The organism is Blastocatellia bacterium (assembly GCA_016713405.1).
Lineage (GTDB): Bacteria > Acidobacteriota > Blastocatellia > Chloracidobacteriales > JADJPF01 > JADJPF01.
In genome coordinates, this window is sequence record JADJPF010000020.1 from 173014 (window position 1) to 288356 (window position 115343).

At 34.7% G+C, this 115343-nt stretch carries 101 protein-coding genes, 5 tRNA genes and 9 pseudogenes (1 of these 115 running past the window's edge); 75 read left to right on the forward strand and 40 right to left on the reverse strand.

Translation table 11 applies throughout. The annotated features are described in order from the left end of the window. Positions 1-723, forward strand: the 3' portion of a protein-coding gene (locus IPK14_19070) for an NAD-dependent deacetylase (protein ID MBK7995399.1). 39 nt of this gene lie to the left of the window's left edge; 723 of the gene's 762 nt are visible here — the last part of the coding sequence; its start codon lies off the left edge, out of view; the stop codon is at positions 721-723. 6 nt (positions 724-729) lie between these two features. On the opposite strand, the gene IPK14_19075 is transcribed toward IPK14_19070, so the two are convergent. After that, the gene (locus IPK14_19075) at positions 730-1485 is read right to left on the reverse strand and encodes a class I SAM-dependent methyltransferase (GenBank protein MBK7995400.1); all 756 of its coding nucleotides are present in this window, start codon (positions 1483-1485) and stop codon (positions 730-732) included. A gap of 35 nt (positions 1486-1520) precedes the next feature. Between IPK14_19075 and dut the strand changes: the two genes are divergently transcribed. After that, entirely contained in the window at positions 1521-1979 is a 459-nt protein-coding gene (dut, locus tag IPK14_19080) for a dUTP diphosphatase (protein ID MBK7995401.1), read from the forward strand. Here dut and IPK14_19085 read toward each other — a convergent pair. Continuing rightward, positions 1936-2178: a PilZ domain-containing protein gene (locus IPK14_19085; GenBank protein ID MBK7995402.1), complete on the reverse strand. Its 243-nt coding sequence runs from the start codon at positions 2176-2178 to the stop codon at positions 1936-1938. The two genes, dut and IPK14_19085, sit on opposite strands and share 44 nt — an antisense overlap. A 533-nt stretch (positions 2179-2711) precedes the next feature. Here IPK14_19085 and IPK14_19090 point away from each other — a divergent pair. The 19 genes and pseudogenes from IPK14_19090 to IPK14_19180 all read left to right on the forward strand — a co-directional run bounded on the left by IPK14_19090 (position 2712) and on the right by IPK14_19180 (position 20496). Further along, positions 2712-2855 (forward strand): hypothetical protein, encoded by a 144-nt coding sequence (locus IPK14_19090; protein ID MBK7995403.1) that lies wholly within the window; start codon positions 2712-2714, stop codon positions 2853-2855. 50 nt (positions 2856-2905) lie between these two features. After that, entirely contained in the window at positions 2906-3403 is a 498-nt protein-coding gene (locus tag IPK14_19095) for a sensor histidine kinase (GenBank protein MBK7995404.1), read from the forward strand. Between the two features lie 37 nt (positions 3404-3440). Then, positions 3441-4145: a response regulator transcription factor gene (locus IPK14_19100; GenBank protein ID MBK7995405.1), complete on the forward strand. Its 705-nt coding sequence runs from the start codon at positions 3441-3443 to the stop codon at positions 4143-4145. 194 nt (positions 4146-4339) lie between these two features. Further along, positions 4340-4588 carry a helix-turn-helix transcriptional regulator gene (locus IPK14_19105; GenBank protein ID MBK7995406.1) on the forward strand — a complete coding sequence of 83 codons (249 nt, stop codon included), beginning with the start codon at positions 4340-4342 and terminating at the stop codon, positions 4586-4588. Between the two features lie 211 nt (positions 4589-4799). Then, positions 4800-5087 (forward strand): ribosome assembly RNA-binding protein YhbY, encoded by a 288-nt coding sequence (yhbY, locus tag IPK14_19110; GenBank protein ID MBK7995407.1) that lies wholly within the window; start codon positions 4800-4802, stop codon positions 5085-5087. A 148-nt stretch (positions 5088-5235) separates the two neighbouring features. Then, entirely contained in the window at positions 5236-8595 is a 3360-nt protein-coding gene (locus IPK14_19115) for a protein kinase (protein ID MBK7995408.1), read from the forward strand. After that, positions 8580-8885: pseudogene (locus IPK14_19120) on the forward strand (tetratricopeptide repeat protein). Before IPK14_19115 ends, IPK14_19120 begins: the two are co-directional and overlap by 16 nt. A gap of 74 nt (positions 8886-8959) precedes the next feature. Next, positions 8960-9940 carry a hypothetical protein gene (locus IPK14_19125; protein ID MBK7995409.1) on the forward strand — a complete coding sequence of 327 codons (981 nt, stop codon included), beginning with the start codon at positions 8960-8962 and terminating at the stop codon, positions 9938-9940. Positions 9941-10061: 121 nt separating this feature from the next. Next, the gene (locus IPK14_19130; GenBank protein ID MBK7995410.1) at positions 10062-10703 is read left to right on the forward strand and encodes a sulfite exporter TauE/SafE family protein; all 642 of its coding nucleotides are present in this window, start codon (positions 10062-10064) and stop codon (positions 10701-10703) included. A 75-nt stretch (positions 10704-10778) separates the two neighbouring features. Next, positions 10779-11312, forward strand: a complete 534-nt coding sequence (locus IPK14_19135) for a DinB family protein (protein MBK7995411.1) — start codon at positions 10779-10781, stop codon at positions 11310-11312. Positions 11313-11343: 31 nt separating this feature from the next. Then, complete coding sequence (locus IPK14_19140; GenBank protein MBK7995412.1) at positions 11344-12156, forward strand: DUF4384 domain-containing protein; 813 nt, start codon at positions 11344-11346, stop codon at positions 12154-12156. 23 nt (positions 12157-12179) lie between these two features. Beyond that, positions 12180-13115, forward strand: a complete 936-nt coding sequence (locus tag IPK14_19145; GenBank protein MBK7995413.1) for a Uma2 family endonuclease — start codon at positions 12180-12182, stop codon at positions 13113-13115. 118 nt (positions 13116-13233) lie between these two features. Then, complete coding sequence (locus IPK14_19150) at positions 13234-14145, forward strand: diacylglycerol kinase family lipid kinase (GenBank protein MBK7995414.1); 912 nt, start codon at positions 13234-13236, stop codon at positions 14143-14145. Between the two features lie 45 nt (positions 14146-14190). After that, positions 14191-15411 carry a hypothetical protein gene (locus IPK14_19155; GenBank protein MBK7995415.1) on the forward strand — a complete coding sequence of 407 codons (1221 nt, stop codon included), beginning with the start codon at positions 14191-14193 and terminating at the stop codon, positions 15409-15411. A 20-nt stretch (positions 15412-15431) separates the two neighbouring features. Further along, positions 15432-16424 (forward strand): hypothetical protein, encoded by a 993-nt coding sequence (locus IPK14_19160; GenBank protein ID MBK7995416.1) that lies wholly within the window; start codon positions 15432-15434, stop codon positions 16422-16424. A 41-nt stretch (positions 16425-16465) separates the two neighbouring features. After that, complete coding sequence (locus IPK14_19165; protein MBK7995417.1) at positions 16466-18562, forward strand: amidohydrolase family protein; 2097 nt, start codon at positions 16466-16468, stop codon at positions 18560-18562. Between the two features lie 20 nt (positions 18563-18582). Continuing rightward, positions 18583-19416 carry a hypothetical protein gene (locus tag IPK14_19170; GenBank protein ID MBK7995418.1) on the forward strand — a complete coding sequence of 278 codons (834 nt, stop codon included), beginning with the start codon at positions 18583-18585 and terminating at the stop codon, positions 19414-19416. Positions 19417-19423: 7 nt separating this feature from the next. Next, positions 19424-19867 carry an NADAR family protein gene (locus IPK14_19175; GenBank protein ID MBK7995419.1) on the forward strand — a complete coding sequence of 148 codons (444 nt, stop codon included), beginning with the start codon at positions 19424-19426 and terminating at the stop codon, positions 19865-19867. A gap of 137 nt (positions 19868-20004) precedes the next feature. Continuing rightward, positions 20005-20496, forward strand: a complete 492-nt coding sequence (locus IPK14_19180) for a hypothetical protein (protein MBK7995420.1) — start codon at positions 20005-20007, stop codon at positions 20494-20496. 61 nt (positions 20497-20557) lie between these two features. Here IPK14_19180 and IPK14_19185 read toward each other — a convergent pair whose 3' ends face one another. Next, entirely contained in the window at positions 20558-21322 is a 765-nt protein-coding gene (locus tag IPK14_19185; protein ID MBK7995421.1) for an alpha/beta fold hydrolase, read from the reverse strand. Between the two features lie 160 nt (positions 21323-21482). Here IPK14_19185 and IPK14_19190 point away from each other — a divergent pair, with 160 nt between their 5' ends. Together IPK14_19190 and IPK14_19195 are read left to right on the forward strand one after the other, a co-directional pair. Then, positions 21483-22238: an AMP-binding protein gene (locus IPK14_19190; protein ID MBK7995422.1), complete on the forward strand. Its 756-nt coding sequence runs from the start codon at positions 21483-21485 to the stop codon at positions 22236-22238. Continuing rightward, entirely contained in the window at positions 22201-23007 is an 807-nt protein-coding gene (locus IPK14_19195) for an AMP-binding protein (GenBank protein MBK7995423.1), read from the forward strand. The genes IPK14_19190 and IPK14_19195 overlap by 38 nt, the downstream gene beginning before the upstream one ends. Before the next feature lie 148 nt (positions 23008-23155). Here IPK14_19195 and IPK14_19200 read toward each other — a convergent pair. Continuing rightward, a pseudogene (locus IPK14_19200) lies at positions 23156-24753 on the reverse strand (site-specific DNA-methyltransferase). 240 nt (positions 24754-24993) lie between these two features. Here IPK14_19200 and IPK14_19205 point away from each other — a divergent pair. Further along, the gene (locus IPK14_19205; GenBank protein ID MBK7995424.1) at positions 24994-25821 is read left to right on the forward strand and encodes a sulfurtransferase; all 828 of its coding nucleotides are present in this window, start codon (positions 24994-24996) and stop codon (positions 25819-25821) included. Between the two features lie 16 nt (positions 25822-25837). Beyond that, positions 25838-26701 carry a methyltransferase gene (locus tag IPK14_19210; GenBank protein ID MBK7995425.1) on the forward strand — a complete coding sequence of 288 codons (864 nt, stop codon included), beginning with the start codon at positions 25838-25840 and terminating at the stop codon, positions 26699-26701. Here IPK14_19210 and IPK14_19215 read toward each other — a convergent pair. The 9 genes from IPK14_19215 to IPK14_19255 form a co-directional block, all read right to left on the reverse strand. Next, complete coding sequence (locus tag IPK14_19215; GenBank protein ID MBK7995426.1) at positions 26698-27420, reverse strand: SagB/ThcOx family dehydrogenase; 723 nt, start codon at positions 27418-27420, stop codon at positions 26698-26700. The two genes, IPK14_19210 and IPK14_19215, sit on opposite strands and share 4 nt — an antisense overlap. A 21-nt stretch (positions 27421-27441) precedes the next feature. Beyond that, entirely contained in the window at positions 27442-28698 is a 1257-nt protein-coding gene (locus IPK14_19220) for a YcaO-like family protein (GenBank protein ID MBK7995427.1), read from the reverse strand. A gap of 2 nt (positions 28699-28700) precedes the next feature. After that, positions 28701-29525 carry a hypothetical protein gene (locus IPK14_19225; GenBank protein ID MBK7995428.1) on the reverse strand — a complete coding sequence of 275 codons (825 nt, stop codon included), beginning with the start codon at positions 29523-29525 and terminating at the stop codon, positions 28701-28703. Positions 29526-29528: 3 nt separating this feature from the next. Beyond that, positions 29529-30179 carry an SRPBCC family protein gene (locus IPK14_19230; GenBank protein MBK7995429.1) on the reverse strand — a complete coding sequence of 217 codons (651 nt, stop codon included), beginning with the start codon at positions 30177-30179 and terminating at the stop codon, positions 29529-29531. A gap of 13 nt (positions 30180-30192) precedes the next feature. Next, positions 30193-30795 carry a hypothetical protein gene (locus IPK14_19235; protein ID MBK7995430.1) on the reverse strand — a complete coding sequence of 201 codons (603 nt, stop codon included), beginning with the start codon at positions 30793-30795 and terminating at the stop codon, positions 30193-30195. 253 nt (positions 30796-31048) lie between these two features. Next, positions 31049-32203: a PepSY domain-containing protein gene (locus IPK14_19240; GenBank protein MBK7995431.1), complete on the reverse strand. Its 1155-nt coding sequence runs from the start codon at positions 32201-32203 to the stop codon at positions 31049-31051. A 53-nt stretch (positions 32204-32256) separates the two neighbouring features. Next, positions 32257-32937, reverse strand: coding sequence for a Fe2+-dependent dioxygenase (locus tag IPK14_19245; GenBank protein MBK7995432.1), 681 nt, complete (start codon positions 32935-32937; stop codon positions 32257-32259). A gap of 15 nt (positions 32938-32952) precedes the next feature. After that, entirely contained in the window at positions 32953-34005 is a 1053-nt protein-coding gene (locus IPK14_19250) for a TonB-dependent receptor (protein ID MBK7995433.1), read from the reverse strand. Positions 34006-34028: 23 nt separating this feature from the next. After that, positions 34029-35384 (reverse strand): TonB-dependent receptor plug domain-containing protein, encoded by a 1356-nt coding sequence (locus IPK14_19255; protein ID MBK7995434.1) that lies wholly within the window; start codon positions 35382-35384, stop codon positions 34029-34031. Positions 35385-36029: 645 nt separating this feature from the next. On the opposite strand from IPK14_19255, the gene IPK14_19260 reads away from it, so the two are divergent. The 8 genes from IPK14_19260 (at position 36030) to IPK14_19295 (ending at position 42554) form a co-directional block, all read left to right on the forward strand. Next, entirely contained in the window at positions 36030-37550 is a 1521-nt protein-coding gene (locus IPK14_19260) for a peptidoglycan-binding protein (protein MBK7995435.1), read from the forward strand. 184 nt (positions 37551-37734) lie between these two features. After that, positions 37735-38322, forward strand: coding sequence for an OmpH family outer membrane protein (locus tag IPK14_19265; GenBank protein ID MBK7995436.1), 588 nt, complete (start codon positions 37735-37737; stop codon positions 38320-38322). A 100-nt stretch (positions 38323-38422) separates the two neighbouring features. After that, positions 38423-39049: an OmpH family outer membrane protein gene (locus IPK14_19270; protein ID MBK7995437.1), complete on the forward strand. Its 627-nt coding sequence runs from the start codon at positions 38423-38425 to the stop codon at positions 39047-39049. 67 nt (positions 39050-39116) lie between these two features. After that, the gene (gene fabZ / locus IPK14_19275; protein MBK7995438.1) at positions 39117-39596 is read left to right on the forward strand and encodes a 3-hydroxyacyl-ACP dehydratase FabZ; all 480 of its coding nucleotides are present in this window, start codon (positions 39117-39119) and stop codon (positions 39594-39596) included. Positions 39597-39631: 35 nt separating this feature from the next. Further along, positions 39632-40405 carry an acyl-ACP--UDP-N-acetylglucosamine O-acyltransferase gene (gene lpxA, locus IPK14_19280; GenBank protein MBK7995439.1) on the forward strand — a complete coding sequence of 258 codons (774 nt, stop codon included), beginning with the start codon at positions 39632-39634 and terminating at the stop codon, positions 40403-40405. 72 nt (positions 40406-40477) lie between these two features. Next, positions 40478-40705: an exodeoxyribonuclease VII small subunit gene (xseB, locus tag IPK14_19285; GenBank protein MBK7995440.1), complete on the forward strand. Its 228-nt coding sequence runs from the start codon at positions 40478-40480 to the stop codon at positions 40703-40705. Positions 40706-40727: 22 nt separating this feature from the next. Beyond that, positions 40728-41639: an FHA domain-containing protein gene (locus IPK14_19290; protein ID MBK7995441.1), complete on the forward strand. Its 912-nt coding sequence runs from the start codon at positions 40728-40730 to the stop codon at positions 41637-41639. Between the two features lie 24 nt (positions 41640-41663). Next, on the forward strand, positions 41664-42554 hold the full coding sequence (locus IPK14_19295) for a polyprenyl synthetase family protein (protein ID MBK7995442.1): 891 nt from the start codon (positions 41664-41666) through the stop codon (positions 42552-42554). A 44-nt stretch (positions 42555-42598) separates the two neighbouring features. Here IPK14_19295 and IPK14_19300 read toward each other — a convergent pair whose 3' ends face one another. Together IPK14_19300 and IPK14_19305 are read right to left on the reverse strand one after the other, a co-directional pair. After that, positions 42599-42901, reverse strand: a complete 303-nt coding sequence (locus IPK14_19300; GenBank protein ID MBK7995443.1) for a hypothetical protein — start codon at positions 42899-42901, stop codon at positions 42599-42601. Positions 42902-43020: 119 nt separating this feature from the next. Continuing rightward, a complete protein-coding gene (locus tag IPK14_19305) occupies positions 43021-44022 on the reverse strand; it encodes a cupin-like domain-containing protein (protein ID MBK7995444.1) in 1002 nt (333 codons plus the stop codon). 506 nt (positions 44023-44528) lie between these two features. Here IPK14_19305 and IPK14_19310 point away from each other — a divergent pair. The 5 genes from IPK14_19310 to IPK14_19330 all read left to right on the forward strand — a co-directional run bounded on the left by IPK14_19310 (position 44529) and on the right by IPK14_19330 (position 54623). After that, positions 44529-46052, forward strand: a complete 1524-nt coding sequence (locus tag IPK14_19310; protein ID MBK7995445.1) for a phosphoesterase — start codon at positions 44529-44531, stop codon at positions 46050-46052. Between the two features lie 271 nt (positions 46053-46323). Beyond that, positions 46324-48738 (forward strand): ABC transporter permease, encoded by a 2415-nt coding sequence (locus IPK14_19315; protein MBK7995446.1) that lies wholly within the window; start codon positions 46324-46326, stop codon positions 48736-48738. 449 nt (positions 48739-49187) lie between these two features. After that, positions 49188-51308 (forward strand): peptidase M4 family protein, encoded by a 2121-nt coding sequence (locus IPK14_19320; GenBank protein ID MBK7995447.1) that lies wholly within the window; start codon positions 49188-49190, stop codon positions 51306-51308. A 628-nt stretch (positions 51309-51936) separates the two neighbouring features. Beyond that, positions 51937-54057: a peptidase M4 family protein gene (locus IPK14_19325; protein ID MBK7995448.1), complete on the forward strand. Its 2121-nt coding sequence runs from the start codon at positions 51937-51939 to the stop codon at positions 54055-54057. 122 nt (positions 54058-54179) lie between these two features. Next, on the forward strand, positions 54180-54623 hold the full coding sequence (locus IPK14_19330) for a hypothetical protein (protein MBK7995449.1): 444 nt from the start codon (positions 54180-54182) through the stop codon (positions 54621-54623). 9 nt (positions 54624-54632) lie between these two features. Here the strand turns inward: IPK14_19330 and IPK14_19335 are convergent, their stop codons facing one another. The 3 genes from IPK14_19335 to IPK14_19345 all read right to left on the reverse strand — a co-directional run bounded on the left by IPK14_19335 (position 54633) and on the right by IPK14_19345 (position 58559). Continuing rightward, a complete protein-coding gene (locus IPK14_19335) occupies positions 54633-57236 on the reverse strand; it encodes an SMP-30/gluconolactonase/LRE family protein (GenBank protein ID MBK7995450.1) in 2604 nt (867 codons plus the stop codon). Beyond that, on the reverse strand, positions 57214-57438 hold the full coding sequence (locus IPK14_19340) for a hypothetical protein (GenBank protein ID MBK7995451.1): 225 nt from the start codon (positions 57436-57438) through the stop codon (positions 57214-57216). Before IPK14_19340 ends, IPK14_19335 begins: the two co-directional genes overlap by 23 nt. A gap of 122 nt (positions 57439-57560) precedes the next feature. Next, positions 57561-58559 (reverse strand): Ig-like domain-containing protein, encoded by a 999-nt coding sequence (locus IPK14_19345; GenBank protein ID MBK7995452.1) that lies wholly within the window; start codon positions 58557-58559, stop codon positions 57561-57563. Positions 58560-58906: 347 nt separating this feature from the next. Here IPK14_19345 and IPK14_19350 point away from each other — a divergent pair, with 347 nt between their 5' ends. From IPK14_19350 to IPK14_19370, 5 genes are all read left to right on the forward strand, one after another. Beyond that, positions 58907-59077 (forward strand): hypothetical protein, encoded by a 171-nt coding sequence (locus IPK14_19350; GenBank protein MBK7995453.1) that lies wholly within the window; start codon positions 58907-58909, stop codon positions 59075-59077. Positions 59078-59345: 268 nt separating this feature from the next. Beyond that, on the forward strand, positions 59346-59876 hold the full coding sequence (locus IPK14_19355) for a trypsin-like peptidase domain-containing protein (protein MBK7995454.1): 531 nt from the start codon (positions 59346-59348) through the stop codon (positions 59874-59876). A gap of 1 nt (position 59877) precedes the next feature. Further along, complete coding sequence (locus IPK14_19360; GenBank protein MBK7995455.1) at positions 59878-61347, forward strand: hypothetical protein; 1470 nt, start codon at positions 59878-59880, stop codon at positions 61345-61347. Between the two features lie 110 nt (positions 61348-61457). Further along, on the forward strand, positions 61458-62291 hold the full coding sequence (locus IPK14_19365; GenBank protein MBK7995456.1) for a tetratricopeptide repeat protein: 834 nt from the start codon (positions 61458-61460) through the stop codon (positions 62289-62291). Then, on the forward strand, positions 62282-62749 hold the full coding sequence (locus IPK14_19370) for an SUMF1/EgtB/PvdO family nonheme iron enzyme (protein ID MBK7995457.1): 468 nt from the start codon (positions 62282-62284) through the stop codon (positions 62747-62749). The genes IPK14_19365 and IPK14_19370 overlap by 10 nt, the downstream gene beginning before the upstream one ends. A 115-nt stretch (positions 62750-62864) precedes the next feature. Here the strand turns inward: IPK14_19370 and IPK14_19375 are convergent, their stop codons facing one another. Together IPK14_19375 and IPK14_19380 are read right to left on the reverse strand one after the other, a co-directional pair. After that, positions 62865-62972, reverse strand: a complete 108-nt coding sequence (locus IPK14_19375; GenBank protein MBK7995458.1) for a universal stress protein — start codon at positions 62970-62972, stop codon at positions 62865-62867. A 35-nt stretch (positions 62973-63007) separates the two neighbouring features. Then, a complete protein-coding gene (locus IPK14_19380; protein MBK7995459.1) occupies positions 63008-63763 on the reverse strand; it encodes a universal stress protein in 756 nt (251 codons plus the stop codon). A gap of 343 nt (positions 63764-64106) precedes the next feature. Here IPK14_19380 and IPK14_19385 point away from each other — a divergent pair, with 343 nt between their 5' ends. Beyond that, positions 64107-64463: a hypothetical protein gene (locus IPK14_19385; protein ID MBK7995460.1), complete on the forward strand. Its 357-nt coding sequence runs from the start codon at positions 64107-64109 to the stop codon at positions 64461-64463. Between the two features lie 94 nt (positions 64464-64557). Further along, positions 64558-65064 carry a hypothetical protein gene (locus IPK14_19390; GenBank protein ID MBK7995461.1) on the forward strand — a complete coding sequence of 169 codons (507 nt, stop codon included), beginning with the start codon at positions 64558-64560 and terminating at the stop codon, positions 65062-65064. 835 nt (positions 65065-65899) lie between these two features. On the opposite strand, the gene IPK14_19395 is transcribed toward IPK14_19390, so the two are convergent. From IPK14_19395 to IPK14_19405, 3 genes are read right to left on the reverse strand one after another with little or no spacing between them, the layout of a single operon-like run. Continuing rightward, the gene (locus IPK14_19395) at positions 65900-66217 is read right to left on the reverse strand and encodes a hypothetical protein (protein ID MBK7995462.1); all 318 of its coding nucleotides are present in this window, start codon (positions 66215-66217) and stop codon (positions 65900-65902) included. Positions 66218-66248: 31 nt separating this feature from the next. After that, positions 66249-66719, reverse strand: a complete 471-nt coding sequence (locus IPK14_19400; GenBank protein MBK7995463.1) for a hypothetical protein — start codon at positions 66717-66719, stop codon at positions 66249-66251. Further along, on the reverse strand, positions 66712-67260 hold the full coding sequence (locus IPK14_19405; protein ID MBK7995464.1) for a hypothetical protein: 549 nt from the start codon (positions 67258-67260) through the stop codon (positions 66712-66714). The genes IPK14_19400 and IPK14_19405 overlap by 8 nt, the downstream gene beginning before the upstream one ends. Positions 67261-67995: 735 nt before the next feature. On the opposite strand from IPK14_19405, the gene IPK14_19410 reads away from it, so the two are divergent. Further along, positions 67996-68631 carry a cation diffusion facilitator family transporter gene (locus IPK14_19410; protein ID MBK7995465.1) on the forward strand — a complete coding sequence of 212 codons (636 nt, stop codon included), beginning with the start codon at positions 67996-67998 and terminating at the stop codon, positions 68629-68631. 171 nt (positions 68632-68802) lie between these two features. Then, the gene (locus IPK14_19415; GenBank protein ID MBK7995466.1) at positions 68803-68871 is read left to right on the forward strand and encodes a hypothetical protein; all 69 of its coding nucleotides are present in this window, start codon (positions 68803-68805) and stop codon (positions 68869-68871) included. Between the two features lie 107 nt (positions 68872-68978). On the opposite strand, the pseudogene IPK14_19420 reads toward IPK14_19415, so the two are convergent. Beyond that, positions 68979-69194: pseudogene (locus IPK14_19420) on the reverse strand (transcriptional repressor). A gap of 283 nt (positions 69195-69477) precedes the next feature. Then, the gene (locus tag IPK14_19425; GenBank protein ID MBK7995467.1) at positions 69478-69723 is read right to left on the reverse strand and encodes a hypothetical protein; all 246 of its coding nucleotides are present in this window, start codon (positions 69721-69723) and stop codon (positions 69478-69480) included. A 718-nt stretch (positions 69724-70441) separates the two neighbouring features. Between IPK14_19425 and IPK14_19430 the strand changes: the two are divergent. The 6 genes and pseudogenes from IPK14_19430 (at position 70442) to IPK14_19455 (ending at position 73901) form a co-directional block, all read left to right on the forward strand. Further along, positions 70442-70596 (forward strand): annotated as a pseudogene (locus IPK14_19430) (hypothetical protein). 231 nt (positions 70597-70827) lie between these two features. Then, the gene (locus IPK14_19435) at positions 70828-71022 is read left to right on the forward strand and encodes a hypothetical protein (protein ID MBK7995468.1); all 195 of its coding nucleotides are present in this window, start codon (positions 70828-70830) and stop codon (positions 71020-71022) included. Positions 71023-71220: 198 nt separating this feature from the next. After that, positions 71221-71370, forward strand: coding sequence for a twin-arginine translocation signal domain-containing protein (locus tag IPK14_19440; protein ID MBK7995469.1), 150 nt, complete (start codon positions 71221-71223; stop codon positions 71368-71370). A gap of 30 nt (positions 71371-71400) precedes the next feature. Next, positions 71401-72403 (forward strand): annotated as a pseudogene (locus IPK14_19445) (epimerase). Between the two features lie 494 nt (positions 72404-72897). Next, entirely contained in the window at positions 72898-73431 is a 534-nt protein-coding gene (locus IPK14_19450; protein MBK7995470.1) for an MFS transporter, read from the forward strand. An 11-nt stretch (positions 73432-73442) separates the two neighbouring features. Continuing rightward, complete coding sequence (locus tag IPK14_19455; protein ID MBK7995471.1) at positions 73443-73901, forward strand: hypothetical protein; 459 nt, start codon at positions 73443-73445, stop codon at positions 73899-73901. Positions 73902-74008: 107 nt separating this feature from the next. Here the strand turns inward: IPK14_19455 and IPK14_19460 are convergent, their stop codons facing one another. From IPK14_19460 to IPK14_19485, 6 genes and pseudogenes are all read right to left on the reverse strand, one after another. Continuing rightward, positions 74009-74875, reverse strand: a complete 867-nt coding sequence (locus IPK14_19460) for a hypothetical protein (protein ID MBK7995472.1) — start codon at positions 74873-74875, stop codon at positions 74009-74011. A 5-nt stretch (positions 74876-74880) separates the two neighbouring features. Continuing rightward, positions 74881-75807 carry an ABC transporter ATP-binding protein gene (locus IPK14_19465; GenBank protein ID MBK7995473.1) on the reverse strand — a complete coding sequence of 309 codons (927 nt, stop codon included), beginning with the start codon at positions 75805-75807 and terminating at the stop codon, positions 74881-74883. A 13-nt stretch (positions 75808-75820) separates the two neighbouring features. Next, a complete protein-coding gene (locus IPK14_19470) occupies positions 75821-76681 on the reverse strand; it encodes a hypothetical protein (GenBank protein MBK7995474.1) in 861 nt (286 codons plus the stop codon). Next, positions 76681-77596 (reverse strand): annotated as a pseudogene (locus IPK14_19475) (ABC transporter ATP-binding protein). Before IPK14_19475 ends, IPK14_19470 begins: the two are co-directional and overlap by 1 nt. A gap of 395 nt (positions 77597-77991) precedes the next feature. Continuing rightward, entirely contained in the window at positions 77992-78849 is an 858-nt protein-coding gene (locus tag IPK14_19480; GenBank protein MBK7995475.1) for a zinc metalloprotease, read from the reverse strand. 610 nt (positions 78850-79459) lie between these two features. Further along, positions 79460-80440, reverse strand: coding sequence for an NAD(P)H-quinone oxidoreductase (locus tag IPK14_19485; protein MBK7995476.1), 981 nt, complete (start codon positions 80438-80440; stop codon positions 79460-79462). A gap of 126 nt (positions 80441-80566) precedes the next feature. Between IPK14_19485 and IPK14_19490 the strand changes: the two genes are divergently transcribed. Beyond that, entirely contained in the window at positions 80567-81157 is a 591-nt protein-coding gene (locus IPK14_19490) for a sigma-70 family RNA polymerase sigma factor (GenBank protein ID MBK7995477.1), read from the forward strand. Further along, positions 81135-83273 (forward strand): serine/threonine protein kinase, encoded by a 2139-nt coding sequence (locus tag IPK14_19495; protein ID MBK7995478.1) that lies wholly within the window; start codon positions 81135-81137, stop codon positions 83271-83273. Before IPK14_19490 ends, IPK14_19495 begins: the two co-directional genes overlap by 23 nt. 7 nt (positions 83274-83280) lie before the next feature. Here IPK14_19495 and IPK14_19500 read toward each other — a convergent pair whose 3' ends face one another. Beyond that, a complete protein-coding gene (locus tag IPK14_19500) occupies positions 83281-84987 on the reverse strand; it encodes a hypothetical protein (protein ID MBK7995479.1) in 1707 nt (568 codons plus the stop codon). Positions 84988-85072: 85 nt separating this feature from the next. Between IPK14_19500 and IPK14_19505 the strand changes: the two genes are divergently transcribed. The 3 genes from IPK14_19505 (at position 85073) to IPK14_19515 (ending at position 88743) form a co-directional block, all read left to right on the forward strand. Then, positions 85073-85648, forward strand: coding sequence for a DUF1990 domain-containing protein (locus IPK14_19505; GenBank protein MBK7995480.1), 576 nt, complete (start codon positions 85073-85075; stop codon positions 85646-85648). 45 nt (positions 85649-85693) lie between these two features. Continuing rightward, the gene (locus IPK14_19510) at positions 85694-86080 is read left to right on the forward strand and encodes a DoxX family protein (protein MBK7995481.1); all 387 of its coding nucleotides are present in this window, start codon (positions 85694-85696) and stop codon (positions 86078-86080) included. Positions 86081-86223: 143 nt separating this feature from the next. Then, positions 86224-88743, forward strand: coding sequence for a U32 family peptidase (locus IPK14_19515; protein MBK7995482.1), 2520 nt, complete (start codon positions 86224-86226; stop codon positions 88741-88743). A gap of 80 nt (positions 88744-88823) precedes the next feature. Here IPK14_19515 and IPK14_19520 read toward each other — a convergent pair whose 3' ends face one another. The 7 genes and pseudogenes from IPK14_19520 to IPK14_19550 all read right to left on the reverse strand — a co-directional run bounded on the left by IPK14_19520 (position 88824) and on the right by IPK14_19550 (position 96009). Beyond that, positions 88824-90188, reverse strand: coding sequence for a cytochrome P450 (locus tag IPK14_19520; GenBank protein MBK7995483.1), 1365 nt, complete (start codon positions 90186-90188; stop codon positions 88824-88826). A gap of 92 nt (positions 90189-90280) precedes the next feature. Further along, positions 90281-91276: a hypothetical protein gene (locus IPK14_19525; GenBank protein ID MBK7995484.1), complete on the reverse strand. Its 996-nt coding sequence runs from the start codon at positions 91274-91276 to the stop codon at positions 90281-90283. Positions 91277-91414: 138 nt separating this feature from the next. Then, positions 91415-92446 (reverse strand): annotated as a pseudogene (locus tag IPK14_19530) (low specificity L-threonine aldolase). Between the two features lie 29 nt (positions 92447-92475). Next, positions 92476-93630 (reverse strand): radical SAM family heme chaperone HemW, encoded by a 1155-nt coding sequence (gene hemW / locus IPK14_19535; GenBank protein MBK7995485.1) that lies wholly within the window; start codon positions 93628-93630, stop codon positions 92476-92478. 3 nt (positions 93631-93633) lie between these two features. Further along, positions 93634-93930: an Asp-tRNA(Asn)/Glu-tRNA(Gln) amidotransferase subunit GatC gene (gatC, locus tag IPK14_19540; GenBank protein MBK7995486.1), complete on the reverse strand. Its 297-nt coding sequence runs from the start codon at positions 93928-93930 to the stop codon at positions 93634-93636. A 29-nt stretch (positions 93931-93959) separates the two neighbouring features. Then, positions 93960-94331, reverse strand: a complete 372-nt coding sequence (tsaE, locus tag IPK14_19545) for a tRNA (adenosine(37)-N6)-threonylcarbamoyltransferase complex ATPase subunit type 1 TsaE (protein ID MBK7995487.1) — start codon at positions 94329-94331, stop codon at positions 93960-93962. A 25-nt stretch (positions 94332-94356) separates the two neighbouring features. Continuing rightward, positions 94357-96009 carry an NAD(P)H-hydrate dehydratase gene (locus IPK14_19550; protein ID MBK7995488.1) on the reverse strand — a complete coding sequence of 551 codons (1653 nt, stop codon included), beginning with the start codon at positions 96007-96009 and terminating at the stop codon, positions 94357-94359. A 366-nt stretch (positions 96010-96375) separates the two neighbouring features. On the opposite strand from IPK14_19550, the gene IPK14_19555 reads away from it, so the two are divergent. The 17 genes and pseudogenes from IPK14_19555 (at position 96376) to IPK14_19635 (ending at position 114978) form a co-directional block, all read left to right on the forward strand. After that, a tRNA-Thr gene (locus tag IPK14_19555) sits at positions 96376-96448 on the forward strand. 19 nt (positions 96449-96467) lie between these two features. After that, positions 96468-96551, forward strand: a tRNA-Tyr gene (locus tag IPK14_19560). Between the two features lie 32 nt (positions 96552-96583). Then, a tRNA-Gly gene (locus IPK14_19565) sits at positions 96584-96656 on the forward strand. A gap of 72 nt (positions 96657-96728) precedes the next feature. After that, positions 96729-96801 (forward strand) — tRNA-Thr (locus tag IPK14_19570). Between the two features lie 61 nt (positions 96802-96862). Beyond that, positions 96863-98048: pseudogene (gene tuf / locus IPK14_19575) on the forward strand (elongation factor Tu). Between the two features lie 46 nt (positions 98049-98094). Further along, on the forward strand, positions 98095-98247 hold the full coding sequence (gene rpmG / locus IPK14_19580; protein ID MBK7995489.1) for a 50S ribosomal protein L33: 153 nt from the start codon (positions 98095-98097) through the stop codon (positions 98245-98247). Between the two features lie 22 nt (positions 98248-98269). Continuing rightward, positions 98270-98342: transfer RNA gene (locus IPK14_19585), tRNA-Trp, on the forward strand. A 53-nt stretch (positions 98343-98395) separates the two neighbouring features. After that, a complete protein-coding gene (secE, locus tag IPK14_19590; protein ID MBK7995490.1) occupies positions 98396-98638 on the forward strand; it encodes a preprotein translocase subunit SecE in 243 nt (80 codons plus the stop codon). Positions 98639-98710: 72 nt separating this feature from the next. Continuing rightward, positions 98711-99271, forward strand: a complete 561-nt coding sequence (gene nusG / locus IPK14_19595; GenBank protein ID MBK7995491.1) for a transcription termination/antitermination protein NusG — start codon at positions 98711-98713, stop codon at positions 99269-99271. Between the two features lie 73 nt (positions 99272-99344). Further along, entirely contained in the window at positions 99345-99767 is a 423-nt protein-coding gene (gene rplK / locus IPK14_19600; GenBank protein MBK7995492.1) for a 50S ribosomal protein L11, read from the forward strand. Between the two features lie 81 nt (positions 99768-99848). After that, positions 99849-100538 carry a 50S ribosomal protein L1 gene (locus tag IPK14_19605; protein ID MBK7995493.1) on the forward strand — a complete coding sequence of 230 codons (690 nt, stop codon included), beginning with the start codon at positions 99849-99851 and terminating at the stop codon, positions 100536-100538. A 21-nt stretch (positions 100539-100559) separates the two neighbouring features. After that, the gene (locus IPK14_19610) at positions 100560-101078 is read left to right on the forward strand and encodes a 50S ribosomal protein L10 (protein ID MBK7995494.1); all 519 of its coding nucleotides are present in this window, start codon (positions 100560-100562) and stop codon (positions 101076-101078) included. A 77-nt stretch (positions 101079-101155) separates the two neighbouring features. Beyond that, positions 101156-101539 (forward strand): 50S ribosomal protein L7/L12, encoded by a 384-nt coding sequence (gene rplL, locus IPK14_19615; protein MBK7995495.1) that lies wholly within the window; start codon positions 101156-101158, stop codon positions 101537-101539. Positions 101540-101999: 460 nt separating this feature from the next. Continuing rightward, entirely contained in the window at positions 102000-106352 is a 4353-nt protein-coding gene (gene rpoB / locus IPK14_19620; GenBank protein ID MBK7995496.1) for a DNA-directed RNA polymerase subunit beta, read from the forward strand. 37 nt (positions 106353-106389) lie between these two features. Next, complete coding sequence (gene rpoC, locus IPK14_19625; GenBank protein MBK7995497.1) at positions 106390-110571, forward strand: DNA-directed RNA polymerase subunit beta'; 4182 nt, start codon at positions 106390-106392, stop codon at positions 110569-110571. Positions 110572-110711: 140 nt separating this feature from the next. Continuing rightward, positions 110712-114119, forward strand: coding sequence for a CHAT domain-containing protein (locus IPK14_19630; protein ID MBK7995498.1), 3408 nt, complete (start codon positions 110712-110714; stop codon positions 114117-114119). 105 nt (positions 114120-114224) lie between these two features. Beyond that, positions 114225-114978: pseudogene (locus tag IPK14_19635) on the forward strand (IS1 family transposase). On the opposite strand, the gene IPK14_19640 reads toward IPK14_19635, so the two are convergent. Further along, positions 114946-115221 (reverse strand): hypothetical protein, encoded by a 276-nt coding sequence (locus IPK14_19640; GenBank protein ID MBK7995499.1) that lies wholly within the window; start codon positions 115219-115221, stop codon positions 114946-114948. The pseudogene IPK14_19635 and the gene IPK14_19640 overlap by 33 nt on opposite strands. Positions 115222-115343: the final 122 nt, after the last annotated feature.

Consider the following 115343-nt stretch of genomic DNA (forward strand, 5'->3'; position numbering starts at 1 on the left):
ATAAACAAGCTTGAACAAGCTCAAAAAATAGTGGTTTTTACTGGTGCTGGAATTTCAGCATCGGCTAAACTGCCGACTTTAAGCGGGCCAAATAGCACACCTGTCTGGGAATTTAATTTTATTGCTGACCTGCTTTCAGCAGAAAAAATTACTGGAAAATCTGTTTTACACCTTCGGTTACTAGACGATTTACTAGCAAAAACTCGTGCTGCTAAACCTACACCAGCACATTTAGCTTTAGCTAAACTTGCAACAAAATTTCCTAGTCTCCACATCATTACACAAAATTTTGATGATTTACATCAACGCTCTAATAACACTAACCTCAATAATTGCTTAATGTTACATGGAGAAATTACAAAATCTCATTGCTTAAAATGTAGCTCTAAACAAATTATAGAGACTAGCTATAAGGAACATTGGAAAAGTAAATGCTTATGCGGAGGTGATTGGCGGACAGATATTTTGCTTTTTGATGAAGCAATGTCAGAAAGTCTTTGGCAAAAGGCAGAAAACTTAGCTGAAAACACGGATGTATTTATTTCTATTGGTAGTTCTGGGGAAATTATGCCAGGTGGCTTATTACCAGCAATTGCACGACGTAGAGGAGCATTTTTAATAGAGTCTAATTTAATTACTACTGAAATAACTCCACATTTTTATTTTACAATTTTAGGCACTAGTGATAATACGGTTACACAACTTGTAAGCTATTTTAATTAGCTATAATTAGCTATTTGCACACCAAAGTTTTACTTGATAAGGTAGTTCTACTATTCCACTAACACTATTTTTTATTAATAAATCTTGTAATTCACTGGTAAATAAAGACATGTCTTCATCACTCAGCGCATTACGAACATAAGAAAACGAACGAGTTAACCCTATAAAATCATCTATGCTTAAGCTTTCACTATGAGAAAACCTATAAAACTCAATATCAGTAAATAGTTGAGAGTCTTCTATTATTTTTCCCCAATCCTGAGACTGATAACCGCCTTTATATTTGGGGTTGTATTTGGTGATTAATTCTTCGACTTCAGCCAAGTAGGGCGCAGTCAATTGATCCCGATTATTCCAATAAATAGCAAATCCTCCGTTTGGTTTAAGGATTCTCTTAAATTCATTAAAGGCTTTTTTAGGGTTAAACCAATGAAAGGCTTGAGCGCAGTTGATAAAATCTATAGTTTTGTCAGATAATGCTATTTCTTCAGCACTGGATTGTATAAAAAAAGTGGGCAAACCCAAGGACTGACAAGACTTTTGGCCTAGTTGCAACATTTCTAAACTAGGATCAAGCCCTATAACTTTAATATTTTGCTGAGCAAAAGGAATGCTTGCGCGTGCTGTACCACAACCAACATCTGCAATAAGACTATTGCTAGATAGCTTAAAACGCTCTATTAATAGCTCAAAAAGAGCCATTGGATAATCTGGGCGAAACTTATGATATTCTGTTGCACAGGTGTTAAATTGTGAGTTCATAAGAGAAATACTAACATTAGTGAGAAAAAAAAGTCATGCAAGAGTTAAAAATAAAACGCTTAGTTAATACAGCACAACTTCCAACACAAATGACAGTTGGAAGTGCTGGACTAGATCTTTATGCTGCAAAAGAAACAATTATTCCTGCTGCAAAAGTAAATAAAGAAGGTTTTGTAGATATTGGGCGAGCAACGGTTTCTACAGGAATTGCTGTAGAAATTCCGCTTGGGCTGGTAGGTCGTGTGGGAAGTCGCTCAGGGCTATCGGTAAAACATAATTTAGAAGTTGGAGCAGGCTGGATTGATAGTGATTATCGAGGAGAAATTTTAGTAGAGCTAAAAAATTTTAGCGCACACCCGTTTTTAGTAAATCCGGGTGAGCGCGTTGCTCAATTAGTCTTATTAAAGTTAGGAGAATATATTCTGACAGAAGTAGAAGAACTTAATCCAACTAAGCGTGGAGCAGGAGGTTTTGGTTCAACAGGAGTTGGTTAAAAAATTTTCCAGCATTTTTCCAAAATTTGTTAGCTCGTTCAAAATGTAACCCTATTAGCCAGGTATCATTTTGGTGTTGTACCCAACAGGCTTTTGCTGAAGTTTGATTGGGAAGAGAATTATCACAGGTAAAAACTTGTAGTTCTTGACCAACTTCTACAGGTCTATTTAAGGAAACACAAGCACCAGAAAGACTCACATTGTGAGTTAAAGCTATTGCAACAAAAAACTTTCCATTGCTATCATGCTCCTTGAATTTTCAAAGGTATTTCTTCTGAATGGCGAGGCTCTTTGCGTCGGTTTTTTGATTCAGACATTAAATCCCATCCTATAAGTTTTAGAATTAAGGATTTGGCAATAAGCATTTAGCGTTATCAATTTGCTTGTTATTTTAGTGTCAGCCTATACGAGCAATTTTGCCAAATCGTTCTTAATAATTTGTTTTATTAACTTTGGCGATTGTAGCAAAGAAAAATTTTTTATTGGCAAACTTTAATGGAATTTTTATGTAGTATTAAGCTCTTATTAATTTAAGGGCTTTTAGCTTTATTAAAATATATGTCTATCAAAATGCAATAAATTGTTGCTTGACCTAGGAAAACTTAGTATTCTTATTAAAATTGCCTACTAAGTTATTCTTTGGCAAAAGATAAGTTTGCAAAAGGATTTGCTACTCTTAAAATCAATTTAACATTGCCAGACTTTTTCTTATAAAGTAAGGAGAGATAGATTTTGTCCAATGCTCAACTGGATTTTGAACAAATGATGGATAGATTTTCTCATTGTTTACGCTCTCCTCTTACTTCAATCAGAGGTGCAGCTAGTGTATTAAACCAAACAGATTTGGATTTAGATGAGGATTCAAAAAAGAACTAACCTCTATTATAAATGATGAAGCAGAACGACTTAGCAAAACTATTGATAAGTTGCTTTGGCTAGTTCGTATCCAAACAAATAAAGTTTCAATATATTGTGAAAAAACAAATTTGCTAAAGTTAATTACTGAAACAATAGAAAAACTTAATCAATTACTAAAAGAAGATTTATCAAATAGGATAAATTTAAGTGTAGAATCAACAATTTGGGCAACAATAGATAAAGAATTAATTAAACTTGTGCTATTTTATCTAATAGAAAACGCAGTGGTGTATTCACCAGGTAATAGTAAAGTATCAATTGTTGTTAGAGAAGAGATAAACAAAATTCAAATCTCCATTATAGATCAAGGTTGTGGTATTGCTTTAGATAAACAAGAAGAGATTTTTAGCCCACTATATCGCCCTACACAACAACTTGACCGATTACCTAAAGTTGGAATGAGTCTAGCTATTTGTCGTGGCTTAATGGCAGCACATAAAGGAGCTATTTCCTTAAAAAGTCAACTTAATGAAGGAACAACTGTTAATATTGAATTACCAAATTAATGTAGCTAAAACTAATATTGTTACTTAGGTAAAATATATGAATATTCTAGTTATAGATGATGAAATCCAGATTTTGCGCACTCTGCGAAGTTCTTTAAGTGCTTATGGACATAAAGTTAATATTGCTTTAGGTGGACAAGCAGGTCTAGATACATTAAATGAAGAAGTGCCAGATTTAGTAATTTTAGATTTGTCTATGCCAGGTATGGATGGATTTGAAGTTTGCCGCCGCATTCGTAGTTTTTCTAAAGTACCAGTAATTGTGCTTTCTGCTAGAGAGACAGAAAGAGACAAGGTTTTAGCCTTAGATAGTGGTGCAGATGATTTTGTTAATAAACCATTTGGTATTAATGAGCTTCTAGCACGTATTCGAGCCATTATGAGACGAATCAATGATTCTGCTTCTGAAGTAGGGCATGTTGTAGTAGGAAAATTAGATTTAGATTTTGATCGTCATATAGTTACTTTGGATGGAAAAAGACTTAAGCTTTCGCCTACAGAATATAATTTACTAAAAACTTTAGCTGCTAACATTGGTCAAGTTGTTCGCCATGAAACTTTGCTTGCCCGTGTTTGGGGAGCAGATTATAAGGCAGATAATGAAAATTTACGTGTAGCAGTTAATCATTTACGCCGTAAAATTGAAGTTGACCCTTCACAACCTCGCTATATCATTACTGAACCCTGGGTTGGATATCGTCTTTGTGACCCAAATGAAGAAAATGATCAAAATAATGTGTAAGGAGTTTTCTTTAGTTAAATGAAGAAAACAATAGACCTATCCTAATTATCTAGTAATAAACCCCTAGTCTACATCTGAAAAAACATTTATAAAACTTTAATGTCTTGTTTATTGGTTATTAACGCCTACGGTGTTATTCTAGTCAAGACATAAACAAGATTATTTTGGTTCTTAAAAGGAGATTATCAAAACATATGATGCCACAAATGAGTTCAGTAAAATATGATAGCAACTTACTTACCTCTCGTGAGAGTGAAGTATTACGATTAATTGCTGAAGGTGCTACTAGTAAGGAAATAGGGCAAAAATTAGGAATTAGTTATAAAACAGCCGATGCACACCGAGAAAATATTAAAAAGAAATTGCATGTTAGCTCTATTGCACATCTAGTGCGCTATGCCATTATGATAGGTTTAGTCAAACCAGAGTATACATTGCAATAAGTTAGAAGTAGTAAAAGTTTCCTTAAGTTTATCCCTAGTTTACAATTCTGCCATTGTTATTAAGTTAACAATGGCAGTTTTTATCTTTGGCTAGAAAAATATTTTCTAACTTGTTAATATCGCTAAAACATTTTTAAGCATTAGTAGTTAATACAAATTAATACTTAATATAAGTATAATAAGTAAAATCTTAATTTAGAGGAAAGAATTAATGTTGACAGGAAAGCAGAAAAAGTTCTTACGCGCTCAAGCTCACCACTTAAAAGCAATTTTTCAAATAGGAAAATCAGGTGTAAGTGAAAATTTAGCTACACAAATAAGTTTAGCTTTAACAGCAAATGAGCTTGTAAAAATATCTATTTTGCAAAATTGTGAAACAGATCGTTATGAAGTTGCAGAAAATTTAGTACAAGCTACAGGAGCAGAATTAGTACAAGTTTTAGGAAAAACTTTGGTTCTTTATCGTGCTACTGATAATCGACAATATACATTACCATAAAAATTAGTAATTTTAGGAAGCTCTTTTGGGATTTCTTTTAGTTTGATTCCCTAACAGGGTTTTAGTAAAATGCCCAAACAAAGTTTCTTTTCTTCGCTTTAGTTTTAGCTTTAACATTTCTAGTATTTTTTCTAAGAAATAGGTAACTATGTATTGTCAATGTGGAACAGAGCTTGATTCTACAGCTAGTAGCTGTTCAAATTGTGGAACAGAAGTTAATGCTAAAGACTCAAGTGGCGAACTAAAAGTTGGCACAGTAATTTCTGATAAGTATGAAGTATTGAATCTACTTGGACGTGGTGGAATGGGTGAGGTTTATTTAGCAAAAGACCTTCAACTAGAGCGAATGATTGCTATTAAAACCTTATCAAAAGAATTAGCTGGAGAAGGAGAACATAAAGCCCGCTTTATTCGTGAAGCTCGCATGGCTTCTGCACTAAATCATCCAAATATTCTTACAGTTTATGAAGTAGGAACTTTTGGAAGTATTCTCTTTATGGCATCAGAATATGTTGAAGGGCAAACACTACGTCAAGTAATACGTGTTGGGCCAATTAGTCTAAAGGATTTTTTAGATATTGCTATTCAAGCTGCCCAGGGCTTAGCCGCAGCACACGAAGCGGGAATTATTCATCGGGACTTAAAACTAGAAAATTTTATCTTACGCCAAGATGGTTACTTAAAAGTATTAGATTTTGGTCTAGCAAAAACGGCTACTTCTAGTAATACTACATCTGATCCTGATGATGGGTTTAAGACAAAAGCAGGGTTAATTCTAGGCACCCCTCATTATATGTCCCCAGAACAAGCTAAGGGTAAAGCATTAGATGCTCGTTCTGATATTTTTTCCTTTGGAACAGTGCTTTATGAGCTTTTAACTAGGCAAATTGCTTTTGAAGCAGACAGTGATGTACAGGTTTTATTTAATGTAGTTTTTAGAGAAGCAGAACCCTTGCCCAATGAAATACCTTTTAGATTAAGAGAAATTATTCGACGAGCAATGCAGAAAAATCCTGATATTCGCTATCAATCTATGCAAACTATGCTAGAGGATTTAATAGCTTGTCGTGCAGAATTACAAGGAGCCTTACAATATAATACTAAAGCTCTTACTGCTTCATCCATCAAAGGAGCTACAGGTAAATTGTTGATGACAGGAATCAACAGTCGCTTTACTTCCTTTAATATTATTATGGATTCTAGCGAAATTACTGTATCTGCAACACCAAATTATGACCAATTTGTTGGACGTGATGCGGAAATAGGAATACTAAAAACAGAACTGCAACGTGCTTATGATGGAAAAGGTAGACCTATTTTAATTTTAGGTGATTCTGGTAGTGGTAAAACTCAATTACTTCTGCGCTTTCAACAATGGGCGCAAAGCCAAAATGCTGTTGTTGGATTAAGTAGTTTTTTTGATCAAAGTGGTAATCTTGGACATCCTTATCAAGCTGTTCTAGGCTTAATTGCTAGTGTCTTAAACTTTAAGGATACAGAAACTAGTGGCGGGAAAAAAGAACAAGAACAAGGTAAAAAAATAGCTAATCATATTAAAACCCAATTTAATATTGACCTACCCACAATATTACTAGAAAGCAGCTTACATAAAATTACAGAAATAGACCAATGGCAAGTTTTTGATGCTCTACGCCAAATCTTTGCACGTCTTACACAAGAACAACCCTTAGTTCTGCTTTTTGATAACCTACATTGGTCAAGCAATATAATTTTAGAATTAATAGGTTATGCTTTACGTAATTTGATAGGAGTAAAAATTCTTGTAGTAGCAACTGCTAGTGATGAAGAAGCTACTAGACCAGGATCTGCCCTTCGAGACTGGATATTAGCTCAAAGCCGCTATTTAACCTTTGAACAAATTAAATTAAAACCCTTTGACCCTTCTGCAATTAGAGCAATGCTAGAGGCTATTTTCCAACGAATAGAAATAGCTTCTGCCGAAATAGACCGACTTTATGAAATAACTAGCGGTAATCCATATTACTTAGTCGAGTTAATTAGATTATTAGTAAATAACAATAAAATTTCATTAGGTGAGGGTTGGTGGCTGTGTGAATCATTACAAGAAATAGAACTCCCAACTACAATTGGAATTGCTGTACAGTACAAATTAGAACAATGTTCTGATGAGATGAAAAATCTTTTAACACAAGCAGCCGTAATAGGAGAAACCTTTAATTTTGAAGTTTTAGCAGAACTAAGTGAAATGGATGAAGATGAGTTGGAGAAACTTATCTCTGAAGCAGTAAAAACTTTTTTAATTAAAGAGGAAAAAGGCTCTCGTGGAGATGATTACCGCTTTTACAACGCAACTATTAGACAAGTCCTTTATGAAGCTTTAAGTAAGCCACACAAACGCCGGCTGCATTCTCAAACTGCTGAAGCAATAAAAACTGTTTATCGTAGTAAATTAGCCCGTGTTGCCGGACGTTTAGCCTATCATTATAACGCTGCAAGTGAATGGCAAGAAGCTTTTGAGTTTGCTCGTAAAGCAATGGAACAAGCAATGGAGCAAGAAGCCTGGCGTAGTGTTGCTAGATATAGTCAATGGATAGAAGAAGCTGCACTAGCAATAGAAGAAAATCCAGAAGACTATAAACCTATTGATAAAGTGGTTCTAGCAGATCTAAAGCTAAAATGTTCTTTAGCTATGTTGAGGTTAGGCAATGTTGGACAAGCAGTTGCTCAAGCGCAACAGGGGTTAAAAATAGGTTTAGAACTAAATAACAACCATTTAATTGCTCGTGGTAAGGCCCGACTTTGTGAATTTGGTTGGTTTCAAGGTAAATTTGCTGATGCAATTAAATTAGGTGATGAAGGTCTTGTGGCTGCTGAACTTGCTCAAGATAGAGTTTCTGAAAGATATCTACATTTTCATTCTGGTATTGCTAATTGGAGATCTATGCCTTTTGAAATTGCCTTAAAACATTTAGGCAAAGCTTGTGAACTAGCAGAAGAAGATAAGGACAATCGGTTACTTGCTCAAGCAAGAACTTTCAATGCAGTAGTTTTACATTGTCGTGGTAATTGGCAAGAAGCCAATGGAATGATTAGAAAAGCTAGGGAACTAGCACAAAACAATAATGATTTTTTTGCAGAAAGTCGCCTTTATTCTGTTGGATCAGTCATTCAATACTATGAACGCCGCCATACAGAATTGCAAGAAGCCCATATAGACGCTATTGAGCTTATGCGTACTATTGGCTGGCGAATTGGCGAAGCCTACATGCACACTATGAAAGGCTTTGATTATCTTTCCCCTACAAATTTAGATATAAATCAAGCACGAGATTATTTGCAAAGAGCTATGGCTGTTTGTCAAGAAACAGGAGAAAAAGGTTTCCAACTCGTGATTGGAAGAGGAATGGCTAAAGTAGCAACGATTTTAGGTGATTATGATAGCGCAATTACAAAGCTAAAAGAATTACTTAATATTTTACGAATGATTGGAGATCTTTTGAACAAACTGCCACTTTATGCTGGCTAGCAGAAGCTTATGAGACTGCTGACAATTTAACAGAAGCTTTAAGTTTGTATCAAGAATGTCAATCTATTGCAGAAAAACTAGAATTTCCTTTTTGGCAATGGCAAGCTCTCTTTGGACAAGGTCGCTGTTTACAACAATTAGGAAAAAATAAAGAAGCTATTTCTAAACTTAGTGGCTCTTGTGCCATTATTGTTAAGTTACGTAAGCAATTTGCTAGTGAGCAAGAAGGAGCAAATTTTGTAGCTGAAACACAAGTAGTTTATGATTTACTAACTAATTTGACTGTTTAGGAAAAATATTAAATTGCTTCTAGTCAAATATTAGCCTAATATTCAAAAAGAATGTCAAAGCTGGGGGAACGAATATGCAGCGTTACAGGCCGCCGCAAAACAATATACAACCACCAAAAAAGAAATTAGACACTAAAAAAGAGATTAAAATTAAAGCTCAAGTCTTAGCTCATGAGTTTGCTAGCCAACTACCACCGGCTGAAGCACCAGATCCAGAGCTAGATGAGCGAATGATGTTACAATTTACACGCTCTCGTTTTAGTGTAGGTAGTACACACCTTCAAGGTAGTCTTGCCGATAGGTTAAAACAGGCCCTTAGCCCGTTTAAGTCACAAAATCAACCTACCCAAGCACAAGACTTTCAATCCGGCCCAGCACCAGAAGGGCTTGAAGCCGAACGTAGTTTTCGTTTACTTGCTCCTGCTCTTCAAGAGCATATAATGTCTATTGTTAATGCTAACCCTGATGACCAAATGTTAGTAGAACAAATACGCACTTTAATTAATGATGAGCTATTCCGATCCTTAAGTTTAGGTCTTCAAAGTGCTTTTGTTGATACATTAATTTGGAATGCAGAAGCTAACCTAAACTTTATGCTAGATTTTATGAGGGGTAAATGTTTCCAAACCTTCCTCTCAGATCCTAATTATACGGAAGAACAAAAAAGCTTTGAGCTTTCCTTTGTCGCAGACCTTTCCGTTTTAGCTAATAACAATCCTGATAGCATCTTAAATGATCAAAAATTTAAGGATCTAAATGGTGGTACACTAAACGCTATCATTGAAGAATTAAATTCCCACGAAGGCGATAGATTTTTAGATGCTAAATATCGCCAACTCTTAAGCAGCGTTGATTTTGTTGATATGCGTACTGAATACCAACAAGGCTTGGTAAGCGCGCTATCTCAATATCCAAAGGCAAAAGTAAGCGATATACTTCAATTCTTACGTAGTTCTGACTTTATTAAAATCTACTCTGAACCAGATATGGTTGTAGACGCATTTTTAGACACAGTTGCTAGATCTGAAAGTGCTGTGATCAATAGTTATGGTTAAAAAGCTAATTTATTGTGATTACAGATAGTTACTGGTCTTATGCACTGCTTTCTATCGCAGGTCTAATGGCTGGAGCAATAAATGCTGTTGCGGGGGAGGATCCTTAATTTCTTTCCCTAGTATGCTTTTCTTAGGCATCCCATCTATTGCAGCTAATGCTACCAATGCTGTAGCACTTTGGCCCGGTTCTTTAGCAAGTGTTTGGAGTTATAGACAAGATGCAAAGGGGCTTTGGCGTTTAATTGGTTTTTTAGTTGTCCCTTCAATTCTAGGCGCACTTTTTGGAGCATGGCTACTACTAAATACTCCTCAAAAGCTTTTTGATGCAGCAATCCCTTTATTAATTCTATTTGCTACTTTACTACTTTGTTTTCAAACTAAACTAAAAAAATACCTAAAAACAGATAACAACAACTTAAAACTAGCATTTCTTGTCCAACTTTTAGTTGCTATTTATGGAGGTTATTTTGGTGCTGGAATGGGAATTATGATGTTAGCCCTTCTAGGCATCTGTGTTTCAGGGGATATTAATCAACTTAACGCTATAAAAACATTTCTAGCTACTATAATTAATATAGTTGCTTCAGTGTTTTTTCTTTCTGCTGGAAGTATTTTGTTTTTACCTGCTCTAATTGTAACTTTTGGGGCAATTGTTGGCGGATATCTAGCTCCACAAATAGCAAGAAAAATTCAGCCAAGTTATGTCCGTTATTTTGTTATTACTATAGGTTTTGCTTTGACCTTAGTTGAATTTATTTGGTAAATTGAGAACAATAGAAACTACTAAATTAATCCTTGCCCTAAACTAATAATTTATAAACTTGAGGAGAAAAAATTTATGTCTAACTTTGTTGTAGGTCGTCCGTCTGCTAATGAACATGCTCCATATTATTCACTATATATTGACCGTATTAATGATGATGATATTGTAACTGTGCTAGAAAAACAACTTAGCAGTGTTTTAGCAACTTTAGATATTGCTATAGAAAGAAATTCTAATGTGCCTTATGAGGAAGGAAAATGGACAGTAAAACAATTAATTGGTCACATAAATGATTGTGAAAGAGTTATGTCTTATCGAGCCTTACGCTTTGCTCGTAACGACCTTACACCTTTAAGCGGCTTTGAACAGGATGATTATATCCCTACAGGAAATTTTGATGCTCGTTCTTGGCAAGAATTAAGAACGGAATTTGAACATATACGACAAGCTACAATAGATTTATTTCATCCACTAGAGAAGGACGCTTGGCATAGAAGCGGCAAAGCTAACGATAATGAAATTTCTGTTCGTGCCTTAGCCTATGTTATAGCTGGACATGTGGCACATCATATAAATATATTAGAAACTCGTTACTTAAATCTTGGGTAGAATCACTTAGGGAATACAGGAATAACAATTTATGAAAAGACAAGTATTTTTATTAGTGTTTTTTGTTTTATCCACTTTACTTGTTAATGCTCAAATCCAAGAAGATGATGAAGTTGGCACTAGGGGTAGCTTTTTAAGCACTCGTCCTGCTGTAACAAGCACTGTTAAATCAACTAAATCAATAACAAAAACTACTAAGCCAAAAACTAGCAGTAATAGCAATGTAGGCTTGGGCTATACACTTTACTTAAAAGGCAAAAATGAAAATCCTACTAGGGTTAGTCCTGCTCAAGAATTTAAGGAAGGTGATGCTATTCGTCTAGTATTTGAACCTAATATTGATGGGTATTTATATGTTTTTCATACAGAAAATGATAATAATCCAACAATGATTTTTCCTGACGCTCGTCTAAAACGAGGAGATAACTTAGTCCAAGCACATGTGCCTTATGAAGTTCCTGCTAGTGATGACCCAGATGATAGTTTGCGATGGTTTGTTTTTGATGAAAAAAGTGCTACAGAAAAACTCTATGTAGTTTTATCCAAAACACCTTTAACAGAAGTTCCTAGTGGTGAACAACTAGTTCGCTATTGCGAGCAAAAGCTTTGTCCTTGGCAACCCAACGAAAAGCTTTGGCAAGATATTAGTTCAAAAGCTAATCAAAATGTCAAAGTAAGTAAAAATGCTAGAGATCAAGGACAAGCACAAAGCGAAGGGGAAAAACGCTCTATTAAAGCTCTAACCGCACTAGAAAAAAAGGCTGCTTCACCAACAGTAATTTATCTTAGTCGCTCAACAGAGTTTAATCAGATAGTTACACCTATTAGTTTAATTCATAAGTAAAATTAGGTTTAAGGTTGTAAGTTATGAGTAAGTCTATATTTACCGACAATAATAAATTTTTAGCTAAAACAAAATATTCTCATTTACCAAAAGAATCTTTACCAACAATGTATGATTTACCTAGTGAAGAAATAGGAGATAGTGGAATGCCTGATGAGTTTCATTTTGTTCAATGTCAACTTCTTAAACAAACATTTCAACCCGCAAATTATCCTAAAGAGGAAATCTATTCTGCAATAGATATGAATCTTTATTTTGATGAAAATCATACAAATTGGTATAAACGCCCTGATTGGTTTGGAGTAGTTGGAGAATCTCAGTTTTATGCTAAAGAAGACCTAAAACATAGCTATGTGATTTGGCAAGAAGAAGTTGTACCAATAATTGTTGTAGAGATACTTTCACCTAGCACAGAAAAAGATGATTTAGGAAGAAGTGTAAGAGGTAGTAATGAACCTCCTACAAAATGGGAAGTCTACGAGCAAATCTTAGAGATTCCCTATTATGTAACTTACAGTCATGTAACTAATCAGATACGTGCTTTTAGGCTAGAAGATGGCAAATACATCCCTTTTCTACCTGATAGCCAGGGCCGTTATTTTATTCCTGATATTGAGCTTAGTTTGGGTCTTTGGTATGGGAAATATGAGAGGGCCACTTGTTTTTGGCTACGCTGGTTTGATAAACAAGGCAATTTAATCCTAATACCAGAAGAATTGCACGAAAAAGAACTAGCAAAAAAACAGCAAGAATTAATGCAGAAGGATCAAGAACTAATGCAGAAGGATCAAGTACTAATACAGAAGGATCAAGAACTAGTACAGAAGGATCAAGTACTAATGCAGAAGGATCAGGAACTAGTACAAAAAGATCGAGAAAAAGAAGCTTTAGCAAAGCAGCTAGAAATTCTTAACGCAAAACTTAAAGAGATGGGAATTAATCCAGATGCTCTAAAATAATTAGCATCTGGAAAAACTTTTTTTAATCTTTGGAAAAATGTTGCAAGCTTACTTAGAAAATACGTTCTTCACCACGAGCAAACATTCTTTGCTCATAAATTTAAGCAGAAAACTATGAATAAATTGGCTTTTTTTAATCTATAACCCTAAGTCGGGTCGTCAACAAGAGCGCGAATTAGCAATAAAAAATTTTATTGCTATGATGGAGCAAAAAGGTTTTTCCGTAGAAGCACGACGTACAGAACGAGCCTTTCATGCTACAGAACTTGCTAAAGAGGCTGTTGATAGACAGGTTGATTTAGTTGTTGCTAATGGTGGAGATGGAACGCTTAACGAAGTTTTGCAAACAATGGTTGGTTCTCAAGTTCCTTTGGCTGTTTGGCCCGGTGGAACAGCTAATGTTGTTGCGCTAGATCTTCAGTTGCCACGCAACCCAAAAGATATAGTAGATTTAATTGGCCGCAATGATAGCCGCTATCGTATCCACGTAGCAAAAGCAGGCTCTCGTTACTACTTTTTTACTGCTGGAATTGGCTTAGATGCAGAAATTATTGAAGCTGTAGATTCAGAGCTAAAAAAGCAAATTGGTAAAGGAGCCTTTTGGTTAGCGGGTTTTGCTCATTTAGTTAAATGGAACCCTACACCAATAAATTTGTTTATTGATGGTAAAACTTATCAAGGGACATTTGTTATTGTTGGTAAATCTTTTGGTTATGGTGGTACGCTTTCGCTCACTCCACACGCTCGGTTTGATGATGATATGTTGGATGTTTGTATTTTTTCAGGTACTAGCAAACTACAATATATCAGCTATTTAGCTTCCTGCTTAAATAAAAGTCAGTTAGATCGCAAAGGGGTTACTTACCCAAAAACTCGTAGGGTTGATGCTAGTTCTGTTGTTTCTCTACCTGTTCAAGCTGATGGTGAAGTTATAGGTAATCTACCAATGACTTTTGAAGTTATCCCTGATGCACTCACAATGGTTGTGCCGCCTGGAGTTTTAAGGCAAGACCGACAAATTAAAATATAAATTAACTTACTTATAAATAAATAATTTACGGCCAAGGAGCTAATTATGCGTTTTCTTATGGTGTGTATTTTAGTGCTTACTTTTGCTTTTAACACAGCAGCACAAAACTTAACAAATACAAATTCTGCAAATTTACCGAACCGAACCGCTATTAGTGAGGTTTCAGAATACAACAAAATTAGATTAACTGGTTTTGACGCGCTCTATAATATGGACTATTCAACAGCAAGAGCAAAATTTACTCAAATGACAGAACTATCGCCAGAAAATCCAGCAGGACATTTTTATCTTGCAACCAATTATTGGCTAGAGTTACTAAATTCTAGTCGCAGACTTCAAGCTAATCTTTATAGTAGTGACTCATTTTATGCTGAAACCGAAGAAAAAGTAGATGAAAAAGTAGATAAAGAATTTCGTCGCTTAGTTCAAGTAGCACTACAAAAAACAGAAGCACAACTTAAAAATAATCCTAAAGATACAGAAGCACTTTATTATAAAGGTGCTGCACATGGACTACTTGCTAGTTATGAGGCAACTGTTACACGTTCTTTTTTTTCTGCTCTACGTAACGGGTCAAAATCCGTTGATATACATCGAAAGCTAGTAGAAGTTAGCCCAAATTATTTTGATGCTTATTTAACTATTGGAATGTATGACTATGTAGTAGGTAGTCTACCTTTAACAGCAAAAGTTATAGGCACAATATTTGGTTTTCGTGGTTCTCGTGAACGTGGTTTAGGTGAACTTAACTTAGTTTCTAAACGTGGAATTTATGCGGCAGACGATGCTAAAGTTTTGTTAGTTGCTTTGTATGCAAGAGAGAAAAAATATTCTGAAATGTTAAATCTTTTGGATACATTAGCAGATAAATATCCCAAAAATTACTTATTTAAGGTGGAAAAAGCTGTTACACTTGTGAAACTTAATCGTGCTAAAGAAAGTTTTCAGTTGTTTGAAGAACTATTAAAAAATAAAAATGCACAAAAAATTGCAGACCTTGTTCATTATCAGTATGCTGAAGCTTTAACTAACCAAGGTCATAACAGCGAGGCTTTAGAACATTTACAAATGGTTAAAACAACTAATGTTGCTAGTAAAGAGCTTATTACTAGAGCTTACTTGCGTGCTGGTCAAGTGCTAGATTTAATGTCAAAACGTAGTGAAGCACTTTCAGAATACCAAGCAGTATTAAAGCGCGAAAATGTTTTTGACTCTCACGACCAAGCTAAAAAATACTTAAATAAACCCTATAGTGTTAGAAATTGATTTTTAGGAGTTAAGTTTTAATGAGTAGTAAATCCAAGGTAAAGTTGTTAGTTATCATATTGTTTTTAATAATAGGTTTTGGGAATGCCAATCTGGTAGCAGCGCAAGTTGCTACCAAAGCTGTACCAAAACCTATTGGTGTTGATAGCGAAGCCGTAAAACCAACTGAGAGAATACCTGTAGCTAAAACATCAGATTGGTATTATGAACGTGCATTGATTTACTATTTACAAGATCAACATGGCCGGGCAAACATAGAGCTTTACAAGGCTTTAGAACAAGACCCAACAAATGTTAATGCTAATTATTTATTAGGGCTGTTATTTAAAGAACGCGCTCTTTGGGATGATGCTTTTGACACATTTTTTCGTGTTATTGGGGCAAGTACAATAGAACATATTCCCGCTAGACTTGAACTAGCTTTAGCCTCTATAAAAGTAGAAAAATATTCTGTTGCTTTATTAAACCTAGAAAAAGTTGTTGGGTTAATGAAGCTAGATAAAAGCTATAAAGAAAATATAAGACAATTTCGCATTGACGTTGCTAATGACAAAGCAAAAGCGGATGCAAAGAAAAAAAGTAAATTAGATGTTAAATCATTATTAGAAAATTTTACCGAAGAAATATACTTAATATTAATGGATTCTCCAGCAACCTACCGGAAGTTTACAATAGATTTAGGTCTAATAGATCCAATAATTTACAATGAACTAGCCGAACTTTATAATGAAGAAGAAATGGAAGCTAAATCACTAGAAATTTTAAGCCAAGTTATTAACAAACGAGGGGGTTTTTCTCCTAGTGCTTTAGCGCAGGTAGGAGCAATATATCAACAACAAAATCGCAATAAAGAAGCTTTAGCTACTTATGAAAAAGTTGTTACTCAGTTAACTCTTTTAGGTTTTAGTGAAAAGGAAGGAGATTTTTCTACTGAAGAAATTGAGCAGCTACGAACAGGTAAAGCTCCTGAATCAAACAATAAAAAAACGGCTAAAGATTCTGAGAAAAACTAAATTGCTAAAAAGCGAAATTTGAGAGGCTAAAACTTTTAATAATGAGAAAATTTATAATCAATGTTGTTTTAATATTTTCTGTATTTTTCAGCTACTTACCTATAATTTTTGCAAATAATATTTTTAATAATAAAGAAAAACAAATAGCAATAGTAAATGTTTCAATAGTTGATGTAGAAAAAGGTGTGTTAGAGAAAAATAAAACTGTAATTATTAAAGATAATAAAATAGCTAAAATCCAAATCTCTAGCACAAATTCTTTGCCTAAAACAATAAAAATCATTGATGGAAAAGATTTATTTCTAATACCAGGTCTCTTTGATGCACATGTTCATTACTCTGACCCAGATACTTTTGGCCCGCTGTTTATTGCTAATGGTGTGACATTTGTTCGTGATACAGGCGGATTTACTGACCAAATAATTGAGCTACGAGACAAAATAAATAAACATGAAATATTAGGGCCGGAAATGGCTGTTACAGGTGCAATAGTAGATGGTAAACCTGCCATTTGGCCTTTTTCAGAGCCTTGTGACAGTCCCGAAGAAGGTCGCACAGCCGTCAAAAAGCTTTTTGATAAAGGCGTTAACCAAATTAAAGTTTACAGTTTATTAAAAAAAGAAGTTTTTCAAGCTATTGCAGATGAAGCACAAAAACTAGGAATAAAGATTGTTGGTCATATTCCCCGTCAAGTTACTTTGGATGAAGCTATGGCTGCTAAAATGGCTTCAAATGAGCATTTGACAGGGTTTAACAATAAATTTATTGAGATTTTAGAAGCTAACTCAACAGAAAAAGTTAACAAAGATGCTTATGTTGGATGGCAATTTTATCCACAAATCAAGCCCGAAACCTTGTCAGTACTTTTAAGTAAACTTGCAGCATCAAATATGGTGCAATGTCCTACTTTGGTTGTTAATGAGCGAATTGGACGATTAAAAGATCCTGCACTTAAAACAGACCCATTACTTGAGTATGTCCCAAATTATTTTCTTGAATTTTGGAAGCCAGAAAAAGATTTTCGTTTCCGTACTTGGACAGAAGAAACTTTTAAGAAAAATCAGCAAACCTTTCAAAATATGCTTTCACTGCTTGGGGAACTTCACAAAGCAGGAGTTCCTTTAGTTTGTGGCACAGATCTTAGTAATCCATACCTTGTAGCAGGCTTTTCACTTCACGAAGAAATGCGACTATTTCAACAAGCAAAAATTCCTAATGCAGATATTTTACGCGCTGCAACAATTAATACTGCAAAACTTTGTAATGTTAATGATCAGTTAGGGACTATTGCAGAAAATAAACTCGCTTCTATGGTACTGCTAAGAAAAAATCCTTTGGAAGACATTAAAAATACAAGTGAAATTTTTGGAGTATTTTTAGCAGGTGAATATTTTGATAGGGCAAAACTTGATGAGATGCTAACTAAAGTTAAAGCCAAAATTGCAGCAACAGCACCTAAAAAAATTGACCTAACAAGCAATTTAGCTGGTAAAGTTATTTTCCAAGGCCAATATAAAACCTATCTTTCTGGAGAAGAAGCTAGCATAGAGGATTTTGTTATTAGTCAAACAGAAACAGGTTATATAGTAAAATCCCACAACAAGCCAACTGGCGGAGGCTTTTCACCTTCATTAATCACTTACACGGCAGATAAAAGCTTTAATTTTCAGTCTGCTAAATTTGACTCTCAAACAGAACAACCGCTTACTGCTACATATTTGCTAAATGCTGGTGCAATTAAAATATCTGTAGAAGAAAAAGAGAAAAAATTTAGCCCAACAGCAGTTAATTTTGATGCTAACACAATAATTTCTTGTCCTTCTTATGCAATTAATTTTATTAACTTTAATAAAATTAACTTAAAGGTTGGAGAAAGTAAGACTTTTCCGCTACTTAGTTTTGGCTTTGGACTTCCTAGTTGGCAACTATTAAGTAGTGATTACACAATTACTTATGCTTCTGAAGGTGAAATAATTTTATCAGGCAAAACTATTTTTGCTCGTCGCTATGAAGTAGCCTTAAAAACACCACAGCAAACACTTAGCGGAGAAATTTTAATTAACAAACAAGGGCTAATGGTAGCTTCAACTTATAAAACTTCATTTGGAAAAATAGAAATTGTTTTAGATATTCCTTAAATTCTGGGAGCGCAGACATCTTGTCTGCAAATATAACTCTTATGATTGATGAAATAATAGAAAACCATCGTGACAAAACTTGGTGTAGAGAAGGGGATTTAGCAGTTGAAAATGTAGTTGATGCAGAAAATTTTGTTAAATCCGTAGGTTTTGCTTACACGCTTACAGATATGCGTTGGGCTTGTCCATCCCTCTACATCGCTGTTTGTGGACGGCGTGACGCAAGGATGCCAAAAAATGTACAAAAAGATCCAGAATCATCTCATGCTTGGGTATTAAAAGATGAAATACTTAGGCGAGGAAAAGTCTATTACGGCAAGCTATCCAACAAACGAGCAGCTTTTATTGCACCTAATTTATTAGCTTCGTTTTACAAAATATTTTCAATTCCTGAACCAGAGGAAAAAGAAAAACTATCGGCTGAAGCTTTAGCAATTTTGGCGGTTTTGCGTGAAGAATGGGAAATGGCTAGTAGCGATTTAAGAAAAGCTGCACAAATTAGCAACCGTACACAATTTTCTAAAGCAATAGACGAGTTACAAGGCTGTTTTAAGGTTATTGCAACAAATGTAGTCTATCAGCCAAAATTTACTTATATTTGGGGCTTGGTTGAAGGGCGTTTTGAAAAAGAATTATTAGAACCTGTTGTACCAATTACAAAACAAACAGCACTTAAAGAAATAGCTAGAGCTTATTTAAGTGCTGTTGGAGAAACGGCTTGCGGTGATTTAGCTAAAATTACAGGACTTTCAAGAGTTGATGCTGGAATAGGCAATCAAAGTTTAGTTACAGAAGGCTATAGCGTAAAATTAGGCACTGGCATTTATCGCCTTTCAAGTTTAGCAATTAGGTAATATTTTTATGAGTGAAGAAATTAAATTTTATAGCACAAAAGATGCTTATGGTTGTTTTTCAAACTTTGCTGCTTATCAAATTAAGCTAGATGGGAAAACTTGGCCGACAACAGAACATTATTTTCAAGCACAAAAATTTTATGATAGCGATTATCAAGAAAAAATTCGCCAAGAAAAATCTCCAACAATTGCTGCTCGTCTAGGTCGTAGTCGTAAAGTCAAAATCCGCTCTGATTGGGAATCAGTCAAAGAAAGCATTATGCGAAAAGCCCTAGTAGCAAAATTTACCCAACATCCAGAATTAACAAAAATTTTGTTAAACACAAATGATGCAATTTTGATCGAGCATACAACTAATGATAGCTATTGGGGTGATGGTGGAGATGGGACGGGAAAAAATCGTTTAGGTCACTTGCTTATGTCTGTACGCGAAGAACTGCGCCAAAAATAACTAAAACTAATCAAACTTATCTTCTAAAAAATCAAATTAACTTAAACTTTCTTAAAGACCTTTTTAAGTAGCTTCTAAATCTGTAATATATAAAAACTTTCATTGCTGGAAGCAGAAAAACTTTTTAGGAGATTACTATGCGCTATACAATGAAACAAAAGTGGTTTGGTTTACTAGATGATTTTTACATTAGAGATGATTCTGGTAAAGACAAATTTTTTGTTAAATCTGACAAAGGAGTTGCTCGTAATAGCTTTTCTTTTGCAGATATGACAGGAAAAGAAATTTTTGTTATAGAAGAAAAAAAAGCCGGAAAAAGCTATGAAATAATGCGTAATGATGTTGTTTATGCAAAAGTAGAAGAGCTTGACGGTCTTATACAAAAGGGGTTTAGGGTAGAAATAGATAATGATACAACTATAAAAATAGAAGGAAATATAGTTTCTTTTGAATATACTTTTAGCCGTGATGATAAGGAGGTTGCTAGAGTTTCTAAAGCTCGAATGGCTCTTACAGACACTTACGGCATAGAAGTTAATGAAAATGAAAATGATACACTTGTTTTAGCTTGCGTTGTAATTATAGATGTGGTCTATCACTCTGTGAAAGGCAATTTATATTCCCGCTAGAAATTAAACTGGGAGCGCACACATCTTGTGTGCATTCTCAGTTTTAACCTCATTAATCTTGCTAATCTTGTAAAAATTCCATAACAATCCTGTAAAACTCTTTTGGTGCTTCCGAATGAACCCAATGACCAACATTTGGCATAGTTACTATTTTAGCTTGAGTAAATAGCGAATTAATTAACGGATAATCGGATTCTTGAATATAAGGGGATTTTTCTCCACGAATAAATAAAGTTGGTCGGGAAAAAGTCTTTTCTCTAGTTATATTTTGGCTTAACACAGCATAATTTTTATAAATTCCTGATAAATTCATCTTCCAAGTAAATATCCCAGAATCATTTAAGTAAATATTTTTAAGAATAAATTGCCGAACACCAAAATCAGGTATTTTTGTAGTTAAACTTGCGTCTATATCTTTGCGACTAGTAAATTGTGTTAAGTCTATAGATAGCAATGTTTCAAGCAAAGTTTGATGACTAGGTGGATAATCTTTTGGTGCAATATCAGCAACAATCAATTTAGCTACCTTTTCAGGTGAGCGAAATGCAAATTCCATAGCAACTTTACCGCCCATTGAATGACCAAGTAAATAGACTTCTGGCAGATTTCTTTGCTCTAAAAAGACTGCTAAATCGTGAGCCATAACTGAATAATTAAACTCATCGCTATGAGGAGATCGGCCATGATTGCGCTGATCAAGCGAAAAAACTTTATAATGTTCTCCAAAACTTTTACTTAAAGTGTGCCAATTGTCTAAAGAGCCAAAAAGTCCATGCAAAATAATTAAAGGGTAGCCCGTGCCATAGATTAAATGATGAAGTTGCATAAACTATTCTCCAAAAATTTCTTCTTAGTCAATTTTCGTGTAGCAATATTATGCTTAAATCTACTACAATGTATCACTCTCACAAACTCAAGAAACTTCCATAATATCTTTTTGATGGCTAAAAATCTATCAAAGTTAAACTGCCTAGGAGGAAATGTTAATGCGACTTTTTGACTTTTTTGACTACCATGCTCGTGAATTTGGAAATGTAGAATATGTAATTCAAGGTGAGCGCAAATTAACCTATGCAGAAGCTTACAAGGCGGTAAATCAATTAGCTAATGCCTTTATTGAAGCGGGCTTGCAAGTAGGCGACCGAATTGCAATGCTATCAAAAAATAGTATTGAATATTTAATACTTTATTATGCTGCGGCTAAAGCAGGTGTGGTTCCTGTCCCTCTTAATTTTCGTCTTTCTCCTCCAGAATGGGTTTATATAATTAATGATTCTGGAGCAAAATTGTTAATAACTTCTGCTGCTTATGTAGATTCAATAGCTGCAATCAAGTCTGAGCTAACAACTGTTACTCAATATGTTTCAATTGATGCTGAAGAAAAAGAAGGTTGGTTAAATTATCATAATTGGGTAGCACGACAGCCTATAACCCCACCAAAAATGGCTATTGATGATAGTTGTGATGTTTATCAAATGTACACTAGCGGAACAACAGGACATCCAAAAGGCGCGGTTTTATCAAATCATGCAGTTACATCTAATTTAATGCAAATAGCTGCTTTTTTAGAGCGTGGAAGAGGCGAGAGATTTTTAATTGTTGCCCCGCTTTATCATGCTGCTGCGGTGGTTGGACGTTTAGTTCGTACTCACACGGGCGGGACCATCTATCTACAAGAGGACTTTAACCCTGTGGAAGTTGTGCGTGCAATTAGCGAAGAAAAATCATTCACGCTACTTTAGTTCCTGCAATGATCCAAAAAAATTTGATAGCTTACGTTATGTAGCTTACGGAGCATCTCCAATAGCTGAAAACACATTAAAAACAGCAATAGAAGTGTTTAAGTGTGATTTTGTACAAGTTTATGGGATGACAGAAACCACAGTTGCTATAACATCTTTGCTAGCTGAACCTCATAAAAGGGCTTTAAGCGATAAACCAGGCCTTTTACTTTCTGCTGGACGAGCTTTACCAGGAACAGAAATTCGTATTGTTGATGAAGATGATAATGATGTAGCTACTGGAGTTACAGGAGAAATTATTGCACGAGGCCCGCAATTAATGAAAGGCTATTGGAACAAGACAGAAGCAACGGCTGAGGCTTTGCGCGGTGGATGGATGCACACAGGCGACGCGGGCTATCTGGATGAAGACGGCTTTTTATATGTCCAAGATAGAGTCAAAGATATGATCATATCAGGAGGAGAAAATATTTATCCACGAGCAATTGAAGATATTCTTTATCAACATCCATCTGTTGCTGATGCTGCTGTAATAGGCGTTCCAAGTGAAAAATGGGGAGAAACCGTTAAAGCTATTGTAGTGCTTCGTAAAGATAAAACTGCAACTGCTGAAGAGATAATGGAATTTTGCCAAAGTCGCCTAGGTAAATTTGAATGTCCAACTTCAGTTGATTTTATTGCAATGCTGCCGCGTAACCCTAGCGGAAAGGTGTTGAAACGAGAACTTAGAGAACCTTACTGGGCAGGCCGTAAACGTAGAGTTTCTTAAACTTGTAGATGGTTTTTGTTAGTTTTTAGGGAATTAATAAATTGAAAAATCCTTATTGATTCCCTAATTAAATTCTCTAAAGAGTTCCCTAATTTTTAAATTACTTAATAAGAAATTTTTTCAATTTTATCATTGGAAATTGGCATCGTTATATAGCCTTAAAATGAAAAATTGTTTCTGAATAAGCAGCTTTATCTCTTTCTGTACGGTTTAATACAGGGCGTTTATGTTGATTAACAATTTGCATACCAGCAATTTCTGCAATTGTTGGGTATAAGTTATATTTGTCATTTGCTACTAAAAATACATCATAATTATTAGCTAAAAATCTTTTACAATTGTTTAATACATCAGCTATTGCTTGGGTATAATTTTGTTTTGCTTCTTGGCTTTGACCTTGTTGTAAAGAGCCTATTTCTAGTTTATCTCTACGTTCTATTTCAAATAGATCATAAGCATAAGCGTGTTGTTGATGATAATCTATTAAACCAACATATGGCGGGCTAGAAAAAATACCTTTGATTTTTTGATTACAAACTGAGTTGGCAAATTCTTTTGAAATTTGTTAAGTTCTGCCGCTATGTCAATTGTTCTACTGTCTCCAGAAAGACAAACTTGCCAGGTTTTAGTTCTTAATTTATCAAATTCTACTAATCTTTTAATAGTATCTTTACTATAGCTTTCCCACCATTTTATTATAGAAAAAAGAGGTTTACAGATTTTGCCATGTTTGGTGCAGTAATAAGTTGTTGTAACTGGTTCAATTAAAGTTGCTAAATCAGAATGTGTTGTTGCTCTACAACTGCGAATAGTGCGACTTAAAATAATGCGAATTATATTGTAGGTAGAAGAATTTTTTATTTTATTAATTTCAGATAAAACAACTTCTATTTCATCTCTAATATGTTTTGAATACCACTTGTCCAAAAATGTATCAGCTTTATTTTGGTGAAGTTGGATTTTATGCTCATCTAACAATTTATAGTAAATAGATAAGAACTCTTTTTCTTTTTCTATTCCATAACTTTTTTCATCGATTTCTTTGCGTTTTAGCTTATAGCGATAATCTGGAGTAGGAAAAAATTTACTATTAAACTCAAATAATTCTGCTAAAAGTTTTTGTTCAAACTCTACTACAGGTGAATTTTGTAAGAATATCTTTAGTTTATCAGTGATTTTTTTAATCTCGTTATGTATATCAACTAAATCATACTTGGTTAATTTAGCGGTTGCTATTTGTGCATTAAAGTCAGACACATCAACCCCAATAGAATGCATTCCTAGTTCACACGCTTGAACTAAAGTTGTACCGCTACCTGCAAATGGATCTAAAATAATATCGCCAGGCTTAAAATAAATGTTTTGCTTAAAACTGTCTGTGTGGCTATCCAAAAAATACTCTACTAGTTGTGGGATAAATTTTCCTTTGTAAGGGTGCAATCGATGAACATGTTTAGTTGTTTCAGATTCTTTATACTTATCAAATGATAAAGCCCAATTTAGATCATTACCTAACTGTTCTTTCCAGTTAACTTCTCTTTCTGTAGTAAAGTTATCATAGTAGTTAGTTAGTTCTGCTTTAGATACTTTGATTGTGCTATTTTCACTAAATTTAGTAATGAGTCCATACTGAATTAAGTAGGATATATTTGATGTTGTTACTTGTTTTTTTATATAGTTACTTGCCCATTCGCTAGCAGTTTTTATGTTTAATAAATCATTTTCTGGGGGTAAGGATTCTTCCATATTTGTTATTTAATTAATTTGAATAAAATAAAAGAAAGAATTTTGCCTATAGTATTCTTAATAGCATATAGAGTCAAGGTAGGCGTTAAATTTGAATACCAGTTAACAGAATTTGGTAAAAAATTTAGTAAAATTTTGGCTGATATTGACGAGCTAAACCATTTTATTGAGCAAAACTTAGGCTCTTAACCATTTTTCAGCTATTAAAAATTTGTGCTATGATACGTTTTTTCATAAAAAATGAAACTTAAACCAAGTAGTAAGGCATATTTAAAAGTGAGTGAGATAAATCAAAAAATACTTAATATTGCTTTTTATCGTTTTGTAGAACTATCAGATCTTGTAGATCTACGTAATTCTTTACGAGAATTAGGTCAAGAATTAAACCTTAAAGGGACTATTCTGCTTAGTAGCGAAGGGATAAATGGAAGTCTTGCAGGATTTGAGGAAAATATCAGAACTTTCCAACAATCAATCAAAAAATATCCTTTTGGTTCAAACCTAAATTATAAGGAAAGCTACTCAAACTTAGTTCCATATAAAAGATATTTGGTCAAATTAAAAAAAGAAATTATCCCAGCAGGTGATAATGATATAAAACCCGCAGTATTAACAGGCACTCATATAAGCCCTAGTGAATTAAAGCTATGGTTAGATGAAAATCGGGAGTTTGAATTTTTAGATACTAGAAATGAATTTGAAATTGAGTTTGGAACATTCAAAAAAGCTAAACAGTTGAATTTGAAACATTTCCGTGAGTTTTCAGAAAAACTAAAGTTACTGCCTGAAGAGTCTAAACTAAAGCCTATGGTAATGTTTTGTACAGGTGGAATTAGATGTGAAAAAGCCTCTGTAATTGCTATGAAATCAGGGTTTAAAGATGTTTATCAATTAGATGGTGGTATCTTAAAATACTTTGAAGAGTGCGGAGAAGCACACTATGAAGGGGAGTGCTTTGTTTTTGATGAAAGAATTAGTCTAGATAGTCATCTCCAAGCAAGATCTGAAAAGGCGGAAAACCTTAAAGACCTAGTACCAAACCCTAGGAAAGTTTATAAAAGTGAATAATTAGGAAATAGATTGTATGACTTTTGTATGGAATGAAAGCCATTTCTTTAAAAATTGGGCTAAACCCGGCCCTTGGGTTTCTCCTTTGGATAATCCTGATCTCCAACCAAATTCAGATGAAACTTTGGATGCTCTTTGTGGGCATTATAGAATCTTTCAGCTAAGTAAAGGTCATAGATATTCTACAGATGATTTGCTTACGGCATGGTATGGAACGGCATGGTGTCCTAGTGCTAGAAATGTCTTGGATCTTGGTAGTGGTACAGGTAGCGTGGGTATGAGTGTAGCTTGGAAGCTTCAAGGGGTTAGAGTAGTTGCTATTGAAGCACAAGAAATTAGCGTCCAGTTAGCACATAAATCAGTTAAATTTAATGGTTTAGAAAATCGTTATGAAATTCGTCATGGGGATCTTCGTGATCCTGCAATCCTTTCTAAAGATGAAAAATTTGATTTAATTTTAGGTAGCCCTCCTTATTTTCCAATGGATGCTGGTATTCATGGGGCGCATCCTCAAAAAATTGCTTGTAGATTTGAACTTCGTGGTTCCATCATTGATTATTGTAAAGTTGCTTCTGAGCATTTGGATTGGGGAGGTATGTTTGCTTGTATTTTTCCATTTCTTCCAGACCATCAAGCTAAACGTGTTATCAACGCAGCTAAAGAAGCAGGTCTTACAATTGTTCGTCAACGTCCAATTATATTTAAGGAAGGGGATTTGCCGCTACTTTCTGTTTTTGCAATGGTGCGCTCTGATCATTTACCAGAATCTTTTCGCAATCAAACTTGGCAAGAACCGCCTTTGATAATCCGAACCTTATCAGGCGACACTCACCCAGAATATAGTGCTGTTGCTCTTACAATGGGACTTCCACCTTGTTAATTTTTTCCACACACACCAACATAAAGAACTACATCGCTTGTAGGCAGATGTAGTTCTTTTGCTACGGCTTCTTCAAAAAATCCTCCTAGCGGAAGCGTAACTAAATTTTCTTGTGTAGAAAGTAAACAAAGATTTTGCATTAAATGGCCTGCTTCTAGTAAAAGAAAGCGGTAGCCTCGCTCACCATATTTTTTAGTGATTCTTGCCCCATCACCAACCAAGATCCAAAGCAGCGAACCGCCTTCAAAATGTACCATTGAAGGAATTAATTGTTTCCATCTATTGTAGTTAGCCCCTTTAGCTATTTGTGAAAGGTAATGTCCTTGACGATCATAATGATAAAGCCCGGAATCAATCCAGGATGTTTGAAAAATTGCTAAATAAAGCTCTAAAGATTGTAAATCGCCTGACGATGGAGTTGGCCCGCGAGAATTTTGGCCCGTAATGCCATGACTAAAAAAAAGTAGTCGACTAAGTGTTTTACAAGACAACATTTCTGTTTGAAACTTTCTAGCAGAACGACGAGACAAAAGAGTTTTTTCTAAATTTGACCAGAGTTTTGGCTTTACTTTTTCTAACTTCCATTGAGGATAGCCCGGATAAGTGCGTGAAGAGTGAATAGCACCTTCTTGTTCTACCTGAATTATTCCTTGAAAAAAATCAGGAAGTTTTGTTTGGTCAAGTTCATATCGATAGAAAAATTTTCTTTTTGAGTCCATAAATTTTAATTAACCAAGCATTTAAGCAAAAGGATGAGGAAGTATTTTTGACCAATCTTCTAAGCTTCTTGACTTCCATAACTTGCCGCCAAGATGCGGCCAATTATGATTGCCGTGTAAGGGCTGTAGCCCCGGAACGGCTACTTTTAACACTTGCCAGTTGGCAGTTTGATCAATATTTGTTGGTGTCATATTGCGAAATAATATTGGGTGCTTGACTCCAAGTTTTTCTGACAAAATATTAAGATTTTCTTGATCAAATATTGGCAAATTATTTATTTTTTTTGCCCTTTGTAAAACGGTTGAAGATAGCTTTTCTGGATAAATGCTATAGTAAACCGCGTGTTCGGAAAAGTCTGTTGGAATAATAGGTTTAGCTTTACCTTGAATGATTTCATCTTTCAAATACCTAACAAAGCCCCTGCCTTGAATAGCTTCTAAAATCGACTTTAGCCAACTCTCTTTTATAGTCTCACGACAGGCTGCACCTGCACTAAAACAGTAACCTTCTAGGTCTAAACCTTCAACACTTACAATTGTGACATTTGAGCTATAAGGCGAATCAATTCGGTAGAATTTATATGTAAGGTTAGGTCTGATAACCCTGCGTTTAATTTCTTGGTCAAGGAGTGAAAAAACAAAATTAGCTGGATATTCTTCTAGCGGGTAACTTTCCCACCAAGCCCCAATGATAGCGTCACGCTCGATTACTTCTTGAACTCCGCGTAGCAACACAGGATGACCTAAGCGGCCAGCAGAAAGACCTGTTGAAATAGAAGCACATAAGCTTTGGTGATTATCTGTTGTGCAACTTAACTCTGAACGAGGAAAAAGATAAGCAAGCTCTTCAGGTATCCAATAGGGAAGTCCACTAGCAAAGCTACGAAAACACACCCAATTACAAATTGTGTTGTTATCAAATTTAGTAAAAGGAAAATCTTTTTGGCTGTATTGCTCATCGTGAAATAAGACCCATTCATCAGGTTTTACAAGCATTTCATCTAAAGACCAAGAATTAATGCTTGCTTTAATAAATTGGTCTTGGGGCAAGGGGCTAGCTTGAAATCTTTCAATAGCTTCTCCAATACAAGCCATTCTTGCTGCTTCTTTTGTCCAAGCAGCACCACCAACATTTAAGCTTTTATTATTAAATCCAGAAGATGAAAGAGTTGCACCCCACATAAAAACTTCTGGGTCATAAGCTCTTGGAGCAATTTCACCAAAGCTAGTAAAAAGTCCTGTAAAACGGCTTTCTGTCCATAAATCAAGCTTTTTCATGGTTAAACACCTTGGCGGCACCCTGGACAATCAGGAGCTATAAAAACTTGATGAGAAGATATTTCTAAAGAACTTATTTCTAAAACATGAAGTCGATAAATGCTAGCGGGTAATTCGGTTTCTTGTAGAAACGAGAGTTTCCATAAAACCAATTGTTCTAGCATCTTAACGCCATAGTCAGGAAAATTTACAGCTTTAATAGATTTTGGAGCTTGTTCTATTAATTCTTGATAAATTTCTGGTGTTGGAGAAAGTTGCTTAAATTGGCTAATAAGACAAGCTAGACAAGCTCCAATATTAGGAAAAAATATTGGACTAACAAAACCTCTTGTCATTGCTCCATAACTTACCCATAAAAATAAAGAATTTTCCATCAATCTTTGTTGGTTAAAAGTTAATATTTGCTGGTAATCAAGACGATCTTGGCAAAGAATTTTTATTATATTTTTACTGTCTTTATTAAAATCTTTTTCCGCTAAATTTTGTAATAGCTCAAAGACTTTTCCACTACCAAAAATTTCTAGTTTGTAATTTTCTTTTGTAGCTATTTTTAATACAACATTTTCAATTAAAACACGCTCACCATAAAGCCTTTCTAAAATAGCTAAGGCTTGTTCTTTTAAGGGTTCGTCAAAGTTTTCTAATATTTCTTTAGTTAATTTGTTGCCATCAATTTTTGCAAGTAGAGAGGGAAGCCAGGAATCTAAATTTGCACCTGTTAAAGTGTAGCGATAATCTTCACCTGCAACTAATTTAACAATGTTTTGCTTGCTAATAATGGTAAAAGGAAAAGCAAACTTAAAAGATTTTTGTAAAATATCTTTCATTGCTTATTTAGTAGTTTTTAGTCTATTTTCTACAGCTTTAATTACAGGTTTTAGCTGGCTTAAAAATACATTATTTGTAACAAACTGTGGAAAAGGTGAAATTTGGGACTCTAGCGAATAGACCACCAAAGTTTTATCTGCTGAAATAGGCGTAATTGCCCAGCTACCACGATTAATTTTTACTACATCGCCTGGTTTATCCCAAGATGCAACATATTTTTCAGGGGTTTCTGAGTGGGTTATATCAACATCCATCGGCCAAGTGCCAATAATAGAAGTTACTTCGCCAGCCATATGAAAAATATTATTTTCTTTTTTCTCTACTTTACTTATCTTAATTGACCAAAATTTCCCGCCAAAAATTTCTGCAAAATGCTCATAGTCTGTCACTACTTGCCAAACGTCTTTAGCTGGATAATTTAGCACAGCATAACAATGGATTTCTTTTTGGCCCGTAGGAGTTAAAAAAAGCTGGGTGACAATGCCTTGTTCAACCGAAGTAGGGATTTTTGGAGTCGAACTAGCCCAACTACCTCTAATGGCAAAAGTAAAGAGCAAAATAGTAGAAATTATTGTTGCTGCTATCAGTAATTTGATAGCGATTGACTTTTTAGGTGGTATTTCTGTTTGATTTTCTTGATTTTCTGTAGACATTTTTTATTTATTTTTAGAAAACTCCTATTGCAATTGCACCTGTAATCATAACCATTATGCCAAGAATTATACCTATAAAACTACCACCAGCAATTTTTAGCAATGCCTTAAATGCTATATTGCGATCAGGAACAGCAAGCAAAGCTAAAAGTGAGATAAAAAATGTAGCTATTTGCATTATAGGTAACACTACGCCGAAATAAGCAATAGCTGTTAGTGCAATGTTAGAAGCAACAAGAAATGTTATAGGAAAGGATATTGCACTAAGAATGCCTAAAGTTACCCAATAGGCCATAGTTACTTTTTTAACAGATTCTTTGGCAATTTGAACATCATTTATTGCCTGGTTTTGTTGATTATAGTTATATTTAGGATATTGTCCGGCTATAAATTTTTGGTTAGAAATAGAATTAGACGCAGCTTTAGTAGCAATCGCAGCCCCAATAATTCCTCCTGCTGTATGAACACAACAGCAACAGCAACAACAACTTGTACAGCCCATACACATTGCAACAGCAGGACGGCTTTTACGCTCTGCTGGCAGCATTTCAAAATTGATAGTATTAGTGTTGTTTGTTGAAGAGTTGGTTTTAAAGAGTTTTAATTTATTTAACATAAGTTTTTCTATTAATGGGACAATTTTCCAAAGTCTAACACAGTATTATTTTTCTTTACAACGACTTAGATTAAATAAAATTAAATAAAGGTTGTAAAAAAGAAATAAGCAATTTTTCTAGTAATTTGAAAAATTGCTTATAGATGAGTAAAGAAAAACTAGTTAAATACAGCGTAAACTAAATATTCTATTATTTTAATCTTAAGCCCCAGCGGGGTGACAGATATGTAACGTAGGGTTTCAACTCTACGTATTATTCAGATTTTTTGTTGCTACGAGTTGCTTTCCAATTGCTAAAACGTCGCCAGGCTAAAGCAAAACCTGTGTAAACAAGCACACACGCGCCTAAAGATGCAATAAAGGCAATGATTTGTCCTGGTAGTCCTGCTGCTTCACCTGTATGTAACGAACGCACCCATGAACGAAGTTGACGACCTCGGTTAAGTTGCTCATAAGGTTCCCATTTAGTTATTTCTGCTGTAGTTGGATTAAGTGTTAATTGGGAACGAGAAAAAGGATTTAATGATTTTCCTTCATCAATAAAAAAAGAGACAGGCTGATTGGGATTTGTTGGAAGCCTAAGACTAATCATCTTCCAGGTAGGAGCAGTTTTTTCTGCCTGCGCCCAAAGTTGATTAAGGTTAGCAGGAATTTCTATTTTTGTTTCTCTATTTTGACCACTTTGAGCTTGGTTTGGTGGGCTAGGTGGGCGTTTAGGGGCCTCAGTACCTGTAATTGTGTAAATAAGATTATTTGCCCATTGGTAGGAAAAAACCATTCCTGTAGCAGTAATAATAACTAATATAGATAAAGACCAAAAGCCTATAACATTGTGCCAATTAAAATCACGCGCACGACCTTTTAAGTTTGATCTAAAAGTAGTTATTGGGCGTAAATGCTGACGGGTCAGCTTTTTAGGCCACCAGATATAAATACCTGTTATAGCTAAAAATAAAAATGCTGCATTACAAAATCCTGTAACAGCTTGACCAATAGCGCGATTTTCTCCATGCGTTGCAAGCCAGCGATGAAGATCTGTTGTCACATGAAAAAAAGCACGAGTTTTCTTTGAACCTTCGCCCAAAATATCGCCTGTGTAGGGATTTACATATAATATTCCTTCACGGCCTAAAGCAATGGTGCTAGCTAAGTCTTTGTCAGAATATGCGGTTACTCCAGTAGGCTTAAGTTTAGGGTTAGCCGCTTGTACTTTAGTAAATATTTCTTGTGGGCCTAGACGAGGAGTTTCTTGAGGCTGTACTATACGCATTTCTTTTTCAGCAAATTTAGTGATTTGTGATTCAAAAGCTAGTAAAACCCCAGTTATAGACATAATAAAAATTACTATTCCACCAACTAAACCAGCTATTAAGTGCAACCAAAAGATAAATTTACGAAATTTTTGCATATAACGATAAATCCTTTATTAAACAAATAATTACATAAAAGTAATTTATAAAATTAAACCTCTGCCCAGCGTCTTAATAAATTATGGTAAACGCCTGTAAGTTGTATAGCTGATGGATGATCTGGCAAATCTTTATTTAATTTTTGAATAGCTGTATCTAAATCAAAAAGTAGTGTTCGTTCTCCATCATCACGAACCATGCTTTGAATCCAAAAGAATGATGCAATACGTGAGCCTTCTGTAACTGGTCGGACGTGGTGGAGGCTGGTTGCTGGATACAAAATTAAATGTCCAGCAGGTAATTTAATTTGTTGGACTCCATAAGTATCTTCTATTACAAGCTCTCCGCCTTGATATTCATTTGGTTCACTAAAAAAAAGTGTAGCGGAAAGATCTGTGCGAATGTAATAAGCAGTATTTGGTACTTGGCGGATAGCATTATCAACGTGTGTTCCAAATGATTGGCCGCCTTGATAGCGGTTAAATAAAGGCGGAAAAACCTTAGCAGGTAATGCCGCCGAAATAAACAAAGCGTTTTTTTGTAACGAGGAAATAATTATTTGGCCTAGTTTTTGTGCTATTGGATGATCTTCTGGAATTTGTAAATTATTTTTAGCTTTTGCAGATTGATGGCCTGCTGTGATGCGGCCATCAACCCATTTAGCTTTGTCTAGCATTTGCCGAGCCTGTTTAACTTGCTCGGTGTTTAATACTTCTGGAATTGAGAGTAACACTAGCTAAATCTCCAACTATCGTAATTTGAAATTAAGTCCAACTTTAACCGAACGTCCTGCACCAGGCACTAAATGTGCTGGGTGAGGTTGATCAATGTAAAACTTGTTACTTAAATTGTAAACGTTGACTTGTATTTCAGCATGTTCATTAATTCTACGTTTAACAAACATATCTGCTACAGTGTAGCTATCTACTTTTCTAATGCGTCCTGTAATTGGGTCAGTTGGAGCAGTTGAGCTTGCATTACGGCTATCAACAAATCTTATGCTAACACCGGTATTTAAGCGGAAAGGTAAGTCATAGGTAGTGTTAATACTAGCTGTATTTTTTGGAACATTAGCTAATTGATTACCAACTGTGTCAGGGAAAAATCTGGAAGCAGAAACTTCACTATCCAAGAAAGCATAACTAGTATTGATTTGTAGTTTATCGGTTATTCTTCCATTGGTTTCAAACTCAAAACCATCAATTCTTTGCGCACCTGCTAGAACAGTTAACAAAGGATTTCTAGGATCTGTTTCACGAGCATTAGTTTTTTCTACTCTAAATGCAGCAGCACGAACAGAGAATCTTTTTGCTAGTAAATCCCATTTTGTGCCAACTTCAAAAGTTCTATTTTCTTCTGGTTTAATATTTGTAGTATTAGCATTAAGTGCAAACGCTTCAGCAGAAGGATTAAAAGATGTGCTATAGCTAAAATAAAGACTGCCAATTTCCATTGGTTTGATAACTAACGCACCACGATAAGTAGCAACTTCATCTAAACGGTTAAATTTACCTCGGTTTGGAGGAGTGCCAAGAAATTGCTCAAAATTTACATCAAAGCGGTCAAAGCGAACACCACCTACTAATTCAACTCTTTCTGCTAATTTTACTGTACCTAAGAAATAAGTAGCAAAGGTGGTGCTGGTAGTGCGAGTATTGGAAGTTGCTGTTGATATACCAGAAAAAGGCTCATTAGTATTTGGATTTAATAAACTTGCTGTAGGAACACCAGTAAAAGTAAGGCGTAAAACTTTAGAAGTTTCACGAGAACCTTCTAAGCCTGCAACTATAGTGTATTTGATAAAGCCTGTTTGAAATTTCGTAGTTACATCAAATTGATTTTGTAAAAAGACTCTTCCGCATCTATAGAAACTTGATTTCGATTTACCCTAATTTGATCAAGAGGTGTTGTTAAAGTAACGGTTCCTGTATTGCGTGGAGCGGTAATTAAGCCTTCACGAGTATATTTTGTATAACGTAGCTGGTTACGAATACCAAAATTATCATTAAATTGTTCTTCATATTTAATAGAGCCAATATCAACATTAGTTCTTAAGAAATTAGCATTTCTAAAACCATAGTAATTGCTTCTATCAACTGGTGCAGGGCGGTCAAATAAATAAAGAATTCCATAATCAGGAATATCATTAGCAGATTGATGGAAATAGTTAAGATTTATTTGTCTCTTTGTTCCAATACCAAAAGCTAAGGATGGAGCAAAACCATAACGGCGGTTTTCTGCAATGTCGCGTTCTGCAACTTGGGAATAATGTCCCATCAAATTAAGTCTAAAAGCTGTGTTTTTACCTAATTTAGCAACGGGTTCATTTATATCTAAAGTTACTCGCTTTGTTTCATCACTACCAAATTCTACTGTGCCATCAACAAAAGATCTTAATTGTGGGATTTTATAAGATTGGTTAACTGCACCACCTGTAGAACCACGTCCAACGGTTACAGATGAAGGGCCTTTTAATACTTCAACTTGTTCAACATTAAACGAATCACGGAAATAATTACCAAAATCACGCATTCCATCGATAAATAGGTCATTACGTGCGCCAAAACCACGAATTGTTAAATTATCGCCTTGGTTTCCACCTTCACCAGCCGCTAAACTTACACCTGCAACATTGCGTAGTGCATCACGCAGAGTTGTAACACCTTGATCTTGTAAGGTTTGCTTAGAAACAATATTAATAGTTTGTGGAGTATCTCTTAGAGGTTCAGTAAATTTTGGGGAAGTTAATATCTGGACATTATCAGTAACTTCTATTACATCGGAAGTCGCTGTAAGTTCAATAGATATTACTCCTGTACCAAGAGTTTTATAAGTAACATTTGTTCCTTTTAAGATTTGTTTTAATGCTTCTTCAGGTGAAAAACTTCCAGTAACGCCAGGTGAAGCAATATCTTTAATAGCATTATTTGAAATTAATATTTGTTGGCCTGTAGTTTTTTCAAAATCAGCTAATGCTGTCCCAACTGTGCTAGCAGGAATATTAAAGTTGTAATTTTTATTTTCTTGAGTTTGAGCGGCTAAAGTGGACAAATCCCAAGCATAAACAGGCTTAAAGGTGTTATCAAATGTTGGAAATATTAGCAATGTTCCTAGAGTACCAAGAGCTAATAAAGTTTTTGATTTTTTAGATTGCCTAGCTTGAAAAATCTTCTTTTTCATTGATTTACTTTCTCCTTAAAAAACGCCAAAAATTAGCAGATTTTGCTAATGGCAAGGTTATTATTTAAATAAAATGATTGAATGAAATAAACATTAAGAATAATGGTTGAATTAATCATATAAATTTAAGAAATAATAGTATTAACTAAATAATAAAGTAGTTAATTAGAAAGACAGAATAGCCTTAAAATAAATTTAAGAAGTTAAACTATTTAGCCCTTTTGTTATGAATAGATTGTTTGGTAATGAATAAGAAGTGTGGTAGGATAGGCCCCAGCACACCTCTTATTTGTTTGTGACCCACACAATACAAAGTTTGTGCAAAAGAACCTTTGATGTTGCCGCATCAAAGGTTCTAGTTACAAGCCGAACACGATTTTGAAAGTCTTTTTCAAAATCTTTACAAGATTAATATAACAGCTTTTTCTATGTCAATAAGTTTCTCCAATTTTTTTTAGCCAAGGATAAAAAATTAGAAAGAGGAATTTAGGAGAAATGTTTTTATTTACTAGCCAACACTTCTGTTTATAGAATCGTCTAACGAGTTGCACAACAGCTAATTTAACAAAAATTAGTATATAACTCATTGTAAATCAATAAATTATAAAGCTGTGTTAAAACACTTCTTTTTATAAGGAGAAATTAATGCTTTGCCAATCTAGCCTAAAAATCAAAAGCTTTTGTCTTGTGTTGATGCTTATTTTTTCTTTTTTACCTCTTAATATTTCAGCACAACAACAGCGTCCAAAGTTATCGCGTAATTCTGCTAATGAACGTTCTGAGTTTCGATTTAAGGTAAGTGTTTTGGTTAGTCGTAATAAAGATAGTTATTTATATAGTTATACTTTAGAACAACTTGATAATGGACGATTAAACTATAAATCAATAGAGAGGTTTAGATTAATTTTTCCTTGTGGTGAAAAAGCTTATAAGTCAATAGAAAATTTAGAGTCTGATGGATGGCAAGTTTCAGAATCAAGCGATTTTTATGATAGCAAAATAGGCAAAGGCAAGTTATCAGGGCTAGAATTTAGCCCTACTTACCCAATTATTCCTAATGGCGATGCTACAGCTATAGGGGATAAAAGTTTTGGATTTTCTTTTACTAGTAAATGCGCCCCTACTCGTGGACAATGGAAAGCCTTTGGTGAAGGCAAAGAAGACCTTGGTGAAATAGATGTTCCTTGTGGGTGTAATGAAAGTTTATCTAGTAATAATTCTAGTATTGGTGATCGTGGTCAAAGTAAATCTAATCCACCAAAAACTTTGCCAATTCCACAATCTCAAACAAGTAATTCTAATGATTCACAAGACGAAGTTAATAAAACAAGTAATAAATCCATAGATGATAAAATTACTGTTACTAGAAAAGAAATTATTATCTCTCCAGACACAATTCTAAAGCTAAGAATGAAGTCAGAGCTTAGTTCTGCTACGGCTAAAATAGGTGATAAATTTGAGGCCGAATTATTTGAAGATGTTAAAGCTAATCAATTATCGGTTTTACCTGCGGGATGTACAGTAATAGGACGAGTAATTTCTGTTGAACCAGCCAAAAAAGGAAATAAATCTGGAACTATTGGAATAAATTTTGAACGACTAGTTTTACCTTCTAAACGTGCAATAAGTGTTGTTGGAGAATTAACTAGCTTAAATAAAGACGAAAGTAAGATTGATAGCGAAGGCCATGTAGAAGGCTCTTCTGGCAAACGCACAGCCGTTTTTATTGGTGGAGGTGCTGCCGGAGGTGCTGCAATTGGCGCTATTGCTGGGGGTGGTAAGGGTGCTGGAATTGGTGCTGCAATTGGTGTAGGAGCAGGAGTGCTAGGAGTGCTACTTACTAAGGGTCAAGAAGCAATAGTAAAACCAGGTACAGAATTTGGACTGCTCTTAACACAACCCTTACGTATTGCTAATGCAAATTTAGCTGAGCAGCCTAAGTTTAGTGAAACTCAGCAAGATAAAATATTTACAGACTCTAACACTATATATCAAGCCCAAGTAAAACTAAAGGAATTAGGTTACTTAAACTCAATCCCTAGAAGCCGCATTAGTCCATCTGTAAAACGGGCTATTATCAGCTATCAAAATGATAACAATTTACGTCCAACAGGACTAATTGATTACCCTACAGCATTAAGCTTGGGTATTATAGATAACGAATAATTGACTAAGTGAATAATATAGTAATAGTTTTTTCTTTTTGCTTTGGTTGCGCTGAAAATAGTAGTTAGTTATAATGAGAATTTATTTTACTTGCTTGCCTGTTACCTACTAACAAACATCCTAAATTAAAGTAAGTAGAGCTAATATTTTTCATTGTTTTTGAAAGGGAGTTTTTAAAAAACTTATGGTTAAGCGTTTTTTTGCGGTTATATTAATGGTCTTTACATTAACTGTAATGACTTATGCCCAAGGTTCAGCAGTAAAAAGCACTGCTCAAGGCAATAGTAATTTGCCTACAGGTAAAGTTGCTATACTAGATTCCCGTGCTTTTGGCGAAGGAATTACAGAAATGAAAAAGCAACTAGACAAACTAGAAGGTGAATTTCAACCGCGTCTAAAAGAATTAGAAGGTTTGCAACAACAATTAGTCACCTTAGATGATGATGTAAGAAAAGAAAAAGATCCAACTGCTGGTAGGCAAAAGGCTGATAAATTACAATCATTGAAAAAAGAATTTGAACGCAAGAGAGAAGATTTTCAACAAGATTATCAAAAACGCTCACAAATTGCTTTAGGGCCTTTACAAGAAAAGGTGCTAAAATTTTTGGAAAGCTATGCTGCTACTCGAGACATTGTAGTAGTTTTTGATCTTGCTCCTGCTGCACAAGCTGGATTAGTATTCTTAAATCCAGGGACAAATATCACAGAAGATTTTATTAAAGAATATAACAAGCAAGTCTCTAGCGGCGCACCTCCTCAACCTCCACAATAATGTTGAGTAAGTTTATAAATGTAGAATTTGTATAACCTAAAAATTTATCATTTTGGTAAGTAGGTTTAGGTAAAAAATATAGTTTATTTTATGAGGTAGTATGATTAAAAAATTATTATTAATAGTTGTAATTTTACTTATTAGTTCAGTAAGTAGTTTTGCTCAAGGATCAGCAGTAAAATCAACTGCACAAAATAAAGCTGGTGGTGGCACTGGCTCAATAGCTCCTTTATCAGAAGGCAAAGTTGCTGTGATAGATTCACGTGCATTTGCTGAAGGAATTGGGGAAATGAAAAAGCAAATAGATAAATTAGAAGCTGAATTCCAACCACGTCGCCAAAAAATAGAAGGTTTGCAAAGCCAAATGGTTAAGTTAGAGGAAGAAATAAAAGCTGCTGGTGGAAATATAAAGCCAGAAGTTTTTAGCCAAAAACAAGACCAATTTAATGGCTTAAAAAAAGAATTTGAACGCGAAAAAGAAGATTATCAACAAGATGTAGAAAAACGCTCACAATTAGTATTAGGGCCTATTCAAGAAAAATTAAGTAAGTTTTTAGAGTCCTATGCTAGTCAACGTCAAATTGTTGTAATTTTTGATTTACCTGCTGCTGCACAAGGTGGGCTAGTATTTCTTAATCCCGCAATAAATGTTACAGAAGATTTTATTAAGGAATATAATAAGTTAAACCCTGTTGCAGGCGCACCACCTGAACCGGCACAAAAATAAAAGCTGCTTAACTTTTAAGCCACAGATAAAACTGTGGCTTAAAAATTTTACACTAGAAAAAAATCTTATGGAAATAATCTTAGACTCAACCCAAATACAACAAATTTTACCTCATCGCTATCCTTTTTTATTAATTGATCGAGTAATAGAATTTGATCCTGGAAAAAGTATTACAGCAATAAAAAATGTCACCTTCAATGAGCCTTTTTTTCAAGGGCATTTTCCTGACGCGCCTGTTATGCCCGGTGTATTAATAATTGAAGCAATGGCTCAAGCTGGAGGACTTGTACTACTTGGAACAATAGATGAACCTCAAACAAAAATAATGCTTTTTACTGGAATTGATAAAGCAAAGTTTCGCCGCCCAGTTGTACCAGGTGATACACTTAAGCTTAAAATGACGCTACTAAAGCTAAGAAGCCGTCTTTGTCGGCTCTGGGGCGAAGCTTATGTAGATGATAAGTTAGTAGCAGAAGCAGAAGTTAGCTCAATTATTGTTGATCGTAACTCTTTAGAATCAAAAAACCTTTGGATATTAATAAAATAACTAAAAAAAGCTAATTGTTTGGAGGCTTTACAAAAGTGGCAATACATCCTAGTGCGATTATTAGCCCTCAAGCAGAATTAGCCGAAACTGTTAAAGTAGGCCCTTATGCAATTATTGGTGATGGCGTAATTCTACATGACAATGTAGAAATTGGCGCACATGCTTGTGTAGAAGGGCCAACAGAAATTGGACAAGACAGTAAGCTTTTTCCTTATGCTTGTTTAGGGCAAATTCCTCAAGACTTAAAATATAAAGGTGAGGAAACAAAACTAATTGTTGGTAAAAGAAATGTTTTTCGTGAGTTTGTTACTGTTCATCGTGGCACGGTTGGCGGTGGTGGGCTAACAAAAGTTGGAGATGATAACTTTTTTATGGCTCAGTCCCATATTGCTCATGATTGTGTAGTTGGCAGTAATGTAATCTTTGCTAATGGTGCTTCTTTAGCTGGACATGTTGAAGTAGCTGACAATGTTACAATTGGAGCCTATAGCGGAATACATCAATTTTGCCGTATTGGTGAACATGCCTTTATAGGTGCTTATTCTGTAGTAGTAAAAGATGCTCTACCTTATGCTCGTTCTGTTGGAAATCATGCTAAATGCTATGGGCCAAATACTATTGGATTAAAACGTAGAGGTTTTTCTAGTGAATTACTTGGACAAATAGGACATGCTTTTAAGTTACTCCTTACATCTAAGTTAAACACTACACAGGCTTTAGAGCGAATTAAAACAGAATTAGAAGGCATTGCAGAAATAGATTATTTAATTAAATTTATAGAGTCTTCCCAACGAGGCGTAATTAAATAAATATCTAGGTGCTAATCGCTAACATTCAGGTTAAAATAAAAAAAATTTTGCTAATTTTGACTGGGAGGACAAATGTCTCAAACTTTTGAGAGTTCTTTAACAGAATTAGAAAAAATTGTTGCTGAAATGGAAACAGGCGATCTTCCCTTACAACGTGCCTTAGAACTATTTGAACGAGGCATAAACTTGTCGCGCTATTGTCAGCAGCAATTAGATGAAGCAGAACGAAGAGTTGAACTACTAGTCAAAGGGCAAGATGGCAGCATTTTAAGTAAACCTTTTTCTAACGAGAATGATTAGCCTACGACTAACCGTAACACACATGTCTGGCTTAAAACAGGATGAACGCGAGGCATTTACCGCGTTACCCTTAACTATTGGTCGCGCACCTGGTTCACAAATTCGTTTAGCTGCTAATGATACTCGGGCTTCTACTCGACATGCAGAAATTCTACTAGAAGGTAGAAGCGTAATCTTAAAAGACTTAAAATCTACTAATGGCACTTATATTAGTGGTAGACGAATTGACCAGGTTAAGTTAGCTAATGGGGATGTAGTAGAATTTGGTGTTGGCGGGCCTAAACTCAAGTTTGATTTTATTGTCCAAGAAACACCTGATCTAGTTAATCAAGCTACACCTTTAAGCATTGCTGCTAGTTTACAAAACCCCAAGCCTTCACTAGTAAAATCTGCTTCTAATCCTAGAGTTGTTCCTTTGGCATTGGTGCCAAATAATGACATAGCAGTTGCTTCAGTAGATAAACCCACTCCAGTTTCTAACTCTCCAGTAATAAATACTCCAGTATCAACCTCTAGTATGCTTATAGAAGAAAGGGAATTTCCTTTTCGTAATCGCTTTAAGTATGTACTTTTTAGCATAGGCTTTTTGCTACTAGTCTTAGCGGTGGCGTTATTTATTAAGCAAATCTTGATTTGGACAGTACCTTGCGCTCTAATAGGGTTGTTTTTAATTATGATGGGATTGAGTTTTTCCCGCATTAACATTACTGCTAATAGTAGAGGGATTCATTATCAAGGAATTTTACGTTCTACTATGATTAGTTGGGATGAAGTAGTAGAGTTAAAAGCTTTTCGTAGCCGCACCCGTCTGCTAACAGACCTTGTTTATGTAGTGCAAGGTCGCAATAATAGCATAGTTTTTTCCATTGAAGACTACCAAGATGGGCTAGAATTAGCTAATCTAATTGCTCGGCGTAGTCGGTTGGTCTGGTAAAATATATAAAAATTTGAGGATTCAATGACATTAGCAGAGTATTTGCAAGATCGTGGTCAAGAAGTTGATCGCTGGTTAGATAAACTATTACCTACAGAAAACACTCGACCTACAGAAATACATCAAGCAATGCGCTATAGTATGTTTGCAGGTGGTAAACGCCTACGTCCTATTTTAGTTATTGCTTCAGGGGAAGCTTTTCAAGTTGCACCAGAGCTACTTTATCCTATTGCTAGTGCTTTAGAAATGATTCATACCTACTCATTAATTCATGATGATTTACCAGCGATGGATAATGATGATCTTCGCCGAGGTCGTCCAACTTGTCATAAAGTTTATGGTGAAGCTATGGCAATCTTGGCTGGGGATGCTCTGCTTACACGTGCTTTTGAAGTGGTAGCAAAACTAGTTGTTCCACCAGAAAAACAACTTAATAAAATTGAAGTAATTACGGAAATTGCTAGTGCTGCTGGAACTATTAATGCACTAATTGGGGGACAGGTTGTAGACATTATTTCTGAAGGAAAACCAGTAACAGCAGAAACCTTAGATTATATTCATAGTGCTAAAACAGGAGCATTAATTACTGCATCCGTGCGAGTTGGTGCAATTATGGGTGGTGCAAACCCTGATGAACTTGAGCTAATAACTAATTATGGTAAAACTGCTGGGTTAGCTTTTCAGATTACGGATGATTTATTAGATGTATTGGCAACTAGTGAACAGTTAGGTAAAACTGCTGGAAAAGATGCTAATGTGCAAAAAGCAACTTATGTTGCTTTACATGGAATTGAAGCATCTCGTAAAAGGGCAAAGGAACTAGCGGAATCTGCTATTGCTTCAGTTAAAGCTTTATCAAGACCTGGTTGGGCGTTGGAGGAAATTGCCAGATTTTTTATTGAACGTGCTAGCTAAATTAGTTAACCTAAGCAAAATATTAATCATAACCTAAGCAAAACTTAAGATTTAGCCTTATTTTCTAGTGCTTTAACACGTTTGTTAGTGTTAGAAAGACCCTTAGTTAAGCCTTCACAAACAAAAGAAAGTCTTTCATTAATAGCTATTAAATGTGAGATAGCTTCCCTTGTTTCATCAAAACCTTCTCTCATATCCTGTCGAATTGTATACATTTCAGTTTGCATTCTGTGCATATCAGCTTGCATTCTATTAATATCTTGTTGCGCGATTTGTTGGCGGGCATCAAATTTAGCTTGTTGCTCTAAAAGAAATTCCATTGCTCTTTGGATTTTGTCGTCTGACATTTTAATATTCCTAGTGTGGCATAGATTTTGCTTATAACATAGCTTTCACTCCATATAGATGTCAAGAACTAAATAAACCTGCTAAAAATTTGTTGAAAATTTCCTTGAAATAGGCTGTTTTACCATTCAAAAATTGGGTTTGGATAAACAAAATTAGTAAAAGTAACTGTAGTGCTAATATCTAATGCACGTACATAGTGCCACCATCCATTAGGCAAAAATAGTACTTGTCCAGGGTTTAATATTCCTGTAATTACTGTAGCTTTTTGAAATAGCGGAAATCGTTCAAAATTAGGATTTTCACAGTCAACTTGGCTAAATACTGTGCGGTGATTATAGACTAAGTGTGTTTGCTCTGGAGCAACAAGCTTAATAAGTTTACGACCCATTACTTGAGCCATAAAAATATTTTGTCTGTCATGATGAAGTGGAGTAATAGTTCCAGCCGGGCCAAGCCAGAAAAATAGCTCGCTAGCCTTATGATCTGGGCGCAAAAATTCTGGAAATATTTCAATATCATCTAAAAGGGCTTTCATCTTAGCATTTTCAATTACATGATTATTTGCTGTCATATAATAATCATTAGTTTCACCGCCTTGTAAAATCATATCAATATATTTACCAAAGCTAATTTTTTGTTTTAGGTAGTCGGAATTTTCTTCATAAATGGGATCACGATTGCGGCCCATTTGAATTTCTACTATTTCATCTCCAAATTTGGATTTTAAGTAATCCAACGTCCATAAATTTAGTGCAGGCCAATTTTTCATTAATCCATTAATTACTACAGGAATATTTTTAGAATAATAAAGCTCTAAAAATTCTTCTCTTGAAAGATTTTCTTCTACAAAAATTCGACCATAAGAGCGTGATAAAAGACCAAGGTTATTTTGTAAATCCATCAAAGCTTCATGTTTTCTTTGTTTTTCTGCTATTCGATAGGCGGCAGCAATATAAGGATGAGAGCTAGCTTTTGTTACTTCTGTTTCTACAAGTTCAAGCTCAAAGCCTTCATTAACTAAAGTGCCAATTAAGATTTCATCAGAAACTCCTTTAATTTTGTTTTCAGCAATCCATTGTTGCCACTCTTGGGACAAAATAGCTTTTTTCTTTCTTGGCATATTTTTAAGGAGTCCTTTTTGTTGATAGGTTTGTAAAGAATTATCAAATGAAGGGTTATATTAACTTGATGCTAAATTGTCAAGTTAATGGCTAAAAATAATTTTATAGATACAATAAACTACCTAAGATTATACTAGTAAATTTTTTATAAATTTGAAATTTGGTTACAGAGGCTTTATTTTTTAATAGCTTTAGCTAATAATAAGTTGCCTTTTATTTCTATTATCAACTACCCAAAAAATTTTTGTTAATCTTTCCTATTAGTCGTACTAACATTTATTAAAATAATTTATTTTTAGGATAAATTCATAAGGAGATTTTTATAATGAAAAAAGATGGTAAAAGTTTAACAACAGCTTTACAAACAACAAATAAAACAGTTGTTAAACGTAGGGAATTTCTTGCCCAAGTAGGAGGGATAGCAATAACAACTACAATAGCAGCTAGCAACGGAATATCGCTTAGTACAGAAGTTAAGGCTAGTACAATAGAAACAAATAATATTATTAATCCACAGATTGCTATAGGCCCGGTGACAGGTAAAGCAAGAATAGATAAAGCATTTAAGATCCGTAAAACAGCAGCAAAATTAGCAAGAAAAGCTCCTATTCCTGCTCTTACTGATAATGGAGATGATGATAGATATCCTAATAGAATAGCTAGTTATACTAAGGCATTACCACATAATGATTTAGGGGAGGTTGATACTACTGCTTATACTACGTACTTAAAAGCTCTTAACACAGGTAAGGCAGATGATTTTAATGCTATTGCAATGGGAGGAACTCTTAGATTAGAAAACCCTCAAGGGGGCCAAGCCTTTTTGTTACAAGGGCTTGATCCTTCACAAGTTATCTTGCCACCAGCACCAAAATTTGATAGCGCGGAAGAAGCGGCTGAAATGGTAGAACTTTATTGGATGGCATTGACTAGAGATATTCCTTTTTCTCGTTATGATACAGATCCAACAATTGCTGCTGCTTGTGATGAGCTTTCCCAGTTGTCTGATTTTCGTGGGCCAAAACTCAGCGGACGAGTTACGCCACAAACAATTTTTAGAGGAACATCGCTTGGTGATATTACTGGGCCATATATTTCCCAATTTTTGCTTAGACCTTTTCAATATGGAGCATTTCCTTTTACTCAAAGATTTCGTATAGGTATGCCAGGTGTAGACCATATGGTTAAGTATGAAGATTGGCTATCGGTACAAAATGGTAGAGTTGTAACTAGAGATGTGTTTGATCCAACTCCTAGACTTATTTTTAGCGGTCGTGCTATAGGCGAAACAATACATAATGATCCGCTTTATCAACTACCCTATCATGCTGCTTTAATTTCTTTATCTTTAGGTGCAGCACGCGATAAAGCAAATCCTTACTTAAACTTAAAAACTACACAGCCATTTGTTACTTTTGGAGGGCCGTTTCTTTTTGCATTGATTGCAGATGCTTGTATTCGAGCTTTAACTTCAGTTTGGTATAACAAATGGTATGTTCACCGTCGCCTTAGACCAGAAGAATTTGGTGGACGTGTTCATAATATGATCACTGGAAAAGCAAACTATCCTATCAATCCAGAAGTTCTTAACTCCCGAGCAGTAGCAGACACTTTTTCTAAGTATGGAACTTATTTACTACCACAAGCTTTTCCTGAAGGCTGTCCAACTCATCCTGCTTATGGTGCAGGGCATGCTGCCTTTGGTGCTGCTGGCGTTACAGTTGTAAAAGCCTTTTTTGATGAGGATTTTGTTATCCCTAACCCTGTAATGCCTAATGATGATGGTACAACACTAGTTCCATTTGTTGGCCCACCTTTAACATTAGGTGGAGAACTAGATAAATTAGCCAGTAATATTGGAGTATGTAGAAATACTGCTGGAGTACATTGGCGTACAGATGCAAATACAGTAATAGGTGAAAGTATTGCTATAGGTATTTTATCTGAGCTTAGACAAAGTGGTTGTTTCTTAGAAGATTTTGGAGGCTTTAGCTTAACTAAATTTGATGGAACTAAAATCACTATCTAAGAAAAATTTTATTAAACTGTCTTCATTTGTCTAAAATTTAAGGAGAGGACGTTTTGAGAAACAAAATTTTCTCTCCTTATTTTTTTCTAGTAGCAAATCCGACATAAATAAATCCCAGAAACGAACAATTTTAACATTAAAAAGAGCTAAATCATTTTTGCTAATCTATTGTAAAATAAATAGTTAGCAAATAGGATTTTGTTGGCATAGAATTTGGTATAACTCTATATTGCTTTTGGTTATTAACCTAGCAGTGGAGTAACAAGAGATAATGGAAATCTTTTTACAAGACTTACGTTATGCCGTGAGGATGTTAACAAAAAATCCTGGCTTTACCTTTGTTGCTATAATGGCTTTGGCAATTGGGATTGGGGCCAATAGCGCGATTTTTAGCGTTATTAACACAGTACTGCTTAAGGAGTTACCTTATAAAGATCCTAATGAACTAGTAATGGTTTGGGAAACTAGTTCTACTATGGAAGAACAAAGACGTTCTGTATCTTTTCCTAATTTCCTGGACTGGCGAGAAAACAATCAAGTATTTGAGCATTTATCATCATTTCGTTATTCTAGTCGTAATCGTACTGATAGCACTAAAGTTACCCGAATCAATGTTGTTAGAGCTTACTATGATATATTTGAACTATTTAAGATTAATCCAAAACTAGGAAAAACTTTTTCTCTTGAACATTCCAAACAACAAACGGCTGATGTTGCTATTTTAAGTTACAAATATTGGGTAGAGAACTTTGATAGCGATGAAACAATTATAGGAAAAACAATCTTTCTTGATAAACAACCCCTTACTATTATTGGGGTCTTGCCATCTGACTTTAAATTTCCACTACGCTTTGACAGTCCTGATATTTGGCTCCCATTAATTGACGATTTAGAAGATAAAGAAAGAGATAATTATTATTTATTTGTCATAGGTAGACTAAAAAAAGGTATTAGCCTCTCAAAAGCGCAATTAAATTTAGAAACAATTGCTAAGGAACTAGAAAAAAAATACCCTGAAACTAATTTTGAACAAGGGGTAAATATCATAGAATTACGTGAACATATGGTGGGAAAAGTGCGGCCAGCACTTTATGCCCTGTTTGGTGCTGTAGTTTTAGTATTATTAATTGCTTGTGCTAATGTAGCTAATCTTTTATTAGCTAGAGCGGTTACTAGAGAAAAGGAAATTGCTGTACGTATTGCTTTAGGAGCTAGTCGTCTTAGATTAATTCGTCAGTTTTTAACAGAAAGTCTTTTACTAGCGGCTTTAGGTGGGCTTTTAGGCTTGATTTTAGCAATGTGGGGCGTAGACGCATTGCTATCGCTTAACCAAAATATTTCCAGACTAGGTAATTTTTCTTTAGATTTTAGAGTCTTAAGTTTTACCTTTATTATTTCTGTTATTACAGGAATAGTTTTTGGTTTAATTCCAGCTTTACAAACTTCTAATCCAAACTTAAATATTTCACTAAAAGAGGTTAGAACTAGTTCTATTAGCCCAAATCGCCAAAGAGTTAGAAATATTTTTGTTGTTTCAGAAATTGCTCTAGCTCTAGCTCTATTAATAAGTTCTGGATTAATGATTAAAAGTTTTTGGCAACTTCAAAGACTAGACCTTGGATTTGAAAGTAGCAATATTTTAACAGCTAAATTTTCTTTACCTTCTTCAATGGCTGAATTTGATGAAGCTAATAAAAAGACATCATTTTTCCAACAAGTTTTAGAAGAAATTAATAATCTTCCTCAAGTAGAAAAAGCTGCTTTGACTTCCCCTCTACCCTTAGCAATGGCAGGGGTTTCTTTATCTTTAGTAATTGAAAAGCGACCCCCTAAATTACTTAGTCAAGCTCCTTTAATTGCATGGCATATTGTTAGTGAAAATTATTTTGAAACCTTAAAAATTCCAATGGTTTTAGGTAGAGAATTTAATAGTCAAGACAATGAAAAATCTAGCAAAGTAGTAATAATTAATCAGGCACTTGCAAATAAGTTTTTTCCTAATGAAAACCCAATAGGTGAATGGGTGACAATAGGTCTTTATAATACTAAATGCCAAATTATTGGAGTAGCAAGCAATAGTAGAAACCAAATATTTTCCGATCATATAAAACCAGAGTTTTATACCCCTTATCTGCAAACGCCATGGAATGAAATGGCTCTAGTAATACGCACTAAAACAGATCCTAAAGATTTAATTGCTACAATTCATAAGCGTGTTCATACAATAGATAGAAATATCCCTATTTTTAATGTTAAAACAATAGATGAAATGCTTTCAGATATGATTTTTGAGCCACGGTTTAACACTTTGCTTTTAACTTTATTTGCCTTTGTTGCCCTAATATTAGCCTCTATTGGTATTTATAGCGTAATGTCTTATTCGGTTGGTCAAAGAACTCATGAAATAGGGGTACGTCTAGCTTTAGGAGCGCAAAAACAAGATATTGTTAAACTAGTCATTACTCAAGGAATTTTACTAGCCATTATTGGGATTTTATCAGGTCTTACAATTGCTTATGGGTTAACTCGATTTTTATCAGGTCTACTTTTTGGAGTTAGTTCTACAGATTTACTTACTTTTTTTAGTGTAACTGTATTTTTACTATTGGTGGTAATCCTAGCCTGCTATATCCCTGCTCGTCGGGCTATGCGTGTAGATCCAATAACAGCTTTAAGACGTGAATAATTGCTAAAGCTAGTTAAATCAACTAAATATCAATAACCTTAACCTACCTTTTAATTCCTTTATAATTAACGGATTACGCTTAATATATACCGTATTATTAATTATATGTTAATTAATTTGACACTAATAAAAGTTATTTTACAGTAGTATAACCAGTTGTAAAATAAACTTGTTAGAGCAAATAATATTTATGGTGTATACTAGCTATACGTTTAATCTAAAAAATTTAATTCTTAGTTATTTAAGTTTAGGACAAATTATTAATAAGCTGCCTGGATAGTAAGTAGTGTATATTGAATAAGTTAGGAATTTATTAATTTATCTTTAATCAATAATTTAACTTAATAAATTATATTTGGAATAATATTTGCGTAGATTTGTAAAAGAGTAGTCATAGCAAATTGCAAATTAGAAACCTATAACCTAAAACTTAGAGGAGTAAAATAAAAATGCGAAGATATTTATATTTAACAATGTTTTTCTTTGGATTATTTGTAGCAGTATTTTCAATAAATAGTAATCAATCACAAGCAGCGAAAAAAACGTTCAATAAGGGAAGCCAACAAGAATTAAATTTAGCTAAAGATATAAGTTATCAATACTTAGCAAAATATACAGAAAATTATGGAATAGATAGTACAAAAGATTTAAGAGTAAGTAATGTGGTAGTAGATGATTTATCAATGGCACATACAAAAATGCAACAAACTTACAAGGGAGTGCCAGTATTTGGTGGAGAAACAATAGTACACTTAAATTCAGATGGTTCATTATTTAACATAACAGATTCATTAGTATCCAAAATAAATATTAATACAGAAGCAAAATTAACAGAAGCAGATGCTTTAGCAAAAGCATATGAAGCATTTGGATGTGGTGATTGTTTAACAGCCCAGCCAAAAGTAGATATGTTTGTTTTAAGACATAAAAAGAAAGATCATTTAGTTTACAGAGTACAACTAGAGCGAATTGATGGAAGTAGCGAAACAGCAATGCCAGTATATTTTATTGATGCTCAAACAGGTAAGAAAGTATGGGAATACAATAACTTACAAACAGCAAGTGCAACTGTTACTGGTACATCTACTTATTATGGAACATTAAGTTTAACTGGTTTCCAAAGTGGTACTACTTTTTATCTAGAAGATGTTGGCCGTAAAGTTGGTACTTTTAATTTTAACAATACTACTTCTAGCGTTTCTCGTGCTTCTGACACAGATGGCAACTTTAATGCTACAAACCAAAGAGCTATGATGGATGCTCAATATGGTATTGCTGCAACCTATGATTACTTTAAGAATGTACACGGTCGTAATGGTATTGATGGTGCAGGTGGCCCAGCCTTTTACACTTCTATTGATGGAACTACCGGTTTGATTTCCGCTAGAGTTCACTACAGCACAAATTACAACAACGCATTTTGGAACGGCCAAAATATGACTTTTGGTGATGGTAATGGTTCAACATTTAGTGCATTAACAACGATTGATATATGCGGACACGAATTAACACACGGAGTAACAGAACGTACAGCAGGATTGGTTTATTCAAATGAATCAGGAGCATTGAATGAATCAATGTCAGATGTTTTTGGTGTAATGGTAGATAGGTCAGTAAGAGGAGAAAGTGCAAACACTTGGAAGATAGGTGAAGAATGCTTTACACCAGCAAACGGAACAAATGATGCACTGCGTTATATGGATAATCCACACTTAGCAGGAAATGGTGGATTTACAAGTGATGACGACCCAGACCACTATTCAGAAAGATATACAGGAACAGCAGACAATGGTGGAGTACATATTAACTCAGGCATACCAAACAATGTATTTTATCTAGTAGCCAAAGGTGGAACACACCATAGAGGCGGCTCAATGACAGGAATAGGAGCAGATAAAGCGGCAGCAATTTGGTATAGAGCATTAACATCATTTATGACCTCAAGTACCAACTTTGCAGGAGCAAGAACAGCAACCTTGAATGCAGCAACAGCACTTTATGGAACAGGAAGCACAGAATATAATGCAGTATGTAGTGCTTGGGCATTATGCGGAGTAGGAACAAGCTGTACAACTCCACCACCACCACCACCACCAACCGGCGGGGGCGAATTATTAGTTAATGGTGGATTTGAAACAAGTTTAACACCTTGGGTAGGAAGTGGAACAGGAGCATTATATATTGCAAATGGTAGCTCACCACACTCAGGAACAGGATATGCTTATTTTGGAAATGCAAACAGCAGAACAGGACAAACATATCAACAAATAACAATTCCAAGTGGAACATCTCCAACATTAAGCTTCTACTTGAATGTAACATCAGCAGAAACAACAACAACAACACAGTATGATAGATTGTTTGTTGAAGTTCGTAACAGTGCTGGAACTTTACTTAGTACACTAGGAACATTTAGCAACCTAAACAAGACTGCTGCTTCTACTAGTTACACACAAAGAAGCTTTAGTTTAGCTAGCTTTGCTGGTCAAACAGTTCGTATTCAATTCCGTGTTAGCACAGATAGAAGTTCTATCACTACCTTCCGTGTTGATACTGCTTCTGTTAAATAAGTATTTTTAAGCGTAGTTTATCTATATTAATAAAAGGCTAGGGTAATTGCTCTAGCCTTTTAATTTTATTGGATTTTTTAATTTAATGTATATCCTGTATACATCTATTAATTTAAGTTTTTTACAAAACCCTAGTATGTATCTTCAGCATATTTACTGCTAATAAAATAACTACTACAAATAAATTTATAATACCTTATAAGACATTTGTTTAGAAATAGTTATAACATTTATAATATCATTCAATTTAATATATCAAAATCAAATAGGTTTATATAGCAATCCATTGTCAAGTTACTTGACAGTAGTAATTTTTGTTTACACTCTTATAACTATAAGACAAACAATAAGTTATGGCTATAAAGTTATCTACTATATAGTTAGTATACAGAATATTTTATATAATTTTTTCTTATAGCTATATTTGGGGAATTTGTAAAATATTTGCAGCTAATTTCCAGTCAGAGTAACTTATTGATACTAAAGAGATTTAGCTAAAAACATTTATTAAAAATACAAATCAATATGGATTATAAAATTTTATTTGGCATAAGCTTTGCCATTATCTAAAACACAAATCAAATTAAAGTCCATAACCTGCCATAAAGCATCGAGGAGCGAAATAAAAATGCGAAGATATTTATATTTAACAATGTTTTTCTTTGGATTATTTGTAGCAGTATTTTCAATAAATAGTAATCAATCACAAGCAGCGAAAAAAACGTTCAATAAGGGAAGCCAACAAGAATTAAATTTAGCTAAAGATATAAGTTATCAATACTTAGCAAAATATACAGAAAATTATGGAATAGATAGTACAAAAGATTTAAGAGTAAGTAATGTAGTGGTAGATGATTTATCAATGGCACATACAAAAATGCAACAAACCTACAAGGGAGTGCCAGTATTTGGTGGAGAAACAATAGTACACTTAAATTCAGATGGTTCATTATTTAACATAACAGATTCATTAGTATCCAAAATAAATATTAATACAGAAGCAAAATTAACAGAAGCAGATGCTTTAGCAAAAGCATATGAAGCATTTGGATGTGGTGATTGTTTAACAGCCCAGCCAAAAGTAGATATGTTTGTTTTAAGACATAAAAAGAAAGATCATTTAGTTTACAGAGTACAACTAGAGCGAATTGATGGAAGTAGCGAAACAGCAATGCCAGTATATTTTATTGATGCTCAAACAGGTAAGAAAGTATGGGAATACAATAACTTACAAACAGCAAGTGCAACTGTTACTGGTACATCTACTTATTATGGAACATTAAGTTTAACTGGTTTCCAAAGTGGTACTACTTTTTATCTAGAAGATGTTGGTCGTAAAGTTGGTACTTTTAATTATAATAATACTACTTCTAGTGTTTCTCGTGCTTCTGACACAGATGGTAATTTTAATGCTACAAACCAAAGAGCTATGATGGATGCTCAATATGGTACTGCCGCAACTTATGATTACTTTAAGAATGTACACGGTCGTAATGGTATTGATGGTGCAGGTGGCCCAGCCTTTTACACTTCCATTGATGGTGCAACAGGTTTGATTTCTTCAAGAGTTCACTACAGCACAAATTACAACAACGCATTTTGGAACGGCCAAAATATGACTTTTGGTGATGGCGATGGTTCAACATTTAGTGCATTAACAACCATTGATATTTGTGGACACGAATTAACACACGGAGTAACAGAACGCACAGCAGGATTGGTTTATTCAAATGAATCAGGAGCATTGAATGAATCAATGTCAGACGTTTTTGGTGTAATGGTAGATAGATCAGTAAGAGGAGAAAGTGCAAACACTTGGAAGATAGGTGAAGAATGCTTTACACCAGCAAACGGAACAAATGATGCACTGCGTTATATGGATAATCCACACTTAGCAGGAAATGGTGGATTTACAAGTGATGACGACCCAGACCACTATTCAGAAAGATATACAGGAACAGCAGACAATGGTGGAGTACATATTAACTCAGGCATACCAAACAATGTATTTTATCTAGTAGCCAAAGGTGGAACACACCATAGAGGCGGCTCAATGACAGGAATAGGAGCAGATAAAGCGGCAGCAATTTGGTATAGAGCATTAACATCATTTATGACCTCAAGTACCAACTTTGCAGGAGCAAGAACAGCAACCTTGAATGCAGCAACAGCACTTTATGGAACAGGAAGCACAGAATATAATGCAGTATGTAGTGCTTGGGCATTATGCGGAGTAGGAACAAGCTGTACAACTCCACCACCACCACCACCACCAACCGGCGGGGGCGAATTATTAGTTAACGGTGGATTTGAAACAAGTTTAACACCTTGGGTAGGAAGTGGAACAGGAGCATTATATATTGCAAATGGAGCTTCTCCACACTCAGGAACAGGATATGCTTATTTTGGAAATGCAAACAGCAGAACAGGACAAACATATCAACAAATAACAATTCCAAGTGGAACATCTCCAACATTAAGCTTCTACTTGAATGTAACATCAGCAGAAACAACAACAACAACACAGTATGATAGATTGTTTGTTGAAGTTCGTAACAGTGCTGGAACTTTACTTAGTACACTAGGAACATTTAGCAACCTAAACAAGACTGCTGCTTCTACTAGTTACACACAAAGAAGCTTTAGTTTAGCTAGTTTTGCTGGTCAAACAGTTCGTATTCAATTCCGTGTTAGCACAGATAGTAGTGCTATTACTACCTTCCGTGTTGATACTGCTTCTGTTAAATAAGATAGAAGTTTCTAATTTGCTAATTAATATAGTAAAAGCCAGAGTAATAACTCTGGCTTTTTTTGTTGTTTTTATATTATCCTATCCGGGAAAATTTTCTTCTCACTTCATAATTATTTGCTATGGAAAATAACACAGAAACAAAATTATCAACCACTTCAGCAGGACAAAACCGTTTAGTAAAAATTAAAGATGTTTTAGTTACTGAACAAGATAATAATCAATGCTCAATTAGAGTAGATTTATCTTGGCAGGATAAAGAGTTTTTTAGCGAGCGTTCTGGCCCAAATGAACCTGACTATAAAATAATGTTGGCTGCTCTTTGTACTTTAGACGTATTGCATAAACTTACTGAAGACAAAGTAAAAATGGAACTGCTTTTTATTGAACGCCAGCAATTAGAAAAAGTAAACCGTGAAATAATAATGGTACTAATTGATATTACAACAGATGAAATCTCTTGTGCTGCAACAGGTGCTTGCCAAGTAAGAACTAATCCTATAGAAACTTCTGTTCGCTCTGTGCTAGATGCAACTAATAGAATGGTTGAGCTAAGCTTAAATTAGTTATTTTCCTTAGAAATTAAAAGTAAAAGTATTTGAAACTACACCATTTATAGTAATTATTATTTGATTAGCTCCTTTCTGCAAATTGAGTTTCTTTTTATTTCCTTTCAAAATAATTTGATTGTCACTTTGCCCCATAATTTGTTTAGAAATATCTTTATTATTAATATTTACCTTTGCTCCAAAAACGCTAAAACCTACACCTGCAATTGTTAAATTAGGTTTTTGGAAATTTACAGTATTAATTATTACTGTTTTTGGCATAGATATAGCTCTAGCAATACTTTTTACTGCTCTAACACGCCCATTTTGCAAATCAGCAATTAATAAATTTCCAAGCCTGTCTATTGCAACACTAAAAGGTAGATTAAGACTTGCCCTAGTCGCCAACATTCCATCCCCACTAAAACCCATCATTCCATTACCAACAACACTATTAATTAGACCTGTTTGAGCATTTATTTGACGAATAGAATTATTAAAAGCTTCTGCAATAAATAAATCGCTACCACCATCAATAGCTGTGTCTAATGGGAAGTTTAGTCCAGCCGCTTGAGCCTGACCACCATTGCCAGGTAAACAGTCATTGTCAACCAAAGGATCACACCCTTTACCAGCAATTTTAGTAATAATACCTGTGCTAGCATCAATTCTGCGTACTAAATTATCAAGCGCGTCCGTGATATAAAGATTGTTAGAACCGTCAACACTTATGCTAATAGGAAAGTTAATTCCAGCCTTTGTAGCTAAAGAGCCGTCCCCATTTGAATTGCTGCTACCATTACCGCCAATTGTTGTAATGATTCTTGTTGCTACGTTTACTTTGCGAATACGGTTATTAAAAGAATCGGCAATTAAAATATTTCCATCTATGTCTACAGCTACTCCATTAGGAAAACTAAGTTTTGCTTGTGTAGCCTGTCCACCATCTCCGCTAAAACCCTCTTCACCATTACCAGCAATAGTAGTAATAATGCCATTTCTATCAATTTGTCGGACTCTATTAGCATCTCCATCAGCAATAAAAATATTGCCTTGTTTATCAACAGCAATGTCCAAAGGTGAAAGTTTAGCTTTTGTCGCTGCTGCACCATCTCCTAGTGGACAATCAATTTCAGGACAACCAGCAATACTAGTAACAATACCCGTATTAAAATCAACCTTGCGGACTTGACTAGTCAAACGGTCTGCAATCAACAAATTTCCATCATTATCCAAGGCTATTTCTACAGGCATAAACACTGCACTAGTGGCAACTGATCCATCACCATCAAAATTAGCCTTTCCATTGCCAGCAATTGTTGTAATTAAACCAGTTTTAGCATCAACTCTACGAATTCGATTATTATCTTGATCAGCAATAAATAGGTTGCCAAATCCATCAGCAATAGCTTCTGTTGGTCTTACAGTGCTATTAATTGCTGGAATATTGTCTGTAGTTGCGCTGTCTTGACCATTTCCAGCTACAGTGCTAATCATTCCAGTATTTATATCAATCTTACGCACTCTGCTATTATCTGTATCACTAATAAAAATATTACCTAGGCTATCCATAGTAGCAAAACTAGGAAAATTTAGGCTTGCCCTAGTTGCTAAAATATTATCGCCGTTATAATCAGCATCTCCTGTACCAGCAATGCTAGCAATATTACCTGTACTGCTATCAACTTTTCGGATCCGATTATTAAATGAATCAGCAATTAGTAAATTATTTTTGTCATCCAGGAAAATGCCTATAGGAAAACTAAGTGAGGCTTGGAGGGCTGGCCCACTGTCGCCGCTAAAATCAGATCTACCATTACCTACTACAGTAGTAATTATGTTAGTTACTCTATCAACTCTTCGGATTCGGTTATTACCTGAATCAGCAATAAAAATATTGCCCTGTTTATCAATCGCAACGCTTGTTGGCGTGTCCAAAGAAGCATTGCTTGCGACTCCATTATCTCCATCAAATGCAGCAACTCCATTACCAGCAATAGTAGTAATAATATTAGTACTAGCATCTATTTTACGGACACGATTATTGCTAGTGTCAGCAATAAAAATATTGCCATTTATATCAATTGCCACGCTTTGAGGGGAGTTTAAGCTTGCTATGGTTGCTAACATTCCATCGCCGCTAAAGTCTGATCGACCACTACCAGCAATTGTTGTAACAACTCCAGTGTTTACATCAACTTTGCGGATGCGATTATTCAAATCATCAGCAATAATCATATTGCCAACATCATCTAAAGCTATGCTTAACGCGCTTAATGCTACTTCAGAACTAACTGCTTGACCACCATCACCAAGATAAGCAAGTCCGCCAGCAATAGTAGTAATTTCACCTGTAGCAAGTTCAGTTAGTGGTTTAGGTAAAATGGTAAATCGTTTTTGATCCATTCCTCCGCGAGTTTGGACAGTTAGAGTGCGATCTCCAGCAGATTGTTGACTTGCAACACGAATACGAATACGTCGAGCAGTTTCAACAGTTAAATCTGTAATTAGCTGATCTCCCAGCACAACTTGGGTGTCAGGAGCAAAATTACTACCTGTTATGATTATTTCTTCGCCGCCTTCTATTCGCGCTTGAGTGCGGCTTAAATTATCTATTTTTTGGTGCGCCAATGGTGACAACTTTAACAGCTTCATCTTCGCTAACCGCATTGTTATCAAGTACAAAAGCGCGTGTCGCTTGAACTACTACACTAGTTGCTTGTCCAAAACTAATGCCAGGTTGAGCCAAAGAAATCATTTGACGTTGTGATTGATTTACAGGGTTAGTAATAACTTTAACTCCTGTTTGATCAACAACATAAATATTTCCCATAGTATCTAAGCTAATTGATTGAAGGTTATTAAAGGTAAATTCATTATCTACAAGAGGATTTATTGAAGTATTTGCAATCGGGCCAATGGTTTTAACTTCACCAGTAAAACTAACAGAGCGAATTACATTATTTCCAGCATCGGCAACAAAGATAACTTCGCTTGTACTACTAGCAAAAATGAAGTTTTTGCAGGATTAACCGACACGCTTACAGGACGGTTAAAAAGAGCCTGACGACCTTGACCATCGGCTTTTCCAGCATTGCCAGGACTACCAGCTAGCAGGCGGACTTCTTGTTTACCAAAATCAGCTAAATAAATTGCATTATTTCCTGTGTCAGCAATTACAAGATTTCCTCCATTAGCTAGCGCGATACCTTGAGGATTTCTAAAAACTGCTTGAGAAAAAGTAGTTATATCATTTGACATTGTTCCTATTGAGCCATTACCTAAGACAGAGACTACATTATTACTAAAATCTACTTTTCTAATGCTATTATTTAGCGTGTCGGCAATGTAAATACCGCCTTGAGGACGATTATCTACAGCCACACCTAGCGGGCCAGCAAATTGGGCTTGTGTCCTTTGCCCATCGAGCTTTCCACGCGTTCCTGATTGTCCAGCAAAAACAGTTATATCAGCATTGCTATTATCTTTTTTTAAGATTACATGGTTATTTGGATCGCTAATATAAATTGAACCATCTGAGCCTACTTTTGTATCACCTGGAACTTTTCGCCCCTTTGCTTTGTTGACTCTTGCCACAGCAACAAAGTTTGACACTGTTCCCATAGGGCTTTGAACCGTAATAGTTGCATAACCTTGCTGTAAGCCCCTTACCATACCTGTTTGATCAACAGTTGCAATTTCTGGGCTGTCAGATTCAAAACGTAGGTTTTGAGTAACTGGACTATTATTATTATCTAATACAGTTAACTTAAGCTGACTAGCTTCATTAACAACAGGGTTAGGATCATTATTTGGCCCAACTAACTTTATAGAAGCTTGTTGAAATGCAAAATTAAACTTTTTATGTGATTTGTTAGAGAATAGATAAGTATTTTGTGGAACAAGCAAACAAATTATTGTTAGGCAAGAGAAAAGCAATAAAATTCGGCTCATGGTGAGATCCTCAAGATAAATAAAATTATCTAAGTAATAAGTGGGGTAATAAATTAACAAGTAAAAATTTTTCTTGTTAAAATCTTTTCTAATGTATTTATGCTGGTTTATTCTCTCTTTTCTTTAGGATTTATGCAATGTTTTTGAGTTTGTAGCTATTTATCACACTTGGCAAAAAAAAAATCTTAATGTAACCTCAGTAATAGAAAATTACCTGATTTTGGATAAAAACAAATGAGTAGTTTAGTTAAAGATATAAATAAAAATGCTATTTATTCAAATTAGCAAAGAAATAAAAGATTGGGCAAAAAGAATCACAATACTTTAAATTTTAATAGGATAAAATTGTGCCAAAAAATGACCCAGATGATTATTTAAACTTACATTCAACTAAACAAACAGACGACTTTGCTTTAGGTGAGTCAAATGCTGATGAGTTGACAGAAGGCAAAAATACTTTGCCTAATGCAGTTTATATTGTTCCTATAGTTGCGGGATTTGCAATGCTAGTTTTTTAGCTCTATCAATTTTGTTTTTAGAGTCTGGGACGAAACGCCTGGCACAAGCAACGAAGCGCAAAGTATTCGAGTAAAAGAAGATAATCAACCTATTGTTGGTAAACAAAAAACTATTAAAACTTCAGTTGAAAATAAAATAAATACACCTTCTCCAATACCCTCATCAATCAATAACCCAATTAGCAACCCAACACCTTTAGCTAAAACAGAAATAAGCAGTAATTCACCTATTGCAACAATACTTGAAAGTGCTTTGCCAGCAGTTGGAATGGTACTAGTAAAAACTTCTGCAAATAAAATAAGTTCTGGCTCTGGATTTATGATTACAAATGATGGGCTATTTGTTACTAATTGTCATGTTATTGAAGATTGGCAAGAAATAGCAGTTAAGCTTAATAATAGTGAAAAGATTTATCTTGTTGATGCTATTAATTGTGATACAAAAAAGGACTTAGCCATTTTACGTTTTCGAGAAACAGGAAATTATCCTATTTTAGATTTAGAGGAAAATTTTACTGCTAGTTTAGGTGATGATGTGGTTATTTTAGGCTATCCATTAGGCACTAAACTTGGTGTAGAAGTTACTTTATCTACAGGAATTATAAGCAGCACTCGAAATATTTCTAATGTTAGTATGGTACAAACCAATGCAGCAATAAATCATGGAAATTCTGGTGGGCCAATGATTTCACGTCGTAGCGGTAAGGTTATAGGCATAGTTACTGCTAAAGTAAGAGATAGTGAATCCATTGGGCTAGCAATTAATATTAATGAACTTAAATCCATAGTTAGTAAATAATATGCTTTCAATTGCCCCAGATTATTTTGACCGGCTAGGCTTGCCGCGAAACCTTTCTGAAAAGGAACTAGAAAAATTACTTGCTCAACAAGAAGCACGTTGTCAAGTGTTACTAAAAATTCCTGTTAAACGCACTCAAGCAGCACAAAAACTAGAGCTAATTAAAATTGTAAAAGGCTTACTTAATGCTGCTCCGGTTGTAGATGATACTTTTGACACTCTAAATATTGACCAAACAGAACTAAAAACACCTGATAGCTTTCCTAAAAAAGCCACACCAAAAGTAAACACGGAACTAATTTTTGAAACCTATAAAATTACTGATGAAGGCGAAATAGGCAAACTTCGGTCGCTGATTAATCAATGGGCTGTAAGTATTCCTCATCATGAATATTTAACCTTTGGAACAGATATTGAGGTTTTAGCGGTTGAAGAACGACCTATTTATTTAATAGATATTAGATATTTATTAGAAAATAGAGAAGTTATAGCAAAACAAAAACCTTATTTTGGTGAGGCATTACCAGTAAATCAGGCTATAAAAGCTGATCACGTTGCAGTTTGGCAAGTAAAAGTTGCTGCTCCTGCTACTTATCAATCAAACACTTTAGAGCAAGAAATAACTGCGTCCCGTGAGCGCGTAGATTGCCCAGGTTGTCAACGACAGGGCGAAATGTGGTGTTTAGCCTGCCGTAGTTCAGGACAAGTTGCTTGTAAAGAATGTCAGGGGAAATACCAGTTTAATTGCCTTATTTGTGATGGAAAAGGGCAAATTACCCAAGGTCAACGACTTGTAGATTGTGGTCAATGTCGCGGTGTAGGGATTGCTATTTGTGGATATTGTCGAGAAGTTCTAGCCATTTGTTCAACTTGCCAAGGTAAGCGTCAAGTTGTTTGTAAAGAATGTAGCGGCAAAGGTGAACTCTTAAATTTTCTTAACCTCAAAATTAGCTATCAATTACAATCTGCCCAAACAAATGTTTTTCCACCAAATTTTCCTGATTTTATACAAAAAAACTTTTCTCCAACCGAAGAAAACATCTTTGTCTTTCGTCAAGAAGGCGAACAATTTGTTAACGCCAAACCTATAAATGAGATTAACCACTTAGACCTACGCAATTCAATTTTAGACTTAGCAACTAAATATTTAGTGAAAAATAGCTCTGAACAAATTCACATTAGCAAGCATTCTATTTCTGTTCGTCGATGTCCAGCTATTTACTTAAGCTATAGTTTTGAAGAAAAAGAATATGAACTTTGGGTTATTGGGTCGGATAAAAAGATTTATTCTCGTACTAGTCCAATTTCTGAATATGATAAAAAGTTATCCCAGCTAGCAGCAGAACAGCTAGCAGCAAATTATTTTCTTAACGCTTTAGAGCTACTTTCAGATGCTTTTCGCCATACACCTAATTCTGCAAGTGCTTTAGTTGTAGTAAATAACAGTGTCAAAAATTACAGGAAAAATTAAAGACAAAGCATTTTATGAAATTATTGAAGCTGCAAGCCAAGCAGAGAAGTTTTTAGGTAAAGATTCTGGCAGTTAATTTTAGCCGCTTAAAACAACAAGCTACTTCAAATATGAGACGAGAATATGCTGTAGCCAGTGTTGGTTCAGGTTTGCTAATACTTTTATTTACTTATATTTTTATGGGAATAAATGGTCAAGTTTACGCTCGTACTTTGACCATGCAGATTAGTTTTCCTTTGGTTATTCTTGCAACTGCTCTAGCTTGGCTTTTGGCGACCTATCTTGCAACTCAAATGGCACGAACAGTTGTTGCTAGTTTAGTTAGTTTAGTCCTAATACTTCTTAGTAGTATATTTAGCTTAATAGAGCAAGATGATTATTTAGCTCGTCGTAAAGGGGAAATTACTGCTCGTTTTGGACAAGGTGATTATGAGTCGTCAAAAGCCGCAATTGAGCCTTTAGAGTCGCTAATTGCTATTTCTCCTAAAGATTGGCAGCTACAGTTAATGCTAGGGCGGGCCTATGTAAAAGCTACTTACTATGAAAAGGCTGTCCAGTGCTTAAATCTAGCTCTTAACTTAAATGCTAATAATGCTGAGATTTACAATGAATTAGGGTTAGCTTTATTAGGTAAAAATGAAAAAGAAGCAGCAATCAAAAATTTTCGTCAAGCTATAAACTTATCACAGCCTAAAATTTACCGGGAAGCTTATCAAAACTTAGCTGGTGCTTTAGATATGGCTTATATTGACGGTGCAACATTAACAATGGGACGTAGTGATAATGTTCTAGATTCGCCTGTCCATAGCGTTATTGTAGAAGGTTTTTTAATGGATAAATTTGAGGTGACTAATCAAGATTACTTAGAATTTATTAAAGATACTAAGCATATTGCTCCAAGCATTTGGACTAGCGACAGCCCAAAGACAGAAAAATGCCTGTAACAGGTATAAGCTTAATGGATGCAAAAGCTTTTGCTGAATGGAAAGCTAAAAAAACAGGTTTTGCTTATCGACTTCCTAAAGAAGCAGAATGGGAGCTAGCTGCACGAGGAGCAAAGGGAAGAAATTTCCCTTGGGGCGATGAGTGGAAAGCTAATTTAGCTAATGTTAAGGCAGCAGAAGGACGACTAGCTAATGTTGGAAGTTTTACACAAGGAAATAGCCCTGAAGGTGTAGCTGATTTGTTAGGCAATGTTGCAGAATGGATAGATGAGCCGCTAAAAGTTTACCCAAATGGCAAAGCTGTTATTACTGCTGAACTTTGGGTTGTTCGAGGAGGAGCTTATGATAGTCTTCCTACGCAAGTACATGGAGCTAGTCGAAGTGGAGCAGTAGCAGAAAAGCAGGATTATCCAAATATAGGTTTTCGATGTGTAATTAGTGCTAGCGAAATTAAATAACTACAAAAAACAAGTCCTTGGAATTGGTTAATCTCCAATTCCAAGGACTTAACAAGAGGCACTATGAACAATAAACCTTATCAGAGGAAAACTAAAACATTAGCAGTACTACAGTTTAATAATACCTAGTTACTAAAACAGGACATTTGGCCGCACGTAAGATTTTATCTGTAGTTGTACCAAATAAATATTCTTTCTTAGAGTCCCTACCATAATGCGCCAATACAAACTAAATCCACTTTCTTTCTTCTATATGATCTAACAATTCTTGGTAGGCTCTCCTTCAGCAACAAAACGAGTAATTTTTAACTCTTTGTCTGTCTCTGGAATTAATTGCTCCATATGATTCATACTTTGATGTACAGGATTACCAAAAACAGGAGAACCAGTAGAAATATTTTTAGGTAAAGTATGTAGTAAATCTATTGATGAGCCATAAGTTTTTGCAAATTCTAAAGCATAAGAAAAAGCTTGTTTAGAATATTTAGAGAAATCACATCCTACTAAAATGCGTGAAAGCTCTACTTTGCCAGTTTCATCATTAACCCAGGATTTTTCATTTGGATGAATTACCAATATAGGACAGGGAGCAACTTTACAAACTATTTCGGTTGTAGAACCAAGCAGGGCGGCTGCTAATGGGCGACGGCGTGAGAGCATAACAATTAAATCTATTTCTTGTTCTATTGCAGTTGAAACAATTTTATTAGCTGGATCTCCTTGGCTAACAATTACTTCCCAATCTGGAATTGGAACATCTGAAGGACTTAAATAAGCAGCTAGAGATTTAGTAAAATTAGTTTCTACATCAATATAAGCAGCGTCATTTGTTTCATCAAATTTTTCTATAGAGTAAAAACAAAAGAGTTTGGCACTGTATGAACGTGCTAGTAATAAAGCATAGTCTAAAGCTTGATCAGATTCGGGAGTAAGTGAGCTAGCACATAAAATGCGTTTAATGCTGGCTTTGGGTAGTGATATTGATGGATAAGTTTGCGATTTTGTTGTTGACATAATTTCTTTTCGCTCTTTGGCGACCCCCTTTCATCGGCTTTGAATAACTGCTTACGCAATAGGTGTTCCAAGATAAAAATTGCTTGGAAAGATTATAAAAAGAAATAATTTAGAAAGAACAAATTAAGATAAACAAAATATAATTTCTTTATTATAAATGAGTTAGTAATTGTATGATTTTCTATCCATCCATTAAAATTAATTAAGTTTAATGCTATTAAATGTGATTTTTTTCCCATAGCTTTGAGTAATTTTTCAATAATTAATCTATCGAATTTTTATAAATTGTTTTATTATCAAAAAAGTGTTGCTGGAAATATTAATTACGTTTGGAGTATAAAGTATGAAAACTATAATACATAAAATCTATGCAGTAATATTAATAGGTATTATTCTTTGTTACTGTTCAGCAACAATTTATGGACAAAAGCCTCAAGAAGAACCTAGTGATGCCCAAAAAACCTTGCAAGAAATGGGTATTGAATATACAAGAAGTGCTTTTCAAAAGGCTGTATATACGGGGGATATAGATGTAGTTCGATTATTTGTTAATACCAAATTAGATTTTGTTGATGAGATGAGCAAAAAAGAAATGATTCTCGAAAATACTTTCTCATCAGTAAGTAGAGGACAAGTTGCTATTTTAGGGCTTCTTTTAGATTTATTTCCCATAGATGTTTTTTTTAGAACGAGAAATTGAGAAAGATTTAATAAAAGCTGCTTTATCATCAAATAATACAACAATGGTAAATTTATTATTAGATAGAAATATAGGCATAAATTACATAAGAACTATGTCTTTAAAATCTCTTATTAGAAATGACATAGCCATTGTTAAGTTACTTGAGAGAAGAGGAATAATTACTGTAAAAGGTAGAGAATTTGAAATAGCTACAAATGAACAACAGGCAATAGAAGCTATGAGGCTATTTCATTCAGTTCAGGCTACTTATCAAGCGGGTGTAGGTGATGGTAACTTTGGATCGGCTGAAGAAATTTTCAAAAATGAGTTGATTGATCCAGTTTTAGCAAATGCTGCTGGAGTTGGGCCTATGGAAGTTAACGGTTTAAAATGTGTGGGTGATGGTAGTCCTAAAAATGGCTATAAGTTCTTGGTTTTTAAGAAAGATGCAGATCAAGCAAATCTAGCTGATTTTGTTGTGATTGCAATACCAATAATAGCTCAAGGCAATGATAGAACAGGTAATCATAGTTTTTATGTAGATGCTACAGGCGTAATTAGAATGTCTAATAGTAACGAAACACCATCAGAAAATAGCCATCCTATTGTAAATGAATAAATACAGTGTTTACAATATTTTAGCTAGCTTTAGCAAGGCTTTCTAAAGGTTTAATTGGTTTAACTTTTTTAGCTTTTTTATTTAGGTTTTCTCCTCCTTTGCCTTAAGTATTGCTTCATCAACTAAACGTAGTTTATGGAGCAGTTGCGCACGCATTTTGGCTGTCATCGGATTTATATAAGGCCAGTTATCAGCACAAGGCTCCAACTACTAACAAAACTCGAATTTTTTGCGTTCTTTTACTAGTTTAGCTAAGGAATTTTGTTCTAAAACAAAATCGTTTTCTAAGGTTTTTATTAGAATAGGAGTATTTTGCTTTTTCATAACTCTACCTCCTTTCCTACTTACTCTTTACGCAACTGCCATTCCTAATATAGCGAAGTGTTGAGAAATGAAAATATAGTATCAATACTGAATCTCTTAATCTTTAGCCGAACTTTGTTTGGTTTAGACCTCAACCTGCTTTAGTAAGAGGAGATTCAGTATATATTTTCGTGTAACTTTTGTTAAATAGTTATTTTTGTAGTAATTGGTCATCATTTTAGGTTCAACACCTCAAATAAAACGCGATTCCTTTTTTCTGAGTCAACTAATAACTTTTCGTAGGAAATAATTTCAATGTATGAGTGATGCTTGGAGTGAAAATTAAAATAACCTCTTTTATCTGGAGTTGAAGTAAAATCGTACTCGTCTTCTGCGTATGCCCTTAGTTGGGGAACTAAATCGCAAATAATGTAAGCATAGAATTGAGTTGTATCGCCAACAGTTATTGGTCTGCCTGTTTTGGTGATAGCTTGCCCTTGCTTTATTTTGGCAATATAATTATTAATTTGACTTATAGGGTTGTCTTTGCGCTGTAGTCCCGTCTTCCGAGGCGTTTAAGTTCAATAATAACAATTGAGCCTATGTCTGTTGACGATTCTGTATAAACCATTGGATTGTCAAAACAAATTAAAAGGTCAGGTTTTTCCTTATTATTACTTTCTAATACTGTTTTATCTGAGGCTAAGTATTTGTGGTAAGTTAATCTTTCGTCAATTATCCATAGATTTTGCTGCTCATAGCTTACATCATCAGAGGTATAGTTACGCGGAAAGATAATATTATGAATGGTTGACTCAAGCTCATAAGAACCTCCTTGACCTATTTCCAAAGCTTGCTTAAAAATATCAAGTATTAACTTCCTATGAATAAATAGTCTCTACCAAATTTGATTGTCCTATATCATTTATACCAGTCATAAAACGTTTTAACCGTTCCTTATATTCTGGTAATTCTGTTAAGTCTGCTGGCTTTTTAAGCAATAAAGATTGTCCTTGCTGCTTGATCTCAATTGTTATGTCTCTAGCCATTCGATAGAGTTCAATGTCTAACTTATCAGGATCAGTTGTATAAGAAATCTGTTTTAACTTATCTTCATATTTTACTAAATGACGAAATTGTGGAGAGATATCTTCAATATGGGTTTTTATTTTACTAAGCTTTTCCTTGTTAGCCGCCTCTAAAAATGGTGTCAATTCAGTTTTTATTTTATCTATGGTTTGAGTTTTAATTTGTTTATACGAAATCTCTCCTGTCATTTCTAAAAGTGAGTCGTCATCAAAATTATCAACAAGCTCAAATTCTGTTCTATCAGCATTAACCCTGTCATCCAAATAACTTACCAGAAACATAATAAAGCCAAATGAACGAACCATTATCATCATCAATCTTCTTTTTCAGTTCAGGAATATATGTACTAAGCTTTTCTGTTTTAACCTCACGATGGTGAGCGCAGAAGGTTATTAAATGGTTTTGTTCTTCACTTGAGTATAATTGCAGACTAATAATATCAAAGCGATTACCATCAATATCAAAGTTGGTTATAGTTGAACCATACTGAATTTGCTCTCTAAATATATCGTTTAAAAAATATTGCTCAGTTCCATCAACCAGATTTATTTTGGGGCATTTTGGTGATAAAAAATATACTAAACAGTGTTCAATGATTTTCATTGCAATAGTTGAAGCCCTTTTAGGACATTTGTCCATATATTTTCTTTTAAAACTGATTAACTCAACTATTGTCTTTCTGCTTTTTCCCTTTGCTGATTTTCGGTTTGGGTTTGTAACACCAGTACTAGTTAAGATAAAGTCAAAATCTCGCTCAACGTATTCATCTTTCTCTTTGAAAACACTATTTATGAACCCTATCAAAAGCTTTCAACCAAGAAAATCTCCCTATTCCTTTTGCCCCTCTTGACTCTTTCCATGTAGTATCAGATGTTTGAAAGGACTTGTAGTTATTTTCATCAAACCCAATACCATTATCTTCAATTATAAAACCTACTATTGAGGCTGGTTCATCATTTTCTATTAATTTTCTTGTTCATCCCGTTTTATGTGGATGTTGATTTTACCTTTAGACTTAGTTTCATCGCTAAGATCTTCAATAGAATGGATCGAGTTTACAACTGCCTCAAACAATGGCATCAAGGGTTTAGATAAAAAATCCGGGAGAATTTCTTACTCGTCCTACTATATCAATATCCATCTTAGTGGGATGTCCTTTTAGTATTTGACTACTCATTTGACTACCATATATATCAAAAATTTTAGGTTTTGTATGCTTATCTATGAGATTTTTCTTGTGAGTGAAATATAATCGAATGATCAAAAAAAAACAATAGTCATTTCGATTGCGTGAAGTGTAGAGATAATTTTAATAGTTATTCTAACCTGAGTTCAGCGAAGATGTATAATAAAAACAAAGAAATAGTTATTAGAAAATAATGTTATTTAGAAAGTTTATCGAATATCAATAAATGGTTGTGTTTCAGTAAAGTTGGTAATACAGTTGCAGCCCTTTGTTAAATTGATTTACAAACCAAGAGCCAACTTTTTTATAACACAACCAATTAAATTAAGTATTTAGCTATTGGAGTAAAACAAGTGTCAGCAATCTCTAGTAAAAATAATTATTCAAAAAAAGTTGAGCGAGTTTTATTGATTATTTTGCTACTAAATATAGTAGTAGTAATTATAAAAGGCGTTACAAGTTGGTTAACTTCTTCATTAACTGTTCTTACAGATACTATTCATTCTTCAATGGATGCAGCAAATAATATAGTAGGAATATTAATTATTCGTTATGCTTCAGCACCACCTGATAAAGAACATCCTTACGGGCATGATAAATTTGAGACTTTAGGAGCTTTCTCAATTGCTGCTTTTCTTTCTGTGACTTGTTTTGAAATTTCTAGCCGAGCTATACAACAAATTGTGTCAGGACAAACACCTGTTACTAATATTGGAAAAAGCACTTATTTAATGATGCTTTTAACAATTGTTATTAATATTTTTGTAGCTAAATATGAAGCAAATCAAGGAAAGCAACTTAATAGTCATTTGTTAATAGCTGATGCTGGGCATACAATGTCAGATGTCTATGTTACATTGTCAGTAATACTAAGTTTACTTTTTAGTTGGTTTGGATATGGTCAAATAGATGCGGTTTTGCGCTTGCTATTGCAGGGTTTATTGCTTATCAAAGTTATCAAATTTTTCGTCAAACCATTCCTGTTTTAGTTGATGCTGCTAGTCTTGATTCAAGCGAAATAGAAAAACTTGCTCTTACTGTGTCAGGGGTAAAATACTGTAATAACATTCGCTCTCGTGGTAAACCTGGGGCATTATTTGTGGAAATGGTTATAATTGTTATGCCAGAAAGTTTAGAAAGCTCATGAAGTAACAGAACAAATAGAAAGAAAACTCAAAGACCAATTTGGCCGCGTAGCAATAACGATACATTTTGAGCCTAGCAAGTAATTACGATAAATAAAATGACTTAAGCAAGCTGCTCTTCAAGAATATCAAGTTTTGGCAATTCTGACATAAACCAGTTATTTTAAAGGAAACCTCTTCTACCTTAAATCCTAAAGGTAGCGAAAATTGCTAGTTGATGGAATTGTTAAATCCATTAAATCTGTTACTTGGTGGCAATTGCGGCAAAATAAATGGTCATGTCGGCTTAACATACCATCATAACGAACATAATCTTCACCAAAAGAAACTTGTTTAATTAAACCATGATCAGATAAGTACTTAAGTGAGTTATAAACTGTAGCAAAGCTAAGACGTGGAGATTTTGTATTGCACGATCAAAGACTTGTCGCGCTGTAGGGTGATCCATACTAGCTTTTACTACATCAAAAACTGTTTTGCGATGCGAAGTAAGTTGGTATTTCATAAATTTGATATTAGAATAGTTCTAAAATTTAAGTCAAGAGACATTTTGCAAGATTGCAAAATAATTAATTTCAATAGGTTAAAATAAAAATTAATCTTTAAAGCATTGATACTAAGCAATAAAGCCACTAGAGAATAAATTTAATTTTCTAGTGGCTTTGTTACTCTAAATATTTTTAGTAAATATTACTTAATTGACACACCTTTAGTTCTAGCATCTCGTTGTAATTCTTGTAGTGCTGCACCTGATTTTTGCAAATCTTCTTGTGCTTTTTGCATTTCTCTTTGTGCTTCTTCAAGAATTCTTTTTGTTTCTGGATCTGTGTAATAAGGGTTTCCTACTCTGTTGCCATTATTTGAACGACCTTGTAAAGCACGTTGTTGGGCTTCATTAATTCGGCTTTGATAAAGCTGAATTTTGCTTTCCGCCATACGTTTTTTCTGATAAGTCGCTATAGGTTTTAGTGTAATAAGTTGGATTAGGTTTATCTTTAGCAGCTAATTCTTTTTCTTTATCTTTTTCTTCTGTTGTTTTAGCATCAGAACGTTGTCCAGATGTAAAATCATCATTAGTTAAAGTTTTAGATCCTTGGGCAAAAACAGGAAGACTGAGACTTAAAATTAAACCGAGCGTTAAAATAATCCAACGATGACTTACCTCCTAGAATAAAAACCCATAAATTGAATTTTCGTGTAAACTCGATACTACTAAATTAAACCAAATTTTGCAAGTCTTGAAGTTAGTTGATTTTAAGTGCACTAAGATTGCCTACAATACTATTTAATTTACTAGTAAAACTAGCTAAGCTATAAACTAAATTCTTTACTTCTCTATTCAAAAGAGAAAAAATAGCTATATTCTCCAAGTTTTAACTTACACAAAAGCAGGGTGTTTTATGAAAATTTTATTAATGAAGCTAAAATTGCTTAAAAATTGCTTTAGAGGCGGGAAAGCTTTTACTAGAGTATTATTCTAGGGATCCAACAGTTAACCAAAAACCAGGGATGAGCCTGTTACTATTGCCTCTGATCAAGCTATAAGTGAGTTTATTCTTAAAGAATTAGCTAAGGAGTTTCCACAGGATTTATTAGTCTCAGAAGAATCACCCAGATAGTGTAAGAGCGTCTTAAGTCAGAACGATTTTGGCTAATTGACCCATTAGATGGGACAAAAGAATTTTTTAGCACAACGGGGAATTTTCTGTAATGATTGGACTGGTAGTAAAAAAACAAGCTGTTGCTGGCCGTCTATCAACCTACAGAAAACCGCTTTTGAGTGGGGAACACGCCAAGAATCTTACTTAAATCACTCTGGGCAAGAAAAATCTTAAAGGTTTCAGATATAAATAATTTTGCAGAAAATGCGAACAGTTGTTAGCCGTTCTCATAGAGGCGGTAAACTAGCAGATATGCTTAAAACACTTTGGAATTACACAAGAAATTATTTCAGGTAGCGGAGAATCAAGCTGGGTTTAATTTCTAGTGCTTTGATGCGGGCTTATGTTTAGCCCATCGCTGCTATAAACTTTGGGATTTATGCGCACCAGACGCTATTTAAGCAGTGCTGGCGGTAAAGTAACAGATTTTACTGGCTCGCCAATAGATTACACAGCCAAGGAAGTAAATATTTATAATGGAATTTTAGCTAGCAATAACACAAGACACTCAGAAATAGCTGAAGATTTGGTCAAACTAGTTTCTTTGCCATTTAAGTTTGAGAAAAAACACTAGCGTTTTGTTAGCTTTACTAATAATGGGAAAAGAAATTTTCAAAAACGGACACTTCAAAAAACTAACTAATTTATCTAATTAGTTAGAAAAATGCTAAAGCTAGTAATTACAATAAATTAAACAAAATAAATATGTTTTGGCATAGTAACTGCTAATTATGTTAAATATAGTTACTTTAAAATCTAAGAAGGAAGATTTATGTCACACACTAGGCGTAATTTCTTAAGAAATTCTGTTCTTGCTGGAGGTGCTGCTATTGTTGGAGCAAAATCATCTCTAGGACAAGAAGCTAGCCAACAAATAAAACTGTTAGTCCAAGTCAACCTACAAAAACAGAATCTCAAGTAAGAGGACAAAAACCAATGTAAAGTCGTTAAAATTTTAATTCTTGGTGGAACAGGCTTACAGGGGCCCTTATCAAGTTCAATATGCTTTAGATCGTGGGCATAAAGTTACTTTATTTAATCGTGGTAAAACGAGACCTGATCTATTTCAAGTTGAACATCTCCAAGGGGATCGCAATACAGGAGACTTAAAATCACTTCAAGGGCGAGAATGGGATGTAGTAATTGATAATCCTACAACAAAGCCTTCTTGGGTGAGAGATGTTGTTGCTGTGTTAAAAAATTCTACTAAGCAGTATGTATTTATCTCTACTATTTCTGTTTATGCTGATGCTAGTAAAGTGGGGATGGATGAAACTGCTGAGCTTGCTACTACAAAAGATCCTGAACCAGAAAAAAATGTTCTGCCAAACTATGGCCCGCTAAAAGCAATGTCTGAAGCTGAGGCCGAAAAATGGTTTCCGGGTCGGACTACCATCATTCGCCCAGGTTTAATAGTTGGCCCAGGCGACTATTCAGACAGATTTTCTTATTGGCCCCTAAGAATTGATAGAGGTGGAGAAATTCTTGCTCCAGGCGATCCTACTGATCCAGTCCAAATTGTTGATGCTCGTGATTTGGGCGAATGGTGCATTAGAATGGTTGAGGATGGAAATGTAGGTATTTATAACGCTGTTGGGCCTAAAACAAAGCTTTCTATAGCTGAAATGCTTTATGGTATTAAGGCAGTAACCACAGCAGATGTTAAATTTACTTGGGTTGATGCCAATTTTTAGAACAACATAAAGTTCAACCTTGGTCGGATATGCCTGTTTGGGTCTCCAATTGGTGAATATAAAGGCTTTGCACAAGTAAATATTTCTAAAGCTATAAACAAGGGTCTAACTTTTCGTCCTCTAGCTGTTACTGCTAAAGATACGCTAGATTGGTTTAAGGCATTGCCAGCAGATAGAAAAGCTAAACTCCGTTCAGGAATAGACCCAAAACGAGAAACCGAGGTATTACTAGCCTGGAATACTCGAAATGATAAAAAGTAGCCTTCTCCTAACCTAAAACATCACATTTAGTAGCTTTGATGGCTATACATATTACTTAAGTCAACATTACTTGATTAATTATATGTATAGCCACTTTTCTTGTTAAAAACTAATCAATCACAAATACAAAACTTATGGAACAGAAATAGCTGAAATATCAGCCATAGATAAAATAGACAAACCAAGTGCTTTTACTAGTATTTTACAAAAAATAGTTAATGTCACCCAAGAAGAAATTAAACCCTTACTGCTTGCTTGTGGATATTTTTTCTTTCTTCTAAGTAGTTATTTTATTTTAAGGCCAATTCGAGATGAAATTGGCGCGGCTAATGGTATTGGAAATTTAACTTGGTTATTTACAGGAACATTAGTAGCTACATTAGTAGCTAGTCCTATTTTTTCAAGCTTAGTAACCAAGTTTCCTGTAAAGAAATTTATTACTTATACTTATCTGTTTTTTACAACTAATATAGTTATTTTTTATTTGCTTTTTAGTGTTTTACCAGAAAAAAAGCTTTTGGGTTGGATGTGTTTTCTTTGTTTGGATTAGTGTTTTTAATCTCTTTGTAGTGTCTATTTTTTGGGCATTTATGGCAGATATTTTTAGTTTTTCTCAAGGCAAAAGGCTTTTTGGCTTTATTGCTGGTGGTGGAACGCTTGGATCATTATTTGGATCATTATTAACAGCTTTTTTAGCTACAAGAATTAATACTGTAAATTTATTTTTAATTTCATTATTGCTTTTATTATTAGGCTTATTTTGTGTTCAAATTTTCCCTACAAATTTTCAAAAAACTTCTGACTTAGAAGAAGATTCTAGCAAATCAGAGGATGATCCAAAATTTACTAAACAACCAATAGGGGGCAATGTTTTAGCAGGAATTAGCCACACAGCTAAATCCACTTATTTGTTAGGCATTTGCTGCTATATTTTGCTTTTTACCATTGGGTCAACATTTCTTTATTTTCAACAAACACATATTGTTGCAACAGAATTTCAATCACGAGGAGATAGACAAGCTTTTTAGCTAAACTTGACTTGCTAGTAAATTCTCTAACAGTTTTAGCTCAATTTTTTTTTACAGGCCGATTTATTCAGCGTTTTGGCATTGGTTTAGCTCTAATTTTAGTGCCGACTTTAAGCGTTTTAGGTTTTACAGGTTTGGCTCTTATGCCAATGGTTCCAATTTTTGCAGGCTTTCAAGTAATGCGACGTAGTAGCAATTATGCAATTTCTGGGACTGTTAGAGAGGTGCTTTTTACCGTTGTGCAGCGTGAAGATAAGTACAAGGCAAAAAATTTTATAGACACTTTTATTTATCGAACAGGTGATCAAGTAGGTGCTTGGTCAAACGCACTACTAGCTTGGGTAGGACTAGGTTTAACAGGTATTGCTTGGGTGGGTGTTCCAATTTCTATCTTATGGCTAATGCTAGGTTTATGGCTAGGCTGGAAACAATCACAGCTAGCAAAAAACCTAGCAAAAAGTAATATTTAGTACAGAGTAAACTAAGTTTTCTGAGGCTTTATCTCTTAAAACCCCAACGGGGCGACATATTTGTAGTCTAGAATTTTAACCCTATGTATGATTGTATTTAGTAGCTATTATTCATTACCATAGCTAATTTCCATTTTACGAACCTTTAGACAAGCAACAATTAATACAAAAGTAGTTAAAAGCAGCATACTAGGGATTGCAATCCAAGGTGATGCAGGTTCAGCAATAATTGCATAAGGGCCAACAGATAATTTTATTGGCGTTAGTGATTGCAAATAAAAAATAATAGATAATTTTTTTAGTATTGGTGGAAGTAAAAAATTAATCATTTCCCAACCATATAAAAATACTGCTGGAATAATTGGATTACGGAAAAATAGCCCAAAAAGCAAAAATATTGCTCCATAACCAATACAGCCTAAAACAGTAATTCCAAGGTAAGCTAGAGCTTGGCTAAGTCCTGGGCCTTCAAAAAAATATTGCATTCCTGATTTATAGCCTAGATGAGTGTAGATAAAAAATAAGGAAATTGCTGTAACTGCGCTAAATAATGCACTAGAAATTACTACAGCAGAAAAATATTTTGCTACTACTAAAAGTTCTCGTCGGACAGGAGTTAAAAAATAGTAGTGAAGGCTTTTGTCCATAACTTCAGAACGAAAAAGATTAATAAATAGCCAACTACAACCAAAAAATAGAACGACTCTTAAACTAAGTGCTTCAAAGACTTGGGCAAATATTTGATTAAAAAATATTTGATTGCCCATATTTTTTTTATTAAAAGGGACAAAAAGAAAAGTGCTAAAAAGCAGTACAGGAAATAAAGCCAAAAAATAGAAGAAAATAGCCCTACGGTTAAAAATATTCTTTTTTAACTCGCTACGAAAAATTGCCCAAATTTGACGACCCCATAGACCCCAGGACGGCGTTTCTTTCTCAACTTCACTAGCATAAACTTCTACTTTAGAACTCATTTTTCTTAGCTCCCTTCAGACCCTATTAAATATTGGTAGACAGCATTTAAGTCATCGTCTACAGGGTGAATAGATTCTATCTTTAGTTGTTCTTCCAAAACTATTTTATTGAAGACCAAGTAAAACTCTTCAGGATGAATAGTTTTAATAAATAGTCCTTGTCGGTCTTTGTGAAGTCGTGCTTCAACTATATGGTCTTGCTGGAAAACCTTTGCTGCTAGTATTGATGGACGATCACAGCGGATTAAAATTTGTAGTGGGTGTTCCTGCATTTCGCTACGTACCCCGCGAGTGTCTCCATCAGCAACAATATAGCCATTATTAATTAATACAACTCTATCCGACATCATATCAACTTCATGCAAAATATGGCTAGAAACAATCAAATACATTCCTTGGGCAGATAGATCACGAAATAGCGCGATAACTTCAGCGCGTGCCATTGGATCAAGTCCATTAAGCGGCTCGTCTAAGACTAAAACTTCTGGATTATGAGCAATTGCTTGAGCAAGTCTAATACGTTGACGCATACCTTTGCTATAGCTGTCTACTTTGCGACTAGCTGCATCCACTAGATTTACTCTAGTTAAAGCTTTGTTAGTTAGATCCGTTGCTTCTTGACGGGTGTAACCGCTAATTTCCAGAAAAGATTGAATAAAGTTGCGACCAGTAATTGCGCGAGGAAAAGAGTCAAATTGCGCACAATAGCCAAGTTTGCGGAATAATTTTTCTGGTCGGTTTGGGCTAATACCTAACACACTAATGCTACCTTGTGTTGGTTGAAGTAGTCCAGACATTAAATTCATCAAGGTAGTTTTGCCTGAACCATTAGGGCCAACTAAACTAGTAATTCCACGAGAAATTGAAAGATTAATTTTATTAACGCCTAAAATCTCACCATAAAACTTGGAGACATCTTCAAAAATAATCATAAATAATAGTCTCCTAACTTATTATTTCGTAAGCTTTTACTTTCTTAAATAAAAGAAAACAGCAAACTGCTGCAATTACAATTAATGCTGTCCATGCTGACCAGATTGGAAGTTCTGCACGAATTGAATGATTAAAGAGGTCTGCCCAAATAGTGCGCATTAATGAACGAGTGCTAAAAATATACATCCAAGGAGTTTCAAAAATTTCTTTTATTACAGCAGCAACTGCATTTGGAATAAAGAAAATGCCAAGTAACGCGCCTGTTGCAGCTATACGCCATTTTACCCAAGCAGAAATAGCTTGAGAAATTAAAGCTAAAACTATAATCCATATCCAACTACCTAGCAAAATTGCTCCAGCAATACGAATGTTTTCTATTAACCAAACAGATCCCTCTAAGTAAGTTTGTAGAAAAAATAGTAACATTCCTGGAATCCAGGTTATTAGAGAAAGAAGTATAATTAAAGTCAACATTTTCCCTAACACATAATCAAAGCGCGAAAAAGGGCGACATAAATAAAGTGCTAGACCATTATTGCTAACATCTTGGGCAACAAGCGGAGGGCCAATTAACATTGTTAGAAAAAAGCCAAAAGTGCTTTGTACAACAACAAAATAGTAGAAAAAGTCTAAATCTATAGGAATAACTTCTTTAAGAGGAATTCTAAGCATTTCTAGTGCTGCGGCGTTATGGTGAAGATAAAGAACTAGCATTGAGCCTAATGGATAAACAAAGGAGACTACAAACATTGCTAGGAAAAGTCGGGATTGAAAAATTTCTTGATAGGCATAGCGAGGGAGAATTAAGAATCTTGACCAACTAGGGGTTGTTTCTCCTGTGTAAGGTTGATATTTTTGTTCAAATACTGCCATTATTTTTCCTCCATAGCTTTGAGGAAGATATCTTCTAGTGAATCACGCTTAAAGTTTAATCGGCGAATTTGTAGTTGATGTTTTTCTGCCATTTGATAAAGGTGCGTTACTTCTACACCATCTTGAAGAATTACTTTAATTCGTTTTTCACCTACTAAAGCATATTCGCAACCAAGTTCAGCGACAGACTCAGCAAAAGCTAAATTATTGCCTACGGTTTCCATTTCTAAAAACTTTCGGTTAGATTTTCGCTCTGCTTCTAAATCACAATACACAGCAACACGTCCATCTTTTAGAATTAAAATTTCTTCACAAGATTCTTCTACATCTTTAAGTAAATGAGAAGAAAGCAAGATATTTACTTGATTTGTATCTCGGATGTCACGGATTAATTTTAGCATTCGTTGGCGGGTTGGTGGGTCAAGTCCATTAGTTGGCTCGTCTAGGATTAGTAACTTAGGCCCATGTACAATGGCTTGAGCCAGTTTTGCTAATTGCTTCATTCCTAGCGAGTAAGTGTCAATTGATCGGTAGCGGGCCTCACCTAAACCTACAAAAACAATGCTTCATGAGCGCGTTCAAGTGCAATATTGGGGGTAGTCCAGAAAGTTCTCCCATCATTTTGACAAAATTTACACAACTCATTCCCGCAATAAATGAGTCTCTTTCAGGCATATAACCAATTAGGCTACGTATTTTTTTTACTGCAACTCGGATATCTTCTCCAAAAATCCTAGCACTTCCTTGATTTATCGGGTAAAACCCTAGAAGTGTATGAATTAGCGTAGTTTTACCAGCACCATTTGGGCCAAGAAGTCCAATTGCACGGCCTGTAAGTTGAACTTGGAGATTTTTTAGGATGGGACGTTTTCCTAGAGTGACGCTTAAATTATCCAAATCAATAATAGGTTGCATAGATTGGCTTTCACAAAATTTTAATAATGCAATAACTCTATAACGGTTAAGTTTCTTAAATATTAACTAAACTTTGAAAAATTTTTTGAAATTTAGTTTTACAACCAAAAATAGCTTTTTTATTATTCTCTAAAATCAGAGTAAAGTTAAATTATTACTTAATACAGCCTAACCTGAGTGGTTTAGTAAAATCTTAAATCTTGAGTACCAAAGCTACAAGGTAATTGTAGCCTAAGTCTTTAGACTTGTATGCGCCAACTTAAGGATAACTAATTGAAAATAGAATAGTTCGCCGTGTTTCAATAAGGTTTGTTATAATTTGGTTACTAAATAAAAATAAAAAGGCAGATTTTTAAATCTGCCTTTTATTTTTGAATGTATTTAGAGTAACTTATTTATCTAAAGGTAGTACATTGAGCATTCATTCTAGTAGTTTGACCAGTGGTGAAGTTGTTCATACAAGAATCATCAGTATAATCCATAAAATTGGTTATAGGATCATTGCCTGCAATGCTCTTGCAAGAATTACGACCAGTAGGACAACCATAAGCTGGGCTTTGTTCTGCTGGTGTGTCTGCTACTGCATCACCACCGCTTGTTGCATTCTTAGAACAACCACCTTGGAAAGTGTGGAATAAACCAACCCAGTGACCAACTTCGTGAGTTCCTGTATCACCTAGGTTATATGGTGCTGCAGTTCCACCTGGTAATGATGCGTTTAATAATACTACACCATCATCTTTAGGGTTGCTGTTGTAGCTAGATGGGAAAGTTGCATATCCTAATAATCCGCCACCAATATTGTTGCAATAAATGTTAAGGTCAGCTTTTCCACCTATACGTAGAGCATTTTTCATTTGTGTTTGAGCAGTTGTTCCTGGGCCTGCTGTATACCAAGTGCTATTTGCTGTAGTGTCAGTGCTAACTAAATTAAAAGAAAAACCTGTTGAAGCAAAAGCAGCATTTAATACATTGATTTGATTTTGAATTTGAGTAGCAGTTACAGCACCAGCACCAGTTGAACTAGTAATTGTATGCCAGTAGACATTAAATGTTCTTGGTGCTTGTGGAGCTATTCCACCATTAGCTTCTACTAAAGCTGCAAATTTGGTTTGGAAATCTTTTTCGGCTGCTTGCATTTTTTCGGCAGACATATGTGAACCACAACGACGGCCACTTTCAATAAATGCTCTTTGGTTTACAAATTCAACACCGCCAATTAGGAACGGCACATTTTCTGTAGGATCTTGCATTTCAACAGAAGGTTGATTATCTAGGCTTGGGCCTTGTGCATTTGGGGTTGCTTGACTGTTGTTTGTTAAGAAGAAAGCTCCTGTTAAGATTACTGCCATAAGAATTGCCATTACTCTAAATTTTGTCATTTTGATTTCCCTTTCTAATATGCTTGTTTTATTTTTGATTTAATTTGATTTGTGCCTTTATCTATATCAACATCCGTGCCACAAATTTTTTATAAAACTAGTAATATAGCTACAAAATTATTACTTGGTCGAGATATCACTTGAACCAGTAACTTACATTTAATCAATAAGTTAGACCTATAATTAGAAGTTAGAAAACTAAAATTATTTTATTTTTGACTTATTTCTTAACTATTTCTTAACTACTTCTTAATAGAAGTTTAATAACTTATTTAATGTGCTAAATAAGGATATTAAAAGCTCTTTTATTTGTTATTAATAAGAACGTATAGCAAGTATGCACCCTAACAGTTGTATATTATCTAATATCTTGTATTAATTACTAGTTATAGGAGTGTAAAGCTTATATTTATCATGTCAAATAACTTTACAGTTTTGTTTAATAGTAAATAGCTTTACAACTACTTTTTGTGAAAGTTATTTATTTAGTTATTTGTAGAACAATTTTTCCTGCATTTAAGTTATTTTCCAGATATTGATGAGCTTGATTGACTTCTTGCCAAGGAAAAATTTGGTCAATAACAGGTGTTAGTTGATTGTTAAAAAAGCGAGATAAAGCAAATTCAGCAAATTCTTGAGTAAGTCTAATTTTATATTCCAAAGAACGGTTTCTTAGAGTTGTACCTATAATTTGCAGCCGTCGTTTTAAGATTTCGGCTAGATTAACTTTTTCAACTAGTGAGCCACTCATTGAGGCAATAATTATTAACCTGCCATCTAAGGCTAAAGAGTTAATATTGCTTTGCCAATAGTTAACTCCAACACAATCCAAAATAATATTTACCCCTTTGTTTTCAGTTACTTGGAATATTTTTTCTAAAAAAGATTGCTCTCTATAGTTAATTGCTAATTCAGCACCTAATAATTGGCAAAGCTGTTGTTTTTTTTCTGTTCCAACAGTTACAAATGCTCTAGCTCCAAACTCCCGGACTATTTGAATTGCTGCACTACCAACACCACTTGCACCAGCATGAATTAACACTTTTTCCTGTGCTTTCAAATCTCCTAACCAGCATAAAGCTTGATAAGCGGTTAAAAAAGCTTCAGGAATAGCAGCAGCTTGCTCAAAAGAAAGATTTTCAGGTATTAACATAGCCATTTTAGCTGGAAGATTTATATATTCTGCATAACCTCCGCCTGATAACAATGAAAAAACTCTATCACCAATTTTATAATCATTTACTTCATTTCCAACCTCTACAACAGTTCCAGCCATTTCAAGACCTAATATTGGAGATGCTCCAGGGGGTGGAGGATAAAGACCCCTTTTTTGTAGCAAATCGGCTCGATTTAATGCTGTAGCTTGAATTTTAACTAAAATTTCATCAGATTTAATTGTAGGTTTAACTACTTTATCAATATATAATTCTCTAGTAATTTCATTAATCAATATTGCTTTCATTTTGGTTTCTCCTATAAAAACAAATAAAAGGATTTTTCTTGAGCTTTTTCTATCTTTTTTTGTGCGTTACTTAATTGAAGGAAAAATATAACTTAAACACTTAAACTTAGGTCAGGAGATTTTTCAATGATTGGTAGCAAAAATGTAACCCAATTATTAATTGACTGGAATGGTGGAGATAAGAGTGCATTAGAAAAATTACTACCTATGATTTACCAGGAGTTACATTTACTTGCTTCACGTTATTTACGTCGTGAACGTCCTAACCATACTATTCAAGCTACTGCATTAGTTAATGAAGCATATTTACGCCTTATAGATCAAAAGCAAGTTCAATGGCAAAATCGCGCTCATTTTTTTGCTATTGCTGCGCAAATGATGCGGCGGATTTTAATTAATTATGCACGGGATCAACATGCTGCAAAACGTGGTGGATATACTATAAAAGTAAGTCTTAATGAGGCTATTGGACTAGCAAATACCAAAGATTTAGATTTAATAGCCTTAGATGAAGCCTTAGACAAATTAGCTCTAACAGATTCGCGCAAAAGCCGTTTAATTGAGCTATGGTTTTTTGCTGGACTAACCCTAGAGGAAACTGCTGAAGTTTTAGGGATTTCTCTAGCAACAGCAAAACGGGATTGGACATTAGCTAGAGCTTGGCTATATCGTGCAATTAAAAAAGGGGAAGACAATGGAAAAATGGCAAAAAATTGAAGAAATCTTTCATACAGCGATTGCTCAACCTACACATGAAAGGTTGAATTACTTAAATCAAATTTGTGCCGAAGACCCAACCCTCCGCCAAGAAGTAGAATCACTGCTTGCTTTTTCTGAAGAAGCTCAAGATATTGGTTTTCTAAAAGATTCACCTATTCTAAATAATAATCTTTGGTCGCTAGAATCTTTAATTGGTCAAATAATTGATAACAAATACCGAATAGAAAAACAACTTGGTCAAGGTGGAATGGGGGCAGTTTACTTGGCTACTCATTTAGGTACGGGCCGCGCTGTAGCAATTAAAATTATTGCTCCTCAATATATGGGTTATAGCGAGTTTGTAGAACGCTTTAAGCGTGAGGCTGAAGCTACAGGACGGCTTCGTCATCCAAATGTTGTTAATGTTACTGACTTTGGTTTTGCACAACTATCTAGTGATAAATTAGCCTATTTAGTAATGGAATATCTTAGTGGCTCTACCTTAGGAAGTTTATTAAAGGAAAATAAAAAACTATCTCTAGATTTAATAGTTGATATTGTTGAGCAAATTTGTTTAGCTGTAGAAGCAGCACATGAAAGTGGAATAATTCACCGAGACTTAAAACCTGACAATATTTGGTTAGAGCCTAATGGACGTGGAGGCTATAATGTAAAAGTGCTGGATTTTGGCCTAGCTAAACTTAGAGACCTACCTAATTTTCAAAATACCCAACTATCTTTATTAGAACGTCTTGAGATTATAGAAAAATACCCTAGCTCAATAAAATCTTTAATATCTAATATTAACCGTGCTGCTACTAGTGAAGACCAAAGCACACTTTATCAGCTTATCCCTAATACTAATATTACTAATATAGGTAATATGCCTAATCCGGCAACACATGGAAATGTTGACCCTAAAACCGTTCCTGTTTGGTTAACTCGTGTTGGTATGGTACTTGGAACACCACTTTATATGTCACCTGAGCAATGTCATGGGAAATCTTTAGATATTAGATCAGATGGTTATAGTATTGGTATCATTACTTATCAAATGCTAACAGGAGAAGTTCCTTTTAATGGGGATCTTCACCAATTAATTGATAAACATACAAATATGCCTCCACCAGTAGTTAATAGAAAAGATATTCCTATTCCAGTAATTGACTCAATAATGATGGCGTTATCCAAAAATCCAGCAGACAGACCTAAAAGCGCGACTGCATTTGCAACAGCACTTAAAGCTAATTCTCAAGGAGAAATTGCAATAATACGTCAAGCTATTTCACTCTATAGTAACAATTTCTTAGAACTTTTAACAATTTCTTTAATTAGTTTTTTACCTTTTATTTTAACAATACTTACAGGATGTCTTTTTTTAATATTACCTTTTTGGAAATGGCTTCCAATAGATCCAATATTTTTATTTCTTACTATGAGTGGTTTTTCTGTTCCAGCAATATTTTTTATCAATTTAATAACGGGATGTATAATAACACCTACAGTAGTACAAATGCTTGATAATAATACGTTATCATCAGGCTCACTTTTTATATTTTTAAGAAAAAGAATTTTTGATTTGGCAATACCATTAACTAAGTTACTAGCAATACCACTAGCTTTTATTATTGTAGGAATAATTATTAATTTAGCAGACAGATTTAATATAGAAGGGATATTTTTAACCTTATTTTTAGCAGCATTTTGTTTTTCAATATACTGGGGAATTAAGGTTTTTTCTCAGTATGCTTTTTATGCACCAATAGTAGCTATAGAGAATTTACCAAATAAAGAAGCTATTGAACGGTCAAGAGTGCTATTTAATCAAATTAAAAACAGCAAAACCATAATTAATACATTTTTACTTGTAACTTTGATGGATTTAACAGTTCTTTGCACTACTTTAATTTGGGCATTACATAAAATCCTTAGTAATAAACCAGATAATTTAGATGTTTTTATGTCCATTGCAGCAGGAAGCATGGGATTTTATGCAACAGCTTTGGTGACATCTATAATTGCTCCAATACTTTGCATTTATTATTCATTGTTTTACTTAAAAGCCCGTCAGTCTCGTGGAGAAACGTTTGAGGAAATAGTTAAGCAATACAAAATTATGCTAGAAACTAAATAATTGATTTTTAGGGACATAGCCTAGATAAATCTGCTTTTCTAATAGAATCAACTGTTGAGCTTATTTCTACAATCCATATTTCACGGTCGCTAAAGTACTTAATTAATTGACAATCTTTTTCTGGGCTTAAACTTCTAGCCCAAACCACTTTTGCGTTATCAATATCAGCCTCATTATAAATCCATTCTTCATGAATATTATGTTGACGATATTTGACAATAATTAGAGATTTTTTTTCTAATTTGTTTAATTCTGAAATTAAGCTTTCACGAGTAAATGACCAATGCGATTTTTCATAGCGAGCAATACCAGTTGGATAATAACCAAAAATTGTGCTTGGGTTTACTCCAACTGAAATTAAATAAAAAATTAAACAAACATAATAAACAGGCACAAACCAAACCAAAAGCTTTCCCGTTGCTCTAGTACGCCAAGACCAAACATAAACATAACGCATGCCTTGGATTATTAGAAAATATAACAAACAAACCCCAGGTGCTATATAGTGCGGCAATACAACAAAAGCTATTTGCAAAATTCCTAATAGCAAAATTAAAAGACTTACAAAAGCAAAACGAGTCCATTTGTTTTTTACTAGAAAGAATAAAAATAGTAAGAAAAAACCTGTTATATAATCTAAAAAAAACTTTGCTAAAAAGATTATTTTATTTACAGATAATCTAAGAAAATTATATGGTGGATCAAAATTAGAATTAAAATGTTTTGAAAACCAAATAGTATGGACTTGCTCAAATTCTTTGTTGTTATATTCTATTAGCTTATTTCTAGGTTTTAGCCATATAAAAAGAGGATAGTTATTATAAGCTGATTCATAAAGCTGATGTGGCATAAGCCAAGCTTTACCAGTAACTACCCAATTGTAGTATCCCATTGTTACTACAAGCAAAAGCATTGAAAGTAATATGGGTAGAACAATTTGTTTGAGTAACAAACTAGTTGGAAAAGATTTTTTCTTAATCAACCAAATTGATAAACATACTACAGCACATAAACTAATTATAAAACCTTCATAAGGACGGCTATTAGCTAATATAGCTAAACCTAGAACAAAAAATAATGAGTTATTAATAGCAGGTTTTTTAATAATTCTACGTAATGCACCAAAAACTAATGCACCTCCAAGAGTTGCAACAGCACCTCCCCAAAAACTTTGACTCCAATAAGTAAAGATGCTTATTTTAAGGATAAATAATAAAGCACCAAAAAATGCCCAACGAGGCGGCAACCATGCTTGTAACATCCAACACAAAGCCATAACAGCTAAGGACATAGAAAGCCATACACCAGCAATTGGATATCCTGTTAATTTTTGTCCAATGGCTAAGGCTATGCCTTGACCAGGTGGAAATTTAGCAGTGCGTGTAGGTTCTTTAGTAATATGAAAGGCTTCAAAATGTATCCACATTGGATGGACAGGATTTGTAAGTCTGCCTTGGCAAAAAGTATCACTAAGTAGTAAGTAGCCAAATTCATCATTTACAGCAGGAATAGGCCAGTAAAAACTTTTAGCAACAGCTAAGTTACTTAAAAATGTTATTACTCCAATAGCTAAAATAACTAGATATTTTTTTAGTGCTATTTTGTGAAATAGTGTTTCTAAATTCTTAAAGTGTTTTTTGTTAAGTGGTAGTATAAATGCTAATAAAAATAAGACTAAAAGTATTATTAATGTTGAGCTATCTTCTTGTAACAATTTGGTTTTAAGTCTCCTAAAAATATGCCATTTATAATATCATAGCTTAAAATATGATCCTAATATTGTACCAAGAAAGATGTATATGTTTTTTCTAAGTAAACCGTCTGTAGAAGTAATTAATAAATTTATTTTTTCACAAAAAAATAAAAACTATACCTATAAAGACCTTAAAGCTACACGTCAGCAACCTCCAACAGGTTATGTAGTGGATCGTAATCGCATTAAGTTAGGTACAGGAAAAGCTGTATTTGAAAAAGCAAAAATAGCTTTGTTAAATTGGAAAATGTATGATTTTCCTTGGGTAGAAATTTGTTGGGATAATACACCAATAGAAACAGATCAAGTAGTTGCTGTGCTAGCTAATACTTTAGGTTTTTGGTCGTTAAATGCTTGTAGGATTGTTTATACATTAGAAGAATATGGAGAAGTAGATAAATTTGGTTTTGCCTACGGTACTTTGCCAGCGCATGCTGAATCAGGTGAAGAACGATTTTCTGTTGAATGGGATCATACAACTAATAGTGTTTACTATGGTTTACTAGCTTTTTCCCGCCCCAACTATTTTATAGTTAAACTTGGTTATCCAGTTTGCCGAATGTTTCAAAAAAAGTTTGCTGAGGATTCAAAACAAGCTATGCTAAAAGCTGTAACTGATTAGAATATAAATACTTCTTAAAATTTTAAGAAAATAAGGTAAATTTCAATGAAACAATTTCCATTTTTATCAACTCAGCAATGGCTTAAGGTTTTACAGGTTTCAATAAGTCTAATGATGACAGCACATGGATGTATAAGAATTTATGCAGGTACAGTAGATGACTTTGGAGGGTTTCTTACTAGCAAAGGATTTCCTCTTGGAGTTACGCTAGCCTGGGGCATAACGGTTTTTGAAATTCTAGGCGGGCCAACTTTAGCATTTAATTATTTCAAAAAGTGGATATGTGCCGCCTTTATCATACAATTATTTATGGGTATTATACTAGTACATGCTGCTAGGGGATGGTTTGTAGTTGGCTACACTGTTGGAGGAATGGAATATAGCGTATTGCTTATTTTGTGCTTTTTATTGGTAGCTTCTACAGAAAAATAAATCTGATAATTTCATAAATAGTTTTTATCCAAGCACTTAGATTAATCATAGATTTAGCAGACAAAGGTTTCTTATTAGTTTTTAGCAAAGTAAAATAAAAAATTCCTGTAATTTTAATTTTTCAACTCTTTTATAGAAGCTTTATGACAAAACAAATCTCTAAGCCTGAAATAATGAGTCCTGCCGGTTATTGGCCTCAACTACAAGCAGCAATTGAAGCCGGAGCCGATGCTGTTTATTTTGGGTTAAAACATTTTACTGCTAGGGCAAAGGTTGGCTTTTCACTAGAAGAATTACCTGAAGTGATGCAAAAACTCCATCTACGAGGGGTTAAAGGCTATGTTACTTTTAATACATTAATTTTTGACCATGAATTAAAAGAAGCAACAAAAACCCTTGTTGCAATTGCTGAGTCAAATGTAGACGCAATAATTGTTCAAGATCTTGGCATTGCTAAACTTGCTCACGAAATTGCACCAGAATTAGAGCTACACGGTAGCACACAAATGAGCATTACCAATGCGGCAGGAGTTGAGCTAGCACAAAGCTTTGGAATTAGCCGAGTAGTCCTAGCACGGGAATTATCTTTAGCCGAAGTTCAAGAAATCCGCAGTCAAACCGACTGTGAGCTAGAAATTTTTGTTCATGGTGCGTTATGTGTTTCTTATTCAGGTCAATGTTTTTCTTCTGAAGCCTGGGGTGGACGTAGTGCTAATAGGGGACAATGTGCGCAAGCTTGTCGCTTACCTTATGAAATGATTGTAGATAACCAAGTTAAACCTCTAGGAGATGCTCGCTATTTGCTTTCACCCGGCGATTTATACACGCTTCACCAAATTCCAGAAATTATTAAAGTTGGAATTTCAGCATTAAAGATTGAAGGTCGCTACAAAGATGAAAATTATGTAGCTTTAACTACTCAAGCTTACCGTAAAGCAGTAGACAAAGCTTACCAAAACTTACCATCAAGTTTAACTAAAAAAACAGAGTTACAGCTAGAGCAAGTTTATTCACGCGGACTTGGGCCATATTTTATTTCTGGCACTAATCATCAAACTGTAGTCAATGGTCGTTCGCCACGTCATCGAGGTGTATTTGTAGGAAAAGTAACAAAAATTCTGTCTGATAAAGTAACTATTAAGATAGGAAAAAATCTTGAGCATTCGCCCTTAAAAGCAGGGGATGGGCTAGTTTTTGATGCTGCTAATTGGTCTAGTCCTCAAGAAGCGGAAGAAGGCGGACGAGTTTATCAAGTAATAACTCTAAAAAATGGACAAACAGAACTAAATTTTGGTAAAAATACGGTTAATTTTACTCGCATTCGTGTAGGCGATTTGGTTTGGCGAACAGATGACCCAGAAATAGAAAAAATAGCTAAACCTTTTACCCAAGCTAAAACGGCTGTTGCTAAACAACCCTTAAATATTGTTGTTAAAGCTTCTATAGGCGAACATTTAGAAATTACTTGGCAGCTTGTAAATAAACCAAATATTCAAGTTACAGTAACTTCATCTGAGATTTTAACCCAAGCAGAAAATTACAATTTAACCCAAGAGTTTATTAGCGAACAATTATCAAGACTAGGTAATACACCGTATAAATTAAATGAAGTTAAGCTAGATCAAGCAGGCAGTCCATTTATCCCAAGCTCTTTATTAAATGATTTGCGTCGTCAGGCTGTAGCTAAACTAACAGAACTTCAAGGACAGAAAAAAATCCTTGCTACTCTTGAGCCAGTTTCAACATTAGAAAGAGTTTCCAAGCAAATAAAACCAACTTTTTTAGCTGAAGAAACCAGCACTTTTTTACATTTGTTGGTTCGTACACCTGAACAATTAGACGCTGCTATTAAACTACAACCAGCCACTATCACCTTAGATTACTTAGATTTATATGGACTACGACCAGCCATAGAAAAAGTCCAAGCAAGCAATATTACTGTAAGAGTTGCTAGCCCAAGAATTTTTAAGCCAGGAGAAGAAAAAATCCTAGATTTTTTACTTAAGCTAGACTGTGAAATTTTAGTTCGTGCTGCTGGTTTACTTCAACAATTACAAGGAAAAACACATCCAAAGTTAGTAGGAGACTTTAGCTTAAATGCTGCTAATTTAGTTTCTGCTGATATTTTACTTAATTTAGGGCTAACACGACTTACACCTACACATGATCTTAACGGTGAACAAATTGCAAACTTAGCAAAAGGTCTTGGGGGCGAGAAAATAGAAGTTGTTGCCTACCAACATTTACCAGTTTTTCACACAGAACACTGTGTTTTTTGTCGGTTTCTTTCTAGTGGTACAAGCTACAAAGATTGTGGCAAACCTTGTGAGACTCATCAAATTGGATTAAAAGATTTAAGCGGACGTGTTCATCCTGTTATAGCTGATGTAGGTTGTCGTAATACGGTTTTTGGTGCTGAAGCTCAAGAAGCTAGCCTTCATTTAGATAAATGGCTAAAGGTAGGAATTAAGCATTTTCGACTGGAATTTGTTCATGAAAAAGCTAGCGAAGTAAAACAAATTACAAATGTTTTTCAAGATGCTTTAGCTGGGAAAATTTCTACTCAAGAGCTAAATAAAAAGTTACAAAAAATAACTTCTGGTAAAATTACGCAAGGTAGCTTATTTGTTGCTAATGGCTATCGTAGTTTGCCATTGTTATAATTCAAGGTTTTATAGAGTAGTTTATTGTAGGTGTTAATTGTTTTTGTCCTTGAATTAACACCTACAGAAACTTAAGCTTATTAGCTTAAACTTAGCTCCATTACTTCACTTGGAGCAGGCTTAACAGATAAAACCTTGACTTTAACGCCTGTTGGAGGAGCTAGAGCTAGTCCCATACGTTTAGCACGAAAATCTTGTCCTGCTATAAGTTCTAACTCTACTCTAGGTAAAATACTAGCTAAAATAACCTTCATTTCAAACTGAGCAAAAGCCATCCCAATACAGCGGCGATTTCCACCACCAAAAGGAAACCAGCTATATGGATGTTGTTGATGAGGTTCGGTTAAAAACCGTTCTGGTCGAAATTCCAGTGGTTGAGGATAAAGTGATTCAAGATGATGAACAATAATATTACAAGGTGCTAAGGTGACTCCAACAGGTATTTCATAGCCTTTTAATTCAATTGGTTCAATAACTTTGCGTGCGACAATTGGAAAAAGATTATTAACCCGCATACTTTCTTTTATAGTAGCATCTAGGTAAGTAAGCTTTGGCACCATGTCGGCTGTTACTGGCCCGCCGCCTGTAACTAGCTGAATTTCTTCTCTTAGTTTTTTTACTACATGAGGATTTTTAAGTAAGGGAATAAACATCCAAGTTAAAGATAATGCAGTAGTCTCATGCCCAGCAAATAAAAGGGTAAGGCACTCATCACGGATCTCTTTATCTGTCATTAAGTTACCTTGCTCATCTGTAGAAAGTAACATCATATCTAAAACATCTGTTGGCTCTTTATGAGGATTAGCACGACGATTAGCTATTTCTTGATAAACTAGTTTGTCTAACTTATTGCGCCACTCTAGGAATTTTCCCCAGGGACTCCATTTGCCTAAATTAAGCCGTAGAAATGGAATAAAAGTAAGAAGCGTTGGAATATGAAGTATTCCTCGTACCATTTCAACAATTTCTGGTGTACGCCGGGCTATTTCCTCCCCAAAAACACTCTTGACTATTACCTTAAGTGTAATTTCTTGCATTTCTTGACGCATCATTATTGTATGACCTTGTTTCCATCGGTCTACCATATTGTGAGCAGAAGTGCGCATTAGGTCGGCAAACATTCGCATCTTTTCGCCATGAAAGGGAGGAGTTAATAATTTGCGGTGTCTAGCATGTTCTGGGCCATCTAAGAGCAGAAGCGAATGTTGCCCTACAAATGGCTCTAAAAACAGTACGGTTTCACCTGTATTAACTTTTTTTGAATGCTTGGAAAAAATATCTTTAATTACATCTAGGTCAGAAATAAAGACAAATTCTCCAGCTAAAACACGTAAGCGGAAAATATCTCCATATTGCTTATGACACTCTGTTAGCAGGTCATAAGGCGTTTTAATCATCCTATATGTTGCAAGTGGTAAGGGAAGATCAACTAATGGTGGTAACACAATATTTTTCTCCTTTTTACTAAAATTTATTAAAAATTTTAAGGAGGGGATGAAGTAGAAAATTATTTTCTACTTCAGGTTTTATTATTATTTTACAATGGCTTTTTTTGACAACGATAATCACATAAAGTTTTATGCACTTGAAGAGGTTTTACCCCAAAAACCTTAGAAAGAGTTGTATGCAATGCTTTTTCTGGGGGAGTGCTTTGAGATAAATATTGCTGATAAGCTTCTATAAGCTGTTGTTGCTGTTCTAAAGGCAAATCAGGCACTTTAATTAATTTAGTATTATCATGTAGTTGATCTAACCAGCGAAAAACTTGTTGATGTGAAGCAAATTTTAATCTTTCGGAAATAACTTTGGGTAAGTCAGAAAATCTATGATTATTTTCATTAGTGATAATATCCCAGTATTCTTTTTCGATTAAAAATAGCTGTTCGCGGCTAAGTTGTCCCATAATTTGGTTTGACCATTCTCTAACAGCCAAAATAACTTCTTGATGTGGCAAAGAAAGTTGATTAGCAATATGGTTACGACGACCTTCTACAGGACGAATATTTTCATTAATTAGTTTTAAGTAAAGCTCTAAAACTCTTTCTCTATCTTTTTCAGATAAAGAGCAATGTTCTTGACTAGCTTTTTCCTGCTTACGTAATTGTGTTATGGTATCTGCTACTAGTTTAGGCTTAACCCAAAGTTCTTGCGATATTTGAGAATGTAATTTTTTTGGTGAGTCAATAGTAATTTTATATTGGTGATAAGCCGCAATAATTTTTTCCCTTAATTCATCAGTTAAGATTCCTGTTTTAGGTTGCCTTGCTAAACGGGGTTTGGACTTAGGTTTAATAAATTTTTTTTGAACAGAAAATGATTGTTTTGTTGTAGATGTAGAGTTAGGTTTAACAAAAGGCTTATTTTGGTTGGTAGCAGGAAAAGAGCTAGGTTTATTTATTGGTTTTGGTGCTTCAATAGGGACAGCAGCCTTTTTTTTAGCACATTTGGGACAATAAGGAGCTTTTCGATCTTCGGCAAAAAATGTAGTGTTACAACTGTTGCAACTGCGCCGAAATTTCATTCCTGGAGACATATTTAGCTAACCTCTAGTTAAGTTTTTGAGTGTCAAAAGCTGATCTTAGCAAGTTGTCTTTTATGAATCTAGCTATCTTTGGACTACTTATTTATTTTTTGTTTGTTTAATAAATGTTTAATTAAACAAATTAAATAATTAATTCACTATAGATTTAATTATTTCTAGTGCTTTTTCACAATCTGCTGAGCTAACATCATAATGGGTTAGCATTCGCATTTGTTTTTCATTAATTCCGTTTGCTAAAACGCCTTTTTCCTTTAACTCAGTCGAAAATTGAGAAGTTGTTAGACCTGTTTTACTAATATCAAAAACTAAAATATTAGATTGAACACTTTCAGGGTCAATAGAAATTTTGCTAACAGATGATAAACCTTTGGCTAGTAGTTGTGCATTTTTATGGTCTTCACCTAATCTTTTTGGCATCTCTGTAAGTGCAATCAGTCAAGCAGCAGCTAACACACCTACTTGACGCATTCCTCCACCAAGCAGTTTACGCAACACTCGAGCTTGTTCAATAAATTTTCTTGTCCCAACAATCATTGAACCAACTGGCGCACCTAAACCTTTGGATAAACAAAACATTACAGAATCACAATGACGTGTTAAATCTGCTACAGATTCTCCTAAAACACTGGCTGCATTAAAAACTCTTGCTCCATCCAAATGGACAGGAATATTTCTTTCATGAGCTTGTAAACAAATGTCTGACATTTGTTTTTTTGACATTACAACCCCACCAGCCATATTATGAGTATTTTCTAAGCAAATTAGTCCAGTTTGTGAACAATAATAAATCGGTGGACGAATAGCATCAGCTATTTCTGACCAATTCATTATCCCGTTTTGTGTAGGAATTGCCCTAGGCAACACACCTGCAACCATAGCCATAGAAGAAACTTCATAGTTAAGAATATGGCTGCGGGCCTCTAAAATAACTTCCTGTCCAGGTTGTGTATGTAATTTAACGCAAATTAAATTCCCCATACTTCCTGTAGGTACAAAAAGGGCTGCTTCTCTTTCAAAAATTTCTGCTGCACATTTTTCTAGGTAATTTACCGTTGGATCTTCTAAATAAACATCATCGCCTACCTCAGCTTTGCTCATTGCTTCCCGCATTTTTGCAGTTGGCTTAGTAACCGTGTCACTACGTAAATCAATTACAGACATTTATAATTCTCCTCAAAAATTTAAACAAACTAAACAAATAGCTGAAAAACCTCATTAGAATAAAGTATTCCTTTACGTGTTAGCCGAAGATAACCGTCTTTTATTTCTAATAAGTTGTTTTCTATCATTTCTTTAAAGCTATCTTGATAATTTGCCATTACATCAAATTGATAAGACTCTTGAAACTCTAACAAATTTACACCTTTTATTAAACGTAACCTAAGCATTAATGCTTCCCGAACTCTTTCTTCTGTGTTTAATGCTATTTTTTCTGCCATAGCTTGACCAGTGCTATTAATATTGCTTATGTAAGTATTAGTTGATTGGACATTAAAATAGCGTTCTTGGTTGTGATAGGAATGTGCGCTTACACCTAAGCCATAGTAAGGAATATCTAACCAGTATTTTGTATTATGTCGGGAATAGAGCAGGGAATTATTTCTTTGTTTTGCAAAATTTGAAATTTCATAATGCAAATATCCATTAGTTGTTAAGGTATCAACTAAAGTTTCATACATTTCTGCTGCTAAATCTTCATCAGGCATTGCAAGTCTACCTGATTTAATTTGGGCTGAAAGCGTGGTTCCTGCTTTTATTTCTAGCAAATAAATAGATAAATGCTCAGGTTCTAAACTTATAGCCTCAGATAAATTATATTGCCATTCTTCAAGGCTTTGATTAGGTAAGCCTGCTATTAAATCTAAGCTAATATTGTTAAACCCTGCCTGGCGTAGCTTTTTAACAGCTTGACTAGCTTGACTAGCGGAATGGTCACGCCCAATTTCTTTTAATTGCTTATCAATAAATGATTGAATACCAACACTAACGCGGTTAATCCCAATTTTTTGATAGCTTTGTAAGTGATCTAAGTTAATATCAGCAGGGTTTACTTCTATGGTAATTTCTGAGTTTGGAGCAATGCTAAAATATTGATAACAATGTTCTAAAAGCTTAGTAATCCAACTAGGAGCAATTATTGAAGGTGTTCCACCACCAAAATAAATTGTGTCAATTTGACGTTCTTTGTTAGATAGACGATTAGAAAGAGCTTTTATTTCTAAAATTAGTGAATTTAAGTAACGTTCCGCTAGAAGATCCTCATAACCACCTGTAATAAAACTACAGTAAGTGCATTTAGAGTGACAAAATGGAATATGTAAATAAAGTCCAGCCATTAAGGACATAGATTAACCAATCACTTTAGGCACCTTAAAATGTCCATCTTCACCATCAGGAGCATTTGCTAGAGCTAAAGTCTGTCCTAAAGATGGCACAAGTTTATCTTCACGCATTGAATAAGTACTATCACCAGAAAGAGTGCTGTGTGACATAGGTTCAACTCCTACAGTATCAAGCTGGTTAAGCTGTTCTATATAATCAACTATTGATGAAAGTTGACCAGTAAAACAATCTTTTTCTTCTTCAGTTAATGCTAAGTTAGCTAATGTAGCAATTTTTTCTACATCTTGTTTTGTAATAGACATTATTTAATATTCTCCCAAGATTTTGTTAACTAGTTTTGAGGTTTAATTTCTATTTGACGTTGATTAGCTGTTGGGCAATAGATGTTTATTTGATAACTTCCAGTAATAGGAAATTTGCCTAGCTTTTCTCCCCACTCAATTACTACTACTGCATTTTGTGATAGCAGTTCATCTAATCCAATTCCCATTGCTGCATCTATACCATCAGGCAGACGATAAAGGTCTAAATGAATTAGCTGCATGCGTCCAAAGTGCTCATTAACTAAGGTAAACGTCGGGCTGTTAACATCCTTTGGATCTATATCTAGCCCAGCCGCTAAACCTTTAGTAAATACAGTTTTTCCTGCTCCCAAATCGCCAGTTAAAATAAAAACTACAGATTTTTCTAAAGATTCGCCAATTGTGTAGCCAAGTTCAAAGGTTTCTTCAGCCGATTGGGTGAGAAATGTTCTGCTTTTCTAACCTACCTCCTAAAGAAATTATTGCTTGAGATAAATTTTTAGTTATATCTGAAGCTATTAAACTTCGTTGTCCTAAGCTTTGAGCCGCTAAATCTCCAGATAAGCCATGCAAATAAACCCCAGCAATTGTTGACATTAATGCTTGATTTGGGGCTTGAGCTAAAAGTCCAGCAATAATACCTGTTAAAACATCCCCAGATCCAGCCGTTGCCATTCCTGCATTAGCCGTAGGATTAATATATACCTCTCCATCAGGTGCAGCAATCAGGCTATGCTCGCCTTTTAATACCACTATTATTTGTTGTTCTTTAGCAAATTTGCGTACTAAATTAATTCGGTCTGTGCTAATTTCACTAGTAGTTAAACTTAATAGTCTTGCCAATTCACCAGGATGAGGAGTAATAACAATTGGTTTTTGCTGAGAACCTATTAAATTTTTAGGCCAAGGGGCAAGGGAATTTAACCCATCAGCATCAATTACTAATGGACAAGGTCTTTGTAAAACTAAATTATAGAGTAGATTGCGAGAATCTTCGCTAACTCCAAGACCAGGGCCTATAGCAATTAACTGCTTTTTATCAGCTAATTCTAAAATTTTGGTCAAACTTTGCTCAGAAATTAATCCCTGGGAGTTTTCTGTAACTCCTTCTGTCATAATTTCTAAAGCAATATTGCTAGATAAAGCTTGTTGACAAGACTCAGGTACAACCAAAGTAACTAGCCCTGCCCCAGCACGTAATACCGCTTCAGCCGTAAGACCAGCAGCCCCAATTTTACCTCGTCCCCCAGCAATTACTAAAACATGTCCAAGACTATTTTTAAATACCCCATTAGCACGATGAGTGCTTGTAAGAAAATTAGTTATTTCTTTTTCTTCTACTAAATTAAGTTGTGAACCACAACCGTTTATTAAACTATCTGGTGAGCCAATAGGCACAATAACCAACTCACCATTATAGTATTTTGCAGGTGGTAAAATATTGGCTACTTTTGGAGCCGTCATAGTTGTTGTTAAAGAAGCTTTTATTGTTGGCCCGATAATATTTTCTTTGTCTGCACTAAGTCCAGAGGGAATATCAATTGCAACAATTGGCTTTTGAGTTTGGTTAAGTTTTTCTACTAGTGTCTGAAAAATTCCTGTTAATGGTCGTGATGCTCCTGTTCCAAAAAGAGCGTCTATGTATATGTCACAAAATGAGTTAAAACTATTTTCAAGATCTTCAATAGCTAAAACCTCTTTATAAGATAATTTAGGATTTTCTACAGTAGCTAATTGTTTTATAGCATTAAAGTTGATGTAAGCATCCCCTTTAGTTTCTTCTAATTTACTAAAAAGAAAAAGCTCAACAGTTGCTCCTTGTAACCATAGATGTCTTGCTACTACGGCCCCATCTCCACCATTATTTCCTCGTCCACAAAAGATTTTTACTCGTTTTTCTGAAATAGGATTAAATTTATTAGCTATTGCTACTACCGCCCCAACGCCAGCAGTTTCCATTAAAGTTAAACCTAAAACGCCAAACTGCTCTGTAGTAAGGCGATCAACTTGTTGCATTTGGGATGCTGTTAAAACCTTCATAATAGTGAAGATAATAAAAGATCGGTCAATGGCTGTCAAAATTAGCTTGCAAGTTACTTGTCTATAGTTAACAAAAATTATTTTTAATTATTGCCAATTATCTATAAAACAAGTAGTTATATAGTTTATATCTAGGTGATAGAGTAAGTAAAATATCTATTATACTTTAAGGATTTTCTTGAAACAGTGTCTAACTATTAGTCTTTAATGAAAGTTAATTGGGAAAAAGACTTTTCAAATTGTGGTAAGTTAAAGTAGTATTCGGATTTCCTTTGGAAGTTTGTCTAATTATTCTGAAGTTAAAGCCCAGGAAAATGTTGGAAAAATCTACTCGACAAAGAAAAGCTTTTATTGTAGCATTCGGATTTCGCCCAAAAGCTTAAAGTTGTTTGATACTTTCCTATTGCCGGTGTAGCTCAGTTGGTAGAGCATCTGATTTGTAATCAGAGGGTCGCGGGTTCAAGTCCCTTCACCGGCTTTAATCTATAAAATTAGTTGCAGGGGTGGCCGAGCGGTTAATGGCACCAGACTGTAAATCTGGCACGCAACGCGTTACGAAGGTTCGAATCCTTCCCCCTGCATTTGTTCGGCTCTTTAAAAATTAAAGTTTTATGCGGGTGTAGCTCAGTCGGTAGAGCATCAGCCTTCCAAGCTGAGGGTCGCGGGTTCAAGTCTCGTCGCCCGCTTTTATAAAATAATGAAAATTTATCTTAAAGGTAAATTTTGTGGCAGTAAAAATTTAGATATCTTCACATTATGCCCACATAGCTCAGTAGGTAGAGCGCGTCCTTGGTAAGGACGAGGTCACCAGTTCAAATCTGGTTGTGGGCTTTAAGTTTATTTCATCATCATTAAAAATTAAAATATCTTAATATAAGAGGAATACTTAACAATGGCAAAAGAGAAATTTGATCGAAGTAAACCGCACGTAAACGTAGGAACAATAGGACACGTAGATCACGGAAAAACAACATTAACAGCAGCAATAACAAAAGTATTAGCAAAGAAAAATCCAAAAATAGCAGTGAGAGCGTTTGATTCAATAGATAACGCACCAGAGGAAAAAGCGAGAGGAATCACAATTGCAACAGCACACGTAGAATATGAAACAGCAAATAGACATTATGCCCACGTAGATTGCCCAGGACATGCTGACTATGTAAAAAACATAATAACTGGAGCAGCACAAATGGATGGAGCTATTCTGGTTGTTGCAGCGACTGACGGGCCAATGCCACAAACTAGAGAACATATTCTCCTTGCTCGCCAAGTAGGTGTTCCTGCTATGGTTGTTTTTATGAATAAAGTTGATGCGGTTGATGACCTGAACTCCTTGACTTAGTTGAACTTGAAGTTAGAGAACTTCTTTCTTCTTATGATTTTCCAGGTGATGATATTCCAGTAATTCGTGGTTCTGCTTTAGGTGGATTAAATAGCGATCCTAAATGGGAAAGTACAATTGAAGAATTAATGGCATCAGTTGATTCTTATATTCCAACTCCTCAACGCCAAACTGATAAACCTTTCTTAATGCCTGTTGAAGATGTTTTCTCAATAGCAGGAAGAGGAACAGTTACTACAGGTAGAGTAGAGAGAGGAATAGTAAAAACAAGTGAACAAGTAGAAATTGTAGGAATAAAAGACACTCGTACAACAGTAGTAACAGGCGTAGAAATGTTTAAGAAGTTGTTGGATGAAGGAAGAGCAGGAGACAACGTAGGGTTACTATTAAGAGGTGTGGATAGAAAGAAATAGAAAGAGGACAAGTAATAGCTAAGCCTGGAACAATAAAGCCTCATACTAGATTCAAAGCGGAAGTATATGTATTGACCAAAGAAGAAGGTGGAAGACATACTCCATTTTTACAGGATATAGACCACAATTTTACTTTCGTACAACAGATGTAACAGGTGTAGCAGATTTACCAACAGGAGTTGAAATGGTTATGCCCAGGTGATAACATTGCTATTGAAGTTACTTTAATTACTCCTATTGCTATGGAAAAAGGTCTTCGTTTTGCCATTCGTGAAGGTGGTAGAACTGTTGGGGCTGGTACTATCTCTGAAATTATTGAGTAGTTTTTCTTTATGCTGAATGTGGAAGATTTTAGGTAGGTAAAAATTTATGCCAAGAGATAACATTATTTTACAGTGTGGTGATTGCAAAAACCGTAACTACACTACAACCAAAAACAAAAAGAAAACTACAGGTCGTTTAGAATTTTCTAAATTCTGTCGTTTTTGTCGTAAACATACAGCACATAAAGAGACAAAATAAACTCTTTAGTTTAAGAATCCCTAGGGGTGTAGCTCAATTGGCAGAGTGGCGGTCTCCAAAACCGTAGGTTGGGGGTTCGATCCCCTCCACCCCTGCTACTGATTTAGTTTCCTAACTCAATCAGTAAAACTTTAAGAGGTATTAAACAATGAGTGAAGTGACAGAAGTCACCAGTCCAAAACCAGAACCTTCTGGTAAAGTGGAACAAGTTAAGCAGTTTTATACAGATGTACAAACTGAACTAAAAAAAGTTTCTTGGCCGTCGCGCCAGGAAGTTTATAACACTACAGTAATAGTATTAATAGCTGTGTTCTTTTTTGGGTTTTTCTTGTGGGGATCAGACTATATTATAAGTTTAGTTTTCAAATTTTTAACAGATCTCTTAACATAAGGTAAAATACCTGCCATTTCCATCCTAAGCAAAAGATAAACAGCGATTGTAAAAATGATAGAGTGGTAAATAATGCCAAAAAAATGGTTTATTATTCATACATATTCTGGATTTGAAAGAAAAGTCAAAGAAAGTCTTGATAATCGAATTAAGGCTTACACAATGGATGATGAGATAGTTCAAGTTCTTGTCCCAGAAGAAACCGTTGTGGAAATGCGTGGCAATAAAAAAGTAGAAACAAAAAGACTGATTTTTCCAGGATATGTTTTAGTAGAAATAGAATGTGATGAAAAAGGAGAGATGTCAGATAAGGCATGGCATACAGTTAAAAGCACTCCTAAGGTGACAAGTTTTGTAGGTGGGCAAAAACCAACACCACTTACTGAACAAGAAGTAGACCAAATAGTTCATCATGTTACTGAAGCAGCAGAAAAACCCAAACCAAAATTTACTTTTAGCTCTGGTGAAACGGTTCGTATAATAGACGGGCCATTTACTAGTTTTACTGGGATTGTTGAAGAAGTAAATGGAGACAAAAATACTCTAAAAGTTATGGTTACTATTTTTGGGCGTGCTACTCCAGTAGAATTAGATTTTCTTCAAGTGGAAAAACATACATTTACAGAAGAATAATATAAGGTAAATTGCCTAAAGCTTAGTTTTAGATGGTTTATAACTCTCTAGTTATAAAAATTTTGAGGAAAATATGAAAAAAATTACCGCTTATGTGAAATTGCAGGTTCCAGCAGGAAAAGCTAATCCAGCACCACCTATTGGCCCGGCCCTGGGTCAACATGGTGTAAACATTATGGAATTTTGTAAGCAGTTCAATGCTAGAACGGCTCAAATGGGTGATATTAATATTCCTGTTGTCATCACTATATACTCGGATCGTTCTTTTACTTTTATAACAAAAACACCTCCAGCCGCAGACCTAATTAAGAAAACACTTGGTTTATCTAAAGGTTCTGCAAAACCAAATCGTGACAAAGTAGGAAAAATTTCTCGTAGTCAAATAAAAGAAATTGCTGAAACAAAATTACCTGATCTTAACTGTACAGATGTTAATTCTGCAATGAGAACAATAGAAGGTACAGCAAAAAGCTTAGGTTTAGAGATAGTAGACTAATGTAGTAAGCCAAGGGGCTTATGAATGTCGGTGAGGGAGGTAAAAAGCTGTTACCGTATTTACCTCACTTTAAGGAGTAAAATGTCAAAAGACGGAAAAAAGTATAAACAAGCTCTTACTCAAATTGATGTGCAAAAAGCTTATGCTTTAGCAGAAGGTTTATCTTTAGCTAAAAAAGTTGCTTTTGCAAAATTTGATGAGACACTTGAAGTTACTATGGTTCTAGGGGTTGACCCTCGCAAAGCAGATCAAATGGTAAGAGGAACAGTTGTACTTCCTCATGGCCTTGGTAAATCAAAAAGAGTTTGTGTTATTGCTAGCGGAGATAAACAAAAAGAAGCCAGAGAAGCAGGTGCTGATGTAGTTGGTGGAGAAGAACTAGTTGCCAAAATTAAGGAAGGTTGGCTAGATTTTGATGCCGTTATTGCTACACCAGATGTAATGAAAGTAGTTGGTACTTTAGGAAAAATACTTGGCCCTAGAGGTTTAATGCCAAATCCTAAAACAGGGACAGTTACTTTTGATGTGACTAAAGCTATTACAGAAACAAAAGCTGGTAAAGTAGAGTTTCGTGTAGATAAAACAGGTGTAATACATGTTCCTGTAGGCAAAGTTTCATTTGCAGAAGAAAAAATCTATGAAAATGCTAAAGTCTTAGTAGATGCTGTAGTAAAGGCTAAACCACAAACTAGTAAAGGCCGATATGTAAAAGGTGTTTACGTTGGTACTACAATGGGCCCAGGCATAAAAATTGATAGTAGCGGTTTATAGTTACAGTTAGGAGATTTTTCAATGGATAAAAAAGGTAAACAAGAAGAATTAGATATTCTAAAAGCGGATTTTAATAAAGCTAATAATGTTTTTTTGGTGAACTTCCAAGGACTAACTGTAGCTAACGACACAGTTTTACGTAGTGAAATGCGTAAAAACAATGTTAAATACAAAGTTGTTAAAAACACTTTAGCCCAAAAAGCAGCTATTGGAACTGCAATGGATGCACTAAATAAAAACTTTACCGGGCCAACGGCAATAGCAGTTTTTGATGATCCTGTCACATTAGCAAAACTTGTTTCAAAGTTTGCTAAAGACTATGCTCAATTTAGTTTTAAGGCTGGTATTGTAGAGGGTCGTGCTATTGATGTTAAAGATTTAGAAGCTTTAGTAAATATGCCTTCTAAAGAACAATTGCTCTCAAAACTTATGTTTTTAATTAACTCTGGAGCACAGCGAATTGCTAGTGCTACTTCTGGAGTAGCTCGTAATTTGGCTGTGGTGATGGGCCAGATTCGTGATCAAAAAGAATCTCAATAAATTAAATTAATTATATCCGAGTCTGGCTTTAACTAATAAAAATTTGCCTGACCGGTTTCCAAGGAGGATTTTTATTCATGGCGTCAGAAAAATTGCAAGGAATTTTAGATCAAGTTAAAAGTTTAACCCTTTTAGAAGCTGCTGAATTAGTCAAAATGATGGAAGAAGCTTTTGGTGTTTCAGCCGCTGCTGCTGCTGTTGCTGCTGCTCCTGCTGCTGCTGCTGAGGCTGCTCCTGTAGTTGAAGAGAAGACAGAATTTGATGTAGTCTTAGCTAGCATTGGTGCAAATAAAATCAATGTTATCAAAGTAGTACGTGAAATTACTTCTTTAGGCTTAAAAGAAGCTAAAGATTTAGTTGAAGCTGCTCCTAAAGCTGTTAAAGAAGCTGTTTCTAAAGATGAAGCAGAAGCTATCAAAAAGAACTTAGCCGAATCTGGGGCAACAGTTGAGATTAAGTAGTTTATTTTAGTCAGTGAGCTACTTTCACTGACTAAAATCTAATAACTTTTCTTCTAATGTAGTAAAAGTTACTTTAGCTAGTAAAAAATTTTTCCTTATTTAGCTTAAAATTTTTAAGTACATTAAAGCTGCTACACAGGCAAATTTTGTATATTATTAATAACTTTTACGAAAAAATGTTTCTAGCAAAGCGAAGAGCATAACTAAATAAATTTAGTTGCGCTCTTCGCCTTTGTGTCTAAAAATACTAGTTATTATACTTAATAAAATGTTTTATCTATTGTTTTATCTATTGTTTGGTAAACAGAAAAAAACCTATAAAGTGCAAGCTACACATATCTTCTCGCATCTCAGAATCTTAACTGCAAAGGAACATTTTCAAAAAGTTAAGCCAAAGGAATTTGGCATAAACTTTTTTGAGATACGTTTGGCTAATTAATGCCTCACGAAAGGAATGCATATGTCATCTCAAATGCAAGTCAATAGTGCCAGGGGACGTTCCCGGCATGATTTTTCTAAAATTAATACTACAGTACGAATCCCAAATCTAATTGAAATCCAGCGAGAGTCTTATAATAGATTTTTACAAATGGATTTACTACCAGAAGAGCGGGAAAATGCTGGATTGCAAGCAGTTTTCCGCTCAGTCTTTCCTATTAGCGATTTCCGAGATACTTCACAATTAGACTTTGTTGATTACTCTATTGGAGAATGGAAATGTAAGTGCGGTCGTCAAGAAGGTCTTTATCACTTACGTTCTAATTGTCGTAGTTGTGGTTCTACAATTAGGGTTAACCCTCTTTCCTCAGAGGATGTGCTTTGTCGTAGTTGTGGTAGTTTTAATAAAAATATAATTAAATTATGTGATAACTGCGGTGAACCTATTGGGCTAAAACATAAATATGATGTTCAAGAATGCCAAGAAAGAGGCATGACTTATGCTGTTCCTCTAAAAGTAAAAATTCGGTTGACGGTTTGGGATAAAGATGAATCTATGGGCTATAAAGCCATTAGAGATATAAAAGAAGAGGAAGTTTACTTTGGGGATATCCCTTTAATGACTGACAATGGTACTTTTATTATCAATGGAACAGAGAGAGTAATTGTTAGCCAATTACATCGTAGTCCAGGGGTGTTTTTTGAAAAAAATCCAGCCTTTTTAGCTAAAGTAATTCCTTATCGTGGTTCTTGGGTAGAATTTGAATATGATGCTAAAAATCTACTTTATGTACGTATTGACCGTAAGCGTAAATTCTTAGCTACCATCTTTTTAAGAGCTTTAGGATTGATTCAGTCTTTAGAGATCACTAAATGGAGAAGAAACGAAATTTCAGATAATGAAATAGAAGAAACAATAAAGCATTCAAGTTATTCAGATGGTGATACTCTTAGGATTTTTTATGAAACAAATAAAATTTATATCCGAGAAGGCAGGCTAATGTTAGCCGTATCTCCTGCAATTTTGGATATGAAAGTTTCTACCGCTATAACAAATCCAAATACTGGAGAAACTATTATAAAAGCAGGTCGCAAGATTTCTGCTATTGCTTATGAAAACTTGCAAAAAGCAAATGTAACAGAAATTCCTGTAGATATTTTAGATTTAGAAGGTGCTTTTGTTGTTGATGACATCATCAATACAGAAACAGGTGAATTTATTGTTGAAAGCAATCAAGAACTAAATGCACGTGATTGTGCTAGAGTTATTGAATCTGGAATAGGCGAATTTGAAATATTTTTCCCTGAACGAGATGAAGTTGGAGGAGTAATTAGTCAAACCTTAAGAAAAGATACTGTAAAAACTCCCAGAGATGCACTACTTGAAATTTATCGTAAAATGAGACCAGGCGATCCTCCAACAATTGCTACAGCTTGGAATTTATTTTATGGAATGTTTTTTGATGAACGAAAATTTGATTTTTCGCGTGTTGGTCGTCTAAAGTTCAACATTAAAATGGGTTATGAGCAATATAGCGATTTAGATGCTCAAATACTTTCACCAAAAGACTTTTTTGATGTAATTCGTTATGTCTTAAAACTTAAACGTAATATAGGCGAGGCAGATGATATAGATCACTTAGGTAATCGTCGGGTTCGTGCTGTGGGTGAACTTTTAGAAAACCAATTTCGCGTTGGTTTGGTAAGAATGGAAAGAGCAATAAAAGAAAAAATGTCCATTCACCAAGAAATGCAAACAGCTATGCCTAGGGATTTAATCAATGCTAAACCTGTTACGGCGGCTGTAAGAGAATTTTTTGGCTCTAGCCAACTTTCTCAATTTATGGATCAAACAAATCCACTTTCTGAAATTACTCATAAACGTAGACTTTCAGCCCTTGGCCCAGGTGGTCTTTCTCGTGAACGAGCAGGCTTTGAAGTTCGGGACGTACACCCTACTCACTATGGCCGAATTTGTCCTATTGAAACCCCTGAAGGGCCAAACATTGGTTTAATTTCTTCTCTTTCTTGCTATGCACGAATTAACCAATTTGGTTTTATAGAATCTCCTTATCGTAAGGTTGTAAATGCTCAAGTAATTGATTATGTAAGAATTACTAATAGTGGAGATTCTGATTTCCGAATAGGTGATCATGTTTCTAAAACTGATGTTGAGGCAACCAATAAAACTATTGCCCCAAACAATGGTAAATTAATAGAGTATGAAACATATCCATTTTATTTATCTGCTTGGGAAGAAGATGAGCATACTATTGGACAAGCTAATATTGAACTAGATGAAGAAATGAATATTGCTTCTGAGCGTGTTGCTGCCCGTAAAGCAGGTGATTTTACTCTTACCCATAGAGATGATATTGACTATATAGACGTTTCTCCAAAACAATTAGTCTCTGTTGCAGCTTCGTTAATTCCTTTCTTAGAAAATGATGACGCTAACCGTGCTTTGATGGGTTCAAACATGCAACGTCAAGCAGTACCATTACTAAGAGCAGAAGCTCCTTTTGTTGGTACAGGAATGGAAAAAGTTACTGCTCAAGATAGTGGTGCTGTAGTTGTAGCTAGACGTGATGGAATTGTAGATAGTGTTGACTCAGAAAGAATTATTATCCGTGTTGACCATCAACAAGATGGTAGTTTGTCACGTGAGGTTACAGCCGACATTTATCAGTTAGTTAAATTTAAGCGATCTAACCAAAATACTTGTATTAACCAAAAACCCATTGTTTTTGTAGGCCAACATGTTCATAAAGGTGAAGTAATTGCTGACGGGCCTTGTACAGATGGTGGAGAACTAGCACTAGGACGAAATGTTTTAGTTTCCTTTATGCCTTGGCGCGGCTATAACTTTGAAGATGCTATTTTAGTATCAGAAAAATTAGTTAGAGAAGATTCTTATACCTCTATCCACATTGAAGAGTTAGAAATAGAAGCGCGTGATACTAAACTTGGGCCAGAAGAAATAACCCGTGATATACCAAATGTTTCTGAAAGTATGTTACGAGATTTAGATGACTCTGGGATTATCCGAATAGGTGCGCAAGTTAAACCAGGTTCAATATTAGTTGGTAAAGTTACTCCAAAAGGTGAGACCCAATTAACGGCAGAAGAAAAACTGTTAAGAGCAATCTTTGGTGAAAAAGCTGGTGATGTAAGAGACGCTAGTTTAACTTGTCCTCCGGGCATTGATGGTACAATTGTAGATGTTAAGGTTTTTACTCGTAAAGGTGCTGAAAAAGATAAACGTAGTATTACAATTGAACATGTAGAGGAATCTAAGTTACGTAAAAATCTAAATGATGAAACTAGAATCTTACATGAAGAACGCAACAAGCGTATTTATGAAGTATTAGAAGGACAAAAATTAGCTAAAGATCTAGTTTATAACAAGAAAATTTTGTTAGAAAAAGATACTTTATTAACTAGAGAAGTTCTGGAATCAGTAGAAGTAGAAGCATTTAGCAAAGTAGAAGTGCAAAATCCTAAAATAGATGCTGCTAAAGATGTACAAGATTTAGAACATCGTACTAATCGCCAAATAGATATCTTGGAAGAACTTTATAAAGACAAGATAGATAAGATTAAAAGAGGTGATGAGCTACCTCCAGGTGTAATAAAGATGGTAAAAGTCTTTATTGCTATGAAACGTAAACTGTCTGTTGGTGACAAAATGGCAGGCCGTCATGGTAATAAAGGTGTTATTGCTCAAATCTTACCAGAAGAAGATATGCCATACTTGCCAGATGGTACTCCAGTAGAAATTGTGCTTAATCCTTTAGGAGTACCTTCACGGATGAATGTAGGGCAAATCCTGGAAACGCACCTGGGTTGGGCCGCAAAAGTTTTAGGTTTACTTTTTGCTACACCTGTTTTTGATGGTGCAAGTGAAGTAGAAATCAAAGAAATGTTACACCGCGCTCAACTTCCAGAAAGCGGAAAAACAGCACTTTATGATGGTATGACAGGCGAACCATTTGAGCAAAAAGTAACGGTTGGTTACCTTTCTATGATGAAACTTTCCCACTTAGTTGATGATAAGATACACGCTCGATCCATTGGGCCATATTCATTAATCACTCAACAACCTTTAGGCGGTAAAGCTCAGTTTGGTGGACAAAGATTTGGAGAAATGGAAGTTTGGGCATTAGAAGCTTATGGAGCAGCCCATATTCTACAAGAGTTATTAACCGCAAAATCAGATGACGTTGCTGGCCGTTCAAAAATCTATGAAGCAATTGTAAAAGGCGAATCTGACTTTGATCCTGGGCTACCAGAATCATTTAATGTATTGATTCGAGAACTACAATCGCTTTGTTTAGATGTGGAATTAATTAAGAGAACCGTTAGTGAGGAATAATAAGTAATTATTCTTGCCTATTTCAGGAGGTGTAATAGTGTTTAGAACACAGGAAAAACAAAATTTGGCGCCTGACTTTGAAGCAATTCGTATTTCGCTTGCTTCTCCACAAAAAATACGCTCTTGGTCTCGCGGAGAGGTTACTAAGCCAGAAACCATTAACTATCGTACTTTTAAGCCAGAACGTGATGGACTATTTTGCGCTCGAATCTTTGGCCCAGTAACAGACTGGGAATGTTTATGTGGTAAATATAAGCGCATGAAACACCGCGGAGTGATTTGCGATAAGTGCGGCGTAGAAGTAACACAAGCAAAAGTAAGGCGAGAACGCTTAGGACATATTGAACTAGCTAGTCCTTGCTCTCACGTATGGTTTTTTAAGGGTCTTCCTTCAAGAATTGGTCATTTATTAGATATACCACTACGTGATTTAGAAAAAGTCCTTTATTTTGAGTCTTATATAACTATTGATGCTGGCGATATTGCAGACCTAAAAGAGCGAGATCTACTTTCAGATGAACGATATCGTCAACTAGTAAAAGACCATGGCAATAATAAATTTCTTGCCAAGATGGGTGCTGAAGCAATTAAAGAACTTTTGCAAAAAGTGGAAGTAGATAGTCTTTCTGAAGAATTACGTAAAAAAATGAAAGAGGAAACCTCCCAGCAAAAGAAACTTAAGCATTCCAAACGCTTAAAAGTAGTAGATGCTTTTCGTCGTTCTGGAAACAAACCTGAGTGGATGATATTGGATGTTATTCCTGTAATTCCACCAGAACTAAGACCTTTAGTTCCATTAGATGGTGGGCGTTTTGCTACTTCAGACCTTAATGATCTTTACCGACGTGTAATTAATCGTAATAATCGTTTGAAAAAGTTACTGGAGTTAAAAGCACCTGAAGTTATTGTACGTAATGAAAAGAGAATGTTGCAAGAAGCAGTAGACGCGCTTTTTGATAATGGACGTAGAGGGCGTGTACTTCGTGGTGTAAATAATCGTCCGCTAAAATCCCTTTCTGATACCTTAAAAGGTAAACAAGGACGTTTTCGTCAAAACCTTTTAGGTAAGCGGGTAGATTATTCTGGTCGTTCGGTAATTGTTGTTGGCCCAGGTCTTAAATTACATCAATGCGGACTACCAAAGAAAATGGCTTTAGAATTATTTAAGCCATTTATTTATAATCAATTAGAAAAACAAGGTCATGCAGCTACCATTAAACAAGCTAAGGAAATGGTAGAAAAGCAAGATTTAGTAGTTTGGGAAATTTTAGAAGATGTAATTCGAGATCACCCAGTATTACTTAATCGCGCTCCAACGCTTCACCGTTTGGGCATTCAAGCCTTTGAACCTGTTTTAGTTGAAGGCAAAGCAATTAAAATACACCCATTAGTATGTACAGCTTTTAATGCTGACTTTGACGGCGATCAAATGGCGGTACATATTCCACTTTCACCAGAAGCACAAATAGAAGCAAGTGTATTGATGTTGTCATCTAACAACATTCTTAGCCCTGCTAGTGGTCAACCTATTGCAGTACCAACACAAGACGTTGTTTTAGGTTGTTATTATCTAACTAAAGAAAGACTAGATGCTATTGGCGCAGATAAGAGTTTTGCTTCTATTGAGGATGTTTTACTAGCTTTAGATGGAGGGGTAGTTTCTACCCATACTCCGATACGCCTGCGTTATCGAGGAAGGTTAATGAATTTAGAGAATGCTAGAGATTCTCAAGATATTATTCGTGCAGAAGTTGTGGATGTTAATAGTGTTATTAGCACAACTGTTGGACGGGTAATATTTAATGATCATTTACCTAAGAGCATGCCTTATATTAATGGCTTACTTAAGAAAAAGGGTTTACAGCAATTAGTTAATTACTGTTATCTAAGATATGGTCATAATGAGACAGTAAAAATGCTAGATGAACTAAAAACCTTAGGTTTCTACTATGCTACTAGAGCAGGTATTTCTATAGGTATTGATGACTTAGTAACGCCAGCATCTAAACCTTTGCTAGTACAACAAGCAGAAAAAGAAGTTATTGAAGTAGAAAGACAATACCAAGACGGTGTTATTACTACAGGTGAGCGTTATAACCGTATTGTTCAAATTTGGTCAGAAACAACAGAAAAAGTTGCTAAAGAAATGTTTGATTCAATGCGCAAACGGGAGAAAGATTCTAAAGAACTTAATCCTATTATGGTTATGGCTGATTCCGGTGCGCGGGGTTCAGCACAACAAATTCGCCAGCTTGCAGGTATGCGGGGATTGATGGCTAAACCATCTGGAGAAATTATTGAAACTCCAATTCGGGCTAATTTCCGTGAAGGGCTTAATGTGTTGCAATACTTTATTTCAACACACGGTGCGCGTAAAGGTTTAGCAGATACAGCATTAAAAACCGCAGACTCAGGTTATTTAACACGTCGTCTAGTGGATGTGGCTCAAGATGTAATTGTTTCTGAACAAGATTGCGGTACATGGAAGGGAATTTGGGCAGAACCAATTATTGAAGGTGGTGAAGTAGTTGAACCACTTAGAGATCGTATTATTGGCCGAGTCACCTTAGAAGATGTTATTGACTATGTAACTAATGAAATAATTGTTCCTGCTGGCGAAGAAATGAATGAAGATTTAGCTAGCAAGATCCAAGATGCAGGTGGAATTGACCGGGTAAAAATCCGTTCAGTGCTTACTTGTGAAGCTCGTCGTGGGGTTTGTGTTAAATGTTATGGCCGTAACTTAGCTACAGGACGTGTTGTAGAAAAAGGTGAGGCTGTAGGCGTTATTGCAGCACAGTCAATTGGCGAACCTGGAACACAATTAACAATGCGAACCTTCCACATTGGAGGTGTTGCTACAGGTAGTACAGCGCAATCTTCTCACGAAGCACGAAAAGCAGGTACAGTTAAATTTGTTGACTTAAAGACTGTTCATAATCGAGATGGACATTTAGTAGCAATGAATCGTAATGGTACAGTTGTTGTAATTGATGAACGTAACCGCGAAGCAGGTCGCTACCAAATTGTTTATGGTGCAACATTAAATGTGGTTGATGGTGGTAAGGTAGAAGAAGGTCAAACCATAGCTACTTGGGATCCTTTCACCTTCTCAATTTTAACAGAGGTTAAAGGTACTGCCCAGTATAAAGACCTAATCGAAGGTATTACTATTAAAGAAGAAACCAATGAAATTACAGGTAATATTTCTTATATAGTAGTTGATTCAACAGATGAAAAGAGACAGCCACGAATTGAAATTTGTGACGAAACTGGCAAGGGTCAGCGCATTTACCAAATGCCTATTAGAGCTAATTTAATGGTTAAAGATGGGCAAGAAGTTAAGCCAGGTGATGTTATTGCTAAGATTCCTCGTGAAACTACTCGTGCTAAAGATATCACTGGTGGTTTACCTAGAGTAGTAGAACTATTTGAAGCTCGTAAACCTAGAGAAACCGCAGTAATGACAGAAATTAGCGGTGTAGTTAAATTTGGTAATGTCACAAAGGGGCAACGTAAAATTCAGATCATTGGAGATGATGGCGAAACAAAAGAATATTCTATTCCTCGTGGTGTTCACGTCAATGTTCAAGAAAATGATCGAGTTAAAGCTGGTGAACCTTTGATTGACGGGCCTCTTAACCCACATGATATTTTAGCTGTTCAAGGGCCAGAAGCCTTACAACGCTATCTTGTCAATGAAATCCAAGAAGTTTATCGATTACAGGGTGTTAACATTAATGATAAACATATTGAAGTAATTGTACGTCAAATGTTACGTTGGGTTAAAGTCCGTGAAGTTGGAGACACAGAGTTTTTATTAGAAGAACAAGTAGACCGCTTTAGATTTGAGGATGAAAACCGTCGTGTTAGGGAAGAAAGCGGACAAGAAGCAGTAGCAGAACCTCTACTATTAGGTATTACTAAAGCTTCTTTATCTACAGATAGCTTTATTTCTGCGGCATCTTTCCAAGAAACTACTAGGGTTTTAACGGAAGCTTCTATTTCAGGACGTGTTGATTATTTAAGAGGTTTGAAGGAAAACGTAATTATGGGACGTTTAATTCCTGCTGGTACAGGTATGGATCATTATCGTCGTGTTCGTTTAGAAACAGACCCAGCCTTAAATGATCCAGATATGGACTTAGAAGAAGACGATGAATTGTTAGACATACCAGATGTGGAAGTTAATGTAAAAGTTAAAGGTAATGAAAACTAACTTTTAATCTAACAGTAAAATTACCAAAATCTTGGGCTAGGATAAAATTAACTTATCCTAGCCTAAATTTTTTTCTTAAAATCTTTCTCGCTGTTATAATCATTTTTCACATCTAAAAAATATCCTAGGAGTTTAACATAATGTCTTTTAGAAGTAAGTCTGTAAATATTACACTTCAATTTATTACAGTTGTTTTAGTACTAATGATAAGCAATTTAACTTATGCGCAAAGCCCTAATGTAGAGCTATCTAGTATAGTAGGTAAAGAAATTCAAGAACAAATTAAAGGGTTAGAGTCAGATGAATATCAAATTAGTCTTAAAAGAGGACAATATTTACAGATTTTTGTTGCAACAGAAAAATTAGCTGTAGAGGTTAATTTAATTGCTCCTAGTGGGGAAAATGTTTTTCGTTTAGAAACAGACAATAAAAAAAATCAGCGAGAAGTAATAGAAATTATTGCTAAGCTTACGGGAAGCTATAAATTAGAAGTTAATGCGCTAGATAATACAACTAGTGAAAGCACTTATAAAATACAAGTCTCAGAACTTCGCCGAGGGCTATTAAAAGATAGAAATCGATGTCAAGCTAGAGAATTAACCACACAAGCTAATTTACTCCAAAAAATAGGCACAAAAGTAGGTTTTCAAGCTTCTGTTGAGCGTTATTTAGCTTCATTAAAATACTGGGAAAAGTCTGGTGATAAAATAGCTGAAGCAGATGTATTTAGAAAATTAGGAGAAAGCTATTTTTTTGTCTCTAATTACCAAGAAGCCTTAAAGTATTTTACTAAAGAATTAGATTTTAGACGTGCTAACAATGATAAATCCCGTGAAGCAAGAGGACTAAAAAATTTAGGATTTGTTTATTATTCAATGGGTGTTGACGAACAAGCCTTAGAATATTACAGCCAAGCACTAAGCTTAGGTAAAGAAACGAATAATAAAGAAGTTATTGCTCAAACATTAAGTTTTTTAGCCCGTTTTCACAATAGTCAAGGAGAGAGAAAACAGTCAATTGACTATAACAAACAAGCCTTAGCTCTTTGGCAGGAATTAGAAGAGAAAGAAGAATCTATTAAAACTGCGGAAGAATTAGCTACTAGTTATTATTCTTTAGCAGAGATTAAAGATTCAATAGAATTTTATAAAAAGACTTTGCAAGGGGTTAGAGATTTTGCTGATAAAAAAGGAGAAATCAACATCCTTAATGCTCTAGCAATTATTTATGATGAAGTAGGGGATTTTTTATTAGCAACAAATTACTATCAACAAGCACTAGAAAAAAGTCAAAACCTTCGTTCTTCTCGCTCTTTAGAACAGGAAATAGAAATCCTAAATAATTTAGGACAAATTTGCTATAAACAAAAAGATTTAATTAAAGCAGAAGGCTATTTTGAACAAGCTCTAGCCTTAGCACAAGAAAAACAAGATCCAGTTCGTCAAGCAAAAGTGCTAAATAATCTAGCAAATATATATCGAGATAATGGAGACAGCAGCAAAGCTATAGAAATTTATAGTGATGTTTTAAGATTGCATCGTGCTAATAATGATTTAGCAAATACAGTTGTAACAGCTATAGCTGTTGGACAAACACACTTAGATTTAGGGGACGGGGAAAAGGCGGTAGGATTTTTTACAGAAGCTTATAAATTAAACCAACGTGGTGGAAACCGAGATCTTGAGGCTAATATTTTTTACCATTTAGGCAGAGCCTTAGAATTTGTTTATGAAGAGGAAAAAGCTTTAGCGTCTTATAAAGAAGGAGTTAATGTTTCACAAGAACTAAAAGATCAGCTTCGGGAAGCTCAATTTCGCTACCGTTTAGCAAGACTCCAATTTCGGCGTGGAGATATAAAAACTGCTCAAGGCAATATTACAACAGCCATTTCTTTAGTAGAAGCTTTACAAAGTAACTTAATTAACCAAAAATTACAAATTTCTTATTCAAATACAACAACAGATTACTATAAACTTTATGTTGATTTACTAATGCAGCAACACCAATTAAACCCAAAAGCAGGTAATGACATTACAGCATTAGCCATTAATGAACAAGCAAAGGCTCATAGTTTACTGGATTTAACAGGCTATTCTTTAGATGGAGACTTAATTTCTCAAGAAAGAGAGCTAAAACAATTAATTAGTAATAAGACTGAAAGACTTATAAAGCTAAATATAAATGAAAGTGTTGTTACTGAAATTACAGCAGCAGAAAATGAGCTAAAAGCCCTTAATGATAAATTAAAAGCTTGTCAAACGGCTTTGCAAAAACAAAATCCTCATTACACAGAATTTGCTCAGCCTAAAGCCTTTAGTTTAGCTGAACTTCAACAGCAACTAGATACGGATACATTGCTGTTAGAGTATGAATTAGGAACAGATCATAGTTATTTATGGTTAATTTCAAAAACGGAAGTAAAAAGCTTCTTTCTTCCTAAACGTAGTGAAATAGAGTCTAAAGTAAAGTATTTAAGAGATTTACTAGTTGCTCGTAATTTGCTAGTTAGAGGACAAAATATTGGGGGACGGCCAATAAGTTTAGATCTAGCTGAAAATGAATATCCAAAAGTAGCAGCAGAAGTAAGTAAACTGCTTTTATCTCCTGTTGCAGATCAATTAGCAGAAAAACGACTAGTAATAGTTACTGATGGAGCAATACAATATATTCCCTTTAATGCTTTACCAGATCCTAATAAAGCAGATGTTTATGAGCCTTTAATCCTAAAACATGAAATAGTTTCTCTTCCTTCTGCATCAACAATAAACACATTAAGAAAAGAAGCTAAAGACAATAAAAATACTAAAGCAATTATGTTAGTTGCTGATCCTGTTTTTTCAGCTAGCGATAGTAGAGTAACAAATAAAAGTGCTTCAAATAAAATAAACAATAATGGGGCATTAGAACTAGAAACCACCAGCCTTTTAATCAAAAAATCTGCTAAAGAAGTAGGACTACCAGTATTAGACTTAAATATTTCCAGACTTAAAGATAAAGATGATGAAGTTAAAGAAATAAGTGCTTTAGTTCCAATAGATCAAAGCAAACAAGTTTTAGGATTTGATGCTAAAGTAGCTAATTTATTGGCTAAAGAGGCTTCTGATTATCGAGTCATACACTTTGCAACTTATGGACTAGCTAATAGCATTCATCCAGAATTATCAGGAATTGTACTATCTTTGGTTAATGAGCAAGGCAAGTTAGAAGATGGATTTTTACAGACACATAAAATCTTTAACTTAAAATTGCCTGAAGAATTAGTAACTATAAGTGCTTGTGAAACTAATATAGGTGAAAATGCTCAAGCTGAAGGCTTGTCAGGACTAACTAGAGGGTTTATTTATGCTGGAGCCTCTAGAGTTATGGTAAGTTTATGGAATGGAGATAGTGCTGCTAATACAAAACTAATGAAAAGTTTTTATCAAAAAATATTAAAAGATGGTAAATCGCCTAGTGTAGCATTACGAGACACCCAGTTAGAACTATGGAAAGAATATAAAAGCCCGTTTTATTGGGCAGCTTTTCAGCTTCAAGGAGAATGGAAATAATAAAATTATTATATAAACTCAAATGGTCGTGTTCCAAAGAAGTTGTTTATAAAAAAAGAGGTGATAAAATACAAAAAAGAAAAAACAAAAACCAGGAAAAAGAAAATGGCAACAATACAAGTGAAATGTCCAAGCTGTAATGAAACTCAAGTAATCAAATATGGAGTAAATAAGCAAGGCAAACAAAGATATTGCTGTACAAATGAAGAATGTAAAAAAGTAACATTTATATTGGATTATACCAATCTAGGAATTTTGGAAACAACAAAAAAACAAGTAATAGAAATGGCAATAAATGGGAGTGGAATAAGAGATACAGCAAGAGTCTTAAAAATAAGCCCAACGACTGTATTAAATGAGTTAAAAAAAAACATTCAGAAATTAAGCAAGTAAATACTTCATTACTAGAATCTTTTAATGGATAATCTATTAGTGTTGAAATACATAAAATTCAAGATAAACAAAATTATAAAGTAGAAATAGATGAAATGAGGAGCTTTATAGGAAAAAAAGCAGAACAAAGGTGGTTATGGTATGCTATAGAAAAAGACAGTAAAAAAATATTAGCATATGTTTTAGGTAAAAGGGATGATGACGCATTTCTTGAGTTAAAAAATTATTAGAACCATTCTCTATAAGTCATTTTTATACTGATAATTGGGGAGTCTATGACCGAAATTTACCTGCTGAAAATCACACAATTGGTAAAGAAAGCATTCAACAAATTGAAAGAAAAAATCTTGATTTTTGCACCCGTATTAAACGTTTAGTTAGAAAAACTATTTGCTTTTCTAAAACTATTTTTTTTCATGATTTAGTTATTGGCTTATTTATTAATCGTCTTGAATTTTCTTTTTGATTTTTTGCCCTCCCAACTCTTTTGGAACACAACCGCATGGCTAAATCTACGTAATCCTTCAGTGCTAATATGTTCACCGTGTTGATGATCTCCCATTCCATCAGCAACAGCCAAGGTTGTAATAAGTTTTTGGTTAACGCTAGGCGAAAATTGAAACGCCAAAAAGCTGTCCTCATTATTATCTCGTTGGTTAATTTCACTTCGGGCATAGTAATTTTCTTTAATGTTGTTTATAGATGACATATTAAGCCTCAATAATTTAGTAAACTTAGCAGGGAAAAATGATAAATGATTGAAGTGTTATAGGCAATGCTGAGGTTTAACTTTAAAGTATTTAATTCTGTAGATTGACACTTAGATATATT

Coding starts and splice junctions, on each gene's coding strand:
- IPK14_19075 (MBK7995400.1), bottom strand. CDS start 1,485: ATGAACTCACAATTTAACACCTGTGCAACAGAATATCATAAGTTTCGC.
- dut (MBK7995401.1), top strand. CDS start 1,521: ATGCAAGAGTTAAAAATAAAACGCTTAGTTAATACAGCACAACTTCCA.
- IPK14_19100 (MBK7995405.1), top strand. CDS start 3,441: ATGAATATTCTAGTTATAGATGATGAAATCCAGATTTTGCGCACTCTG.
- IPK14_19105 (MBK7995406.1), top strand. CDS start 4,340: ATGATGCCACAAATGAGTTCAGTAAAATATGATAGCAACTTACTTACC.
- yhbY (MBK7995407.1), top strand. CDS start 4,800: ATGTTGACAGGAAAGCAGAAAAAGTTCTTACGCGCTCAAGCTCACCAC.
- IPK14_19115 (MBK7995408.1), top strand. CDS start 5,236: ATGTATTGTCAATGTGGAACAGAGCTTGATTCTACAGCTAGTAGCTGT.
- IPK14_19125 (MBK7995409.1), top strand. CDS start 8,960: ATGCAGCGTTACAGGCCGCCGCAAAACAATATACAACCACCAAAAAAG.
- IPK14_19130 (MBK7995410.1), top strand. CDS start 10,062: ATGCTTTTCTTAGGCATCCCATCTATTGCAGCTAATGCTACCAATGCT.
- IPK14_19135 (MBK7995411.1), top strand. CDS start 10,779: ATGTCTAACTTTGTTGTAGGTCGTCCGTCTGCTAATGAACATGCTCCA.
- IPK14_19140 (MBK7995412.1), top strand. CDS start 11,344: ATGAAAAGACAAGTATTTTTATTAGTGTTTTTTGTTTTATCCACTTTA.
- IPK14_19145 (MBK7995413.1), top strand. CDS start 12,180: ATGAGTAAGTCTATATTTACCGACAATAATAAATTTTTAGCTAAAACA.
- IPK14_19155 (MBK7995415.1), top strand. CDS start 14,191: ATGCGTTTTCTTATGGTGTGTATTTTAGTGCTTACTTTTGCTTTTAAC.
- IPK14_19160 (MBK7995416.1), top strand. CDS start 15,432: ATGAGTAGTAAATCCAAGGTAAAGTTGTTAGTTATCATATTGTTTTTA.
- IPK14_19165 (MBK7995417.1), top strand. CDS start 16,466: ATGAGAAAATTTATAATCAATGTTGTTTTAATATTTTCTGTATTTTTC.
- IPK14_19175 (MBK7995419.1), top strand. CDS start 19,424: ATGAGTGAAGAAATTAAATTTTATAGCACAAAAGATGCTTATGGTTGT.
- IPK14_19180 (MBK7995420.1), top strand. CDS start 20,005: ATGCGCTATACAATGAAACAAAAGTGGTTTGGTTTACTAGATGATTTT.
- IPK14_19185 (MBK7995421.1), bottom strand. CDS start 21,322: ATGCAACTTCATCATTTAATCTATGGCACGGGCTACCCTTTAATTATT.
- IPK14_19190 (MBK7995422.1), top strand. CDS start 21,483: ATGCGACTTTTTGACTTTTTTGACTACCATGCTCGTGAATTTGGAAAT.
- IPK14_19205 (MBK7995424.1), top strand. CDS start 24,994: ATGAAACTTAAACCAAGTAGTAAGGCATATTTAAAAGTGAGTGAGATA.
- IPK14_19210 (MBK7995425.1), top strand. CDS start 25,838: ATGACTTTTGTATGGAATGAAAGCCATTTCTTTAAAAATTGGGCTAAA.
- IPK14_19215 (MBK7995426.1), bottom strand. CDS start 27,420: ATGGACTCAAAAAGAAAATTTTTCTATCGATATGAACTTGACCAAACA.
- IPK14_19220 (MBK7995427.1), bottom strand. CDS start 28,698: ATGAAAAAGCTTGATTTATGGACAGAAAGCCGTTTTACAGGACTTTTT.
- IPK14_19225 (MBK7995428.1), bottom strand. CDS start 29,525: ATGAAAGATATTTTACAAAAATCTTTTAAGTTTGCTTTTCCTTTTACC.
- IPK14_19230 (MBK7995429.1), bottom strand. CDS start 30,179: ATGTCTACAGAAAATCAAGAAAATCAAACAGAAATACCACCTAAAAAG.
- IPK14_19235 (MBK7995430.1), bottom strand. CDS start 30,795: ATGTTAAATAAATTAAAACTCTTTAAAACCAACTCTTCAACAAACAAC.
- IPK14_19240 (MBK7995431.1), bottom strand. CDS start 32,203: ATGCAAAAATTTCGTAAATTTATCTTTTGGTTGCACTTAATAGCTGGT.
- IPK14_19255 (MBK7995434.1), bottom strand. CDS start 35,384: ATGAAAAAGAAGATTTTTCAAGCTAGGCAATCTAAAAAATCAAAAACT.
- IPK14_19260 (MBK7995435.1), top strand. CDS start 36,030: ATGCTTTGCCAATCTAGCCTAAAAATCAAAAGCTTTTGTCTTGTGTTG.
- IPK14_19265 (MBK7995436.1), top strand. CDS start 37,735: ATGGTTAAGCGTTTTTTTGCGGTTATATTAATGGTCTTTACATTAACT.
- IPK14_19270 (MBK7995437.1), top strand. CDS start 38,423: ATGATTAAAAAATTATTATTAATAGTTGTAATTTTACTTATTAGTTCA.
- fabZ (MBK7995438.1), top strand. CDS start 39,117: ATGGAAATAATCTTAGACTCAACCCAAATACAACAAATTTTACCTCAT.
- xseB (MBK7995440.1), top strand. CDS start 40,478: ATGTCTCAAACTTTTGAGAGTTCTTTAACAGAATTAGAAAAAATTGTT.
- IPK14_19290 (MBK7995441.1), top strand. CDS start 40,728: ATGTCTGGCTTAAAACAGGATGAACGCGAGGCATTTACCGCGTTACCC.
- IPK14_19295 (MBK7995442.1), top strand. CDS start 41,664: ATGACATTAGCAGAGTATTTGCAAGATCGTGGTCAAGAAGTTGATCGC.
- IPK14_19300 (MBK7995443.1), bottom strand. CDS start 42,901: ATGTCAGACGACAAAATCCAAAGAGCAATGGAATTTCTTTTAGAGCAA.
- IPK14_19305 (MBK7995444.1), bottom strand. CDS start 44,022: ATGCCAAGAAAGAAAAAAGCTATTTTGTCCCAAGAGTGGCAACAATGG.
- IPK14_19315 (MBK7995446.1), top strand. CDS start 46,324: ATGGAAATCTTTTTACAAGACTTACGTTATGCCGTGAGGATGTTAACA.
- IPK14_19320 (MBK7995447.1), top strand. CDS start 49,188: ATGCGAAGATATTTATATTTAACAATGTTTTTCTTTGGATTATTTGTA.
- IPK14_19325 (MBK7995448.1), top strand. CDS start 51,937: ATGCGAAGATATTTATATTTAACAATGTTTTTCTTTGGATTATTTGTA.
- IPK14_19330 (MBK7995449.1), top strand. CDS start 54,180: ATGGAAAATAACACAGAAACAAAATTATCAACCACTTCAGCAGGACAA.
- IPK14_19340 (MBK7995451.1), bottom strand. CDS start 57,438: ATGGGAAATATTTATGTTGTTGATCAAACAGGAGTTAAAGTTATTACT.
- IPK14_19345 (MBK7995452.1), bottom strand. CDS start 58,559: ATGAGCCGAATTTTATTGCTTTTCTCTTGCCTAACAATAATTTGTTTG.
- IPK14_19355 (MBK7995454.1), top strand. CDS start 59,346: ATGGTACTAGTAAAAACTTCTGCAAATAAAATAAGTTCTGGCTCTGGA.
- IPK14_19360 (MBK7995455.1), top strand. CDS start 59,878: ATGCTTTCAATTGCCCCAGATTATTTTGACCGGCTAGGCTTGCCGCGA.
- IPK14_19365 (MBK7995456.1), top strand. CDS start 61,458: ATGAGACGAGAATATGCTGTAGCCAGTGTTGGTTCAGGTTTGCTAATA.
- IPK14_19370 (MBK7995457.1), top strand. CDS start 62,282: ATGCCTGTAACAGGTATAAGCTTAATGGATGCAAAAGCTTTTGCTGAA.
- IPK14_19380 (MBK7995459.1), bottom strand. CDS start 63,763: ATGTCAACAACAAAATCGCAAACTTATCCATCAATATCACTACCCAAA.
- IPK14_19385 (MBK7995460.1), top strand. CDS start 64,107: ATGAAAACTATAATACATAAAATCTATGCAGTAATATTAATAGGTATT.
- IPK14_19390 (MBK7995461.1), top strand. CDS start 64,558: ATGTCTTTAAAATCTCTTATTAGAAATGACATAGCCATTGTTAAGTTA.
- IPK14_19425 (MBK7995467.1), bottom strand. CDS start 69,723: ATGGCGGAAAGCAAAATTCAGCTTTATCAAAGCCGAATTAATGAAGCC.
- IPK14_19435 (MBK7995468.1), top strand. CDS start 70,828: ATGCGCACCAGACGCTATTTAAGCAGTGCTGGCGGTAAAGTAACAGAT.
- IPK14_19440 (MBK7995469.1), top strand. CDS start 71,221: ATGTCACACACTAGGCGTAATTTCTTAAGAAATTCTGTTCTTGCTGGA.
- IPK14_19460 (MBK7995472.1), bottom strand. CDS start 74,875: ATGAGTTCTAAAGTAGAAGTTTATGCTAGTGAAGTTGAGAAAGAAACG.
- IPK14_19465 (MBK7995473.1), bottom strand. CDS start 75,807: ATGATTATTTTTGAAGATGTCTCCAAGTTTTATGGTGAGATTTTAGGC.
- IPK14_19470 (MBK7995474.1), bottom strand. CDS start 76,681: ATGGCAGTATTTGAACAAAAATATCAACCTTACACAGGAGAAACAACC.
- IPK14_19480 (MBK7995475.1), bottom strand. CDS start 78,849: ATGCAAGATCCTACAGAAAATGTGCCGTTCCTAATTGGCGGTGTTGAA.
- IPK14_19485 (MBK7995476.1), bottom strand. CDS start 80,440: ATGAAAGCAATATTGATTAATGAAATTACTAGAGAATTATATATTGAT.
- IPK14_19490 (MBK7995477.1), top strand. CDS start 80,567: ATGATTGGTAGCAAAAATGTAACCCAATTATTAATTGACTGGAATGGT.
- IPK14_19495 (MBK7995478.1), top strand. CDS start 81,135: ATGGAAAAATGGCAAAAAATTGAAGAAATCTTTCATACAGCGATTGCT.
- IPK14_19505 (MBK7995480.1), top strand. CDS start 85,073: ATGTTTTTTCTAAGTAAACCGTCTGTAGAAGTAATTAATAAATTTATT.
- IPK14_19510 (MBK7995481.1), top strand. CDS start 85,694: ATGAAACAATTTCCATTTTTATCAACTCAGCAATGGCTTAAGGTTTTA.
- IPK14_19515 (MBK7995482.1), top strand. CDS start 86,224: ATGACAAAACAAATCTCTAAGCCTGAAATAATGAGTCCTGCCGGTTAT.
- IPK14_19525 (MBK7995484.1), bottom strand. CDS start 91,276: ATGTCTCCAGGAATGAAATTTCGGCGCAGTTGCAACAGTTGTAACACT.
- hemW (MBK7995485.1), bottom strand. CDS start 93,630: ATGTCCTTAATGGCTGGACTTTATTTACATATTCCATTTTGTCACTCT.
- gatC (MBK7995486.1), bottom strand. CDS start 93,930: ATGTCTATTACAAAACAAGATGTAGAAAAAATTGCTACATTAGCTAAC.
- rpmG (MBK7995489.1), top strand. CDS start 98,095: ATGCCAAGAGATAACATTATTTTACAGTGTGGTGATTGCAAAAACCGT.
- secE (MBK7995490.1), top strand. CDS start 98,396: ATGAGTGAAGTGACAGAAGTCACCAGTCCAAAACCAGAACCTTCTGGT.
- nusG (MBK7995491.1), top strand. CDS start 98,711: ATGCCAAAAAAATGGTTTATTATTCATACATATTCTGGATTTGAAAGA.
- rplK (MBK7995492.1), top strand. CDS start 99,345: ATGAAAAAAATTACCGCTTATGTGAAATTGCAGGTTCCAGCAGGAAAA.
- IPK14_19605 (MBK7995493.1), top strand. CDS start 99,849: ATGTCAAAAGACGGAAAAAAGTATAAACAAGCTCTTACTCAAATTGAT.
- IPK14_19610 (MBK7995494.1), top strand. CDS start 100,560: ATGGATAAAAAAGGTAAACAAGAAGAATTAGATATTCTAAAAGCGGAT.
- rplL (MBK7995495.1), top strand. CDS start 101,156: ATGGCGTCAGAAAAATTGCAAGGAATTTTAGATCAAGTTAAAAGTTTA.
- rpoB (MBK7995496.1), top strand. CDS start 102,000: ATGTCATCTCAAATGCAAGTCAATAGTGCCAGGGGACGTTCCCGGCAT.
- IPK14_19630 (MBK7995498.1), top strand. CDS start 110,712: ATGTCTTTTAGAAGTAAGTCTGTAAATATTACACTTCAATTTATTACA.
- IPK14_19640 (MBK7995499.1), bottom strand. CDS start 115,221: ATGTCATCTATAAACAACATTAAAGAAAATTACTATGCCCGAAGTGAA.